We start from the raw sequence: 81,140 nt of genomic DNA on the forward strand, positions 1-81,140 counted from the left end.
GCATTCATAAATCATCTTTTTTATTAAAGTCAAATATTTTGATTATAAGTTTTTTCTAATAATAATGCTAAATACCAATATATTGCTTCACAGTTCTTTTCTGGCTTTATATTATAAACATTCAACCGAACACCCCCCGCATTCAAATTGCATATTAATTGTACTCCCACTATTTGATAAAATCAACTATATTAATGCTTTTATTATTAAGTATTAATTTGGTTTATACCTATTCATTTAAAACGCAAAATCACCTATTGGTAATGTACAAATAGGTGATTCCTTACTTTTAACAAAATTTGACTAAATCTCATTTTTATAACTATTAACATAGAAATTTTATAAATGTATAGTGATAAGTTAGCTGTTTTCTATTAATTATAATCCTTTTACAACGAAATAATTCTTAAGAACTAATATCCAATCTTAGCAATTGTGATTTTGTGCATTTAAATTTGGATTTAGATTATTAATTGCTTCCGTTTCAGTTTCTGCTGCCATGTTTTTATAACATACATACCAGAATGGACATTCATAACCTAATTCAGCAGCTGAATCGACTCTGTTAATAAGGTCTTCATATGTATGAACTGGAGGAGCCAAAACTGGATCACCAGGCTGCCATGCAGCAGGAGTGTGATAATTAGAATTTTTAGTTACTTGAAGCGCATCAATAATCCTTAACAGTTCTACAGCATTTCTTCCGTTGGTATGAGGCATTGTAACAATTGCCACTATTTTTCCTTCAGGGTCTATTAAAAAAGCATCTCGTACAGATTCTTCATATGTCCTGTCTGCATTAACCATCCCATAAAGATCTGAAATTTCTTTATCGTTGTCTGAAATAACAGGAAATGGAACGGTTATTCCCGTTTTATTGAAAACATCATATACCCATGCTAAATTTGCAAAATTGTTATCCGTAGTCAGTGCAATTATTTGTACATTTCTTTTTAGATATTTTGGATAATAATAGGAACCCATAATAATTTCAGTGGTTGATACCGGAGAAAAAGCTGCAGGATGACTGAATAATACAACCCATGACCCTCTGTAATCTGATAAATTAATATATCCGTGAGTGGATAAAGCCCTGAAATCAGGTGCCAGCCTTCCAACGGTCACGGTATTTATTCTATCTTGATCTGTTATGTTCGTAGACATATTATCACCTTATATTTAGATTTATGTTATTACAATATGTTATAATTTGTAAATTGATATAAAAATTGAATAACATTAATAAATAAAGTTGTGATAAGCAGAAACTTTTATTGTATTATTAAATAATATTGTCAACAAAATATAAGTTTAATATGTAACATGTTTAAAGTAATATGCGTTATTATTAATTAGTGTTATTCCGGTATTATCATGACTATACACTTGGCATACTTCACAACATGGGCTGTTACTGATCCTATCATTTGAGTCCACCCTTTTCGTGTCGATTTTGTCATTATTATGATATCCGTTTCATCAGATTCTGCAAATTTCAATATTTCTTCACCGGCATCGCCTACTCTCACATGTTTTGTTACATTGAAACCTTCAAGTTTGCTGGCAACTTCATCTAAAAATGGCATTGTTTCTTCTTTGATTTGCTTGTAATCTGATTCAGATCTAATTCCTTCATCTTCCTTGACGAGAATTATTGAAACATCAACCTGATCTGGTTTGTAAAGAGTTTTTACCAAATCAATTGATTTGAAACTTCTTTTGCTGCCGTCAATAGGCAATAGTATTTGTTTCATACTTATCTCCTCTCTATTCTTATATGACTTTATGATTTGAATTATGATACAACAGTTTCTTATGGGTCATGTCTATTCCAAAGGCACCCAGCGGAGCAGTAATAAGTATTGCTATTACAGCAACAGTAAGAACAATTTGGCCGCATGAAAGCCCCATTGCAAGAGGCACTGAACCAATTGCTGCCTGAACAGTTGCTTTAGGTGTATAAGCTATCATACAGAAAAGACGTTCTTTATTTGACAACTGTGTTTTAAGTAAGCAGATATAAACTCCAATCATCCTGAAAATCAGCACACCTGCTATGAGCAATATTGAACTTATTCCGGCAGCGGCAGCATACTCAATATCAACTGCAGCACCTACAAGGACAAATAAAATCAATTCAGCTGCAACCCACAGTTTAGAAAACTTTGAAGATATGCGTACTGCAAGATTTTGATTGTTTTTTTGCACAATTATACCCATGCTCATTACTGCCAGCAATCCAGAAAAAGGCAGAATTCCTGTTAGTTTGTCTTCTGCAGCAACAAGTAAAAATGCAATGCTCAGCATTACTATAACCTTATATGAGTCTCTCATGTGAAATTTCTTAAACAACTCCAGTATCAAAAGTCCCACAGCAATTCCACCAACCAGTCCCAGAACAATTGATATTGGAATCTCAAGGAAGCTGGAGGCTGAAATACCTTCTCCCATGGCCAAACCGGTAAACGAAGTAAACATTACTATGACAAAAACGTCATCAACTGATGCTCCGGCTAATATAAGCTGAGGAATGCTTTTATCAGTGCCGTAGCCATTTTCCATGAGATTAAGCATCTTCGGAACAACCACAGCCGGAGATACAGCTCCAACCACAGCGCCCATAATTGCCGCATCAAGTAATGAAACTCCTAATAACTTTGGTGCAAGCAGAATCATTCCTACCATTTCAAAGCAGGCTGGAACAAAGCACATGAGAACAGCCGGTCTTCCCACCTTGATTAAATCCTTAATATCCAGAGACAGTCCTGCTCTTGCAAGAATTATTATCAGAGCCAGCTTGCGCAGCTCGGCTGATATTCCTAGTATTGAACTATCAAGTAGATTTAGTACATGCGGACCAAGAACAATTCCTGTTAAAAGCATACCTAGTAGACTTGGCAGCTTTAGTTTTTTAAAAACCGAGCCCGTCAACATTCCTATTAAAAAAATCAAAGCTAAACTTGTTAGCATAAATACCTCCTGATTGTAATGTAAATTATTATGTATGATTCAGAATCATTAAATTATGCTTTCAAGAATATAACTATGACTCTGTAAAATTAAAAATTTGTGACTCTTATTTCATCGCCTCTTACACTAAGGCCACAGATACTGTTGCCCCAATCTTTGGATAATTTCGATTCAGATAAAATCCGTCATTTATACGTGTGTGGGAACAGATTAAGAGCCGGTGAACTTTCTCCTCCTTAAATCATTTCACTTGATTAGTTAAAAAAATAAACCAAACATACCATACATTAAACAAAAAAATCCTACAAATGAAAAAATAACATCTGTAGGAGTCATCAGCTTATGCATTTAAGGGCGAACTCCATCGCCATTTAATATATTAAATTATCTTATATTTGTTAGATTATATCATTCAGGCTGTATTATTACAAGATTAATTTGCTTTTTTAGCTGCAAATATGCACCCCTACAAAAGCACCTATTGGTTATAACCCAATAGGTGCTTCATTGTAATTTTATTTATATATCTAGTCTATGTAGCTTTAAAACAAAGTTTGACAACATAACTTTAAAAAACGTTGAAATTTCGTTAGCTATTTTTTACGGTTTTAAAACAAAGTTTGACTAAATTATTTTGAATATCAAGATAGTTTTTAAAATAAAGTTTGACAAAATAAGTACTCGTAAATTCTTAATTAATAGGGTTTAAACATTTTTCATTATATTCTATGATTTCTTTTTCTTTTATAAAACTATTTATCTTATCTAATTCAGTTATATGTCCTATTAAATATGAATTGACATTTTTAGTACATGCACACGGATATATATCACCATTATATGTAATATATAAAACATTGCTTCCCCCTTGGCACTTTTTTGAATTAAAAAATGGTCTACATGAAATTTTCTCAGGAAAACCTGAAACAGTAATTTTTGTTTTATATAAATTGATATTTTTAATAATTTTATATATTACGTTATTTTGTTCTTCAAGTGATACGCCAATATCTGACCAATTACTTTTAGCACTTCCAGAACAAACTAATCGTAATATTCTTATTTCATCAACACCTAAACATGCTAACTCATTTATAATTTCATCTATTTTATTCAAATTATATTTATTTAATACAAGATGAATTTTTACCTTTATGCCAATATTAATTAAATTATAAATAGTATTAATTGTTTTATCAAAAGAATTCTTATTATTAGTAATATAATCATGTATTTTGGGATTAGTATGATATATAGAAAAATAACAATCACTTATACCTGCTAATTTAAGCTTTTGAAAATACTCACAATTAACTTCATTTGTAAAATCAAGAATTCCAGTTGTAAACAATCCAATATCTATATTTTCACTTACATTCTTTAAATTAGCAACATTAGACATTAGGCAATCATCTAAAAGCGGTTCTCCACCTGTTAAGTATATATGGGTTGGACAATTAATTAGATTTAATAATCGAATGATATCATCTATGCTAAATCCCCTTGCTCTTTGTTGACGCATTTCTATAGAAGAGCAGTGTTTACAATTTAATAAACATCTATTTTCAGTTTCAATTTGAATTTCATAGAATTTATTCATGAGATTCACCAACTTGTTTCTCATATTTAGTAAATCTTAATTTATTCTTATTCAATTTTTCAATATATTTTTCCTCAAGATTAATATCTAATTGATATATTAATTTAATTACATAGATAAATATATCAATTATTTCCTCAGACAAGTTCTCCCTTATTTCATTGAGATTACAGTCTCCACGAATTACCTTTTTAACCAAATTAGATGATTCTCCAAACTCTCCAATCATGCATAAAAGTAAATATTCTAAATTTTCAATATTTTCATCAGTAATTTTCTTATCCCAGCTAAACTTGCCTGCGTGCTCACTATCAAACTTTTTCTGCATTTCAATAATCTGTTCAATTGTCATATATATTTATCTCCTTCCAAATTCAGCATTAAATTCTGCATAGCATTAGATAATTCATCTTCATACTTTTTTATTTCAAGGTAGTTTGATGTTCTGCTTCTTTCCCTTTTTAAAACATCTAATTTATCCAAAACAATGATAAGCATGTCCATAATTGTTTTATAACCATCTGCTTCCGCTATCGCATTTTTAAGATGCAATAAGCCTTCATTTTGTATTACAGTTTCAGAAGACTCAACTTTATCTTTAAGCAATTTAACGATTTCACTTTTATTGTTATTTAGTACTAACTTTGTTAATTGAGCCTCTGTCATTATATCAATTTTTGATTTTTTAAAGCATCCGTATTTCTCCTTGAATTGTGCTCTAAATGCAAGAACATTAATCGATATATTATTAATAGTTCTTATTGAATCTAATATGTCTTTTGCCATAATATAGATTTCGCAAAGATTTATTTTTAAAAAATGATTAACTTCTAACGCTCTCATATAAAGGCTTACTATTAAATTATTTCTATTTTCATTTTCAAAACCAAACTGAATAATATCAAAAGATGGTAAAAAGTTATCATTACTATTAACTACATTACTAAAATTAATTAATGGTATAATCGCTCTACTACTCGTCGCCTTATTATTTAACTCCTCAATAATATAATCCGTACCCCACTTATCTTTATATTTCATATATTGGCCATGATTATAATACAAGTTATCTGGTAATTCAGGAGAATTCCAATCCTTCGCAAGTTCTAAGCTATCATTAAAATGTTCTAATATACTTTTTTCAAAACTTTCAAATGTCATTGTACACTCGAATTTTAGATTCATTAAAAACCCATAGTTCTTAGTATCTTCTACAATATTATCATAAACTTTTTGAAGTGAATGTCCATAATAATTATTTGTTTGTGGCTTTTCGTATTCCAAAATTGAATTATATGAATCTAAGTCGTTACTAAATCTATAATTTGTAATTGATTGTATTATAGTACCTCTTATATCTATTAAATTGAATTGATTATTAATATCTTCTACTGGCTTAAACATAGGCCCAACACCTATAACCAAACATCTTTGTCCAATTTTTATGTTCTTATATCCATGTGTATGACCATGTAAAATTGCAAGAGCATCCCTTTTTTCTATTTCATCTATTAACTTATATGCATTTCTAATAGAAGATTTATCATCATCGTTTTCACTCATTAAGGCATGATGAACAACAAAAATAGAAGGTTTTTCACATGCTATTTCAGATAATGAAGATATATCGATTTTCCCAAACTCATGACTTTTATGGTAAATAGAATTTAGAAGTATTAGGCTAATCTCATTATACTCTCTAACATAAATGTTTTCTTGAGAGTTAAATGTATAAGGTGAAGTTGTAAATTTAGAAATCAATTTATCATAATCATTAAGAGTACCATAACATAAGTCGTGGTTACCAGGCACGAATTCAAAACTAAATATATAATCTTTATAAAGATCTTTAATATAACCAAGAATAGTTTCTGCTTTTTCAAACATAGTTGCATCGCCTTGGTCAACTATATCCCCTAAAATGCAACAAATAACCTCTTCTTGTGTTTTTAAATCATCTTTAATTGCTAAATACATTTTTTTTAATTTGTATTCTATTCGACCCAAGTCAGTATCACAATTAATATGTAAATCAGATATTTGAATTATCTTCATAAATACACCCCATTTTTAAAAATAATTTATAATTATAAAAAAACTTACAAACGCAAGAAGGCTGTAATACAGCCCTACGACACGCAAGGTTAAAAGATAAATAAAGGCTCAACACAAAGTTAATTAAATAGTCATATTCCAAGATTTCAAATTGATTTGTTATATACAGAAATCTAATAAAACTACTTGCTATAACAATCAATTTGTATATGTTTAAACCTCTCTTTTTCCCATCACACATTCATGTCTATATGATTTTTTATGGTTCAAGCAAACAAACTAATATAATCAAAAAATATTTTACAGTTTATAAATGCTTTATCTAATTTTACTCGAATATTGAAATATACTCATCATCTATGTCATACACATCCTTTAAAATTATTTCCATCATTTTAACTTCCGTATGCACTACTTTTTTAAAATACAAAATGCAATTTTCAATTTCGACATCATAATAATAAGGTTCTAATATTTCATTAAATCCATTCTTATCTATATCCATAGCTCTTTCAATGTTGTTTCCAGTATGTATATATTTGCATAATGGCTTATATATATTGTTATATACATTTAACCAATCAATATATCCACTATTTTGGAATACAGTTTTACCAAACCCATTTTTTTGATTTATAGTGATATCATTATTTATTGCATCATACTTTTCAGCGACACTCAAATTTCTAAATTCATTCATATAATCATATTTAAAAAATAAACTACCACTCTCAATGACATTGCGTAGTTCGCGCAAAGCTATGTCATATTGTCCTGAGCAGAAAGAAAAACGTATCCAGTCCAATTGCATTGTTTGTGCCTCTAACGCACAAAATAATATCGAATTAAATGACTTCACATCTTTAAAGTGATGATAAACACTGTGTAAAAATGCACCTGTCCAATTCTCTAACCACGGTGTAATGTTTTTTAATTTCTCACTTATACCCGGATTATCCAATATCATCTGTTGAACTTCTTTACATCCACAGTACATCCCAGGTTTTAAATCAATTTCAAATTCTTTCATTTTGCACCTCGATATATGCTTTTATAAAATATTTAGACTTACTAAATTTCCAATATATTTTCTTATATAGCGTCTACATTTCCACAACAATTTTATACTTTTTTTCTACTACATAATTACAACCAATCTTACGCTTTTTTATTATTAATCTCTGGATTTTCTTGGAATGACACGCTGAAATAGTAAGTATTTTTTTACTTTATGGCTTTTCCCCTCATTCTTATCTTCTTATCTTGTATCTTATGTAAGTAGTAAACTTTTTCATTAAATTTATCATTATCTAAATTTCAAATAAATGCACAATTTAATTTATTAATAAACATCGATTTATATTATTTTAAGTTCCTCTAAAATATCTTTTGTTAATTTTGAAAGAGGTCGTCTCCCTAAATCAATACCTTCAATATAGTTACCAAAAATAATACGAAAAATTTCTTCTTCGTTGGAAAACAAGTCGGGGAAGGAGTATTTTATCTCTTGAATTTTCTCTTTGTTATAAATCTGAGCTTTCTTTAAAAGTTCCTGTACATATTCTTTATGAAATTTATAAGATTTAGCAATACTCATTTCGTTTATATTTTTTTCAATTAAATCGCCACCACTATCATAATTATATAGAAAGCTAATATCTATCTCATTGCTATTATTTATCCAATCGGCAGTTAATGGTATATACGATATTTTTAAAGCATCAAAATTGTAATCTTGGTTATGAGGAGAAACACCAATTAATTTGCTTCCTTTAATATGATTACATGAATAGCATGTAGGAATCAGATTATATAAACATAATGCAAAGATTGGGTAAATATTTCTAGGATAAAAATGGTCAAGTTGTGCCATTGCTTTTGTATCACGATTTAATATGAAATTTTCATTGCAATATGGGCAGCATTTAATATTAAACTTTTCTATAATCATTATATTTAAATTATTCTTACTAAATTTATCGTAGGTTTTATATATTTTCTCCCACGCTCCAATATATTTGCGAGTTGTCTTACCTTTTTCACTCTTCTCCAATCTCCAAAATAATCCTTTTGTTTCTGAAGGAATCTTCTTGAATATTTTTTGTAAATCTGCATAGCTTGCCACTATCAATTCTTCAAACAATGTTCTTCCTTTTTGCTCTGAGAAATCGTTATAACTTAATCCAAATTCTTTCAATTCTCTGTTTATATCTTCTGTTTCTTTATAGAAGTGATCATCAAAATTACTTTTAGTACTTCCATGAACAAATAATTTCTTAATTTCATTTAAATACCAATCAGTTTCTTTAATTTTTTGTATTTTTATCATTAGAGTTTATCTCCCTAACTATTAATTTTATTTAGACATACTAAAAGTTCATTTATTCTATCTTTTAATTCATCAAGTTCTTTCTCCCTTAAAATTTTGCCATTTGTAATATACAATTGCAAATCATTAATTTTCTCTTTATACATCTGTATTCTCTTTTCTTGATCAACTATATCTTCAGTAAATTTATTATAATACAACTTTTCCAATTTATTTTTTACAATGGGTTCACCAATTATAGAAATTATATATTTGGCTTCTTCTTTTGTAATTTTGTTATAACAATAATCATCTTTGTCATAATTATCTCTTAAGTAATTAACAACTTGGTTAATCTTCTGTTTAGAAAACTCTCCAATAGTAGAATTCATAAAAAAACTATCTTTTAATAAAGTGTTTATATTTGCTCCAAATGTATTTGAACTTTTATGTATAACATTACCCCTTTCGAGATAAATAATGTTGGAAGAAGGAATATCCGATAATGCAAATGGGTTATTAGTAGTAAAAATAATTTGTACTTTGTAATTGTTAAAAACAGAATCAACAAATTTAAAAACATCGTTTATAACTTTAGTTTGCAAACTTGGATGGAAATACAAATCTATTTCATCTATTAACAATAATATATTTTTATTTTTACTCGATTTTGATGCTATTTCTATATATGCTGAATATAATTCTAAAAAAATTCTACCCCGATAAAATTCGCCTGAACTATATTTTCCTTTTCCATTTCTATCTTCTATAACTAAAGAACAATCATAATATTCAGAAATTTTATTATTTGAGCCAAAATACTCTAAAATATTCTTCACATTATTTTTATATTCAGCTATCCATGGAATAATAAAAGACTTATCATCTTGATAGTATTTAATATATTTATTATTGTTTTTATTAATTAAATACAATAGGTTCTGAAAAAAATCCAAATTTGAAAAATTAATAGCTTTTTCTTCAATATAATCTTTAATAATTTCTATTCCATTTTTCGAATCAGTTTGTGCCAATCTTTTTATGAAATTCTGCAAGTGTTCATAGCTTAGTTGTTCATCCTCAATCCATGACTTCATTAGGCATATCGAAAATAAATTAATTGCTGACTCATATTCCAATTTGCCATCACTTTTTTTATATACATGTCCATTTAGAAAAGTTGAAAATCGCTTCTTACCTATCCAAAAGTTTTTCATAAAATGAATTGAAAATTTGTTATGCAAATCATATATTTTTTGATTATCTTTAAATTCAATTTTCAATAATTCAGGTAAATCATTTATTTCAAATTTAGACAATTTTTTATATTCATCACTACATAAAAATTCGAGTAATTTTAAATATTGGCTGTTTGTCAATATATGTGACAATCTATTACTATCAAAATCAGCTTTTTCAATAATTTCTTTTACTTGTTTATCAATAGAAAGATCAATTATAAATTTATTATGTCTCCTATTATAGGATGAAGCAAAATTATTAGAAAAATATATAAAGTTATTAAAGAAATTCTCATTATCAAATATTCTATCTATTTTTTTGTATTGTTCACTATTTGCCCATTCTTCTTGTGTATAAAAATTTATACCTAATGTCTCTACCGATTTATCTATACGTAGATTTTTGCAATTAGAATATACTATATAAATATCATCTTTCTTCATAATGTAAATTATACCTTCGTTATTCATTGCAGTAATTGCTACTCCAATATTATCAATGATAGTATCAAATAGCGATGTCTTTCCAGATCCATTTTTCCCTACTATTGCAAAAACAGAAGAAACATTTTTCCCAAAAAAATCATTTGGTATTCTATCAAAGTTTATTTTTTCAGCAGATAAGATATAATTATATTCCTCATGTTCTTTATCAATTTCTATATGAAATTTAACTTCATTATCAAAATTAAATCCTTGTCCTTTAAAAATCCCTTTGTATACATGAACAAAACATAAAGTTGATACCGTTGAAATATTCATATTTTAGCACTTCCTAATCATAATATTTGTGTGAAATTTGATCCATCTAATTCACCCATTGTATTTTATGGTAATCGAATTAATATGAATATGATATTTATTGAATTCTTTAACACTTATTTTTGATAATTCAACTTAATTTACCTAAAATTTCTTCTAAATCTTTTATTAGATATTTCAAATTGTTGTTTTTGATCTTTTGATTATATACAAGTTGTAAAGAATACTTTTTTAATTCACCAATTAATTTATCTACGTATTCTTTTTCATCTAAATAATAATCTTTTATATTTGCAAAATTATATATTTTACGCAATGCTACTCTAAATTCAATTATCTGATTATTCCTAGCATTCTTTATTGATTTCACTAGGCTTTCAAAATCAAACAAGCTTATGAATGCCCTTTTATCAATTAACATCATTTCTTTGTCTTGTATAAATTCATCAACAGACTTAGACCATGTTTCTTGATTATTAAGGAAATAATTTAATTTATCAATAATAGTTTCGTTATTGACATCATTAAGATAATTATTTAACTCGTTTGCACATTCAGTAAACAATTTGCTGTCTTCTTTTGTTTCAAAGTCAGAACTACTCCAACCAAAAACATCAAAACTATCATTTTTCTCCGGTTTCAGTTCTTTCATATTATTTTTCATCAAATCCATTATTTCTTTAATATCTTTTGATTGTATTCCTAATCTATTAAATTTAATATTTAAAGTTATTATATTTAAATAAACTGTTATATTATATTTATTTGGATCACATTTTAAAGTCTCATTAATTTCATTTATCAATTCTAAAACTTCTTCATCTTCTATTAGCCACCAATTATTATTTAATATAAATAAAGGATCATTAGGATCATTAATTTGTTTATTTTCTAATTCATTATATCTTTTTATTACTTCTATAGCCTTTTCTTTATTGAAAGTTGCCCCTTTAATATAGTTATCTATAAATTTAAATCCCTTAATATAACTATTAAAATTATAGATATTTTTACTTACTACCACATCCATTATTTCATTATTACTTTCCCATTTAGGTAAATCTTGTCCCGTTTTATATAAGATTGAAATTACTAAAGTATACTTAAACATATCATCAAGTAATTTTTCCAATCTAGTAAATCCTAATGCTTTGATTAAGTTTTCAGTAATATTATTATATTTATCTAAACAAAATAATATTGTTCTTATATTCTGATGATTATAATAATTTAGTTTTTCAATTATGTAAGCTTTATTATATATAATAATATTTTTAATCTTTTCATCATTTATACTATTAACTGTAACAGTTTCAATAATTTTATTAAAATCAGGTTTGTAATATAAAGTGACACCTACTAATTTTTCCTTTATTTTTTTATAAAGATTATCTTGTCCAAATATTATATTAATCTTATTAAGTAATTCATCAACATTGACTTTTTCATTATTATCCTCATGTTTTTCATCTCCAAACAAATCCACGCTTACATCCGATTCATTTTTTGAGTCATTAAGTACTAAGTCATTATTTAGTGCCACTAAATACTTAAGTTCTCTATTTAAATCCATATTTGTGCTAGCAATTTCTTTCTCATTCGATATAATAATTGTTTTAATTCCATCATGTTCAACATAATTATTTATATAGCCCAATAAATTATTAACATTCATATTACATCTTTCTAAATCATCAAAAATAAGTATATAATTCTTCGAAGATATATCGCTAAAATCTATTATTTTCTTAGGTAATAATATTCCATAAAAACTAGATACTCCACTTATAACTGCCTTTCCTATGTTTGAAGCAAGTTTTATGTTCTTACGATTAAAAAAACTTTTAAATGGCATAACTTCTAAAAGTATCTGAAAGTCTAACTCTTCTTTTGATGAAATACCATATAGTGAAATATAAATAATTTTCTTATTATCAGGTTTTCCATTCTGACTTTTCCTGCTTTTTTCATTTGCCTCTAAAGCTGGAATGAGGCTGTTTTTAATAAAATATGTTTTACCACTTCCCCAACTTCCATCAATGAGGACAGCATAATTATAGTTAGATTTATTTATGTAATTATTAACATAATCTATTATTTCATTACCAGACATATAATTTAAAAGTTCGTTCTCCATATCAACCCTCATTATTAATATATCATTTGAAAATTTCTTAATCATAGAATTATATATATTATAGTTATTCAGTATTCACTTTTAGTGTTACCTAATTAATCGATCCATACTTCTAATGCCTACCAAGCGCAAAATCCACAAAGTCTTGTGGTAACCCCTTTATTAGCATCTGTTCCACAACATAACCACTTTTTACTTCATTTGCTTTTCTAATTATATTTGCACAAATATCATATTCTGGAAATTCAGGATTTTCCAAGACATATCCTGGTTGAACCAAGCTGAAATCAACCGATAACAATTGATCTATTACCTCATCTTGATTTAGCTCTATTGCACTTAATATAGCCACATTTCGTTTTATTAAATATTGGCGAAATTTCTTATATAAGAGCTTTATTTTATGCAAAATTTCCCCTTTAGCAATAATAAAAAACTCCTTTGGTTCACTTCTAAAAAACTTACCATTAACATCTTCAAAAATTGTATTAACATAAGTCTTTGTATTTAAGTAACCTTTATCATCAAAGTGTAAGGTAATGCAATCACTACTTAAAAAATCAAATAGTATCTCTCTTTTAAAATGAGTATTAGGCGGAACTTCAAAAGGATTATCTCTAATATTAATACTCGGAAGAATATCAAAAATTGAACGTTCTATCTTACCAAACTGATTCTCAAATTCGACCCAACCATTATTAATTAGCAATGGACGATTCGATAAATTAATTATTTCAATATCCATTTTACCGTATGTCAGATTTTCAGGTAATATATTTTTCATATGTATTGGAGCAATTAATATGTAATTATCATAAGGTTTAATTTCTTGGAAATGTCTGTTTAAATAAATATCATCTAGATCCATTCTAGTTGCTTTAGTATTGACGGAACCTTTTCTAATAAATATATCACCCTTTTTCGCCTTACCACATTCATTCTTTAGCATATATGGTTGGTTTTCATTGCTTTTGGGAATTTTTATATAGGCGATTTTTTTATTTTCAATTAGTACTGAGTTTAATATTATAGTTACTTTAGGTTCGACCTTTTCAAATAACAAATTTTCTAATATTGCTATATCAGGCATTGTATTTGTGTCAATTCCGCAAATATTACAGCTGCCGTCTTCAACCCCAAAGATTAGAAATTTATCCTTTTGCTGTAGATTGTTCGCAAAAGAAACAATATCAATTATAAAATTTTCTTTATCATTCTTCAGAGCATAAAATTTCTCTTTGAAATCCACCCATTCACATTCTAGTGAATCTTCAATGTATTGCATTACAAGTTCTCTATCACTCAAAAGGTTTCATCTCCATCTTATCAGTTTTTCTATTATTTTATATATATTAATACCTTAAAAAGAGTATAAACTTTTATCCGTATTACGATAACTATACATTTTATCCAATATAAACATAATGGGAAGTTAATTAACTTGAGTCATTATTGAAAATATGTAATGGAGTATTGGGGTTACAATCATCATACGCAGCCCTAGTATGTATATCTACTGTAATCAAGGTATCTTGAAACGAGAATATTCAAAGAATTATGAAACTCTAGATTATATATAAGTGACATCCAGAATTGAATCATCAACTTGTGCTACATTATAAGCCTTATTCATTTCAAATATCGCTCTCCAGAAAGACTTAACAATCATTGTTCCATTTTTAATGTTTATTATCTGACCTAACCTTGTTGCATCTTGGTAAGGAATATTATTACTTTCGGCCTTAAAACTAACTCCACCTATATACTTTCCATCAATACCTATATCAACAATTATCCTTGTTTGAAATATTTGTAATATAACATTTGTACCACCCAAAAATTCAATTAATAACGAAATTAGCTTTACATGATCTTTATCTTTTTCATTAATATGCAAATTATCAATAAAGAAGAGATCCAAGTCTTCGTTTCTTATGTTTTTTGAAAATATAAGCCTACGTAAAGAATCATGATCCGCACCTTTAACAAATGAATCACCTAGTATGTAATAACCTGAAGCTAAAGCTACCTTCGCTATAAATTTAACTCTAGTATAAAGATTGATAGTCATACCGGTAGTTATTTCACCATTAGGCTTTATATGTTTTTTAATAATTGGATCATATATATCAATTCCACTCTTTTTAAAAGTAACACTCACTGGTTTATTATTAATGCTACTATTTATGAACTTAACCTCTTGTTCTTTTTTTGAATGTCCTTTATGATTTTCATGTAAAAGCCTTAACCTTACGAGTGGATCGTTTACATATTTTCCATCTACGGTACTTCCCAAAACAGAGTTAAGTTGTTTATCTACATAAATTATAAATTCATCAGAACCTCCTAAACTTTTAGGTATTATATGTTCTATGCTCATTTGATTTCTTGATATATTTTTATCAGAATAAATACAGTATAGTTCTTCGTCTATATTGATCTACCTCCTCGTTCATCTATTAATTATCTCTTCTTTCTATGTATTTAATATAAATGAGCTTGTCTGTTTTAAACATAATGTGTAACTGTCATATCTCAAGACTTCGAATATTTTGAAAGTGAGGCGATGTCGTGAATTAATCGCTCAAATGATTCTTTGTCCCAAAATCTAGGATGCATATAGCCATGAACAACTTTATTACGATTATCTCCCTTATCTCTAGGGCTCGAAGACGAAAAATAAGCCTTTGTCTTTTCAAGAAGTGCAAAGTAATCTAGATTGTTACTATTTTCTGAAATAGCAAGGCTAATTAGACATATACCTACTTTGCACCTTTTGAGATTACCTGAATCATCTAGTATCTCAATGCCATATTCCAATGTTGTAGATCTTATAAATTCTTCCAAGTAAGAATATGCTAATGGGGTTATAACAGAAAAAGAATTCAGAACTGTTTGATACACTTCCTGAACCATCTCCCAATCAGGCAACCAATTTCAAAAGTACCGCAAACATCTTTCTAAATACTCCATAATACTTCACCATTGGCATTTGCAATTCAAAGATAATGGTCAACGGATTTTCACTTTACTATCTATATGCGAAGAAATCTGCAATGTAATAAACTTGTCATTTTTCAAGAAACCAATACTACAACAGTCTTTTTCGGCGTAAAATTCACCGAACTTTTCTTTAGACTTTCCATCTTCTCTACGATATTCACGCATTATCCAAAGAAGTTTATTCCCGCTTTCTTCTGCCTTTGCAAGTAATTCTTCTTTATCTGCCAGAAGGTAATCTTGATAAGTTCGCCATTTTTCGCCTGTTATGCAGTATTCAGCTTTTACCTTTTTATCGTTGTCATAGAATAGGTAGCCATCTGAATTACTGATATGGAGTAAATCCCTTACATGGAAAGATGGCAAGTCGTAATAAACATCGCCATACTCCTGAAAATTATAGCAACACTTGTCGATAGCAGATTGAATATTTAGTTGAGGAAAATAATCAACAAATCTACTATTATATCGTTTTTTCCAAGGAAACCAACAAACTTCTTTAGGAGTAATATAACAGGATGCCTGAACACCACCTCTCCAATCCGAAGGATTTGATATATTATAAGCCAAATTAGAATCGGCACTTAACATATCAAGAAATTTATCAAAATCGTCAGTAGCAATTAATATTGAACTGATAAAGAGGCATGTCTCAACTCCTGCAGGGCCGTAAAAGCATGAGTATCCTCCTAGAGCTGCTAAGTTATTGCTCTCTACTCTGTATCTTTGCGCATTATTATCTATAAATAGCCATTTAACCCATTCAATATCTGGTGATTCAATTATTGAATTGATTACATCTTCCTTTGTGCTGTATTGTCCTTCTAGTATAACAGCTTTTTTTTCAGGAATATGCCAAGGATGATCTTCTGGTATATTATCTGGATCGATTTGATTGAGTTCCTGCATTGGTATGATAAAATCGTCCAATAGCCCATAATCAGAAACACGAACCACTTCATAATCATCACAATATAAAAGGCGATCTGATAGAAACCCGCTAATTACATTTCTTGCCTGCCAAACATATTTTTCACAGATTGTCATAACCTTACTTTGAGATCCATGTGTAGCCGGATGATATGAGCCGCTAATTGCATAATCCACGCCACTGGCTTTTTTCTCTTTATCATAATAATGAAATTCTTTTTCATTCCATCCACATTGTGTTACAAAGGCAAAAGCAGCAGATATGATAAACTGGTCTGTTGAAATTCCATTATAGTCTGGTTGTTCTTTTGCAATTTGATTAATTAGCTTTTCATACTGATTTTCTACTCGTCTGCCGTAATTAGAAAAGCACGAAGTAAAGTGGTCAATTAGCACATATCTAGCTAAATCGTAGTCAATACCACTATAGCCACCCATACGTGTTCCGGACAATGCGCCTTTATCTAACGGAATAAAATTGCCAACAGGATTATACGGAGGCAAAAACGCTTTTACAGCTTTTACAGCGTTTACGTCGATAAATCCCAGAAAAATTGCCTTTTGGACTATAGCACATGAATAATATCTTATCGAAATGTCATAATTTTTTTGGATCTTATCTGGAGCTAAAATATTTTTGAGCAGCCAATCAGCGGCTTTTTTTACGAGGTTCTGGTTTTCATCTTCGAATAAGAGAGACATTAAGATTGAAAAAATATCACTGCGTATTTGAGGATCATTTACAGAAGAAAACTTGATAAATAACTTATAAAACTCAGCTGGGGCTAACCGGGCCCATTTCATGAGAGAATCTCTATAAAATTTTCGCTGCGAGTTGTTAACGGAAGAAAGCCCCCATGCGTATATTACTGGGCAGCCACCAGCCACATCGTCATCGGATAAAACATATTCATCGTCATTAAGTGCTAGCTCATTTGCGTAATACCATTTATCGGTATGTGTGCCTTTCAGGTAACACGGTATCGACCATATTATATCTCTATCGGCGGGGTATTTAAAACTAGATAAAAATTCATCAAGCAACGCACTTCCGAGAGGATGTCGTAAGTCTCTTGCCAATGGCAAGACAACATTATTTGTAATCGACATAAGAGGTTCTGCACCATCCGACATTATTTGTAGAAGCCTTTCTTTATACGTTTCGGCTCTACTTGGGTTTGAATGACGCAATGCGATAAATAGCAATTCTTCTTTAAACCACGGTTTTGCTACATTATCAATGGTTGCATTAGATGTTATAAGGTAGTCGAAACTTTGAATGGCTATAATAGTCAACGTATACAGCGTGTTTTTCTGAAGATATTTGCACTTGTCAAAATCAATATCCTGTGGATACTTATACTCGTCCAAAAGAATTAGGGCAGATGCGTAGTCAAAATACCCTTGAATTCCGGGGTAATAGAAATAAGCATCCGGTGAAAGGTACCCAGAACCATGTTCACAAAACAGCCTTAATATGCCATAGTCCGCCAAATATTGCATCATCATCTCTGCATGCGCTCTTTCTAAAGACAACCCCTTTAAGGCAGTTTCAATAAGTGCATTTTTTTCAAGACGAGGTTGTTTATAAAATGCCTCAGCAATCAGTCTGATTGCTTTTAGGATATACTGATTACTTGTTGAGGCAGCATTGATTTTTGTACAGAATTCTTTTTCTAGGATATTAATTTTTTCTTTAAGAAGCGTTGTTATAGAAACATCTGCTCGATCATGGTACTCTATGGTTTTTCCCATATTCATGTCACAAAATAACTTTAATGATAGTGGAGTTGTTAATGCATATTTTACCCAACCAGCATTTGTAACATTGATATTGTAAGCTTGAGTATATCTTGAAAAAAGTTTATAAGTCGGAGCATCGCCGCTAGCGCCAATGTTTATCACATTTGCGTACTTAACATCTGGCTCGACCACATAGGGTCTGGATGTAAAGCAAAATCGAATTTGAGGGTATTTTTGAACAATTACACTTGTTTCTTGAATTCGTTCGATCCACTTCTGGTGAAGCGAGGATTCATCAATGCCGTCAACAATGATTATGGCCTTCGGTAAGATGTGCATCTGTTCTTCTGAATTTATAGCTTGAAATCGCTTTCTGTTTGACAGAGAAGATAATGCTTGCCAAATCTCATCTTCGCTCCAGTCATTTGACAATCCAAGACCTGAAATAATTATATTTTTCCATGTATAATCTGCAGGAATGTCGCGTGCCTGAATTAGTATAGGAATATGATTTCCATCATAAAATAGTTTTTCGGTTTCTGCAGCAACTCCATGGGTTTTTCCAGTCCCAGGCTCCCCTAAAAATAGCAGACTTTTTCTGTCGTTCCCACGCTTAATAATTCTCAGTACATTTCTTGTATCAACTTTCTCTAATTTTCGTAGTACTTTTGATACTTCATAGAAGTGAAAATGGTGATGATACTCTTCTTTACTTTCTTTTAACTGTTCAGCAAGCGTATCTATGTCAATACCAAAAGCAGATTCATCTATGGAAACACCGAATATTGTTTCATTATTTAACCACGCCAACTCCTTATCTACTTCATACTTCATTGCGGTTAAACGATCCTTTGTAGCGGTTAATGCAGTTGATAATTGTGGATCATTATCTCCACATACAGAGATCAACTCGTCTGACGCATAAGAATAATCGTCACAGAGCGTGCTGAGACTCTCAAATGTCAGTCTGATAGCATTCCGTCGCTTTTGATGCCCTAAAAATTCGGAAATGCAATTATCAATTTCACCATATGTATTTAATTCAGGCACATATTTCGTTGACAACCAGCTTTCTTTGCTTTTGTTAAACGAGAATCTTGCATTTTCCTCAGAAACCTCAGCATTTTTAAACCAAAACTTATATATTCCTGTAGATGACTCTTTTTGAAGTTCTGAGACAAGCCGCGTTTCGTTCCATAAATCAATAGATAGAGTAGGAAACTCCATCGACATAGCTACCTTCATTTCGTTCCATCGTTTGTCTTCTGAATTCTCACCTTTACCCGTCACCGAAGCGAGATCTCTAGGGATGCAAACAATGTAACGAACAATCTGAGAGCGAACTTTCATCGCTGTCTTGACAGAGTTCTTAATCTGGTTCATCTGACTTTCAGAAATGCTTGAAGGAAACCATTTCACCTGTAATCCTATAATTTCTCCATTGGTTAATACAGCCAACGATTCTACTCCTCCGTCACCACCTGCACCATTTACAATGCTAAAGGAGGCAATATTTGAAGGATATTCCTCCTTGCACCAGTTTTCAAAGAGTTGATTGCATAACACCTCAAAAGCCTTAGTAGGCGCGTCGTTATATGTTTGAAAATTTGTCCAATTCACATTTCTCACCTCTCTTTTGGATACCAATATAAAGATTCTAACTTTTATTTAAGACCTTTTTTTCAATATCAAGTTTCACATTATTGCTATAACCAACCTTCTAAATTTCATCATACATTATTTGTAAAATTTTGATTTTCTCAACTATATGTTTAATACCACAATCTATTCTGTTGAGGTGTTAAATTTAGTGCGGCTTATTCATTATCTCAATATAAAAGTACATCTCTATATTAACATTTTAAGTTATGGAAATATTTTTTTTAGAAAAGAAGTTTTGTATATAGTATTTAATAAGATCCAAACTTTTTTGGCATATACGATATGTTTTTAGATGCAATTGAACACCCCCCGTATTCAAATCATACTTTTAGTTTACTCTCTTAATATGGTAAAATCAACTAATTTTATACATTATTTAACAAAATATTACTCAATTTGCATGGAATTTTAATAAACAAAAACATAACTAAACATAAGGACAATGTTCATTTATGGTGGCAGGAATCTTCTCAATCCCAATGTAACATTAAACTTCCAAATAAAAAATGCAGATATTAATTAAAATATCCTAATGATATTTTTAATGTCTGCATTTTTACTTTCCAATGTTAGTTTATCCTTATAATTTATATACTAACTTATCTTTAATTTCATTGAATGCTATTTTGTTAATCCCGGCTAATTTTTGTATCTTCCATAATTGCATAGGTACTTCGTCATTAATAAAAGCTTTAATAATATTATTACATCTTCTAATTCTAAATTGTTCAACTGATTCTTGTTTGCTATGAATAAATTGTATTGTGTTAGGTAGTTTTTCGGCATGGTTGTATAACATATTCCTAATACCTAATTCTGTACCAATTGCAGATTTTGTAACCCTTTGATATGGAATTCTATTATATATTTCTTTGCATTTTTCTTCCACTAAGTTTAAATAAATTCTATCTCTTTCATTCCAATTTATCTTAACACATTTGCTATTTTCAATGCATTTTGGTAATACAAACACTCTATCCATCCAATCCTTATCATATTTACAGATATATCTAATTTCATTTGGCACTAATGCTTTTATTTTTAGTTTTCCGGCGCCTTTATTCGATTCAATGACTTCTATTACTTTATCCTTGAATTTTTCTAATTTAAAGCCGTTTTTTTGTTCTTGTTCATCGCTATTAACTTGATTATTTTCAATTTTATTTGACCCAAAATAGTTCATATTTAATTCACTTGCTTTTTTTCTAATGGTATTAGGATCACATCCCATAATATTAGCTAATTGCCTGGAACTATAAGTACCTTCTTTTAGGAACTCAATAAACTTATCTGTCCATATATGTCCGAACTCCTTAGTTTTACCTATTTTATATCGATCCTCAGAAGTTTTGTCTGGACCTTTTCTAGAGTATATGTATCCACAGCTACATTTAAAAGTACCCATTGGAACTGGAGCTTTCGAATCTTTAGTTATTATTATATCGCTTATTACATCCTGTCTGTAATGCTCTGCAGCCTTATTTAAACAAGGCCATGGGCCTTGCCCAAAAGGATTGTATTTTTTATTTACATGACTTAAAAAAATATCTATATCGCCAACTAAAAAATTAATTAGTAATAAGTGCCTAAGCGGGTGGGATGTCCTATTAGACTTTCTTGATATTACCTTTAACCAATTATAGTCATTATTAAAATCAATATCACATTCAAGAAGTTTTAAAAACTCTTCATCATAAAACCTTGTGAATTCATAATATAATTCGTTTTGATGTACTATATTACCAATTGACATAAAGCCATTTTCATATAATAAATTCTTATATGTATTTAAAACATCATTTCTATCAATATTATTGATAGAGCATTGAAGAAGTTTATAAGCCATTTGCGATATTTTAATAAGCTTTTCAAAATCAATACCATTATCATTAATTATGTTTATATCTTTCTTGAAATCTAACTCCTTTTCCTCTAGTCTTATATACTCAATTCTACTTGTATTTTTACTATTCTTTTTATAAGTTGATAATATTGTCTTATGATGAGGACATACTAAAATACCTTCTAATTGATGCTCTCTATGTATGTAAGGTTCTCCATACTTTTTTATATCAGACTCAACACATTTGCAACAATATTGAATTCCTTTTTTTCTGCAGATTCCCCCTGCTGCGAACCCTAATGAGGTATAAATACCTTCGCAATTCCCATATTTCATATTATTAAGTAGACTGATTTTTCTTTCCATTGGTAAAAATGGATTATAATAAGGAAAAATTGTATGATTTTCAATTAAATCTTCAACATTATATTTGCCTTCTATTTGACTACACAAATAATCAAGATTGCTACCCAAATATAAATTAGGTATTACTGTTCTTTTACCAAACAACTCTTCTAAAGTATCCAACAAATCTATATTACCTGCATAATGATGATACCGTGCAAATGTTGAATATAACAATTCATTAATGTATGGATCTGTAAAAAATGTTAACATAGCCCATTCCTTTTTATTGCAAGAACTTCATTAGACATTGTTAACATTTACTTAGATATTATTTGCTATTTAACTTTTTTCCAGTTATTAAAGGGGCATTTACATAATAGCTTGTCCCTGTTAATTTTATAATATTTTTATTCTTTGATGAAGGAGCATTATTTTCCCACCAATCCCGATCATATTTCAATAATGATTCATATATGTTTGAATATTCTCGTGCTATTTCGGTTCTACTAATATTAGGATTGGATTTCATTATTTCAACAATCTTTTTTTTATAACTATCAAGTGTTTTTTTATTTGCCTTTTTATTTGAATTTCTAGCAGAAATATCTTTTTTGCCGTAGTTCAAAACTTCTTTAATATAATATCTATGTCCATTATTGCATATATGTAATAGAACATTTTTATTATCATTCACATAACGTGAATATTTAAATCTACAATGTTTACATTCAAAAATACCATAAGTATTATCTAAATCATCATCTGTAGATTTTATTTTTACCTCTTTAATCACATATTTATCTCTACAACTACAAATGCCGTTGATACACGCCCAAGGACCGTCTCCAAATGGCTTATAATCTCTATTTATGTCTTCTATTAAATTATTAATACTTTTGCCTAAAAAACTAATTAAAATTAAGTGCTGTATTAAATTATTAGGCCTGCACGAATCATCAAGCCTTCTCCTATTCCAACCTATATATTTATGTTCTTTATAAAATTTATCTAAAAGATTTAAACCTTCATCACTATAAAAGTTTATTATTTCCTCATTTAAGCTATCTCTACATATTGTTCCACAACGAGTTGCGAGTCTTTTTTCAATTAAAATCTTTTTATAATAGTTTTCAAGAACATCACAATTTATATATTTATTTGTTCTACAAGAAAGTAATTCAGAAGTCATTTTTGCGACCTGCCACGCATTATCATATTTTGAATCATCAAAAAATTGAATATTGCTTAAATCTATTTTATTTACATCAAACTGATTATAATTATTAATAGTATTCCATGTTACTCCATCGCCATATGGCTTTAATGCTACTCTATGCTTTGAGCAAATAAGCAAATCAAGCTGATGTTCTCTATGAAAATAGGCTTCACCATACTTTCCTATATCATTTTTTGCACATTCAGGACAAAAAAATAATTGTCTGTTAAAACACCAATCAAAATTTTTATATCCATAAAACGGACGATAAAATGGAGAAGTCGTATGATTTAAAATTAATTCATTTTTATTATACGAGCCCCCTAAATTACTTATTAGAGTATCTAAATAATAATTATTATTATTTAAACTACTTATGCCATATAAATCATAATTTGTATCACTATAACTTTTATTTCCGCTATAAAAGTGGTAACGCGATAATGCAGAAAACAGCAATTCATTTGGATATGGGTCTGTAAAAAAATTTAACATATTAATTCATCCAATGGTTTTTTTATATAACCGTTTTTTAATAAAATTTCATAGGGATGTTGTTTAGAATCAATTGCATTTTTATATAATTTAAGCAGGCCTTCTTTGTTTGACGACGCATTCTTTTTTCTTGTCTCTTTAACTTTTACTTGATTATTTTTATAGATAGCTTTTTCAATACATATACCCTTTATTTCATCATATCCAATATCTATGGGGTGTGTTTCAATTTCCTTGCTTACCAATGAAATAATATCATAGTTAGTTAAATTGGAAAAAATCTTTAAATTCTTCAATTCCAATACTATTGATTCTGTCCTACTTTTTCTTTTATATTCTAGATCACATTTTCTCTCTTCGTATAACTTTTCCATTTTACTCGTTAAATCTAATTTATTAAAAATATTATCAGATACAATATCATAGTTTATAGTTATATCATCATATTTTGCAATCTTTTTTATATTATTAGTTCTAATAGCATTCAACATTGGTTGTAGTAATTTCAAATCGTTTTTTGATGTATCCCTAATTAATTTAACAGTTAATTTTTCTTCTCCTTCCATCAGCGCTCTTTCTTGAGCTAAGATGAATAGATTAACAGCTACTGAAGTTATACCTTGTGTTTCATCATAAAATGCATCTTTCATAACATCTGTCAATTCAGCATAATCTTGCAAACATTGCATTTCCCACAGCATATTAATTAAAATATCCCATTCTTTACTTTCCTTAACCATCCTATCCCACAAAATAAAGCCATCACTTGATGCTCTTCTAGCTTGCCTGAAATTACCTTTGAATAGCTCTTGAGCCCTTGGCGTTCCTATTAAAACCGTAGGAATTCCCATTGTATTGCTTAATGTTACAAAAAAATTCAACATTTCTTCCGGATCATTTTTAGAATTAATTAAATGCTGTATTTCATCAATAACTAATATACCAATACCATACATACTTGCTAGTTGCGTCATAGATATCATCATAGTAGATGTTATTCTACTTGTATAGCCAAATCTTTCAAAATATTTTGTTCCCAAAATATTATCAATAGATTTAAAAAAACTTTTACATAAAGTCGATAAACTTCCATCATAAGGGCAATCAATTTTCAACCAAACAATTTGTGTTCTAGTGAAATGTTCATTTTTATAGGTATGGTGCCTAATTACTTGAGGGTACATTAAAAGCAATCTTTCTATAGCCGTAGTTTTTCCAATACCAGATATCCCTAATAAAGTTAGACTATCTGCAGTTGATCTCAAATATTTCATTTTATAATCAATGTCTTCAATAGTTGAAAACTTGTTGATTTTCATATCATTTAAAATATTTAATCTCTTTAAATAGTCAACTTCTTTAGGATTACGGGCTAAATACCCTCTTCGAATCATTGTTGATAACTTACTTTCTAAAGTAAGATGCATACTAAACACCTGACTATAATTTTTTATTCTTTTTAAGGTATGAAACCTTACATTTTTTGCTTGGTATTTATAATCTTCCTCAAATTCCGGAATATTATAAAACTTATCAATTATATCATCATCAGTAAAAATTCTTGGTAGCGCCTCAATAAAAGGGTTATTCCTGTACTCATTTATTTCTTGTTCTTTATATTCTGCTTCTTCCAATCTTCCTTTTAAAACTCGTATACTATTTATGTCCGTCAAACTTTTCATATCCTTTTTGTCTAATTTTTTCATACAAACTGTCAATATTACTTATATTATTTATTTTTGAACCATCCGCTTCATTATCAACATGTTTTTCTTTAGTTTTGTCAAGTTCAAACTTTTCAAATTCTCTATTTAATTCTTTTTCTATATGTCTATTGTTTCTTATATTTTTAATTTTTTGCGTATTACTTAAATCCATTAGAGCGATATTACTTTTTCCTTCCTTTTGAGCTTGCTTAACAATATCTTCTATGTCTTTATCTAAATTACTTAGTTTTTGTAGATTTTCCTGTTCTTTCTCCTTTAACAATTCTTGATGTAACTCTTGAAAATAAACTACTTCATAAAGAATAGCATCTTTATATTGAATACACGTGTCCAATAAAAAGCACTTTTCGTAACTTCTACCATCACTGTCTGGAATATATATGTAATTAACATTTCGTGGATCATATACTATGTTAATACTTCGTATTTTATTTTTAACAAACCATTGTTCTTTTACAGCTTTTTGGCTGCTATAAAAAAGTCCTTTAAACCTTATTCCACTTCTAGATACACTCGCTTTAGCTTTAGGCATAACATTTAATTTCATTATTTCGCCATCAATTACTCTTAAACCGCCTTTTTTGTTCTTTATACCCCAATACCACAATTTTGTTGGTATTGGAGCAACTCCGTCACTTATCATTTCTTTTTCTATAGGGTATTTTTGAATTATTGTATTATTATGACTAAGTACAAGTTTAATAATGATTTTTGTAAATTCATCTAATGTCAACTGAGCATCTAACCTATAATCTCTATCTCCACGTTGCCTATACTCTTTCATAATCGCACCCGGAGTTTTATGTTTTATTTTAGTGTTTATAGTTCTGAAACGCCTTTCAACAATGCCTTTTAAATCTCCTCTATATGGCGGGGTATTTTCTATTGATACTCCTAAATTATTAATTAAGTTCTCCACTGAATAGCCTTCAAATTCACCTCTATCAGCAATAATTATTTGAGGTAAGTGGTGTGCAGGCCATTCACTTTCTTCTATGTCAATATCAAACCTTTTACAATATTCAACTTTATCAGTAACCATATTATCTAAAGCCATCATTGCACCTATCCATGATGGACCTTCGAATCCAACGTAAATACCTGTAACTAATCTAGAAAAAACATCAATAATTGCATAGACTATAGGTCTACCAATAATTCTCTCCCTATCAAACTTACTTATTAAATAAATATCTGCAATTGTGGCATCCACTTGAAATCTTGTACCTGGTCCTACAGTTTCCATAGTAGAATTATTAAGCAATGGTCTATCTTTTAAATCATATTCCTTAATTCCTTGTCGACTAATAATTTCATTGGTTGTGTCTTCAAATCTTCTCTTCCAATAGTAGAATTGAGGATATTTAGGTATTTTATCATAAAGAGTATAATTTAATTTTCCATTACTATCTTTATATTTATATGAGAAAAATTCACGTAGCATCTTGTTATAAACTTCCGTTAAACTTTCTTGTTTTTCATTATAATAATACTTTTCTATACAAATTCGGAATATATTCTTGATATCTTCTGTTACATTTATTCCTGAATTATTTTTATCACCATATTTGCTAGGTCTACCGACTTTATCATCTCCTAATACTCTATCCTTTCCCTTTCCACCGCAATTTCTATAATTCGGAAGCATGGACATCTTAGTCATTCCATATCTAAAAAATCTGCTAAATAACCTTCGTGCTGTACGTTCTGATATAAAATTTTCTTCAGCAATCAGTTTAAAAATATTCCTTTTACTATTTTTTTCTATTATATCAAATTTATATTTACTCCAAGCATTTTGAATTATACTCCAATTAAGATCTCTTTTTTTTATATTTTCTAAAGAAATGGATTCCTCGTCAATGGCCTTTGAAAACGGATCGGAAATTTTAATATATAATCCAAGACTTATTTCGTTTTCTAAGCTGCTTAATTTATATTTTTCACAATTAGGAAGTGTTGAATTTAAAGGATAATAAAAACATATATCGTTTTCAACATCGACTTCTATAATTCTAATAACTTCATTATTATTATTTTTGTTTATATATACAGCATTACTATATACCATTAAGAAATACCTCTATTAATATTTGAAAATTGATTAACACTTACATCAATATGAGAATTTAAATCCAAACCATTCTCAATATTTATTTTTAATTCTTTAGTTATTAATAAATGTTTAAATAAGGCTATTCCGCTTCCATCTATCATTTGCATCTTTTTATCAAATTCGTTACATAACTTTCTAACAGATCCATTATAATTTAATAAATTACTGATAAAATCATATTTCATATCTAGCATTATTTCTGTATCTATCTCTAAAAAGCCTTCAATTTCTTTTAAATTTTGATAGCCATATAAATCAGCAATTATTTTTGAAACATTCTTATTTACTTCATTTTCAGTAACAATACCCCAATCAATACCTTGACGCTCATAATAAATTCTTTCTATTTCAAATTTTTCAATAACTCTTTTATTAAATAAAGCATCTTTAAATTTAAGAGTTCTAGCAATCAAGTTGGTTCCACCATGGAAGTCTTTAATAGTTATTAGAAAATCTGTTGTTATTGCTTCTAACTCTTTTGTTTTAGGGTTTTCAGGATGATCTATACCTAATTCTTCAGCAATCAAAATTGTTTCTTCTATTGGTAAAATGGGGAATTGTTCTCTGATATCTTCTACATTATCTGCAAAATCTAAATAGTAAAAATAATTTCGTTCTAAATCTGATAAAAAGCCATGCATTCTGCTTGTTTTTAAACTTTTAGTACGATCAGATCTTCCAAGAGAAGGTACATCTTGAATATCAATCCAAGGTTTATAATTAAAACCTTCACCGCTTCCTCTGCCTTCACTTATTTTTTTCTCATAATCAGAATTTCTTTTTCTTTTTGACATAAAAAACACCTCTCGGTATTATAGCCGAGAGGATTAAATTTAGTCAAACTTTATTTTAAATTGGCGCACTTTATTTTAAATTGGCACACTTTATTTTAAATTGGCACACTTTATTTTAAACCTACAGTCTAATTTTCGTTCTTAGCCTTGTAGTCTGATATTACTTTTTCGGCCATATTGAACGGCATTTCGTCGTATCTTAAAAATTCCATCTCAAAGCTTCCTCTTGCCTGAGTCATGGATTTCAGGTCTATGGCATATGTGTACATTTCTGCCATTGGAGCCTCTGCCATTACGTGCTGAGTTCCGTCATCCTGTTGTTCCATACCGAGAATTTTTCCTCTTCTCTTGTTCATGTCGCCCATGATGTCTCCTAAGTATTCATCAGGTATGCTGATTTCAACCTTTGCGATTGGTTCAAGAAGAACAGGTTTTGCTTCAGCCATACCTTTTTTGAACGCCAATGAAGCTGCCAGTTTAAATGACATTTCGTTTGAGTCAACGTCGTGGTATGAACCGTCATACAATGTTGCTTTTACGCCTACAACCTTGCAGCCTGCCAGGACACCTTTGTCCATGCATTCATGGAGTCCCTTTTCTACTGCAGGTATAAAGTTTCTTGGAACTGCTCCTCCGAATACTTCATCCACAAATTCAAATTCTGTCTGTGAAGGTTCAAATCTTACACGAACATCGCCGTATTGTCCGGCTCCGCCTGATTGTTTCTTGTGTTTTCCTTGAACGTCTGATTTTCCTCTTATTGTTTCTCTGTATGCAACCTTAGGCGGAGTAAGATTTACTTCAGCCTTGAAGTTGTTTTTAAGCTTGTTGGCAATAACTTCTAGCTGAATGTTTCCTTGTCCTCCTAATATTTGTTCTTTTGTTTCAACGTTTCTTTCTATCATAAAGGTTGGGTCTTCTTCGTTAAGCTTGTGAAGTCCTGTACCAACTTTTTCGTCATTATCTTTTGACTTAGCACTTACTGCCATGAAATAGCATGGTTTAGGGAAATCTATGCCTTCGTATACTATTGGATTTGTTTTTGTTGAAATAGTGTCTCCTGTTTTGAAGTATTGCATTTTAGAAGTTGCACCAATGTCTCCTGCTGCTATTTCAGAAGCTTCAACCTGATCTTTTCCTCTTAAACAGAAAATATTTCCGATTCTCTCTGTTTCGCCTGAATCCGCATTGTAAATATCCATATCTTTTTTAATAGAACCGGACATAACTTTGAACAACGAAATTTTACCAACAAAAGGGTCTACTATTGTTTTGAAAACTAAAGCTGAAAGCGGAGATTGTGTATCAACTTTTCTTATTTCTTCTTTAGAACCATTCATTCCTTTAACTTCGGCAAGATCCTGAGCACTTGGAAGATACTCGATTATTGTTCTTAAAAGCAGTCTAGCTCCAAGACCTTTTATGGCTGATCCCAGTATTACAGGAACTAATTCTCCTGAAAGGACAGCTTTCTTTAAGCCTGTATGTATTTCTTCGTCTGTAAACTCTTCACCGTTGAAAAATTTATCAAGCAGTTCTTCATCTGTTTCGGCAACGCTTTCCATCAACAGAGCTCTTACTCTTTCAGCCTTTTCAGCTGTATCAGGAAGTGTATCAACAGGTTCTGGTCCTATGTAGCATTGTCTGTTCAGGATATCCATGTATCCGTCGTGATTTTCACCTTTACCCAGAGGAATTGTAAATGGAGCTACTTTTTTTCCAAATGTTTCTCTCAATGAATCAAGTACTTCGTCGAATTTAACGTTTTCTTTGTCCATTTTATTAAGCACTATGATTCTTGGCATGTTTCTTTGTTCAGCATATTTCCATGCCTTCTCTGTACCTACTTCGATACCTGAGCTTGCATCTACTACTAAAACAGCGCTGCTTGCAACCCTTAGGGCTCCATATACTTCGCCGACGAAATCAAAATATCCAGGAGTGTCAAGAAAATTAATTTTAGTATTGTCATACTCTATTGGTATGATTGAAGTGCCAATAGAAACTTGTCTGTCTTTTTCTTCTTTATCGAAGTCTGAAACTGTATTACCGTCTTCGACTCTACCCATGCGGTTTGTAACATTGGTAAAGTATAAAAGTGATTCCGTCAGCGTTGTTTTGCCACAGTTACTGTGGCCAATTAAGGCAACGTTTCTAATTTTGTCTGTGCTATACGTTTTCATTTACTTTATTCCTCCTAATAGATTCTGCTTATTTATTATATTTTACATTAATTTACATGATAAATCAATATAATTTTAATATTGGGACTATAATGCCTGTTTTATGAAACAATAATGATACATTTAATGAATATTTGCATTTTTTTAAAAGAGTGATATAATCTACTATTATTAACAATTCGAGGAAAATTATGAATGAAATTTTATTAAATTTTTTAGCACAGGCAGTATTAGGCGGAGCATCGGGATACATAACAAACGATTATGCAATTAACATGCTTTTCAAGGAATATACTCCGCTGAAAATAGGAGGAGTGATCAAAAAAACAAGGACTGAGTTTATAGACAACTTAAGCTCCATGGTTGAAAATGACATTATAAACAAGGAAAAGCTCCATGAAATCCTTACAGATGACAAGTTTAAGGAAAAATTTGATGTTCTCACAGAGGATTTCTTTAAAAATAGCCTTTATGAATCAGCAGGAAATGACAAATTTTCAGACATTGATGGATTCAGCTCCACTATGTCAAATACGGATAACTATGTATCATCATTAATAGAAAAAATTGTTCCTCCAGGAACTGATTTGATTGTTGACAGCATAGAACCAGGAGACATTTTAAGCAATGTACAGCTTGAGAAAATATCTTCTTCTCTTTATGATTTTATTGTTGAAACTCTTGAAAGCAAAGACATTTTAGAAAAGTTCCTTCTAAAACTGTATGATACAGTCAAGGATTGCAATGTAAATGAGCTTTTATTAGGAGCAGAAAATTTTTCATCAGCAATATTAACAAATATTTTTGAAAAATTACCGGATATATTCCGTTCAAGTTCTAATATAGATGATGTATCCGAATTAATAAACTTAAACAGTGCTCTGAACAGCACAAAGCAAGTATTATACCAAAGAGAATTAAAAACTATACTTAACATAGACAGCCTTAAAAAAGCAGAAATTTCAAAGAAGTTTCTTGATTTCATAAATTCAGAAAAAGGCCAGAACTTAGTATCAAAGCTTGGAAGTTCTATTTTTGAGTACGGAAAAAGACTTGATAAAAGCATTTTTGACCTACTTGATTCTTCATTTGAAAGTAATTTGAAGGAATATATCAAAGAAAATCTGCCTCACCTGACCAGCAGCATTGTAGCATGGATTGAGGAAAACAGTAAATCTATAGATCAGCTTCTTGAAGATTCTATTGATGAAGTTATTAAGGAATCAGACGGCTTAAAGGGAAAGCTTCTGTCTACAATTAAAAACTCATATTTTGGAAATCTCAGCCAGAAATACAGCATAGTCAATAAAATCATATCATTTGTTGAAAAGATTGCTGAGCCTGAAAAATTATCAGAAAAGCTCAGCGCAAAGGCTATAGAAATTCTAAGCAGCATGACTGTTGCCGAAATCGTGCTTGAAGCCGAAAAAAACAACATAACAGCTGAACGTCTTTCTCAGGCAGCAACAACATACATTAACAACAATTTTGAAGCAATATTTAACGAAGTAATAGACAAAGCTGGAAATCTGAAAATCAGCGACATGGCTCCTGACTATGCATTCGGCCATATCAGCCTTAAGAGCATCCTAAGCTCAAATACAATTTTATCAATGGCAAATAAAAGTGCACATCAAGCTGTTAATGATAAATTATCCTTAAAATTATCCGAACTTTCAACAGAACAGACTGCAAAGAAAGTTATAGATAAGACTGACAAATTGATTGTAAATCTAGTTAAGAACAGTGATGGAGACATTAAGAAAGAAATCCAGATAAAAATTGAAAACGCATGGAATATGAAGTCGTCCCTAAAGAGCAAATCAATATATGAGCAGGTTGACGGTGAAATTTATGCTGCTTATAAATCTTTGTCTGAAAATTTAAAGGATATGAATGTTTCAGATGCCCTGGACAGATTAAACTCCATCGAAAATCTTTCGCTAAACAGCTCAAGATCTCTTCGTGAATATGTGGTTAACAACACAGATACAATTCTCAAGGGTTCAATAAAAGGAATAGTTTCTTCAAACCTCAACAAGCTTAGTGATGATGACCTTGTTGAATTTGCAAATGAATTTATAGGGCGCGAGCTTAAACCAATTATGTTTTTCGGAGGAGTTCTGGGAGTTACTGCCGGTCTTATTTTGGCTGCTTTTCAAAATGCTCCTGCAGATTCGGGCAGCATAAGTGCTGTAACCATGGCAACATATGCGTTCGTGGGATTCATTACAAACGTCCTTGCAATAAACATGCTTTTCAAGCCTTACAAGGAAGTGAAGATTTTAAGTAAAATCCCTCTTTTAAGACACTTTTCCCATGGATTTATTTTAAAAAACCAGAAAGCTTTTGCAAAGAGCACAGCAGACTTTATTGACAAAAGCTTGTTAAGTCAGGAAAGCATCAATTCCCTTTTCAACGAATACGAATCAGTTATAAAGGAAAGTTTCTTGAACAGTGCAGCAGATAAAAATTATGAAACTGCAGGAAGAATATTGTCTGATAACAGAAAAAATATTACTGAAGGCATATTGAAGTTTGGCAACAATAAAATTTCAGAAAATTCAAGTACAATTGCTGCTTCCCTTTACGACAAGGGAGGAACAGCAAAACTATCAGCAATTATTGACTCCAATATGGCAGAAAACTTCACAGACGAAGCATTAAAAGGAATTTCAAGCGATAAATTAAGCAGTATGGCTTTTGAAAAGATAAACAGTGACAAAAACACACTTGAGTTTGTGTCGTCACCCATGGTTAAAAATGTGCTTGTAAGTGCAGTTGATAAATATTACACATCATTTGAGGAATTTGTAAGTGACAGCACTAAAATCAAAAATTTCGCTGTGAAACAACAGGATAAATACAATACATTAACCGGCAAGTCCTTGACTGAAATACTTGGCAAGGAAAAAACAGAACATTTTACAGAAACTGCCTCTGTAAAAATTTCATCCTTGGCTACTTCAAAATCCTCCAGAGAAAAAATTTCTCAGGGTGCAGTAAAAATTATAAATCGATATTTTGACAGCGACAAGAAATTTGAAGAACTTTTTGACGGTAAATTAAAAGAATATGTAGACAAAAATCTTCCTGGTATTCTCAAGAAGTTGTCCTCAGCTGTAAAAAACAGTTCTATACAAAACAAGGACAAAATATCTCTCATGGTGCAGGCTGAAATAAAAAACAGTCTCGGATTCATTGAAAGAGGAATGTATTCATTCATGGGCGGCGATGCAGTTGTGGATGAACTGATGAAAAAAGTAATGTCAGAAAAATTGCCTCTTTTCATTGATAGCAAGGAAGAAGAGCTGAAGAGTATTTTCAGAGCAGTAATAGAAGATAAATTTTATAAGTCAAAGGTACAGGTACTGCGTTCAAAACTTGATAAGATAGAATTTAGCAGTATGATTGACAGATACCTCGATGAAGGAAATTCAGCTAAAATTGAAAGCAACATTCAAAAAATTGTTAAGGATTTAATGTGCAATGAAGCTGCTAAAGATATAGATGAGCTATTAAAATTTTTTTACATAAATGACATTGAGAGCATATTTGATCTTTACGGCGAAGAAATAAGTGCATTCACTGAAGAACTGGGTCCTTCTCTTAAAAATAGCAGTCAGGAAATTCATAATAAGATTTCTGATCTTATAAATGAAGTGCTGAACAGCATTTCTAAAATTTCTGTGAGAGAAATATTTGAAGGGCTCAACAAAGAAGACTTAAGCAAGATGTTATCAAGCTTATTTAAGGCTCTTGAAAAAGATAAAAAACTGCAAAAGTTTACAGCAGAAGCATTCAAAGAAATCGCTGTATGTTTAGGTGACTTAAGTATTTCTGATGTTGCAGACAGAGATGAATTCATAAAATCAGGAAGCACCTTCATTGAAAGGATTGCAAACAGCAAGGAATTCGAAGAATTATCAAGGAACATCATGCTTTCTTTATTTGACGAAGCTGCAAGTAATAATTTTAACTTCATTGATGAAAAATCAAAGAGTTATATTTTGAACATTTTTGTTGATTCATGTATTATGAGTTTGAAGAAAAACCTTGATGATATATTGAAGGCAGTTCAGTTTGACCAGATAGCAAGAGAAGAAATTGAAAAAATGGAGCCAAAGAAAATTCATGAAATGTTCAATTCCTTTGGAGAAAAATATTTCAGCCGTTTAATGTTATATGGTTTTGGCGGCTTTGTTTTTGGAATCAATATGTATATAGGATTTGGACTCACTGCATTAAAAGCAATATCAGGATTGTTTGGAAAGGAAAAATAAAAATGTGCTGTAAGCACATCAGACTGCCATTCTGCGGGCGGACACAAGGTCCGCCCCTACAACTTCAAAAATAAGAGGTTGTGAATAGCCTGATGTGCTTATAATAGCACATTTTTTTATTTAAAATAAAGCTATGATATTTTGAATCAAGATAAATCCTATTCCTATTGGTGCCAAATATTTGATTGAAAAAGCCCACATTCCGGCTAAGCCAAACTTCACAGTTCCATTATTAGTTGCTTCTTTGAGAGCCTTATCTGTTCCCCATACCCATCCAACAAAAATACTCAGCATGAATGCGCTAAGAGGCAGAAGAAGATTTTCAGCCAGGAAACTAATTGAATCAAAGAAGTTCATTCCATTAATAAATGTTATTTCACCAAATAACGGTCCATTGGCCAATGATGAAGGAACACCTATTAAAAATGCTACTGCTCCTAAAATAATTGTTGCATTTTTTCTTTTCCAGCCATGCTCATCTACAAAATATGTCACTGCCGCTTCAAGCAGTGATATTGATGATGATAGTGCTGCAAAAAGAACAAATATGAAGAACATGGAACCAAAAATCGAACCCATTGGCATTTTTGCAAATACTCCAGGCAATGTTATGAACAACAGTCCAGGTCCTGCTGATGGGTTGTAACCAAGAGCAAACACTGCAGGCAATACTGCAAATGCTGATAAAAGTGCTGCAGCAGAGTCCATAAGCGGAATTTGCACTGAGCTTGTTGTAAGCTTTTCATTTTTATCAAGGTAGCTTCCATATGTTATTATAACTCCCATACCAAGACTTAAAGAGAAAAACACCTGTACAAGAGCTGCAATTATTACCTTAATGCCGAACTTCGACCAGTCAGGTTTCAGCATGTATTCAAGACCTGCTGATGCTCCAGGCAGTGTAACGGCTCTGATAACTACAACAAACAGTATTATAAACAATGCAGGCATCATCATCTTGCTTGCCTTTTCTATACCTCCCTGTATACCACCCATTACAATGCCCAAGGTCAGTGTTATGAATATAGCGTGGTATATCAAAGGTTCAAATGGCTTGCCTATGAAAGTTGTAAATATGTTTCCAAGAGCATCGATATCTGTTGTATTAAAATTACCAGTGAAGGCAGAAACAATGTATTTTATTATCCATCCGCCTATTACGCTGTAATAAGTCAATATTAAATAAGATGCCAGTATTCCTATTATTCCGACCCAAGACCATCTTTTCTTGATTGCCCTGTAGGCTCCAACCGGACCCTGATGAGAATGTCTGCCCAGAATTAGCTCTGTGAGCATAATTGTGAAACCAACTAATACAAGTATTGCTATATAAGTGAAAATAAAGACTGCACCGCCATATTCACCGCATAAATACGGAAACTTCCATACGTTTCCAAGCCCTATGGCAGAACCTGCTGCTGCAAGCAAAAAGCCTACTCTGGATCCCCATGAACCTCTTTCATCTGTTGAATTTAAATTTGACATTTTTACCTCCCATGTATTGTTAATTTTTTGTTGATAGGTGCTTTTTAACCTCCCATTCAAAAATGCAGGCTTTTCTCTGATAACGTTTTTTTAGACGATATTTATATGATTCGACCATTATAATTAACAACAGTTTGTTAAATTAATAATGATTTCACGATTAAACGTTAAATACAAGCAGATTTTAAGCCAACTTTTCCGATTATACTATAATTTGAGCTATATTTCAACCTTTTTATCAATATAAAGCAATATTTGGGCTAAATTGGCATATTGCATTTAAATTTTTGAATTTTATGTTGGCGGATCTTGTATATGCCTGTTTTATTAATTCAATAATTTTGAATTTTGTCATTTCCGGGAGGACAGTAGTCCTCCCCTACAATCTGGGATTCCGAATTCACTGTTAATTTCAATATTAATTAGTATAAAAATAGGAAGTCTAATTGACTTCCTATTTTACTAATTTAATTCAATTTTAAAATCATGTCATACCACTTAGCTCCGCCGTGTGTTGAACCTGAAACTCCCAGATTTTCAAAACCAAACTTTGCGTAATAATGTATAAGTTTTTCCTTGCATGTTAGTATTACAGCTTTCTTACCTCTTTCTTTTGACAATTCTATTATGTGATTAAGAAGCTTTTCTGCAATACCTTTCCTTTGGTATCCAGGGTCAACCAGCAGTCCGAATATTGCTTGATTTTCACCATCAGGAAGATGAGTAGTGTCGTCATGAAACATTTCATCAAATATTACAGGACTGTTTGTCATGCATCCGTTCACAACACCTATTATTTTCTCATCTGTTACAGCTACAAAAAAGCTTTCAGGAAATGTATTTATTCTTCTTTTGAATGAATCCCTGGTGGCTGCTTCTTCAGGAGGAAAGCACACCGACTCTAAGTGTGCAATTCTATCAAGATCTTCTTGTTTTGCATTTCTTATTTCAATGTTCATTTTGTCAATTACCTCTAATAACCTGATGAACCAATTAAGTTTGAATTGTCAAACATAAGCTTGCTTAAATTGTAAGCAACCAGGACCTGGTAACGTCCTATTTCAGCCTGAGCGAGATTTGCATCTGCAGAAATAACATCAGCTGCAGCAGCCATGCCGTTTGCATATAGAAGCTTGTTGATTCTTGCTGCTTCCTTTGCCAGTTCAACAGTCTTATCCATGTTTACCAAAGATCTTTCTGCCTTAACAAGGTTCAGATATGATGTTCTAACATCAAGCTCCACATCTTTGTATGCCTGAGGTACATTAAGCTCTGCATCTTTAAGTTCTTCTACAGCAGCTTTGTGTTGTCTTAAGTTAGAAGTGTAGTATGCAGTATATACATGAGTTTTTATTTTCTGAACTTCTAATGCATTTTCCGCTTCGATTATTTCCGTTCTGTCTTTTTTTGCCTTCTCAATTGCTGCATTAAGGTTTAGCTGTTGTGTGGGAACATAACTTAAATCCTTGCTTGTAAGGATTACTTCTGTATCAAAAGGCAGATTCAATCCATTTAATAGATTTAGTTTTGCCATGTTTAAATCGTCATTGGCTGAATCCAGGTCCGTCTGAGCCTGCTGAACTGCCATTTCTCCGCTTAAAACTTCAGCTTTTGTAGCAGAACCGGTGTTGAACTTAAGATTTATAACTCTTAACTGTTCATTTGCGCTGGCAAGTTTCGCCTGATTTATTTCAATTGTTTTTTCTGCAACCAAGACGTTGTAGTAGATTCTTATTGTACCGAGTTCTATGCCAGCTGTAAGAACTTCTTTGTTTTTTTCAAGAAGCTTCATTTGAGTATCAGCTGTCTTTATGTAATACCCATTCTTTGCAAGAAGTGTTTCAACATAGTTGCTTGAAACATCTATGTTCAGCATAGATAATGTACCAAGATCAAGATCCATTATCATTTCTGCCTGTTCTTTGGCATCACTTCCGTCTTTTCTCATTTGTTGCATTTGTTTTATACCATCATTAATTTTCCACATTCCCCTGTCGTTTTCAACAGCCAGCTTAATGGCATCTTCAATTGAAAGCTGAAGAGGCTGTACAGTCACTTCTGTGGTTTCAGCAGTTGTTTCAACAGCTGTTTCTTCATCTGCCAAAGCATAATTTGTTTGTATTGTACTCAATGTAAGTACCATCGCCAATAACAGCGCAATTTTTCTTTTCATACGCCCTCCCGTATTTAATGTTTTTATTTATTTTACACCAAAACCGTTGAAAAGTAAATTTATTATAATTTCTTCTCCGCTAATTCCGGCGAAATTGTTTGTACATTTGTTTCTGATAAACTCGCTGACGGTTCCAACAATCATTGTTACTACCAAATCGGAAGGAATATTCTTGTTAACAAATCCTTCTTTTTTGCCCTGCTCTACCATTCTGATTATGATTTTATTCATGTCTGAAACATGGTTCATCATGGCATAAACCACTTTCTCGGAAATTATGTTTTTATTGGACATTATACCTTCGATAGTTGGTTCATGACATTTTTCACTGCCTTGTTTCATCGATATCATTTCTGTGAGCTTTTCTCTGAAAGTAATGTCCCTTAAGCTTATTTCCTCAATTTTATCTTTGATTCCTGTCACTTTTTCAATGCAGGTTTCATCAAAAATTTCCTGCTTGCTGGTGAAGTATTCATACAGTGTGCCTTTGCCTACCCCTGCCTTCAAAGCAATTTCTTCCATCCTGGTATTATGAAATCCCTTTTCTTTAAATAACTCCATGGCAGAGTTTAAAATATCTTGTCTTTTTTGATTGAATTCCGCCACTGAATCCTCCTAATTTTGTTCTACTGTATTTTTATGTTTAATGAATTTTCTTTTGAAAAATTCTGTAATATCATCAAATATTGTGTACATAACCGGTACAAGAACCAATGTCAAAACAGTGGACAATGCCAAGCCTCCGATTACTACAACACCCATGGATTGTGTAAGCTCTGCTCCTTCTCCGATTCCTAAAGCCATTGGCACCAGACCCAGAATAGTTGTCAGTGCAGTCATCAAGATTGGTCTTATTCTTATAGGACCTGCCTTCATAATTGCTGAAGTCCTGTCTTCACCGTTTCTTCTCCTGTTGTTCACATAATCAACAAGCACTATGGCGTTATTAACTACTATACCAACAAGTATAATCAAACCTATGAGACCTATTACATTCAGAGGCAGCCCTGTGACAAACAGTCCTATAAATCCTCCTGACAAAGCAAGAGGAACAGAAAACATGATTGACAACGGCTGGATCAGCGATTCAAACTGTGCTGCAATTATCATGTAAACAAGGGCTACAGCAACTATCATAACCATAAACAAATCTGCAAAAGTTTCTTGTATTTGTTCTGTTTCTCCTCCAAATGTGTAGCTGTATCCGTTTGGCATCTCATAATCCGCAAGTGCCTTTGTAATGTCGTTGGAAACTGACTGAACGTCTCTTCCTGCAACACTTCCTGTAACGGTGAGAGTCCTTGTCTGGTTTTCTCTTGTTATTCTTACAGGGCCTTTGGCTGTTTTAATTTCCGCTACTTCAGAAAGGGGAATTGTTCCACCTGCAGGAGTTGTTATTGGAAGCATATCCAAAAGCGACATGCTTTGTCCGTACATATTGTCTCCTTTTAAAACTACATCAAGCTCATCTCCGTCAATTTTGAATTTTGTAACAGTTGAACCTGCAAGAGTGTTTCCAACCTGAGAGCCTATTTGAGCAGTTGTAAGACCATATTGAGATGCAATTCCTCTATCAGCTATAATTTGTACCTGAGGGATTCCGTCTTCATAACTTGATTCTACTTCTCTTGTTCCGTCTACATTTTCAATGATTTTCTTGAAGTCCTCGCCAATGCCTTTTAATGTGTCAAGATCATCACCCTTAATAGCTATAGATATTGCTCCTCCGCTCATGCCCATGGACATGGTTGAAGTTTCTGTAACGCTTATTTCAGCACCAGGAACATCTTTAAGCAATGTTCTCATTTCATCGCTGACTTCCTTGACGCTTCTGTCCCTGTCAGCCAGGTCTGTAAGCATTACCATTATGCTTCCTGCATTTGAGCCGCTTGATATGCCCATCATTCCCCCGCTGCCTGCTGAGGTGAACACCGTCTTAACTTCAGGTATTTCTTTAATAATTTCATTTATTTCGCTTAAAGTATCATCAACTTGAGTAACTTCCGCTCCGTCAGGAAGAGTAACACTTATGCTGATTTGTCCTTCGTCCGTAGCAGGGAAAAACTCTGCTCCAACTGAAGCCACCATTGCAATACTTGCTGCAAATATTGCTATTGCTGTCAAGACAGTTGTAATTCTATGTCTCAAACTCCAGCTAAGAACTCTCTTGTATGTTGTAACAATTTTGCCGTGTTTTTTCTCCTGTTCTTCTTCGGACTCGAGGTTTCTTACTGAAACCAACTTTGATGACATCATTGGAACAAGTGTCAGTGCTACCAAAAGTGAGCTCAAGAGAGCCATTACTATTGTTAGGGCAAAATCTCTGAATATGGTGGCTGCAAGTCCTCCGGTAAACACAATTGGAATAAATACGGCAACTGTTGTAAGTGTGGAAGCTGTTACTGCCATTGATACTTCGTTTGCTCCTTCAATAGAAGCATTTATTCTGTCCATTCCAAGACTTCGATGCCTGTAAATATTCTCCAGTACAACTATGGAGTTGTCAACCAGCATACCAACACCCAGAGCAAGACCACCTATGGTCATCATATTCAGTGTTATTCCTGCAAAGTATAAAAGAACAAATGTGGTTATTATTGATATTGGTATGGAAAGAGCTATTACCAATGTTGTTTTGAAACTTCTCAAAAATATCAATAGTATTACTACAGCAAGCATCGCTCCAGTAATAGCAGTGTTTTTTAAATTATCAATGGACTGGTTTATGTAATCTGCCTGGTTAAAAACCGTTTCAATCTTTAAATCAGGATATTCCTTCTGAATTTTTTCAAGTTCCTTAGTAACGTCTTTTGCAACACTTACAGTATTTCCGTCAGATTGTTTCATAACGGATATTTGAACAACGTCCTGTCCGTTAAGTTTTGTTACAGTAGACTGATCTTTGTTCACAAATTCAACATCAGCTATGTCACTTAATCTAACTGTTCCTCCTTTGGGAAGAGTAATATTTAAATTTCTTATTTCTTCAATATCTTTAAATTCTCCTACAGTCCTTACTGTAAGTTCGTTGCTTCCCTTCATGACCGTTCCGCCAGAAAGGTTTAGGTTTTCAGACTTAAGTATTCCGGAAATGTAGCTTTGGCTCAAATTGTAGCCCTTTGTCATTTCTTCCTTTAGCATTATTTCAACTTCTCGCTCAAGTCCACCTGAAACATCTGCTGAAGCAGTTCCTTCTATTCTTTCGAGTCGAGGCTGAATTACATCCTCTGCTAACTTCTGAGTTGTCTGAAGACTTCCTTTGCTTGAAATTGCAAGCTGCACTATGGGCATGCTGTCAAGGTCTATTTTCATTACAATAGGTGACGTTGTTCCGTCAGGCAGGAAGCCTTTTATCATATCAATTTTTTCTCTCATCTGAAGTGTTGCTTCGTCCATGTCTGTGCCGAAATTAAACTGCATCAGCAACAGTGAGCTTCCTTCATTTGAATAAGAAGTAATTGTGTCGATATTTTCTATGGTACCAACAGCCTGTTCCATTGGAACAGTTATGAGATTTTCAACTTCTTCAGGTCCTGCTCCTGAGTACGTGGTTTGAACAATTGCTATTGGTAGCTCAATGTTAGGAAGCAGGTCTATTGACAGTTTGCTCAGGGATATGGCTCCCAGAACTATAACTATCAATATCATCATGGTTATTGTAACGGGTTTTTTTACTGAAAACTTAGCAAACATGCTTATTCACCCCTTACTACCTTTATTTTGCTGCCGCCTGTGATGTAATCCTGTCCTTTCACTATTACAGTATCTCCTGCTGCAAGACCAGATTTAATCTCTATGTACGAACCAGTGTCAAGTCCTGTAACAACTTCTCTTTCTTCAGATACATCGCCGTTAACAACATAGACATAACTTTTTCCGTCTCTGTCAACAACAGCTTCTGTCTTAACAGCCAGAGCATTTTCGATTTTGTCTGTTTCAAAGTTTATTTTGGCAAACATTCCAGGTTTAATAGATCCGTTGTTTTCAAGTATGATGTTCACTGTATAAAGATTTGTCATTGGGTCTGAGCTGGTGCTGATGCTGTCGATTACTGCTTTTTCGCTGTAATTTGCAGCACTGATTTCAACATTAGCTTCTGTTCCCTTATGAAGTTTGTTAACCATGTTTCCTGGAACAGCAAGTTCAATTGTTATGCTGTCTGAATCAACAATTGTAACAGGAGGTTTTGCTGAAGTTGCAAATTCTCCTTCAACAATGCTTATGTCTGAAATAACTCCTGATATGGGAGCCTTTACAACTGCATTGTCCAAAGCATCTGCTGCGTTTTCATAGGCAACTCTTGCCTGATCAACACTTTTTGCAGCAACTTCCAAAGACTCGTCTGATGCAGCAAGCTTTGCCTGATCGTATTGACTTTCAGGTACTGCTCCTTCTTCGTAAAGCTTTTGGATTCTTTCAAATGATTTTTTAGCATTTTCAATTTGTGATACGCTGACTTCATATCCTGCCTTGGCTGATTCATATGCAGCAAGAGCTTGATTGACCTGGTTTGTAATACTATCCGTATCCATAACGAATAACACATCATCCTTTTTAACCCTGTCTCCAACCTTCACATTGATGCTTTCAACTTTTCCGGACATGAGAGGCACAACATACACGTCCTTGTCTGCATAAGTCTTTGCTGTCATAATATTTTCAATATGCAGCTCTATTGGTTTCAATGTTTCCACCTCTACAGCTGTATATGATTCTTCTGTAACTTCGGCACTGATATCATCTGTCTTGCCGCATCCAGTAAAAACTAATGCTGTAACTAATAATAATGTCAATAATTTTTTCAAAATTCCCTCCAATTTTCGACCGACCGGTCGGTTTCCAACTTATTGTATCACTGAGTTGTTGAAGTGTCAATTTTATTATTAACAAAATATACAGTTACAGCATAAATTTTACTTATTTTTACTCAGCCTTGACTGCATTTTTGTAAATTTCATCCTTTTCTTCACTTGAATGCAATTTTTCCGTTGTATATGCAATGAATGCTATTCCAAAAATATCAAGGACAAATCTAAGTGTCATGAATTTTATTCCCATGGAGGATGCCTCAAACAAAAGAAGAGGAATTTTTGTTGTTGACCATGCTCCTATCATAATGAGCACATTTGATAGCTTGCTTCCTTTTTTGAGAAGGACAACTGCCACAGGAAAAGCTGCATACAAAGGACCGGCTGCTGCTGAGCCAAGGAAGAACGCAAGCAGCACTCCCACAATCCCTGATTTTTCTCCCATGTACTTAATCATTGTTTCTTTCTTCACCCATACATCCAAAAGCCCAAGGAGTATAAAAATAGGGGGCAATATGGAAAGCATTTCAAGGGCATTGTCTATTGTCAAGTCGATTGATTTCATTCCTATGTCAGGTCTGAAGATTATTACTGCAATGTTTACTGCTGCAAGAGCAAAAAATACCTTGTATCTTTTTATTATTTTTTTAAACTTATCCATTACAGAAACACCCCCATAACAAATGCAACTATATACGAAAACACAAATGCTTCTGCGTTTCTAATGAGAGTTGCCTTCTTTCCAAAAAATTTCATTTCAACAGGCATAGTAACCACACCAACCATCATGAGAGTTGATATGAATGCTGCAATCTGCATGTAGCCTGCTCCGCTTTTTAAAAGAGCTGCAGCAAGGGGAAATGCAATAAATCCCGGAATAAGTGTTATTGCTCCTATTACCGAAGCAATGATTACTCCAAACCACCCGGACTCGTTTCCAATCATGCTTGAAATTTGATCCGGTGTTAAAATGGCTAACATGATGCCGATGATAACCAGTATTGAAAGAAACTGCGGTAAAATATTTTCAAATGATTTCCATGCCTTCTTCAAGGCGAGTTTTGTGTTAAGTCTGCTTTTTACAAAAGATACAGCCAAGGCTGCTATGGCAATTACATACAAGGCAATTGTCGATGTCATAAATCCTCCTGATTAATCAATTTTCTTTTTAAATTTTAATGTTGCAAGGGCTAGAAAGGCTATGCCGAAAGCAACAAGAATTGTAAATTCTTTATAAAGTTCTCCAAATCCGTTTCCCTTTAAAATAATTCCCCGAAGAACCTTGATAAAATATGTGAGGGGAAGCACGTTGCTTAATCCATGTATAATTTCCGGCATTGCTTCTCTGGGAAACATGTAGCCTGAAAGAAGTATATTTGGCATTATCATGAACATTGATAGCTGCATTGCCTGAAGCTGGCTTTTTGAAACAGTCGAAATTATTAGTCCCACTCCCAGCGCTCCGAACAAAAATACTGCCGAGAACATTAAAAGAAGTGTAATGCTTCCTGCTATGGGTACCCTGAACCAGAACACTGAAAGAGCCAGTGCCAGAACAATGTCCACAAAGCCTATTATTACATAGGGAATGATTTTTCCTATCATTAGCTCCATTTTTGTTATGGGAGTCACTATGAGCTGCTCCATTGTACCTCTTTCCCTTTCCCTCACTATGGAAAACGAAGTAAGCATGAGTGTAACAGTTTGAAGTATAACTCCTATGAGTCCCGGGATGTTGAAGTAAATGCTGCTCATGTCTGGATTGTACCACACTCTGCTTCTCAAATCCAGTGACTTAGGCACAGTTGTTCCTCTTGTTTCCTTAATTATTTCTACAGACATTGACTGAACCACTCCTCCTGCACTTGATAGTATAGTCTGCGCCGTTGTTGGATCTGTCCCGTCAACTATAAGCTGTATCTGTGCAGATTTGCCGTCTTTTAAATCAGCTGAAAAATCAGGGGGTATAACAATTCCTGCCTTAGCATAGCCGTTGTCTATGTAGTATTCAATGTCATCCATGCTTTCGGCATAATAATCCATATCGAAGTATTTAGAATTTGTAAGGTTTTCTATGAGCTCCCTGCTTTCCCTTCCCATGTCGTTATCCAGCACTGCTGTAGGAATGTGGTCGACGCTTGTTGAGGCTGCATATCCGAACAACAAAAGCTCCATGATGGGCATCATTATTATTATGGCAATGGTTCTTTTGTCTCTTTTAATCTGTGAAAATTCTTTTTTGATTATTGCCTTTATTCTGTTCATGTTGAAATTCATTTTGTCACCTCTTTTTTTCTTTTTTCGCTTTCCACCAGGAAAACAAACACGTCCTCAAGAGTTGGCTTACATTCAATAGCCTTCAATGTGCTGTCAGACTTTATTTCAACTATATTCCCCTCTATTATTTTTTCTTTCATATTGTTTGGAGTGTCCAGTGACAAAATATTGCCATAATATAGAAAACCAATTGAATTGCAGTGTTCAGCTTCATCCATGTAGTGGGTTGTAACAAGAATGGTAACACCTTTTTTTGACAATTTGTAAATTATATCCCAAAACTGCCTTCTTGCTATGGGGTCAACACCTCCTGTAGGCTCATCCAGCAAAAGTATTTCAGGTTCATGTATTATGGAGCATCCAAGAGCAAGTCTCTGCTTCCACCCTCCTGAAAGATTAGAAACAATCATCTTTTCTTTTCCCCACAAATCTGCCATCTTAAGAATTTCTTTTTTCTTTTCCTTAAGCTTATCTTTTTGTATACAGTAAACTCCCCCGTAAAAATCCAGATTTTCTTCTACAGTCAGCTCTTCGTAAAGGCTGAATTTCTGAGACATGTAACCAATTTTGCTCCTTAGTTTTTCCCTGTCCTCCCTTATGTCACATCCAAGTACGTGACCTGAGCCTGACGTTGGATTTAATAGGCCGAGAATCATTCTTATGACCGTAGTCTTGCCTGAACCGTTAGGACCTAAAAAACCAAACACTTCTCCTTTTTTCACATCAAAGCTTACATTGTTTACGGCAACAAATTCTCCAAACAATTTTGTAAAATTCCTGATTTCAATTGCGTTTTCCATATGTCATCTCCGAGCGGCTTTTTACAATATTCACAAACACATCCTCAAGAGTAGGTGTTATTTCATTTATGGTGTATTCTAAATTCAAGTTTTTTAATGATTCTTCAAGTATGTTTTTTGTGATTTCCATGTTATCTGAAACAACATGGAGTTCTTCCCCAAGCAGGTACACATCCTTTGCACTGGCGGTTCCCAGAGCAGCTTCTCTTGCAGCATAACTGTCATCAGAAACAATGCACAAAATGTGTTTGCCGAAATCTCTTATTATGTTGTCAGGTCTGTCATTTTTTATAATGCTTCCATTGTACATGAGCCCTATTTCATCACACCTTTCAGCTTCATCCATGTATGGTGTGCTCACAAAAATAGTGACCCCCTGCTCCCTTAAGTCAAAAAGTATTTTCCAAAGCTCCCTTCTTGCAACAGGATCTACACCTATGGTGGGCTCATCCAGAAACAAATATTTAGGAGTGTGAATCAAGTTGCATGAAAGGGCAAGCTTTTGCTTCATTCCTCCTGACAGCTGATCTGCAAGCTTGTAAGAATGGTTTAACAGGCTGCTGAATTCAAGCAGAAATTTAATTCTTTCCTTGCTTTCCAGTTTTGGAACCTGGTATATTTCAGAATAAAACTCAAGATTCTCAATTACGGTAAGATCCCCGTACAGACTAAATTTTTGAGGCATGTAACCAATATGTTTTTTCAGTTCTTCGCTGTCTTTTACAATATCAAGTCCCCCGATTTTTCCAGTGCCGCTGTCAGGCTTTAAAAGAGAGCACAGCATTCGCATGGTTGTTGTCTTGCCTGCGCCGTCAGGACCCAATAGACCATAAATTGAATTTTTTCTAACATTAATATTTAATTTATCTACAGCCGTAACGTCACCAAAATTCTTAACAAGGGATAATGTCTGAATTTCATGTTCCATAATTCCTCCTAATCCACCTTGATTTTTATGTCAACAGGCATTCCGGGTTTCACAACCCCATGAGAATCCTCAAGATTTATTGTCACTTCAAAGACTGTATTTACTCTTTCTTCCTTTGTCTGTATGTTCTTTGGAGTGAACTCAGCTTCTTCACTTATTCTTGAAACTTTGCCTTTAAATGTTATGGAGCTATCTGAATCCACATACAATTCGGCTTCCTGCCCAACCTTTACAAGTCCTATATTTTTTTCCGAAACGTAAGATCTTATTTCTGTATTTTGTTTTTCATATATTTCAGCAAGCAATTTTCCCGCTGTTACAAATTCTCCTTTGTTTGCAACAAGTGTATTTACCAAACCGTCTGCAGGAGATTTTATAAATGTCTTGTCAAGTTCTGTTTTAGACTGTTCCACACTTTTTTGTGCTTGTTCAAGATGTACTTTTGCTATTGCAATCTTGCTCTCAAGCTGAGCAATTTGTGTGTTTCCCGATGAAATAGAAAGTTCATATCCGGATTTTGCCTGAAGCATTTTGTTTTTTGCAGCTGATTCGATTTCTTCCGTAGGATATGATTTAATAATGTTAAGCTGTGACAGTGCTGAGTTATACTGTGCCAGGGCTATGTCGTGACTCTTCAGCACCTCGTCATACTTGCTCTGTGAAACCGCTCCTTCATCAAGCAAAATTCTTGTTCTATCTGCTGCAGATTCTGCATATTCAAGATTTGCTTCAGCCTGCTTCACTGCTTCCTGCACCTGGTTTATTTCATCATCGCTTGCACCATCAATTACCTTTTCATATTCAGCCTTAGCTGTTAAATAGGCACTTTCAGATTGTTTTGACATGTCCTGATTCTGAATTATTAAGTTATTAAGGCTTTTCTCAAGAAGCTCAAGATTTTTCTCTGAAATCTTAAGGTTTGTCAGTGACTGTTCATATTGGTTTTTAAGATTGCTGCTATTAATTTCTGCTACTATGTCTCCTGCTTTAACACTGTCGCCTTCTTCAATATTTATTTTTTCGATTGTTCCTGTTACTTCGCTGCTCAAGGAAATTACATTGCTTTCTACGGTTCCTGATGCTTCAATAAATGTGCCATTGTTTGCATATACCACTGCAGAATCATTTTTTTGCAAATTGTTGAAAATATAAATTGAAATGAGAACTATTAGAATTAAGACAGGCATGATTACTATTTTGCCCTTTGCCCTGAGATGGTTGTAAATATTTTGCATAACGCCCTCCGTTTATATTGATTGTTCAGCTTTAAACAACTATAATATAAATCAGTTGTTAAAACAGTTACCACGGTAACTTTTTGTAAAATATTCTTAAATCCCATAAGAAAGGAAATGTCATGAAGGATTTTATTAAAATACTTGAAAACACTGAATTGTTCAAATGTTTCAACTCTGAAGAACTTGAAAATATTTTTGATGAACGTTATTATACCGTGAAAGATTACGAAAAAAATTCCATCATATATCTGCAAAATGAAAAATGTGAGAGCCTAGACGTAATATTAAATGGAATCATAACAATACAAAAAATCGACCAGGACGGTAAAATACTTACAATCAGTGATTTTATGAGCGGAGACGTTTTGGGAGAAAACCTTCTTTTTTCAGCCAGCAGCAACTATCCCATGACAATTACAGCAAAGACCGACTGCACTTTGCTTCACATGAAAAGTTCTCTTGTACTGGCGCTTTGTCAAAAAAATGAATGCTTTTTAAAGAGTTTTCTCATGTCACTGTCAAGCAAGACACTTATCCTTTCAAACAAAATAAAATCCCTGACCATGAAGACGATTAGACAGTTAATCATTGATTTCCTGCTTATTGAATCATTCTCCCAGGGAAGCACAAATGTTAAATTGAACATGACGAAAAAGGACCTGGCTGAAAAACTGGGAGTTCAGCGTTCTTCCCTTTCAAGAGAACTCAACAAAATGAGAAATGATGGCCTGGTGGAATATAATTCAAATTACATTTACATAAAAGACATTGAGTCTATGAAACACTTCATATGAAAAAAGATTTGCGTTCATCGCAAATCTTTTTGTTTTTACTTTTTAAGTTTGTACTTTCCTACCATCTCTTTTAACATTTGTGCCTGACTTGTCAGCTCTTCGCTTGCAGCAGCACCTTCTTCAGATGTTGCTGAATTTGCCTGTACAACCTGTGACACCTGCATAATACCAATATTAATTTGCTCAAGACCTGCTGCTTGTTCGTTTGATGATGTTGCTATATCATTAACTAAATTTGCTACTTTTTCAACCTCTTCAACAATTTCATCCAGGGCTTTTGCTGTATTTTGTGCTATATTAGTTCCAACCTGTGATTTTTTAATGGAATTTTCGATCATTTCCGTTGTTTCTTTAGCGGCACTGGCAGATCGTGCAGCAAGATTTCTTACTTCCTCTGCAACCACCGCAAACCCCTTGCCATGCTGTCCAGCTCGTGCAGCTTCTACAGCCGCATTAAGAGCAAGTATATTTGTTTGGAAAGCTATGTCATCAATCACCTTTATAATTTTTGATATATTTGTTGATGAACTATTAATTTCATCCATGGCATTAAGCATTTCCTTCATTTGCTGATTGCCGCTTTCTGCAGTAAATTTAGCTTTTTCTGCAAATTCATTTGCTTTATTGGCATTTTTAGCACTCATAGACGTCTGAGCAGAAATTTCTTCTAGAGATGCTGTCAATTCTTCTATGGAGCTTGCTTGTTCTGTTGCTCCCTGTGACAGCATAATGCTTGATTCAGATATCTGGCTTGCACCAGCTGCCACTTCTTCAGAAGCAACACTGATGTTTGATAGAATAGCATTGTTATTTGCAACCATTTCAGCAAGCTTAATTCCAAGTATATCTTTATCCGATCTGGCTTCCACATTTATAGTCAAATCTCCCTCTGCAATGCTTTGCGCTGTCAAAGCTTGAGAACGGATGTTTTCAATCATCCTTTCAAAGGCTTTCATGAGTCTTCCTATTTCATCATTTGAATTTGTACTAACATTTACATTTACATTTCCAATTGCCAATTCATCTGAAACTTCAACAAGATTGTTTATTGGATTTACTATACCTTTAGTAATTGCAAGGCTTAATACTATACTGATAATAATAGAAATTATAACTACTATTATTAAAATAGTGCTTGTAAACGAATAAAGTTTATCAGCATTCTGATTTTCCAAATCTGCATTTTGCTGATTAAATTCTGCCAATTCAACCAACATAGCTGATACTTCGTCAAATACTACTCTTGAGTTTCCTTTTGCCAGTACTTCAGCTTCTTCTGACTTTTGACCATTGCTTAATGCAACAATCTCTTCATTTATTTTCAAATATTCATTCCATTTTGATTTTATAGATTCTAAAAGTGCCCTGTCTGTGTCATTGCTGATTAAACCGTTGTACAAATCAATATAATTATTTATTTCAATGTTCTTTGAATTCATTTTTTCTTCATATTGAGCAAGTTCAGATTTTTCTTCCGATAAAACATGACCTAATTCATATATTCTGAAATCTGAAACGGCTGTGTTCATTTCACTTGAATACATTACGCTGGGCAGACTGTTTTCAGCAATAATAGTTGTACTTTCATCTATATTTCCCAGTGCAGAAATTGAAAGCAAACCAATAAATGCAAGAATTACAGTTATTATGCCGAACCCAAGCAGCAGTCTTCCTCTAATTGACAAATCTTTTCTAATTTTAAGCTTCATGTAAACTCTCCTAAGTTGATTTAATTTAGCTAGCTCATAAATTTCTTTCACATTTTCCTGTAGAAATAATTTACGTACTATAAACAGATTTCCCAATTCCGTTAGCATACTTGCTTCACTTTTGTTATTCAATTTTAGACTTTTATATCTTTTGGGTCATATGGAATCCTTATACTATAATTTTACCTCCTATTATCTCATCTCATTGAATTTGTGCAAATAATAAATCAACTGAAAAGTGTAAAGATATCTTCAACGCACAAAATTTTGCTGCGCCACTACCACAAAGAAATTGTGTCCCCTCACTGTAACTCCTTAACGGCAGTACGTAACAATACTTACAAGGTTTTATGTATAATTGCACAGCATTTTCCAATATAATAAAAAAATAGGCAACATTGTTGCCTATAAAAAATAAAACTATAAAAATAGCATTACTAATTTGGCAACCTGACAATCATGGCATTAAGCTTTAGACTCACGGCTTTGCGTCACCACTTTTCAATGGTTTTGCCTTTTCAATTTTGTTTTTATTACTTTCACATTGTTCTTATATATTAAGCTTAGATGAATATAAAGTCAACATTATTCAGTAAATCCTGCTGAATGCATTTGCTCTTCTTTACCGAATATTGCCATTCCTGTTTTCAATTTCCTGAAATTTAACTTTTGATAAAACGGTTCTTTTCCTGGAGATGCAAATAGTATTATGTTACAATGAGAAAGACGTTGTATGATGCTCTCCATAATTAATTTACCTACACCATTCCCCTGATATTCAGGTACTACCGCTATATCATAAACTGCAGCTTCATAAGCTCCGTCTGAAATAGCCCGACCAAACCCTATCATTTGTTCCTCATGGAAAGCAAACACAACACTGTGGCTGTTCTCAAATGCTTTTTTATGAACCTCACCATCAAAATACCCCATGCCAACTCGTTTTAAAATTTCACAAACATTATTAAAATCAATATTCGAACAATTTAATTGTAAAGCGACCTCCATTTTATCCTCCCTATAATTTATGCTTTTACCTAAATTAATAAACAAGACTGCCAATCCACAATGAGTAATTTGACAGTCCGGTATTAATCATAACTAATTAAAAACATTTTTTGAACCACATTAATATAAAAGCAACTGTTTTACATCCATTACTAATAGTTGTTTTCTGAAAACCTTTTAACTCTATCAGATTTATCCTTCAAGTATTTTTCATTTATAATCTTATATGGACCATTATCTAATTTTTCAATAATGCCTTCAGATTCAAACTTATTTAAGATGTTATATAAACTTCTTCTGCTAATATTCAAGTTGTCACATATGTCATAAATGCTTTTATAGATAAATTTGCAATTGCATGAATTCTCCAGGACATAGTAGGATACAAGCTCGCACTGAGAAAACAAATTGCTCATGAGCATTTTTTTATACATTACATAAACCCTGCTGCTGGTCTTAAAATAAAAGAAAGTAGAAAATTCTGAATTTTTCATTAACACGTTCATCATATCAGTATTCAGGCACAGCAGTACAACATCAGTCACGGCAATATTATTGCCATAAAAATTATGCTTTCTAAAATAACTGATCTGTCCGGCAAACTCATTTTCTGAAATGACATCTAAAAGTACTTTTTTGCCCAAGTCAGAATAACTTTCTATTTTAACTGTACCCTCTAGAATATAATAAATTTGATTATCTATATTTTCTGCCCTTGAAAAACATGTTCCCTTTTTCAAAGTCAAAACAGGAATATTATCTAAACATTCTTTAATGTAAGTATATATGTGAGAGTTTTCAATTAACATAAAATACCTCCAATATAAGTTTGAATTATAATAATTTATTATAATTCAAACTTACAAACTATACAAGCAACTTAAACAGCTTTGTTCTCTTCTTCTACCTCACCTTTGTCTAACCATTCAACGATTCTCGGTTTATAGTTTTTCATAATAAAACCGACAACTTTTCCAACAAGCAATGCAGCTAAAATTGTTCCTTCTCTTACTGTCTTCAATGACCCTAAAAATACAAGAGACAAAAGTGCTGATATTAAAACCATGCCTGTGTCAACTCCAACCTTAGCATTACCAAACTTTATTTTATCCTTGCTCACCTGCACAATAGCAGCGCAAAGACCTTCTGCCGGAAGAGGCATGATGTTTGGAATAAGGAATCCGGAAACACCGATACCGATAACCACTATACTTATTGCCAAATATACAAGTTGCATTACGTAATTGCCAGGAGCTGGCAACCAAAACAACAAATATTTTGTGCTGGTATATGTTATGAAAGTGCCAAGAATAAAAGTCGGAACAATCTGCAACAAGTTTCTTACTTTATAATCTTTTCTCAACAATATTATCTGCAGTGCCATTAATCCCATGTAAACAAAATATGTTGCCTTTCCAAGTTCAACTCCCCAAACAAGTTCACAGGCATAAGGAATTGAACTAACAGGAGAAATACCGAGACCTGCTCGTTTCGAAATATTTATTCCAATTGCTAATATTAAAAATCCTAATAGATAAAGACATACTCTTTTTGCTGTTTTCATTTACTTCCTCCATGTTATTTTAATTTTTTTCTACTTATTATAATAAAGGCTGGAGAAATGAAAATCAATCATTATCACCAGCCCTATTAGTGTACCCTAGATCAGAAAGGAGTGTCATCACCAATATAGCAAGCTATATTATTATCTAAATATATTCCTTGAAGAAGTTCCATTTTTTCTTCTGTCATATCTCCATGATTGCTATATTCATACTCTTTCCCCAACTGTTCCCACTTGGTCAATCCAAGTCTATGAAATTTTAAAAGGTTAATTTCGTACAATCCATTTTCATTCATAAACTCAATTAATTTATGAGCATTTTCAACGCTGTCATTGTACCCTGCTATAGTTGGCTGTCTCAGAATTAATCTTCCTTTCCAACCTGCTTTAATCAAGGCCCTGATGTTTGAAAGTACTAAATCATTATAAACTCCTGTACCTTCCTTATGCTTTTCTCTGTCCATGTTCTTGACATCAATAAATGCAAAATTGATATACTTCATAATTTCCAAAAATTCTTCCTGTTTTGCATATGCTTCAGTCTCAATTGCTGTATGAATTTGCAGTTTATGGCATTTTTTTAATACCTCCAGCAAAAATTCATAATGCATCAGTGGATCTCCGCCTGTAAATGTTACTCCTCCGTCTGGACCCCAACTGTTGAAATCCCGCCTCAATAATGCAACAAGTTCATCAACTGAATATTCCTTAACGACCTGTTTGAAAGCATTGTTTGGACAAATATTGATGCAGTCAAATGTTTCACATTTCATGCAAATGCCCCAGTCTATGCTTGGTTTGCCTGACTGATCAAATTTTATGTTGTGATGTGGGCATACATTTCTGCATGCCGCACATCCCTTTTCCCATTTGCACATTTTATCCGAAAACATAATATGTTTTTTCTTGTTCCAGCTTTCAGGATTAGCGCACCATTTGCATGTCATCGGACACCCTACAAAGAAAACATTAGTTCTGCAACCTGGACCGTCATGCACTGAATATGCCTGTATGTCAAATATCAAACCTTTTTTTTCAGTGCCTAAATTTATATTTTCTTTATCCATATCAAATCCTATTGTTGCTCGTTTTTTAGTTATTTATTGAACTTTTCACATGCAAATGCTCCACAAGAAGCATATGCCCAGTTTTCTTTTGCAAAACCCTTACAAGTTCCTACTCCATACTTGTCAGGATCAGCAAAGTTCTTGCAAACTCCGCATTTTTCAGCCTGCATGAACATTGGGCATGCATCGCTGCCTTCGCCATCTATTGGAATTAAATTTTTACTTAATGCGCATTGTCCTTTTTCGCAGTCCAAGTTTATATAATTTTTACAATCATAATGTTTCATCATCATACCTCCATCAATTTTTTTATTGCTTCATCATATTGAGTTCTAAAGATAACTTCATCCTGGATCGGTTTTCCGATTTCACACCAGTACTGTGTAAATCCGGCAACACGAATCATAAGATCTCTGTACTTGTCAGGTGTTACCTGTGCACTTCTTAATGTCTTTGAGTCAACAATATTGAATTGAACGTGGAATCCACCTTTTCTCATGTAAGCTCTTACAACGTCAAGAAGTTTTCTTGTTCCGTTCAAACCTTTTACTGCTGATGGATGAAGCTTAAGATTCATTTGAGAATTCTGATGTATACCGTGATCATATACAGTTGCAGATTCAAACAATGCATAAAGTCCGTTCTTATCTGTACCAGGTGCTGCTGACAAAGAACCATCTGAATATGTTGTTCCTGCAAGTCTGGAATCTGCTGTACCCAATGTTATAAATCCTTGAGGACCATGTGTTGAAACTGATATCTGGCATAAGTATAATGGTTTTCCATAATATGAATTGTAGCTATGTACCATTTCATACATGTCGTATTCATATGTCTTGAGCAATTGGTCAACATATGGTAATGCATTTCCATATTTAGGTGCATTAACACATGCTGCAAATATTTCTTCATATTTAGGGCTGTTTTCAGTGCTTTCTCTGAAGTCTGGTGAGAATACTCCTGTTTCATAAGCAGTCTTGAAACCAAAGTTGTTGATCATTGCATCTGTCATTTCTTCTATTGTAAACTTCTTGTCGTCATATACGTTTTTCTTAATAGAAGCTAATGAATTTATTAGTGTAATAGTTCCGCATGATTCAACATTGATGCTGGCATTGTATCTAGCCCCCATAGTACCCAAGTGTTGACCTTTTCTGAAGCAGTCAGGTTTCAACAAAGAGTTAACAGCTGGCATAAGGTATTTTCTCCATACATCCATCTGAATGTTATTTACTTTATTAAGAATAAGTATTGAATCATTCATGTACTGTTTCCATTGCTCATAAACAGCTTCAAATGAGTCAAGATTTTTATTATGTGCAGGATATACTCTTTTGCCTGTTCTCTTATCTACTCCGTTTGTCAATACTAGTTCAAGTATCTTTGGCATTGCAAGGAAGTGAACTCCTGTACCGCAAGTTGGAGAAGCTCCTCCAGGTACCCAAGTTACTTTTCCATCAAAATGCAATGGCTGGAAGCATCCAGGTGAAGATTCAAGACATCCTCCCAGGCACCAAGCTCTTGCATCTTCAAGATTCATGCCTTCCGGTCCATAGTTGTCAAGCATGTAGTTCATACCACCTTGGTTGTTCATCCATGCTGGATATCCAAGTCCAAGTTTTGTACAAGATGCAGCTTTCATGAGGAAATCTTCAGGTGTTTTTTCATCATATAAAACGCTCAGTGTTGGCTGAGGAGTTCTATTTCTCATTCCTGCTTCAATAATCAAATATTCCAAAGGAACAACTGCTGTAAGTCCTTCTTTGTTCAATCCGCCCATTGACAAGTTATTGAATGTATTTCCGGAAAGAACTCCGCCTGATACTCCGGCAGAAGCAAAACATTCTATACAAGTAATTTTAATTCTGTATAATTCAAGGATTTCTATTACTTCTTCATCAGTCATGATTCCTTCACGGATGTCATGTTCATAGTATGGCTGCAATACCTGTCCAAGTCTACCAATAGATAATCCTGACATTGCATCTTCATTTGTAACACCGAGATGACAACATACTGTCATTTGTATAGCTTCCCAGAAGTTAGCAGGTTTCTTATGTGCAATATTGTGCATAACTTCTTTGATTTTTTCATAGTTAGCTTTCAATTCAGCATCTTGTTCAATAGAAGCAAGGTAAGCTGCTTGTCTTGAATAGTTTTCACACCATTTGCTCAAACCCATTACAATTTCTTTCATGGCTGCATAGTAATATCCTCTGCTCATGCCAAGGATTCCGTCATCCCCTGCTTCACCCATTACTTCAGCCATTTTTTCATCACATATTTCTAAGATTCTGTCAAAGCCATATTCTAAAGGAACATAGTAGTTTGATACTTCACGTCCTTGTGCAATTGCAAAGGAGTCAAACATACAAACAACACTGTCCATTAAATCTCTATATTGTCCATATCCAGGTAATGTTCTTGAATATTTATCACTTATATCTTCTATGGAAATGCCTCTCCAAGGTTCAGATGTTTTAACAAGTACCGGAATTTCTTCTTTTCTCATACCGAATTTCTTAGCTAAAGAGATAATATTGCCATAGCTTTTAGTAACGTTTCCACCACCGGCGCCAACAATACTTACAGCATCAGCTTCATTCTCAGCAGGAGCATCAACTTCTGCCATCAAAGCATCTGCTTGAGCAAGGAAAAAGCTTGATGTTGTCCAAGGGAAAGGGAATCCGCCTCTGACATTTTTTGTCTTGTTCATAACAATTTTTTCATAAGGCTGAATAGTTGGTGTCATGTGTGATAAAGCAGCTCCCATGGCTCTGGCTCTTCTGACTTCAATTAATTCGCCGTCATTTTCCCACCAGCTTCTGTTGTACCAGTATGGAACTTCCATATCTGCAGTAACTTTTAAGGTGTAATAAGTTTCCATTAATTTTTTTGAAGACTCTTTTGCTTCTGGTATTTCAGCTTCCAATTGCTCGTCAACTTGAGCAATGTCTATGCCGCGTGATTTTAAAACATCTTGTAATTTTGTTTCATTAGAACTCATAACAATTCCTCCTTGTTAAATTTAACTCATTATACTGCTGCTAAAAATTATGAGTTAGTGAAAAGTGCACAGTTTTAAAAATTTTTTAATGTTTATTTTCTTTAAATTGTTTGGTTTTTCAACAAGCATTGACATACTTTTATGTTTGTTGACTAAATTTTCGAAACATTCTTGCAATCCATGAAACGAAAATATTTTATCAAAATTATATTGATGAAAAATAAAAAAGACGTTCAGCATTTCACTAAACATCTTTCATTATTTGTTTTAATTAATTTCTGATAATTTTATCCGGCCCATAGGTAACGCCTTAAATATTAACATTATCATACAATTTTTCGCAGCATTCAATGTTGCAACTTAAGTTGTCTATTACAGTAAATACTACCTTTTCATCAATAAGCTTAACTATTATGCTGCTTCCCGGTGCAACATATTTTGATAAGAGCTCAGTAGCCAATGCATCTTCAAGTTCCTGCTTGACTGCACGTTTCAACGTCCTGGCACCCATTTTTAAATCGTTATGTTTCTCTACAATATACTCTTTAACTGCATTTTCAATTACAATGTTAATTCCATACAGCTTCTTGCACCTATTAGAAAGTTCATTTACAAGCAATGTCATAATCTGTTTCATATCATCAATATTCAATGCATTAAACACTATGACATCATCAATTCTGTTAATGAATTCCGGTTTAAACGTTCGCTTTACTTCAGCCATGACACTTGTTTTCATTTTCTCATAATTTTCTTGAGCGCTGTTTACACTTGTGAAACCAATAGTTTCAGGCACCATGATCCTATGAGCACCCACGTTTGACGTCATAATTATAACAGTATTTTTAAAATTGATTTTTTTTCCTTTTGCATCTGTTAACTGACCGTCTTCCAATACTTGCAGCAAAATATTCAATACATCAGGATGAGCTTTTTCCACCTCATCAAATAATATTACCGAGTATGGATTGCGCCTTACTAATTCACTCAATTGTCCTCCATCTTCAAAGCCCACATACCCTGGAGGAGAACCTATCATTTTTGATATAGAATGAGACTCCATATATTCCGACATGTCTATTCGTATAAAAGACTGTTCTTTTTCAAACATAATATTTGATAACACTTTACTTAGCTCTGTCTTTCCAACACCAGTAGGTCCGAGAAACAAGAATGAACCTATGGGTTTGTTTGGATTTTGTATTCCTGCTCTTCCACGCCTCATAGCCCTTGCTACTGCATCTACTGCTGATTTTTGTCCTATAATACGTTTATGAATAAGCATTTCTAACTTAAGAAGTTTTTCACTTTCTTTTTCTGTAAGACTTTTTACCGGAATATTTGTCCAGTCAGATACCACTTCAGCTATTTCTGTTTTATCAACAGTCAATATATTTCCACCTGCACGTGGTATATCAATACTTTTTAACCTCATTGCTGCTGCAGCCTCATCTATTAAATCCAAAGCTTTATCCGGCAATCTCCTGTCGTTAATGTAACGATTGGACAAAACCACTGCGGCTTCAACTGCTTCCGGTAAAATATATATGTTATGATAATCCTCATATTTTTTAAGAACCCCGTTGAGTATTGATATGGATTCTTCAGTGGTAGGTTCTTCCACCATTATTGGCTGAAATCTTCTTTCTAATGCAGCTTCCTTTTCTATGTACTTTCGATATTCTTCTAAAGTTGTTGCGCCTATAAGTTGAATTTCTCCTCGTGCCAAGTATGGCTTCAATATATTAGAAGCATCAATAGCTCCTTCTGCACCTCCAGCTCCAACAATTGTGTGAATCTCATCTAAAAACAACAAAATATTACCAGCCTCCAGTACTTCGCCGATAATTTTTTTAAATCTTTCTTCAAATTCTCCCCTAAATTTACTGCCAGCAACAATGCCAGCCAGATCTAATGCAACTACTCTTTTACCCATCATAGAAACAGGTGCCTTGTTTTTAGCAACAAGCATTGCCAGACCTTCGGCAATTGCAGTTTTTCCAACACCTGGTTCACCTATTAGACAAGGATTATTTTTAGTTCTTCTCATTAATGTCTTAATCATTCTGCGTATTTCTTTTTCTCTTCCAATCAGAGGGTCCAGTTTTTCAGCTCTGGCTAATGCAGTAAGATCTCTGCTGTATTTATCCAATGTTTCTGTTTTTTTACATGCAGCGCTTTCATCATAGGATTCTTTGACTCCATAGCCAGATTTATTTTCTTTCATAGCCGAAATTATGTCTATGTATAATTTATGAGCTTCAACTCCCAATATTTTCATCAATTTTAGCGCCATATTATCTTTATCCTTTAGAATTGCTAAAATAATATGTTCTGAACTTGTAGCTTTTGCATGGAACCAGTCTGCCTGACTGTGACTATTCTCTATTATTTTCATAACGGATGGCGAATAATCACGGACAACTCCAAATACCGGTGTCTCACCGGCAGGAATCCATTCTTTTATCATTTCAGTTATTATTTCATCAGCAACATCATTTTCACTAAGAATTCTTGAAACAAATCCAGTCTTTTCCCGGATAAGCCCCAGCAGAATGTGCTCAGCTCCAATATTTATTTGTCCAAATTTTCCGGCTGATTCTGATGCTATGGTTAAAACATTGCTTGCGTCTTCAGTAAAGTATGGTTTCAAATACAATCCTCCCAATTATATTAACTATATAATTTTCCTTCTTAATCAATTGTTTCCATCATTAACTTTATTATTCTCATAACAAATAGGCTGCAACATATTTTACTGCATTAAAAAAATGGCGTAATTCATTTCGCCATTTTTTTATATTAAGCTAATCTCTTTTGTGCTATAGTCCTGATGTATATTTCTTTTTTATTTTAAGACGTTCCATTGCTCTTGCTAAATTTGCTTTTGACATATAATATTCATAAGTGCTCTGATCCTGGCGCATTTGTTCTTCTGCACGTTCTTTTGCTTCCAGCGCTCTTTGTTCATCAATTTCCTCAGGAAGTTCCACTGTATCCACAATCATAACTACTTTATTATTAGAAATTTGAATATGACCGGCACCTGTAACTGCTATAATCCATTTGTCTTCAGCAGTTTGAATGCGTAATTCACCAACACTGACAGCTATAACAGCATCCTCATGATGGGCCAAAATACCCATGGATCCATCTGTTGACGGCAATATTAACTGCTTTGATTGACCTTCGTAAAATATTTTATTAATAGCAATTATTTTCAACTCAAAGGAGCTCATCTTATCACCTCATTGTGTTACTGACCTTTTTTTGATTTTTGGATTACTTCTTCTATGGTTCCCACATTAAAAAATGCCCATTCAGGATAATCATCCATTTCACCGTTAATTATTGACTTGAAACCACGAATGGTTTCTTCTAAAGGAACGTATTGTCCAGGTACACCTGTAAAAACTTCTGCCACATGGAATGGCTGAGACAGAAATCTCTGAATTTTTCTTGCTCTTAATACCGTAAGTTTATCTTCATCTGAAAGTTCTTCCATGCCGAGAATTGCAATTATATCCTGCAATTCCTTGTATTTTTGCAATATCTGTTGAACACTTATTGCCGTATTATAATGTTGTTCTCCTACAACATCAACTTCCAATATTCTTGAAGAAGATTCCAGTGGATCAACAGCTGGGTAAATTCCCTGTTCAACAATTTTTCTGGAAAGTACAGTTGTAGCATCCAAATGAGCAAATGTAGTGGCCGGCGCAGGGTCCGTCAAGTCGTCTGCAGGTACATATACTGCCTGTACGGACGTTACAGAACCATTTTTAGTTGATGCTATTCTTTCTTGAAGTTCTCCCATTTCAGTTGCCAGAGTAGGCTGATAGCCTACTGCTGAAGGCATACGCCCCAGAAGCGCTGAAACTTCAGAACCTGCTTGAACAAATCTGAATATATTGTCAATAAACAATAATACATTTTGATGTTCCACATCCCTGAAGTATTCAGCCATTGTAAGACCAGATTCAGCAACTCTCATACGTGCTCCAGGCGGCTCATTCATTTGACCAAATACAAGTGCAGTTTTTTCCAATACACCTGATTCTTTCATTTCTATCCACAAATCGTTACCTTCTCTTGAACGTTCTCCTACTCCTGTAAAAATCGAGTAACCTCCATGTTCTGTTGCAATGTTTCGTATTAATTCCTGAATCAATACTGTCTTACCTACTCCTGCTCCGCCAAAAAGACCAATCTTACCACCTTTTGCATAAGGAGCAAGGAGATCTATTACTTTGATTCCTGTTTCCAAAATTTCCACAACCGGATTTTGGTCCTCAAATTTTGGCGGATTTCTGTGAATAACCCATTTTTCCACATTTTCTAAATGTTCTTCTTTATCTATTGTATTTCCTGTTACATTAAATAGTCTTCCAAGTGTCTTTCTCCCAACAGGGACCTTAATTCCGTCACCTGTTGCTGTTACTTCCATGTTTCTAAAAAGGCCATCACTGGACGAAAGCATGATGCATCGCACGATATTACTTCCAATGTGCTGAGCTACCTCCATAACACGAACTTCATCATCTTTTATTACTTCTAATGCTTCTTTTATAGAAGGCAGTTTATTTTCATCAAATTCAACATCTACAACAGGGCCTAAAATTTGAACTATTTTTCCTTTATTCATAACTTCTTCCTCTTCTGTGCTTTAGCACCGCTGATTACTTCTGTTACCTCTTGAGTAATAGCTGCCTGCCTAGCTCTATTATAAATAATCGATAACTCTTTCAGCATGTCTTTTGCATTATTCGTAGCTGCTTCCATTGCCATCATTCTGGCATTCTGCTCACTTGAATAAGCTTCTGTTAATGCACCATAAATAAAACCTGTTACAAAGTTCGGTATTAAATTGTTTAAAACATCGTGGGGTGTCGGTATGTAATTTGTTTCATCTGTACCATCGTCAGTTCCATCTTCATCCATGAAATCGACTTTCCTTAAAGGTAAAATTTTCTGAATTTCAGCTTTGCTTTCCAATGAATTAATCATCCTTGTATATATAATATAGATTTCATCCAGCTTCTTCTCATTAAACATTTGAACAATTCTTCCTGAAATAACCCTTGCCCTATGAAGTGTTGGATTTTGAACTGTATATTTAAATTCAGCGTCATAATTAATTCCTTTGTTTTCAAAGTAGCTTCTTCCAACATTGCCGGCTACAAATAAAACATGATTTCCATCTTTTTTAAGTTCATCTTCAGCAATTTTGATAACATTATTGTTATAAGCACCCGCCAGACCTTTGTCTCCAGTTATTACTATATACCCTTTATTCCTGTTTATTTTATCCGTCCTGTCATCAAAAAAACTGAGTTTTACATGTTCAGGTATTCTCTTAATCACGCGAACAATTGCTTCCTGTAGTGAATAAAAATATGGCTGAGTATTTTTAAGGTTTATTTTTGCCTTTTTTAACTTTGAAGAAGAAATCATATACATTGCATTTGTAATTTTCATGGTATCCTTAACGTTGCTTATTCTATTTTTGATTTCTCTTGCATTTGACATATGCTACCACCTGCTTTTATAATCGGATGATGCTTTTAATATTCTTTTCTCAAGGTCTTCACTCAGCACTTTTGTAGTTTCCAGCTCCTGAATGATATTGAGATGATACTGTTCGAAAAATTCCAACAATCCGTTCTTATATTCTTTAAAGCGTTTAGCATCAATGCCTGTCATACACTTCTTTGTTGCAGCACAAAGCAAAATAACCTGTTTTGCCATGCTTAACGGTTCACATAACGGCTGTTTTAAAAGTTCCATCAATCCTTTTCCATAATTCAGCTGTGCAAATGTTGCTTCATCCAAGTCAGAACTGAACTGAGTGAAAACTTCCATTTCTCTGTACTGGGCAAGGTCGATACGAATGCTTCCCGAAGACTTTTTCATTGCTTTTGTCTGTGCTGCACCTCCTACACGAGACACAGAAAGTCCAACATTAACAGCAGGACGTTGTCCCGCAAAGAACAGGTCACTCTCCAAATAAATCTGACCGTCAGTAATTGATATAACATTTGTAGGAATATATGCAGAAACATCATTTGCTTGTGTTTCAACAATTGGAAGCGCAGTTATGGAACCGCCGCCTAATTCTGGTACAAGTTTGCTGGACCTCTCCAGAAGTCTGGAATGCAAATAAAAAACATCTCCCGGATATGCCTCACGACCTGGTGAACGTTCAAGTAAAAGAGACAGAGATCTGTATGCTACCGCATGTTTAGACAAATCATCATAGACTATCAATACATCCTTTCCCTTATACATAAAATATTCTGCCATTGAGGTGCCTGCATATGGAGCAATATATTGCAAGGAAGCTGGATCACTTGCAACTGATGATACAATGATTGTATAATCCATGGCGCCATACTTTCTCAAAGTATTTTCTACCTTTGCTACAGTTGATGCCTTCTGTCCTATAGCTACATATATACAAATTACATTTTGTCCTTTTTGGTTTATTATAGTGTCAGTAGCAATGGTTGTCTTACCTGTCTGCCTGTCACCGATGATGAGTTCCCTCTGGCCGCGCCCTATGGGGAACATGGAATCAATTGCAAGAATTCCTGTTTGCAAAGGTGTATTAACTGATTTTCTGTCTACAATACTCGGCGCCTTGCATTCTATGGGCCGAAAATCTTCTGCTAGAATTTCTCCCTTTCCGTCTATGGGAGTTCCTAAAGCATCAACTACTCTTCCTAAAAAATTTTCACCTACAAAGACACCTGCTATTTTGCCTGTCCTTATTACACGTGAACCTTCTTTTAAATCATTTTCACTTCCGAATAAAATGCATCCTATTTCATCAAACCGTATATCCTGAACCATTCCTTTAACGCCTGATTCAAAAATTACTATTTCGCCAAACATTGCATGATCTATTCCGTCTACTGCAACTATACCATCTCCGATACTTTTTACAAATCCAATTTCCTTTTCTGTTTTTTCAAACTCCAAATTTTCAATTTTTGCTTTAAGCAAGGAAATTATTTCTTCAGAACTGGAGAAATTTGTGTTGCTTTCTAAAACTTCCTGCTTCACCTGGTTAAGAAGTCCACGCATGCTACAATCGTATTCCTGGTTGCCAACACGTATTATAAATCCACCCAAGAGCTGAGGTTCTTCTACTAAATCAATTTTCATATCATTAATATTTACTTCGTATTTTTTTGACAAGAAATTTATGATTTTATTATACTGCCCTTCATCAGGCGCAGTTACATATGAAATAATGATAGAGAGCTTTTTCTTATTTTCATCTGCTGCCTTTTGTATCATCTAATTCACCTGCTTCGGTTAAGAACCTTTCATAGATTATCTTATTGCTCTGTGGTGTAACATTTGCACCAATAATTTTAGTCGCAGTGTCCATTGCAAGATTAGCAATTTCTGTCTTCATCTTAAGAAGTTCTTTGCTATGTTGAGATTCAATATTTTTATGTGCATTTGCAATTATTTTTCCGGCCTCTTCATTTGCGCTTCTTATTATGTTGTCGTATTCTATTTTTGCTTGTGCTTTAGTTTCATCAATTATTTGTTTTGATAAATCGTTTGTAGTTTTTAAAGCATCTTCATATTCATTTTTCAATTTTAATGCATTGTCCTTAGTCAGATTAGCTTCTGCATACTGTTGTTCCAGCAAGTTCTTTCTTTTATCCAATATGTTGTTTATTGGATTAAACAAGAACTTTTTCATTAAGAAATATAGAACAAGCAGATTTATGATTGTGAACAAGAGATTGATATTTAATTTAAGCAACGCTTTCTCCTACCTTTCTTTTTCTTAATGCTATGCCAAAAACAAAATAATTAATATGGCTACTACGAATCCATATATTGCAGTTGCTTCTGCAAGTGCGCATCCCAACAACAGCAATTTTGTAATTGCTCCCTCAGCTTCCGGCTGTCTTGCCACTGACTCTGTAGCCTTACCTGTTGCTATACCTATGCTTATACCTGCTCCTATACCTGTTAATACTGCTATTCCAGCTCCAATTGCTAATAAAGTTGTCATATAATACTCCTTTTCTTTTTTAGTGTTTTATTCAATTGCTTCTTTGATAAAAAGTGATGTTAAAAAAACAAAGACGTATGCCTGTATAAGCCCATCAAAGATATCAAAATACAGACTAAAGGGAACCGGTATACCCACTGGTATTATGATTTTGATTAATTCCATAACTACAAAGGCTCCAAGCACATTCCCAAATAGTCGCATACATAGCGATAATGGGCGAATAAATATTTCTAAAATATTTATTGGGGTAACAACAGCAACAGGTTCTGCAAAACTTTTAAGGAATTTCCTCGGCCCCTTTTTTTGAAACTTAGCCACTTCTGTCAAAACTATGCTCATAATGGCCAGTCCCAAAGTTACATTAAGGTCCTTTGTGGGAGGCTTAAACCCAAACAGAGCACTTGTATTGGCTATTCCAAGAAAAATCAGAACCGTAGCCAAGTAAGGTACAAATTTCTTCCCATGTTCTCCAATTATGCCTTCAATCATATCTTGAAGCCCTACAACAGCTGTTTCTAATATAAGCTGTTTCTTGCTGATGTTTTCTACTTTTAAATCCCTTGTAAGCAATATTGAAGCAATCAATAAAATTACCATTATAACCCATGTTACTGCAACTGATTCAAGTACTTCTATTCCTCCAAGCACCGGGATAATCAGCACTGTCTCACAAGTAAGTTCATGCATTAATTCTTCTGCTAAATGATTCATTCATTCACCTCCTTTTTGTATATTGATACTTCCTTTTGTTAATTATTTATCATCATTGGCGATTCTTATGTGTCATTTGCTTAAATAGTTTGATTTTTACTTATTCTAAATTATTTCACCCGCTTATGCTTGTTTATCATATTAATATGTTTTATTATCTTTTAGTTAGTAAAGTTTGCACATATATTAATTTTATTTCACTTTCTTCTATTTTTAATTCTTTTTATATTTCATGCCCCACGCAAACATGTTGATTTTCTTTTAACATAATTAATATAAAAAAGTTGCTCCGCAACTCCGCTAGGGGGACCTATCTACAACAAAAATAGGGATGGCTGTGCCATCCCTAAGACTATTGAACAAACTCTGACGCTGTCATCCTGAACGATAGTGAAGGATCTCATCTTTACTGAAAACATGAGATTCTTCGGCTTCGCCTCAGAATGACAACGTCCAATTTTTTACTTTGCCATCCCTATTTTTCTTATCCAAAGTTATTAATATATTTTATTACTTTATTTTTAATAAGCTCGTGCAGCATAAATCATGTGCTTTGCTTCCTTGCCGCATATGTGGCATTTGTCGCCTAAATTTTCCTGCTCAAAAGGAATGCATCTGATTGTTGCTCCTGTTTCTTCTTTCAGTTTGTCTTCGCATTCTCTGCAGCCGCACCACATCATTTTAGCAAAACCAGGTTTGTTTGGAAGATCCTTTTTGTACTGTTCGTAATCTTTCACAACGTATGTGTGAGCTTCTCTGTGTGATTTAGCTTTTTCAAACATGTCTTTTTGCATTGTTTCAAGCATTGATGATAATGTTTCTTCTATGTTGTCCAGTGATATAGTTTCTTTTTCAAGCTTATCTCTTCTTACAGCCACAGCCTGATTGTTTTCAATGTCTCTTGGTCCTATTTCAATACGGATTGGATATCCCTTCATTTCATACTGATTGAATTTCCATCCTGGTGAATTTTCTGTATCATCATCAAGCTCAACTCTAATTCCTTTTGCTTTTAACTTGTCGAAAAGTTCATTTGATTTTTCCAGCACTCCTTCTTTCTTCTGAGCTATTGGAATTATAACAACCTGGACTGGTGCCATCTTTGGAGGAAGAACCAGACCTCTGTTGTCGGAGTGAACCATTATGAGTCCTCCTATAAGTCTTGTTGAAATGCCCCATGAAGTGTGGTAAGGGAATTCTTCCTTGCCTGTTCTTCCCTGGAATTTGATTTCAAAAGCCTTTGTGAAATGCTGACCTAAGTTGTGTGATGTTCCTGCCTGAAGAGCCTGACCGTCATGCATCAATGCTTCCATTGTGTATGTTGCATGAGCTCCTGCAAATTTTTCCTTTTCGCTTTTTTGTCCTACAACAACAGGCATTGCCATTAAATCTTCAGCAACCTGTCTATATATGTTAAGCATCTTGAGTGTTTCTTCTTGAGCTTCTTCTTCTGTTTCATGAAGAGTGTGACCTTCCTGCCATAAAAATTCTGAAGTTCTGAGGAATGGTCTTGTAGTTTTTTCCCATCTTACAACGCTGCACCACTGATTGTAAAGGTATGGCAGGTCTCTGTATGAACTGAGCCATTTTTTGTACATGTGGCATATTATTGTTTCTGATGTAGGTCTTATTACAAGTCTTTCTGCAAGTTCCTGACTTCCTCCGTGAGTAACCCATGCAACTTCAGGAGCGAAACCTTCCACGTGCTCTTTTTCCTTTGTCAACAAACTTTCAGGAATCAAAAGAGGAAAATACATGTTCTTGTGCCCTGTAGCTTTGAACTTTTCATCTGCATATTCCTGAATTTTTTCCCACAAAGCATATCCGTAAGGTCTTATAACCATGAATCCCTTAACCGGTGAATAATCTACCAATTCATTTTTCAATATAACGTCTGTATACCACCTGCTGAAGTCTTCTTCCATTGGCGTTATTTCTTTTACAAAATTCTTTTCTTGTTTAGCCATAATTTCTCCTTTCATATACCTGCGTTAATGTCCGCAGTCTCATTACAAATTTAAATTCCTTTTAAAAAATATAAAACCCGCCTCCATACAAGAGGCGGGTTAATCCGCGGTACCACTCTAATTGCTTAAATTATAAGCATCTCATTTAAATAAGGGTTCTGGCCCTTTGGGTTTTCCCAAAAACTCGGAGGCGGGTTCTCTACACAGAGGGACAAAAATCTTTCACCGGTGATTTTCTCTCTAGAGTCCATGTATAAATACTGATTCTCTTCATAGTCTAATATTCAACAATTAATATTATAGTATATTAGTTTTTAATTTTTGTCAACTTCAATTCATTATATTTTAAAATGAAAATGTTTCCTTGAAAATGTACTTCCATGAATGTATAATGTAATCAGTTACATAATTTTACTTAGGAGGGAATTTATGAAAAGAAAAGTATTGAGTTTGGTCATGATCAGTTTGCTGATTTTAAGCAGTTTCAGTTTTGCATTTGCGGCTGATGCTGCTACAACAATCACAATTTTTCATACCAACGACACTCATGCAAGACTTTTGAGCAATGACACAAACATCGGTTTTGCAAAAATTGCTACATTGATCAAAGAAGCAAGGTTATCAGATCCAAACACCCTGTTGCTGGATGCGGGAGATACGCTTCACGGTATGCCTATAGTAAACATAAGCAAGGGTCAAAATGCAGTCAAAGTCCTTGAAGCAACAGGATATGATTACATGACTCTTGGAAACCACGACTTCAACTATGGACAGGAAAGACTTTTAGAACTCAAAAACATGAGCTCAGTTGGAATGTTGAGCGCAAATGTTCTTGACAAAGACGGCAAGTCACTGTTCACACCTTATGTAATTAAGGAAATCAACGGAGTAAAGGTTGGTATATTTGGACTTTCAACTCCGGAAACAGCGTACAAAACAAGCCCTGCAAATGTTGAAGGACTGACATTTGCTAATCCTGTTGAAACTGCTCAAAAAATAGTAAATGAAATCAAGGATCAGACAGATGTCATCATAGGCATTGTACACCTTGGACTTGACGGAGGTTCTGAGTTCACTTCAGAAAGATTGGCAAAAGAAGTTGAAGGAATAGATGTGTTAATTGACGGACACAGCCACACGCTACTTGAAAACGGTCAAGTTGTTAATAATACACTCATAGCTCAGACATTCGAACATGACAAAAATTTAGGAAAAGTAACAATTGAAGTAACAGACGGAAAAGTTGTGAACAAAACAGCAGAACTTATCAACGTAAGCAAAGTTGCTGAAGTAATCCCGGATCCTGAAGTTACAAAAATAATAGATGAAATAAATGCTGAAAATGCAGAAGTATTTGCACAGGTTGTTGCAAAAACAGATGTATATCTTGACGGCGTTAGAGCAAATGTAAGAACAAGGGAAACAAACCTTGGAAACCTTTCAGCCGATGCTGTTAGAAAAGCTGCAGGTTCAGACATTGGTTTTGTTAACGGCGGAAACATAAGAGTTGATATTCAGCCTGGAGACATTACATTTGGAAAACTTGCCGAACTGTTCCCATTTGGAAACACTGTGCAGGTTAAGAAAATCACCGGTGCAGACCTTGTAAAGGTTCTTGAAATATCCGTTCAGGCATATCCTGAAGCTCAAGGAGGATTTTTGCAGGTAAGCGGAATGAGTTTTGAATTTGATCCTTCACAGCCTGCAGGTTCAAGAGTTGTTGGAGTTAAAATAGGCGAAAGCGAACTTGATTTGTCAGCAGAATACACTGTTGCAATAAATGACTTCCTTGGAATAGGCGGAGACGGATATGAACTGTTTAAGAACTATCCTATTTACGGTGAAGTTGGAACTTATGAAGAAGTATTTGCAGATTATCTGAACACAAACGGAACAAAGGGAAGCGACGTTTCAGGAAGAATCACTGTTAAGGCAACAGCTCCTGCAGCAGAACCAACACCTGCTCCGGCACCTGTTGAGCCAGCTCCTGTTGTTGAGCCAGCACCAGCTCCTGCTCCTGCACAAACTGAAGTTTCATACATAGTTGTATCAGGAGATGTTTTGTGGAAAATAGCTGAAAAATATAACACTACATGGGAAGCTTTGGCAAAATACAACAACCTAAGCAATCCGAACTTAATATTTCCGAACCAGGTAATAAAAGTGCCGGCAAAATAAAATGAAGAATTAAGAGTTAAGAATTAAGAATTAAATGAAAACATCCGTTGATAAAATCAACGGATGTTTGTTTTATTGAATATTCATATCGATTTTAATTCATAGCAATATAAACTTATAATTCTTCATTCTTAACTCTTCACTCTTAATTGTGATAACCCTTCAGGGTAATAACCGTCAGTTCCGGTGCTGCCATGAAGCGCATGGGAATTGTTGAAGTCCCAAGCCCTATGTTCACATAAACCTTTGTTTGTCTAAAATTGTCAAAATCATAAAATCCTCTCACATATTTTTCTCCGAGACTGGGCAAGTAGTTTGCGAAAGGAAGATTAACCTGTCCCCCATGGCTGTGTCCAGCTAATAATAAATCTATGCTGTATTCAAGCAGCTTATCAGCTACATCCGGTTCATGGCTGAGCACTATGTTGTACATGTCTTTATCCATGTGTCCTGAAATTACTGCAGGTTCATATTCTCCAAATATTGAATCATCCATTCCTATGAAGTTTATATTGTACTGGGGAAGTTCTTCTTTTTCGTTTATTAGCAGCTTGAAGCCGCTTTTTTCCATTATTTCCTTGTAGACTTTTTCTGCTCCGCCGCCATAATCGTGATTCCCATAGACTGCATATTTTATGGGGGCATTTATTGAGCCTAAGGCTTCCCAAATTTCATGAATATTGTCCTTGTTTTCATAATTATTAAATTGGTCTATGAGATCTCCTGTGAAAACAACTATGTCTGGGTTTTCCTCATTTATCTTATCTATTGCGTTATTCAGATCATCAATGTCAAAATATTCAGAAATATGTGTATCTGAAAACTGCAGTATTTTTATTCCTTCCTTTTTTATATAATCTGTGTTGATTGTTTCATAGCGCACAGTCAGAAGCTCCGGCTCTATGAATCTTGCATATATGTAAATCATTATTAGAATTGTCATAAGTATTGATAATACACTCAAAATTTTTTTCACTTTATACTCCTAGGAAAGTTTCAATTTTTAGTATATCAAACTTCAACAATAAAATAAAGCGAAACTTAAATTTTTAAGTTTCACTTCAATGCTACACAATGCGAGTTTCATTCTCATTGCATATGAAGAGCTCAACGTAATTTGTCAATATATCAATATAGTTAAACGATACAACTCTTTTTAATCCTTTGCTTTCCACCCTTACGGTGAAAATAGACGGGTATGTTTCAGCTATAACCCCTTCGCTTATAAGAGGCTTGCTTTTGCCTTTTTTTATTTTGAATTTAACCTTCTGTCCTACACAGCCTTCAACAATTCCCTTTACTCTTGTTACAGAACTCACTGTCAAAAAATCACCTTCTATACTATATTATATGAAAAGTGGTGAAATATAATTCATTTGCTTTTATCTTAACCATTAACATAAAATTTATTCTCTTTTTCTTTAATTTGCGTATAATTGTCTTGCAAAACACATTAAAATAGACTATTATAATAAAGGCAATTAATCATATAAAAAAGGATGTGAAAGTAATGGATGAGGTCCCTACGGTCAAGTCTATAAAATTGTTAAAAACAACTGAATACTTCTCTATTACTGATTGTATTTCAATTTGGCAATAGAGAAAATCTATTATTAAATTGAGGTGAAAGATGCTTGATATATTCAAAACCATTGACGACACTTTATTCAAGCTGGAAGAAATTGAGGACGGTGCTTGGATCAACCTTGTAGAGCCTACTACGGAAGAACTGGACAGAATCGAGGATGAGCTGGGTGTTGACAGGGATTACTTAAGGGCTGCTCTGGACGAGGAAGAAAGTGCACGTTTAGAAAGTGAAAACGATCAGGTTTTAATTTTAGTGGATACTCCATATGTGGAAAAAACTGATGATCATATTATTTATGAGACACTTCCTCTAGGAATTATTATAACCGATAAAAACATCATAACAGTATGCTTGAAAAATTCAATTGTACTGGATCAGTTTGAGAAAAACTCAATCCGTACATTCTACACATACAAAAAATACAGATTTTTGTATCAGATATTGTATAAAAATGCTCAGAGGTACCTGTTGTACCTGAGACAAATTGACAGAATGAGCAATTTTATTGAAAAACAGCTTCATGAATCAATGAAAAACAAAGAGCTGATTCAGCTTCTTGACCTTGAAAAATCATTGGTTTACATTACAACTTCTTTGAAGGCAAACCAGGTTGTGCTTGAAAAGATATTAAGAATCAACATCATCAAGAAATATACCGAAGACGAAGATTTGCTTGAAGATGTAATAATTGAAAACAAACAGGCCATTGAAATGGCCAACATATACTCAGGAATACTAAGCGGAACCATGGATGCATTTGCTTCCATAATATCCAACAATCTGAATATAGTAATGAAACTATTGACGTCAATAACAATATTGATGGCAATTCCAACCATGTTTTCAAGTTTCTTTGGAATGAACATGGTAAATATGCCCTTTGCAAACTCTCCTTTTGGATTCTGGATTATTTTAGGAATTTCAGTAGTGACAGCTGCAACAGTTGGTTTCATACTTGTGAAAAAGAATCTGTTTTAAACTAAATATTTCAAAAATTAATAACACCCGGTTTTCTGCAGTTACACACTAGAAAACCGGGTGTTATTCTTTTAGCATTTCACTTTCTGTGTTTGGAGGACTCACCTCTTCCATTCATCTGTTGTTAACATTTGTTTTACATCATCTAATAATTTAATACCTCAACATTCAGGAAATTCAATGTGTTTTAAGTTTATAAATAAACTACTTAAACTCATAATCTTTAACTGATATTAATCTTAATCTTTTGCGTAAATTTAAATATTTTAATTTTAAAGCCTAAATCTTGATTAAAATCATTTAATTTTTGATCCAATAGCTTTATTTAATTAATTTTAAATCTAAACTGCCGATATAAATTTATATCTATTAAATCTTTACTAAATTTAAACCATTAACTTAATGCTTAATACCATGAATTTTATTGAAGCTAAATATTAGAAAATATGTAAAACTTATGTTGTAATATATTTATACCCGACATTTTATTTTTTAAACATTAGTTTTGAAAAAATTGAAAATAATTTTAAATTCATTGTTAATAGATTGTGTTTGCTATATAATATTCATATTATATTTATGTGAGGTTCCTATGGTGAAGTTGAAATCATATGCAAAAATAAACCTTTTTCTTGACATCGAAGGAAGGCGCCAAGACGGTTACCATCTTATTAAATCCGTTATGCAGTCAATCGACCTTTACGATGAAATTACCATTGATTCAATTACTGAAGACAAAATAGAAATTGAATGCAGCAATCCTTTAATTCCAACAGACCAAAGAAACACTTGCTGGAAATCAGCTGATATTATAAAAGCACTGTATAATATCAAGTACGGAGTTATAATTAGAATCAAAAAGCAAATTCCATCAGAAGCTGGTCTTGCAGGAGGAAGCAGTAACTGCGCAGCTGTAATTGAGGGACTTAACAAACTGTGGAACTTAAACATGTCCCAGGAAGAAATGCTTAACATTGGACTAAAGGTTGGAGCTGATGTACCCTTCTGCATTCTTGGAGGAACTTACCTTGCAGAAGGCATTGGTGAAAAATTAAGCAGGCTTAATGATTTTAAGTGGGAAAATATATTGATTATAAAACCTGATTTTTCAATGTCTACGGCATTTGTTTACAAAAATCTTCTGCCACAGGATTACAATTCATTCAAAGATAACAAAATAATTGAATTTATAAACTCCGGTGAATTTTACAAGGCTGCTATATCGACTTCAAACACCCTTGAAAAAGTTGTTGAAAAATTTTATCCTGAAATAAAAGATATTATTAACTTATTGCTTGAAAATAAGGCGGTAGCATCACGTATGACAGGAAGCGGCTCAGCAGTACTTGGTTTTTTTGAAAGCAAACAAAGTCTAGAAGAAGCATATAATAACATTGTAAAAGAATTTCCCCATACATTTAAAACAAAAACAACAGTAAAAGGCATCGAGATTTGTGATTAAAATTGTTTCAGTATGGGTATTAGCTTAATGACGAATGCGAGGGATGTATATGAAAAAAATCTTAATTTTAGCACTAATAATAGCCTTAATTGCTTCAGGATGCTCCGGGAAAAATAAGACTGAAGAAAATAAAAACACGAGCACTCAGAAACAGGAAAATCCACAGACTTCCGAAGATGCAATAATAGCCCCCGATTTTGAACTTGAATCTCTGGACGGCACAACAATTAGACTCAGCGAAATGAGAGACAAAAATGTAATAATAAATTTCTGGGCTACATGGTGCGGGTACTGCGTTATTGAAATGCCTGACCTTCAAAAACTTCAGGAAACATACAAGGACGATTTGCTCGTTTTAACTGTGAATGTTGGGGAGTCAAAAGAAATTGTTCAGAAGTTCATGGAAGAAAACAACTTAAATCTAACTGTAGTACTGGATAAGGACATGGCTGTGTCAAACAATTACGGCATACGCTCATATCCTACAACAATTGCAGTAAATAAAAAAGGAGAAGCCGTAAGAGGTTATGTAGGAATGCTTACTTACGAGCAGATGGAACTTCTTTACGATTATTTTGAAGAGTAAAATGACTATTATAAGCAACATAATTTTTCACAAAATGTAGGGGCGGATCTTATGTCCGCCCGAAGTTATTACCTCAATAATTTTGTTATATGCGGGAGAGCAGTAGTCCTCCCCTACATCATTGAAACAAATTTGTTATCAGACTGACATGGTGTACTACATGCCATGTTATTTTTTTGCGTCTTTTATTTCCTTTATTAAAAGAGGCAGAATTTCTCTAACGTCTCCTACTATGCAGTAGTTTGCAACCTTGAATATTGGCGCATCAGGATCAATGTTTATTGCAACTATTGTTTCTATATCTGCAAGTCCTGCAAGATGCTGAATTGCTCCGGATATTCCGCATGCAATATATACTTTTGGAGCAACTGTCTTGCCTGTCTGTCCAACCTGTTGACTGTAGGGCATCCATCCCTGGTCAACTACAGGCCTTGAAGATCCTAATGCTCCTCCAAGGGCATCTGCCAGTTCCTGTGCGAGCTGTATATTTTTTGCACTTCCTATTCCTCTTCCCACACTTACAATAATATCTGCATCGGAAAGATTTGCTCCTTCTTCATTGTCAATGTTTCTGATTTTCTTTACAAAACTTTCTATTGGAGAGGGAACAGGAAGGATTGTTATTTTTCCTGTTTTTGTATAGTCAGGCAAAAGGGGCTTGAAAACTTTTGGTCTTACTGTAGCCATTTGTGGGCGGTTGTTGGGGCACACTATGGTTGCCATGAGGTTTCCGCCAAATGCAGGCCTTGTCTGGAGAAGAAGTCTTTCTTCCTTGTCAGCTTCAAGCACAGTGCAGTCTGCAGTAAGTCCTGTTCTCAATGTGGATGAAATGTGGGGAGCTAAAGACCTTCCGTTTGATGTTGCACCTATGAGTACTATTTCAGGCTTATACTCATTAATAAGCTGTATCATCACTTCTCCATACACATGGTCGTTGAAATCATCCAGCCATTCTGCTTCCATAACCAGAACTTCATCAGCTCCATATGCACAGAGTTCCTGTGCAAGACTTTTTATGTTGTTACCAATGAGTACCGCAGTAACAGGCACTTCTAAATTTTTCGAAAGATCTCTTGCTTTTCCCAGGAGTTCAAGTGACACTGTCTTTAACTTCCCATATCTTTGCTCGGCGAAAACCCATATTCCTCTGTAAGAGCTTAAATCTTTTTGAACAATTTCATCTCTTACAAAATTAATTGCACTAAACTTGCAGCTATCAGAACATGAACCGCACAATGTACATTTTTCATTTATGTCTGCTTTTTTATCCTTAATTTCAATGGCTCCAAAGGGGCATGCTCCCACACACTTCTTGCAGCCAACACATTTTTCTTTAATTATGCTTATGTTTGCCATATTACGATTCCTTCCCCAGCAATATTTCAGCTAATTTCTTCGATTGTTCGAAAGGTGTGCCCCATAGGTAGATACTGTTCACATCATGAACAGGAACAAATGTCTTTCTAACTTGTGTTGGTGACCCCTTGAGGCCTGATCTGTTTTCATCAGCTGCTGCATCCTTTGATGTGACAATTTCAATTTCCGCATTTTTAGCATTTCTCATGCTTTTTATGGAAGGAAGCCTTGGCATGTTTATTTCCTTCACAACTGTTATGAGGGCTGGAAGCTTTATTTCTATTTCTTCATATCCGTCATCTGTTATTTTCATGCAGCGCATAAAGTCGCAGTTTAATTCAATTATTTTGCTTATGTCTGTTGCATAGGCAATTCCCAATGTCTTTGCAAGGCTTGGTCCCACTTGGGCAGTATCTCCATCCGTTGCCTGTTTGCCGCATATAATAAGATCATATGCTCCAATTTTTTCAACTCCTCTGCTGAGAGCATAGGATGTTGCAAGCGTGTCTGCTCCGGCAAATTTTCTGTCAGTCAGAAGCATTGCCCTGTCTATTTTAAGTGAAATTGCTTCTCTGAGCATTTCAGTGGCCGCTGGTATCCCCATGGAAAGGCCGTAAACTTCAGCACCGTATTTTTCCTTTATGCGCACAGCTTCTTCAATGGCATAAGTGTCAAAGGGATTTATGATGGATGCAACATTTTCTCTTATTATTGTATTTGTTGCAGGATCCATTTTTACTTCATTGGTTCCCGGAACTTGCTTTATGCATACAATTATTTTCATTATATGTCCTCCTCCTTTACATATGGAAATACAGCGCCTCTGTTTAATAGCTGATCAGGGTCAAATAATTTTTTTATACTTCTCATTTCATCCAGCTCTTCATAGCTGTACATTTTTTGAAGAAAAGGAACCTTAAGCTTTCCAACCCCGTGTTCAGCAGAAACAGCTCCTCCCATGGCCGCAATTTTCTCAGCCCATGTGAGATAAAGTTCCTTTCCTTTTTTATATTCTTCCATGTTTCTTGGAATTGTGTTAACATGGAGGTGGTTGTTGCCTACATGACCAAATATGACAGCATGAAGATTATTTTTTTGGATGTCTTCATTGTACATTTTCATCACTTCTTTCAGCTTGTCATCAGGAACGGACATATCTGTCCCAAGCTTAGTAATTCTTGAGTCAGTTTTCTTGGCAATGTCTATTTGCATGTTCACGCATTCCGGGCATGCATGCCTGAAACTGTGAAGCTTTTCAAGGCTTGTTGCATTGTTTGCAACCCAGGTTGCATCTTCGTCTCCTCCAAGTTTTTCTATATAAGTTCCAAGACTATCAATTCCACTCCATATTTCGTTATCAGAATCACCTTCTATTTCTATGTAGACAGCTGTGTGATAGACGTCCTTAATTTCCTGTATGGATGAAAAGGCGGGATTTTTTTTTTGCTGAACCTTAAGCATTTCCAGTGCATTGTGGCTAAAAAATTCAATTGCTGAAGGTTTTATGCTAAGCGCCTTCATATCATCAAAAATCTTCTCTCCCCGGGCTGCGCGCACCAGATCAAGAGCCTTGTCCTCATCCGGCATGAAGACAGTAACTCCCCAGTTTGCTCCTTGCTTTTTATTCAGTTCAATTTCTATTTCGCTTATTATTCCAAGAGTTCCGTCCGAACCAAGAAATAAGTCAATCATGTCCATGTCAGGCTTGTTGTAGTATCCGGAAGTGTTTTTCCTCACAAGAGGCATCTTATATTTTGGAAGTTCTCCCTTAATTGTTCTTCCGCTCTTTGTGATCAGCTGAAAGTGTCCATTACTAGCCATGTACTGTCCTCTTTTTAGGCTCAGCACATCCCCGTCTGCAAGAACAACACGAAGTGATTCAACGTGATCCCTGGTTGAACCATATCTGAAGCTTTTTGCTCCGGATGCGTTGCATGCAGCCATCCCTCCTATGGAAGCAGAAATTTCTGTTGGATCCGTAGAATAAAACCACTGATTTTTTTCCATATTATTAAGCGCTTCCATTGATTGCTCATCCCAGTCCATAGTCACAAATGATTTGTTAGCGAGATATTTTCTCACTTCCGTCAAAAGAACACCTGGCTGAACCCTCAAGAAGAAGCGTTCATTTTCATGGTCATATCTTGCTCCTGTAACTTTGTTCATCTTGCTGAGATTTATGATGTGGCCGCCAAAAGGGACAGCAGAAGCAGCAAGTCCCGTTCTCGCTCCCTGTGTTGTTATTTCCATATTTTTATAAGCACATTCCTTTATGGAATGTATGATTTCTTCTTCTGTCTTTGGAAATGAAATGCTCTGTGCGGTTCCTGTCTGACGGGATTCGTCCCTCAGGTACTCACTGTACATTTCAGCAAAGGTATTATTATTTTCCATTGGTCCTCCGCTTGCATGATTGATTGAATTAATTTAGTTAACTGATTGAAGAAAGTGTAGCACAATTACTAAATGCTGTCAATGATATTAAGTGTAAAAATAACAAACAAAAAAACAGATCATCGTCTGTTTTTATGTTGATATGGTTTTTCAATACCGTGGGGAGGACTACTGTCCTCCCGAAACACGAGCGGATACAAGATTCGCCCCTACAACTCGTTGAAATTTAGTTTGTCAAGTCTGAAGATTACGTCTGTTTTTTTACTTGGATTTATTTTTGTAAAACCTGTATGGCCTTTCCATGTGCTCCTGCATGTTTTCTCTTGCTTGTTCAGGTTTTTGATCCCGTATGGATTCGTACACTCTTTCGTGGAGATTCACTGTGAGCTTGCGGTCTTCCACAGGAAGGTTGTATATAGTTTCAACCATTTGCTTCTTCATGAGAATGTTCAAAGTTTCCATAAGCTTGAAACACATGTCGTTGCCTGAACACTTGACTACCTGCTGGTGAAAATCATAATCCAGTCTTGCAAATATTTCGTAGTCTTCATTTATGTGTTCCTTGTGGTTTTTTATGATTTCTTCCAGAACATGCAAATCTTCCTGTGATCTGTTTCTTGCTGCAGCTTCAGCCATGGCAATCTGTATTGCACGTCTTAGTTCAAACAATTCAAGCTCCGTGGTTTTTTCAAACATCAACATATAAATAAGCGGCATGTAGCTGTCAGTCATGTCCGGTTTATTGATTCTTATTCCCTTGCGGGGACTTACGGTAACAATACCTAGAAACTCCAGCACTCTCAAGGCTTCTCTAAGTGTAGGCCTGCTTACATTGAGCATTTTTGTCAGTTCAGGCTCACTGTATAGCTTATCTCCATATTCAATCTTGTTTTCATGTATGCTGTTAAGTATGCCTTCAACTATCTGCATATATGCCTTCTTGCTCTTAATTGGATTTAAGCTGATATTTTCCATATTCTTCTCCGGATTAATTTTTCCTTAGTATACCACAGTTAACTGAATTAATCAATTGCCGCAGAAACACTCCTGCGGCAATAAAATTATTTTATAATTTCTTTTAGACATTTTATGGTGAAATCAATGTCTTCTCTTGAAACTCCTATGTGGCATACAAAACGGTATTCGCCGCCTTCTGCACCGTTAATTTTTATGTTTTTCTCATAGAGCTTTTCAACAAGTGTATTGCTTGAAACTATTTCTTCGCTGATTTCAAAGAACACCATGTCTATGTCGAGCCTGTCAGTTACAACCTTTACTCCATCAATCTTTGAAAGTTCTTCAGCCATGTATTTTGCATTTTTGTGGTCTTCTTCAAGTCTTTCTGTCATTTTTTCCAGCGCAATTATTCCGGCAGCTGCAAGTATTCCAACCTGTCTCATTCCGCCGCCCATTAATTTTCTGTTTTTTCTTGCCCTATCTATGAATGATTTGCTTCCTGCAAGCATTGACCCTGCCGGAGCCGCCAGACCCTTAGAAAGACAAAACATAACTGTGTCGGCACATGCAGCAAGTTCCTTAACATCGACTCCCAATGATATTGCAGCATTGAACAGTCTTGCTCCATCCATGTGAACAGGAAGGGAATGT

At 33.6% G+C, this 81,140-nt stretch carries 60 protein-coding genes, 2 riboswitches and 1 other annotated feature; of the genes, 6 read left to right on the forward strand and 54 right to left on the reverse strand.

What is annotated here, in order from left to right; translation table 11 throughout:
• Positions 1-426: 426 nt before the first annotated feature.
• The 19 genes from BN358_RS13900 to fusA all read right to left on the reverse strand — a co-directional run bounded on the left by BN358_RS13900 (position 427) and on the right by fusA (position 31,130).
• A complete protein-coding gene (locus BN358_RS13900; protein WP_019229249.1) occupies positions 427-1,164 on the reverse strand; it encodes a redoxin domain-containing protein in 738 nt (245 codons plus the stop codon).
• 194 nt (positions 1,165-1,358) lie between these two features.
• Positions 1,359-1,754, reverse strand: coding sequence for a universal stress protein (locus BN358_RS13905; RefSeq protein WP_019229250.1), 396 nt, complete (start codon positions 1,752-1,754; stop codon positions 1,359-1,361).
• Positions 1,755-1,773: 19 nt separating this feature from the next.
• Entirely contained in the window at positions 1,774-2,970 is a 1,197-nt protein-coding gene (locus tag BN358_RS13910; RefSeq protein ID WP_019229251.1) for a sodium:proton antiporter, read from the reverse strand.
• A gap of 319 nt (positions 2,971-3,289) precedes the next feature.
• A riboswitch (Fluoride riboswitch) is annotated at positions 3,290-3,348 on the reverse strand.
• A gap of 313 nt (positions 3,349-3,661) precedes the next feature.
• Positions 3,662-4,570: a radical SAM protein gene (locus BN358_RS13915; protein WP_019229252.1), complete on the reverse strand. Its 909-nt coding sequence runs from the start codon at positions 4,568-4,570 to the stop codon at positions 3,662-3,664.
• On the reverse strand, positions 4,563-4,922 hold the full coding sequence (locus BN358_RS13920; RefSeq protein WP_019229253.1) for a hypothetical protein: 360 nt from the start codon (positions 4,920-4,922) through the stop codon (positions 4,563-4,565). Before BN358_RS13920 ends, BN358_RS13915 begins: the two co-directional genes overlap by 8 nt.
• Positions 4,919-6,625 (reverse strand): metallophosphoesterase, encoded by a 1,707-nt coding sequence (locus tag BN358_RS13925; protein WP_019229254.1) that lies wholly within the window; start codon positions 6,623-6,625, stop codon positions 4,919-4,921. The genes BN358_RS13920 and BN358_RS13925 overlap by 4 nt, the downstream gene beginning before the upstream one ends.
• Before the next feature lie 328 nt (positions 6,626-6,953).
• The gene (locus BN358_RS13930) at positions 6,954-7,655 is read right to left on the reverse strand and encodes a hypothetical protein (RefSeq protein WP_019229255.1); all 702 of its coding nucleotides are present in this window, start codon (positions 7,653-7,655) and stop codon (positions 6,954-6,956) included.
• 327 nt (positions 7,656-7,982) lie between these two features.
• Positions 7,983-8,954: a hypothetical protein gene (locus BN358_RS13935; protein ID WP_019229256.1), complete on the reverse strand. Its 972-nt coding sequence runs from the start codon at positions 8,952-8,954 to the stop codon at positions 7,983-7,985.
• 14 nt (positions 8,955-8,968) lie between these two features.
• Entirely contained in the window at positions 8,969-10,936 is a 1,968-nt protein-coding gene (locus tag BN358_RS13940; protein WP_019229257.1) for an AAA family ATPase, read from the reverse strand.
• Positions 10,937-11,066: 130 nt separating this feature from the next.
• Positions 11,067-13,073: a P-loop NTPase fold protein gene (locus BN358_RS13945; RefSeq protein WP_019229258.1), complete on the reverse strand. Its 2,007-nt coding sequence runs from the start codon at positions 13,071-13,073 to the stop codon at positions 11,067-11,069.
• Positions 13,074-13,185: 112 nt separating this feature from the next.
• Positions 13,186-14,379 (reverse strand): ATP-binding protein, encoded by a 1,194-nt coding sequence (locus tag BN358_RS13950; RefSeq protein WP_019229259.1) that lies wholly within the window; start codon positions 14,377-14,379, stop codon positions 13,186-13,188.
• 264 nt (positions 14,380-14,643) lie between these two features.
• Positions 14,644-15,453: a hypothetical protein gene (locus BN358_RS13955; protein WP_019229260.1), complete on the reverse strand. Its 810-nt coding sequence runs from the start codon at positions 15,451-15,453 to the stop codon at positions 14,644-14,646.
• Positions 15,454-16,085: 632 nt separating this feature from the next.
• Positions 16,086-20,366 carry an ATP-binding protein gene (locus BN358_RS13965; RefSeq protein WP_019229262.1) on the reverse strand — a complete coding sequence of 1,427 codons (4,281 nt, stop codon included), beginning with the start codon at positions 20,364-20,366 and terminating at the stop codon, positions 16,086-16,088.
• Positions 20,367-20,988: 622 nt separating this feature from the next.
• Positions 20,989-22,869, reverse strand: coding sequence for a TnsD family Tn7-like transposition protein (locus tag BN358_RS13970; protein WP_019229263.1), 1,881 nt, complete (start codon positions 22,867-22,869; stop codon positions 20,989-20,991).
• A 58-nt stretch (positions 22,870-22,927) separates the two neighbouring features.
• Positions 22,928-24,310: a TnsD family Tn7-like transposition protein gene (locus tag BN358_RS13975; protein WP_019229264.1), complete on the reverse strand. Its 1,383-nt coding sequence runs from the start codon at positions 24,308-24,310 to the stop codon at positions 22,928-22,930.
• A complete protein-coding gene (locus BN358_RS13980; RefSeq protein ID WP_019229265.1) occupies positions 24,304-26,016 on the reverse strand; it encodes an ATP-binding protein in 1,713 nt (570 codons plus the stop codon). Before BN358_RS13980 ends, BN358_RS13975 begins: the two co-directional genes overlap by 7 nt.
• Positions 25,967-28,108, reverse strand: coding sequence for a Mu transposase C-terminal domain-containing protein (locus BN358_RS13985; protein WP_019229266.1), 2,142 nt, complete (start codon positions 28,106-28,108; stop codon positions 25,967-25,969). Before BN358_RS13985 ends, BN358_RS13980 begins: the two co-directional genes overlap by 50 nt.
• Positions 28,108-28,947 carry a heteromeric transposase endonuclease subunit TnsA gene (locus BN358_RS13990; RefSeq protein ID WP_019229267.1) on the reverse strand — a complete coding sequence of 280 codons (840 nt, stop codon included), beginning with the start codon at positions 28,945-28,947 and terminating at the stop codon, positions 28,108-28,110. Before BN358_RS13990 ends, BN358_RS13985 begins: the two co-directional genes overlap by 1 nt.
• Positions 28,948-29,075: 128 nt before the next feature.
• Complete coding sequence (gene fusA, locus BN358_RS13995) at positions 29,076-31,130, reverse strand: elongation factor G (RefSeq protein WP_019229268.1); 2,055 nt, start codon at positions 31,128-31,130, stop codon at positions 29,076-29,078.
• Positions 31,131-31,321: 191 nt separating this feature from the next.
• On the opposite strand from fusA, the gene BN358_RS14000 reads away from it, so the two are divergent.
• Positions 31,322-35,413 carry a DUF445 family protein gene (locus tag BN358_RS14000; protein ID WP_019229269.1) on the forward strand — a complete coding sequence of 1,364 codons (4,092 nt, stop codon included), beginning with the start codon at positions 31,322-31,324 and terminating at the stop codon, positions 35,411-35,413.
• Between the two features lie 120 nt (positions 35,414-35,533).
• Here BN358_RS14000 and BN358_RS14005 read toward each other — a convergent pair whose 3' ends face one another.
• The 12 genes from BN358_RS14005 to BN358_RS14060 form a co-directional block, all read right to left on the reverse strand.
• Positions 35,534-36,898, reverse strand: coding sequence for a sodium-dependent transporter (locus BN358_RS14005; RefSeq protein WP_019229270.1), 1,365 nt, complete (start codon positions 36,896-36,898; stop codon positions 35,534-35,536).
• 467 nt (positions 36,899-37,365) lie between these two features.
• Positions 37,366-37,857 carry a GNAT family N-acetyltransferase gene (locus tag BN358_RS14010; RefSeq protein WP_019229272.1) on the reverse strand — a complete coding sequence of 164 codons (492 nt, stop codon included), beginning with the start codon at positions 37,855-37,857 and terminating at the stop codon, positions 37,366-37,368.
• Between the two features lie 14 nt (positions 37,858-37,871).
• Positions 37,872-39,071: a TolC family protein gene (locus BN358_RS14015; protein ID WP_019229273.1), complete on the reverse strand. Its 1,200-nt coding sequence runs from the start codon at positions 39,069-39,071 to the stop codon at positions 37,872-37,874.
• A gap of 27 nt (positions 39,072-39,098) precedes the next feature.
• On the reverse strand, positions 39,099-39,677 hold the full coding sequence (locus BN358_RS14020; RefSeq protein ID WP_019229274.1) for a TetR/AcrR family transcriptional regulator: 579 nt from the start codon (positions 39,675-39,677) through the stop codon (positions 39,099-39,101).
• 9 nt (positions 39,678-39,686) lie between these two features.
• Complete coding sequence (locus BN358_RS14025) at positions 39,687-42,764, reverse strand: efflux RND transporter permease subunit (RefSeq protein ID WP_019229275.1); 3,078 nt, start codon at positions 42,762-42,764, stop codon at positions 39,687-39,689.
• 2 nt (positions 42,765-42,766) lie between these two features.
• Positions 42,767-43,876 carry an efflux RND transporter periplasmic adaptor subunit gene (locus BN358_RS14030; RefSeq protein ID WP_019229276.1) on the reverse strand — a complete coding sequence of 370 codons (1,110 nt, stop codon included), beginning with the start codon at positions 43,874-43,876 and terminating at the stop codon, positions 42,767-42,769.
• 118 nt (positions 43,877-43,994) lie between these two features.
• The gene (locus BN358_RS14035; protein WP_019229277.1) at positions 43,995-44,540 is read right to left on the reverse strand and encodes a permease; all 546 of its coding nucleotides are present in this window, start codon (positions 44,538-44,540) and stop codon (positions 43,995-43,997) included.
• The gene (locus BN358_RS14040; protein ID WP_019229278.1) at positions 44,540-45,019 is read right to left on the reverse strand and encodes a permease; all 480 of its coding nucleotides are present in this window, start codon (positions 45,017-45,019) and stop codon (positions 44,540-44,542) included. Before BN358_RS14040 ends, BN358_RS14035 begins: the two co-directional genes overlap by 1 nt.
• A 12-nt stretch (positions 45,020-45,031) precedes the next feature.
• Complete coding sequence (locus BN358_RS14045) at positions 45,032-46,156, reverse strand: ABC transporter permease (RefSeq protein ID WP_019229279.1); 1,125 nt, start codon at positions 46,154-46,156, stop codon at positions 45,032-45,034.
• Positions 46,153-46,956, reverse strand: a complete 804-nt coding sequence (locus tag BN358_RS14050) for an ABC transporter ATP-binding protein (protein WP_019229280.1) — start codon at positions 46,954-46,956, stop codon at positions 46,153-46,155. Before BN358_RS14050 ends, BN358_RS14045 begins: the two co-directional genes overlap by 4 nt.
• Positions 46,940-47,884, reverse strand: a complete 945-nt coding sequence (locus BN358_RS14055; protein ID WP_019229281.1) for an ABC transporter ATP-binding protein — start codon at positions 47,882-47,884, stop codon at positions 46,940-46,942. Before BN358_RS14055 ends, BN358_RS14050 begins: the two co-directional genes overlap by 17 nt.
• Before the next feature lie 8 nt (positions 47,885-47,892).
• Complete coding sequence (locus BN358_RS14060; RefSeq protein ID WP_019229282.1) at positions 47,893-49,119, reverse strand: HlyD family secretion protein; 1,227 nt, start codon at positions 49,117-49,119, stop codon at positions 47,893-47,895.
• 122 nt (positions 49,120-49,241) lie between these two features.
• Here BN358_RS14060 and BN358_RS14065 point away from each other — a divergent pair, with 122 nt between their 5' ends.
• The gene (locus tag BN358_RS14065; RefSeq protein ID WP_019229283.1) at positions 49,242-49,916 is read left to right on the forward strand and encodes a Crp/Fnr family transcriptional regulator; all 675 of its coding nucleotides are present in this window, start codon (positions 49,242-49,244) and stop codon (positions 49,914-49,916) included.
• A 35-nt stretch (positions 49,917-49,951) separates the two neighbouring features.
• Here BN358_RS14065 and BN358_RS14070 read toward each other — a convergent pair whose 3' ends face one another.
• From BN358_RS14070 to proS, 16 genes are all read right to left on the reverse strand, one after another.
• On the reverse strand, positions 49,952-51,625 hold the full coding sequence (locus BN358_RS14070) for a methyl-accepting chemotaxis protein (protein ID WP_019229284.1): 1,674 nt from the start codon (positions 51,623-51,625) through the stop codon (positions 49,952-49,954).
• Between the two features lie 441 nt (positions 51,626-52,066).
• A riboswitch (cyclic di-GMP riboswitch) is annotated at positions 52,067-52,150 on the reverse strand.
• A 60-nt stretch (positions 52,151-52,210) separates the two neighbouring features.
• Entirely contained in the window at positions 52,211-52,633 is a 423-nt protein-coding gene (locus BN358_RS14075) for a GNAT family N-acetyltransferase (protein WP_019229285.1), read from the reverse strand.
• Between the two features lie 152 nt (positions 52,634-52,785).
• Positions 52,786-53,442, reverse strand: a complete 657-nt coding sequence (locus BN358_RS14080) for a Crp/Fnr family transcriptional regulator (protein WP_019229286.1) — start codon at positions 53,440-53,442, stop codon at positions 52,786-52,788.
• Between the two features lie 71 nt (positions 53,443-53,513).
• Positions 53,514-54,197 carry a YitT family protein gene (locus BN358_RS14085; protein WP_019229287.1) on the reverse strand — a complete coding sequence of 228 codons (684 nt, stop codon included), beginning with the start codon at positions 54,195-54,197 and terminating at the stop codon, positions 53,514-53,516.
• Positions 54,198-54,298: 101 nt separating this feature from the next.
• Positions 54,299-55,264 (reverse strand): 4-hydroxyphenylacetate decarboxylase activase, encoded by a 966-nt coding sequence (gene hpdA, locus BN358_RS14090; RefSeq protein ID WP_019229288.1) that lies wholly within the window; start codon positions 55,262-55,264, stop codon positions 54,299-54,301.
• Between the two features lie 29 nt (positions 55,265-55,293).
• The gene (gene hpdC / locus BN358_RS14095; protein WP_051011017.1) at positions 55,294-55,551 is read right to left on the reverse strand and encodes a 4-hydroxyphenylacetate decarboxylase small subunit; all 258 of its coding nucleotides are present in this window, start codon (positions 55,549-55,551) and stop codon (positions 55,294-55,296) included.
• A gap of 2 nt (positions 55,552-55,553) precedes the next feature.
• Complete coding sequence (gene hpdB / locus BN358_RS14100) at positions 55,554-58,271, reverse strand: 4-hydroxyphenylacetate decarboxylase large subunit (RefSeq protein WP_019229290.1); 2,718 nt, start codon at positions 58,269-58,271, stop codon at positions 55,554-55,556.
• A gap of 310 nt (positions 58,272-58,581) precedes the next feature.
• A complete protein-coding gene (locus BN358_RS14105; protein ID WP_019229291.1) occupies positions 58,582-60,924 on the reverse strand; it encodes an ATP-dependent Clp protease ATP-binding subunit in 2,343 nt (780 codons plus the stop codon).
• A 169-nt stretch (positions 60,925-61,093) separates the two neighbouring features.
• A complete protein-coding gene (gene atpC, locus BN358_RS14110; RefSeq protein ID WP_019229292.1) occupies positions 61,094-61,510 on the reverse strand; it encodes an ATP synthase F1 subunit epsilon in 417 nt (138 codons plus the stop codon).
• Between the two features lie 17 nt (positions 61,511-61,527).
• Positions 61,528-62,916: a F0F1 ATP synthase subunit beta gene (gene atpD / locus BN358_RS14115; RefSeq protein ID WP_019229293.1), complete on the reverse strand. Its 1,389-nt coding sequence runs from the start codon at positions 62,914-62,916 to the stop codon at positions 61,528-61,530.
• Positions 62,913-63,800 (reverse strand): ATP synthase F1 subunit gamma, encoded by an 888-nt coding sequence (atpG, locus tag BN358_RS14120; protein WP_019229294.1) that lies wholly within the window; start codon positions 63,798-63,800, stop codon positions 62,913-62,915. The genes atpD and atpG overlap by 4 nt, the downstream gene beginning before the upstream one ends.
• Before the next feature lie 3 nt (positions 63,801-63,803).
• Positions 63,804-65,573 carry a F0F1 ATP synthase subunit alpha gene (gene atpA, locus BN358_RS14125; protein WP_019229295.1) on the reverse strand — a complete coding sequence of 590 codons (1,770 nt, stop codon included), beginning with the start codon at positions 65,571-65,573 and terminating at the stop codon, positions 63,804-63,806.
• Positions 65,551-66,054 carry a F0F1 ATP synthase subunit B gene (gene atpF / locus BN358_RS14130; protein WP_019229296.1) on the reverse strand — a complete coding sequence of 168 codons (504 nt, stop codon included), beginning with the start codon at positions 66,052-66,054 and terminating at the stop codon, positions 65,551-65,553. Before atpF ends, atpA begins: the two co-directional genes overlap by 23 nt.
• Positions 66,055-66,084: 30 nt before the next feature.
• Complete coding sequence (atpE, locus tag BN358_RS14135; RefSeq protein ID WP_019229297.1) at positions 66,085-66,309, reverse strand: ATP synthase F0 subunit C; 225 nt, start codon at positions 66,307-66,309, stop codon at positions 66,085-66,087.
• 27 nt (positions 66,310-66,336) lie between these two features.
• Positions 66,337-67,023: a F0F1 ATP synthase subunit A gene (locus BN358_RS14140; protein WP_019229298.1), complete on the reverse strand. Its 687-nt coding sequence runs from the start codon at positions 67,021-67,023 to the stop codon at positions 66,337-66,339.
• Between the two features lie 521 nt (positions 67,024-67,544).
• Positions 67,545-68,990, reverse strand: coding sequence for a proline--tRNA ligase (proS, locus tag BN358_RS14145; RefSeq protein WP_019229299.1), 1,446 nt, complete (start codon positions 68,988-68,990; stop codon positions 67,545-67,547).
• A gap of 87 nt (positions 68,991-69,077) precedes the next feature.
• Positions 69,078-69,273, reverse strand: a binding site (T-box leader).
• 146 nt (positions 69,274-69,419) lie between these two features.
• Between proS and BN358_RS14150 the strand changes: the two genes are divergently transcribed.
• Positions 69,420-71,168 carry a 5'-nucleotidase C-terminal domain-containing protein gene (locus BN358_RS14150; protein ID WP_019229300.1) on the forward strand — a complete coding sequence of 583 codons (1,749 nt, stop codon included), beginning with the start codon at positions 69,420-69,422 and terminating at the stop codon, positions 71,166-71,168.
• Positions 71,169-71,313: 145 nt separating this feature from the next.
• Here BN358_RS14150 and BN358_RS14155 read toward each other — a convergent pair whose 3' ends face one another.
• The gene (locus BN358_RS14155) at positions 71,314-72,144 is read right to left on the reverse strand and encodes a metallophosphoesterase (protein ID WP_019229301.1); all 831 of its coding nucleotides are present in this window, start codon (positions 72,142-72,144) and stop codon (positions 71,314-71,316) included.
• A 91-nt stretch (positions 72,145-72,235) separates the two neighbouring features.
• The gene (locus BN358_RS14160; protein WP_198018505.1) at positions 72,236-72,487 is read right to left on the reverse strand and encodes a Veg family protein; all 252 of its coding nucleotides are present in this window, start codon (positions 72,485-72,487) and stop codon (positions 72,236-72,238) included.
• Between the two features lie 311 nt (positions 72,488-72,798).
• Between BN358_RS14160 and BN358_RS14165 the strand changes: the two genes are divergently transcribed.
• From BN358_RS14165 to BN358_RS14175, 3 genes are all read left to right on the forward strand, one after another.
• Entirely contained in the window at positions 72,799-73,734 is a 936-nt protein-coding gene (locus BN358_RS14165; protein ID WP_019229303.1) for a magnesium transporter CorA family protein, read from the forward strand.
• A 592-nt stretch (positions 73,735-74,326) separates the two neighbouring features.
• On the forward strand, positions 74,327-75,196 hold the full coding sequence (gene ispE, locus BN358_RS14170) for a 4-(cytidine 5'-diphospho)-2-C-methyl-D-erythritol kinase (RefSeq protein WP_019229304.1): 870 nt from the start codon (positions 74,327-74,329) through the stop codon (positions 75,194-75,196).
• A gap of 49 nt (positions 75,197-75,245) precedes the next feature.
• The gene (locus BN358_RS14175; protein ID WP_019229305.1) at positions 75,246-75,782 is read left to right on the forward strand and encodes a TlpA disulfide reductase family protein; all 537 of its coding nucleotides are present in this window, start codon (positions 75,246-75,248) and stop codon (positions 75,780-75,782) included.
• A gap of 168 nt (positions 75,783-75,950) precedes the next feature.
• Here the strand turns inward: BN358_RS14175 and BN358_RS14180 are convergent, their stop codons facing one another.
• From BN358_RS14180 to BN358_RS14200, 5 genes are all read right to left on the reverse strand, one after another.
• Entirely contained in the window at positions 75,951-77,138 is a 1,188-nt protein-coding gene (locus BN358_RS14180; RefSeq protein WP_019229306.1) for an electron transfer flavoprotein subunit alpha, read from the reverse strand.
• Between the two features lies 1 nt (position 77,139).
• Positions 77,140-77,922, reverse strand: a complete 783-nt coding sequence (locus BN358_RS14185; protein ID WP_019229307.1) for an electron transfer flavoprotein subunit beta/FixA family protein — start codon at positions 77,920-77,922, stop codon at positions 77,140-77,142.
• Positions 77,922-79,532 (reverse strand): FAD-binding oxidoreductase, encoded by a 1,611-nt coding sequence (locus tag BN358_RS14190; RefSeq protein ID WP_019229308.1) that lies wholly within the window; start codon positions 79,530-79,532, stop codon positions 77,922-77,924. The genes BN358_RS14185 and BN358_RS14190 overlap by 1 nt, the downstream gene beginning before the upstream one ends.
• A 261-nt stretch (positions 79,533-79,793) precedes the next feature.
• Entirely contained in the window at positions 79,794-80,507 is a 714-nt protein-coding gene (locus BN358_RS14195; protein ID WP_019229309.1) for a FadR/GntR family transcriptional regulator, read from the reverse strand.
• A gap of 86 nt (positions 80,508-80,593) precedes the next feature.
• The coding region (locus BN358_RS14200) for a low specificity L-threonine aldolase (protein WP_019229310.1) at positions 80,594-81,140 on the reverse strand (547 nt) is incomplete at its 5' end.

Origin of the sequence: Sedimentibacter sp. B4, from assembly GCF_000309315.1 — a bacterium.
GTDB classification, from domain to species: domain Bacteria; phylum Bacillota; class Clostridia; order Tissierellales; family Sedimentibacteraceae; genus Sedimentibacter; species Sedimentibacter saalensis.

Bases quoted from the DNA above. Each gene is read 5' to 3' on its own strand.
- atpE (WP_019229297.1), bottom strand. From the start codon at position 66,309: ATGACAACTTTATTAGCAATTGGAGCTGGAATAGCAGTATTAACAGGT.
- BN358_RS14165 (WP_019229303.1), top strand. From the start codon at position 72,799: ATGCTTGATATATTCAAAACCATTGACGACACTTTATTCAAGCTGGAA.
- atpD (WP_019229293.1), bottom strand. From the start codon at position 62,916: ATGAATAAAGGAAAAATAGTTCAAATTTTAGGCCCTGTTGTAGATGTT.
- BN358_RS14000 (WP_019229269.1), top strand. From the start codon at position 31,322: ATGAATGAAATTTTATTAAATTTTTTAGCACAGGCAGTATTAGGCGGA.
- BN358_RS13955 (WP_019229260.1), bottom strand. From the start codon at position 15,453: ATGAGCATAGAACATATAATACCTAAAAGTTTAGGAGGTTCTGATGAA.
- BN358_RS14150 (WP_019229300.1), top strand. From the start codon at position 69,420: ATGAAAAGAAAAGTATTGAGTTTGGTCATGATCAGTTTGCTGATTTTA.
- hpdA (WP_019229288.1), bottom strand. From the start codon at position 55,264: ATGGATAAAGAAAATATAAATTTAGGCACTGAAAAAAAAGGTTTGATA.
- BN358_RS13900 (WP_019229249.1), bottom strand. From the start codon at position 1,164: ATGTCTACGAACATAACAGATCAAGATAGAATAAATACCGTGACCGTT.
- atpA (WP_019229295.1), bottom strand. From the start codon at position 65,573: ATGATACAAAAGGCAGCAGATGAAAATAAGAAAAAGCTCTCTATCATT.
- BN358_RS13940 (WP_019229257.1), bottom strand. From the start codon at position 10,936: ATGAATATTTCAACGGTATCAACTTTATGTTTTGTTCATGTATACAAA.
- BN358_RS13930 (WP_019229255.1), bottom strand. From the start codon at position 7,655: ATGAAAGAATTTGAAATTGATTTAAAACCTGGGATGTACTGTGGATGT.
- BN358_RS13985 (WP_019229266.1), bottom strand. From the start codon at position 28,108: ATGGTATATAGTAATGCTGTATATATAAACAAAAATAATAATAATGAA.
- BN358_RS14015 (WP_019229273.1), bottom strand. From the start codon at position 39,071: ATGAAAAGAAAAATTGCGCTGTTATTGGCGATGGTACTTACATTGAGT.
- BN358_RS14180 (WP_019229306.1), bottom strand. From the start codon at position 77,138: ATGGCAAACATAAGCATAATTAAAGAAAAATGTGTTGGCTGCAAGAAG.
- BN358_RS13990 (WP_019229267.1), bottom strand. From the start codon at position 28,947: ATGTCAAAAAGAAAAAGAAATTCTGATTATGAGAAAAAAATAAGTGAA.
- ispE (WP_019229304.1), top strand. From the start codon at position 74,327: ATGGTGAAGTTGAAATCATATGCAAAAATAAACCTTTTTCTTGACATC.
- atpG (WP_019229294.1), bottom strand. From the start codon at position 63,800: ATGTCAAATGCAAGAGAAATCAAAAATAGAATAAGCAACGTTAAGGAT.
- BN358_RS14045 (WP_019229279.1), bottom strand. From the start codon at position 46,156: ATGAATTTCAACATGAACAGAATAAAGGCAATAATCAAAAAAGAATTT.
- BN358_RS14190 (WP_019229308.1), bottom strand. From the start codon at position 79,532: ATGGAAAATAATAATACCTTTGCTGAAATGTACAGTGAGTACCTGAGG.
- BN358_RS14195 (WP_019229309.1), bottom strand. From the start codon at position 80,507: ATGGAAAATATCAGCTTAAATCCAATTAAGAGCAAGAAGGCATATATG.
- BN358_RS13980 (WP_019229265.1), bottom strand. From the start codon at position 26,016: ATGAAAAAATTAGACAAAAAGGATATGAAAAGTTTGACGGACATAAAT.
- BN358_RS13935 (WP_019229256.1), bottom strand. From the start codon at position 8,954: ATGATAAAAATACAAAAAATTAAAGAAACTGATTGGTATTTAAATGAA.
- BN358_RS13975 (WP_019229264.1), bottom strand. From the start codon at position 24,310: ATGTTAAATTTTTTTACAGACCCATATCCAAATGAATTGCTGTTTTCT.
- BN358_RS14070 (WP_019229284.1), bottom strand. From the start codon at position 51,625: ATGAAGCTTAAAATTAGAAAAGATTTGTCAATTAGAGGAAGACTGCTG.
- BN358_RS13945 (WP_019229258.1), bottom strand. From the start codon at position 13,073: ATGGAGAACGAACTTTTAAATTATATGTCTGGTAATGAAATAATAGAT.
- BN358_RS14080 (WP_019229286.1), bottom strand. From the start codon at position 53,442: ATGTTAATTGAAAACTCTCACATATATACTTACATTAAAGAATGTTTA.
- hpdC (WP_051011017.1), bottom strand. From the start codon at position 55,551: ATGAAACATTATGATTGTAAAAATTATATAAACTTGGACTGCGAAAAA.
- BN358_RS14060 (WP_019229282.1), bottom strand. From the start codon at position 49,119: ATGCAAAATATTTACAACCATCTCAGGGCAAAGGGCAAAATAGTAATC.
- BN358_RS14035 (WP_019229277.1), bottom strand. From the start codon at position 44,540: ATGGATAAGTTTAAAAAAATAATAAAAAGATACAAGGTATTTTTTGCT.
- atpC (WP_019229292.1), bottom strand. From the start codon at position 61,510: ATGAGCTCCTTTGAGTTGAAAATAATTGCTATTAATAAAATATTTTAC.
- BN358_RS13905 (WP_019229250.1), bottom strand. From the start codon at position 1,754: ATGAAACAAATACTATTGCCTATTGACGGCAGCAAAAGAAGTTTCAAA.
- BN358_RS13910 (WP_019229251.1), bottom strand. From the start codon at position 2,970: ATGCTAACAAGTTTAGCTTTGATTTTTTTAATAGGAATGTTGACGGGC.
- BN358_RS13920 (WP_019229253.1), bottom strand. From the start codon at position 4,922: ATGACAATTGAACAGATTATTGAAATGCAGAAAAAGTTTGATAGTGAG.
- fusA (WP_019229268.1), bottom strand. From the start codon at position 31,130: ATGAAAACGTATAGCACAGACAAAATTAGAAACGTTGCCTTAATTGGC.
- BN358_RS14175 (WP_019229305.1), top strand. From the start codon at position 75,246: ATGAAAAAAATCTTAATTTTAGCACTAATAATAGCCTTAATTGCTTCA.
- BN358_RS13915 (WP_019229252.1), bottom strand. From the start codon at position 4,570: ATGAATAAATTCTATGAAATTCAAATTGAAACTGAAAATAGATGTTTA.
- BN358_RS14085 (WP_019229287.1), bottom strand. From the start codon at position 54,197: ATGAAAACAGCAAAAAGAGTATGTCTTTATCTATTAGGATTTTTAATA.
- BN358_RS14075 (WP_019229285.1), bottom strand. From the start codon at position 52,633: ATGGAGGTCGCTTTACAATTAAATTGTTCGAATATTGATTTTAATAAT.
- BN358_RS14185 (WP_019229307.1), bottom strand. From the start codon at position 77,922: ATGAAAATAATTGTATGCATAAAGCAAGTTCCGGGAACCAATGAAGTA.
- BN358_RS14005 (WP_019229270.1), bottom strand. From the start codon at position 36,898: ATGTCAAATTTAAATTCAACAGATGAAAGAGGTTCATGGGGATCCAGA.
- BN358_RS13970 (WP_019229263.1), bottom strand. From the start codon at position 22,869: ATGTTAACATTTTTTACAGATCCATACATTAATGAATTGTTATATTCA.
- BN358_RS14050 (WP_019229280.1), bottom strand. From the start codon at position 46,956: ATGGAAAACGCAATTGAAATCAGGAATTTTACAAAATTGTTTGGAGAA.
- BN358_RS14040 (WP_019229278.1), bottom strand. From the start codon at position 45,019: ATGACATCGACAATTGCCTTGTATGTAATTGCCATAGCAGCCTTGGCT.
- BN358_RS14055 (WP_019229281.1), bottom strand. From the start codon at position 47,884: ATGGAACATGAAATTCAGACATTATCCCTTGTTAAGAATTTTGGTGAC.
- BN358_RS14010 (WP_019229272.1), bottom strand. From the start codon at position 37,857: ATGAACATTGAAATAAGAAATGCAAAACAAGAAGATCTTGATAGAATT.
- BN358_RS14025 (WP_019229275.1), bottom strand. From the start codon at position 42,764: ATGTTTGCTAAGTTTTCAGTAAAAAAACCCGTTACAATAACCATGATG.
- hpdB (WP_019229290.1), bottom strand. From the start codon at position 58,271: ATGAGTTCTAATGAAACAAAATTACAAGATGTTTTAAAATCACGCGGC.
- BN358_RS13925 (WP_019229254.1), bottom strand. From the start codon at position 6,625: ATGAAGATAATTCAAATATCTGATTTACATATTAATTGTGATACTGAC.
- BN358_RS14065 (WP_019229283.1), top strand. From the start codon at position 49,242: ATGAAGGATTTTATTAAAATACTTGAAAACACTGAATTGTTCAAATGT.
- proS (WP_019229299.1), bottom strand. From the start codon at position 68,990: ATGGCTAAACAAGAAAAGAATTTTGTAAAAGAAATAACGCCAATGGAA.
- BN358_RS14140 (WP_019229298.1), bottom strand. From the start codon at position 67,023: ATGAATCATTTAGCAGAAGAATTAATGCATGAACTTACTTGTGAGACA.